The following is a 115,343-nucleotide window of genomic DNA, read 5'->3' on the forward strand; positions in this document are numbered from 1 at the left end:
CGCGCCGGCCAGCGCAGGCGCTGCCGTCGCGTCGGTCGTCGCTGCACGCGCGCAGGAAACCATCACTTTGAGCGCAGCGCAGATCGCGGCGGCTGGCGTGGTGGTCGCAACGGCGGCACCGGCGCCAGTCAGCACCATCCTCACGCTGCCGGGCGAAATCCGTTTCAACGAGGACCGTACCGCCCACGTGGTACCCAAGCTGGCCGGCGTGGTCACCGCCGTGCATGCGCAGCTGGGCCAGTCCGTGCGGCGCGGCCAGTTGCTGGCGGTGATTGCCAGCAGCGCCCTGTCCGAACAGCGCAGCGAACTGCTGGCGGCGCAAAAGCGGCTGGCGCTGGCCCGCACCACGCTGGAACGCGAACGCCAGCTGTGGCAAGACCAGATCTCCGCCGAACAGGATTACCTGCACGCCCAACAAACCCACGCCGAAGCCGAGCTGGCGGTGCAGAACGCCCGCCAGAAACTCAGCGTCCTGGGCGCCGGCGCCGCAGCAGGCGCGCAACTCAACCAGCTGGAACTGCGCGCGCCGTTCGACGGTGTGGTGATGGAAAAGCACCTGGCGCTGGGCGAAGCAGTCAAGGAAGACGCCAACGTCTTCACCCTGTCCGACCTGACGCTGGTGTGGGCCGATTTTGCCGTGCCGCCGCAGGACCTTGAGCGCGTGCGCGTGGGCGACCGCGTCACCGTGCGTGCCACCGCCTTTGCCGCGCAGGCCGAGGGCACGGTCAGCTACGTCGGCTCGCTGCTCGGCGAGCAGACCCGCACCGCCAACGCCCGCGTGGTGCTGGCCAATCCGCAGCGCGCTTGGCGTCCCGGCTTGTTCGTCAACGTCGAAGTGCAGGCCGGCCGCAGTGAAGCTGCCATCACGGTGGCCGTCGACGCCGTGCAAACCATCGATGGCCAGCCCGCCGTCTTCGTGCGCAACACCCAAGGCTTCCATGTGCAGCCGGTGGTGCTGGGCCGCAGCGACGGCCAGCGCACCGAGATCCTGCAAGGCCTGCCGCCCGGCGCACAGTACGCCGCCGCCAACAGCTACGTGCTGAAGGCGGAACTGGGCAAGGACAGCGCCGAACACGCGCACTGATACAGGAGACCGACCATGTTTGAACGACTTATCCGCTACGCCATCGCGCAGCGCTGGCTGGTCTTGCTGCTGGTGGCGGCGATGGCCGCGCTGGGTGTGGCCAGCTACCAGAAGCTGCCGATCGACGCCGTGCCCGATATCACCAATGTGCAGGTGCAAATCAATACTTCCGCGCCTGGCTACGCGCCGCTGGAGACCGAGCAGCGCATCACCGTGCCGCTGGAAAGCGTGCTGGCCGGCCTGCCGCGCCTTGAGCAAACCCGCTCGCTGTCGCGCTACGGCCTGTCGCAGATCACCGTGGTGTTCAAGGACGGCACCGACATCTACTTCGCGCGCCAGCTGGTCAGCGAACGGCTGCAGGAAGCGCGCAGCAAGCTGCCGCCCGGGATCGCACCGGCGCTGGGCCCCATCTCCAGCGGCCTCGGTGAAATCTACCTGTGGACCGTGGAGGCCAAGCCGGATGCGAAAAAGCCCGACGGCACGCCCTATACGCCCACCGACCTGCGCGAGATCCAGGACTGGATCGTCAAGCCGCAGCTGCGCAACGTCGCCGGCGTCACCGAGATCAACACCATCGGCGGCTATGCGCGCGAGTACCACGTGGCGCCGCAGCCGCAGCGCCTCGCCGCCTACGGCCTGACGCTGCAAGAGCTGCTGGCGGCGCTGGAGCGCAACAACGGCAACGCCGGCGCCGGCTACATCGAAAAGCGCGGCGAGCAGCTGTTGGTGCGCGCGCCGGGACAGGTGCGCACACTGGACGACATCCGTAACATCGTGCTCCGCAGCGCCGACGGCGTGCCGGTGCGCGTGCGCGACGTCGCTGAGGTGGAGCTGGGGCGCGAACTGCGCACCGGTGCGGCGACGGAAAACGGCCGCGAGGTAGTGCTAGGTACCGTCTTCATGCTGATCGGCCAGAATAGCCGCGCCGTGGCGCAGGCGGTCGATAAACAAATGGACGTCATCAACCGCAGCCTGCCGCCGGGCGTGGTGGCGATCACGGTGTACGACCGCACCGCGCTGGTCGACAAAGCCATCAACACCGTGAAGAAAAATCTGCTGGAAGGCGCGGTGCTAGTGATTGCGGTGCTGTTCCTCTTCCTCGGCAACCTGCGCGCGGCTTTGATTACTGCGATGGTGATCCCGCTGTCCATGCTGTTCACCTTCAGCGGTATGGTCGCGTACAACGTCAGCGCCAACTTGCTGAGTCTCGGCGCACTCGATTTCGGCATCATCGTTGATGGCGCCGTGGTCATCGTCGAGAACTGCGTGCGGCGTCTAGCGCATGCGCAGGCCATGCGCGGCCGTCCGCTCACGCGTGCGGAAAAATTCGAGGAAGTGTTTGGCGCGGCGCAGGAGGCACGCAGGCCGCTGCTGTTTGGGCAGTTGATCATTATGGTGGTCTACCTGCCGATCTTCGCGCTGACCGGCGTTGAAGGCCGCATGTTCCATCCAATGGCGTTGACCGTGGTGCTGGCGCTGGCCGGCGCGATGATCTTGTCGGTCACCTTTATTCCGGCGGCGGTGGCGCTGTTCATCGGCGACAGCGTGGTGGAGAAGCACACGCCGCGCCTGACCGGCTGGTACGGCGCGCTGCTGGAACGCGCGCTGGCCAATGCGCCGGTGGTGCTGAGCTTTGCCGGCATCGCGGTGGCCTTGTCGCTGCTGCTGGCCACGCGCATGGGCAGCGAGTTCGTGCCCTCGCTGAACGAAGGCGACATCGCCATGCAAGCCTTGCGCATCCCCGGTACCAGCCTGACGCAATCGGTGGAAATGCAAAAGCAGATCGAGACTACCCTGATGCACAAGTTCCCCGAGATCGAACGCATATTCGCGCGCACCGGCACTGCGGAAATCGCCTCCGACCCGATGCCGCCGAATGTCTCGGACGGCTACATCATGCTCAAGCCGGAAGCGCAGTGGCCCAAGCCGAAGAAGTCGCGCGACGAATTGCTGACGGCGATACAAGCGACGGTAGCGCAACTGCCGGGTAATGCCTACGAGTTCTCGCAGCCGATCCAGCTGCGTTTCAACGAGCTGATATCGGGCGTGCGCAGCGACGTCGCCGTCAAGCTGTTTGGCGATGATGAGCAGGTGTTGAATGCCACCGCCGCGCGTATCGCCGCCATGCTGTCCAGGGTCGATGGCGCGCAGGAGGTGAAGGTCGAGCAGACCGACGGCTTGCCAGTGCTGGTCATCGATATCGATCGCAGCAAGACCGCGCGCTATGGCCTCAACGTCGGCGATGTGCAGGATGTGATTGCGACGGCGGTCGGTGGCCGCGAGGCAGGCAAGGTGTTTGAAGGCGATCGCCGTTTCGATATCGTGGTGCGCTTGCCGGATGCTCTGCGCGGCGACCTGGAAGCCATGCGGCGCTTGCCGTTGCCGCTGCCGGGCGGCGCTGGTCACTTTGTGCCGCTGGGCGAGGTGGCGAGCTTCAATGTGGTGCCGGGGCCGAACCAGATCAGCCGCGAGAATGGCAAGCGGCGTCTGGTCATCAGCGCCAATGTGCGCGGGCGCGATATTGGTTCGTTTGTGGCAGAGGCGGAAGGCCGTCTTCAGGAAGTGAAGATTCCGGCCGGGTACTGGACTTCGTGGGGCGGGCAGTTCGAGCAGCTGCAATCGGCGTCGCAGCGTTTGCGGATTGTGGTGCCTGCCGCGCTGGCGCTGGTGATGTTGCTACTGTTTGCGATGTTTGGCAATCTGCGCGACGGGTTGCTGGTGTTTAGCGGGATTCCGTTTGCATTGACCGGCGGCTTGGCCGCGCTGGCTTTGCGCGGCATACCGTTGTCGATATCGGCGGCGGTGGGCTTTATCGCTTTGTCTGGCGTGGCGGTGTTGAATGGCTTGGTGCTGATATCGGCCATTCGCAAATTGCGCGAGGAAGGCCGTAGCGTGGAGCAGGCCATCAGGGAAGGTGCGCTGGAACGTCTGCGGCCGGTGCTCATGACTGCACTGGTGGCGTCGTTGGGCTTCATCCCGATGGCGATTGCAACCGGCACCGGCGCCGAAGTCCAGCGCCCGCTGGCCACTGTGGTGATAGGGGGGATACTTTCCTCTACTGCGCTGACCTTGCTGGTGTTGCCGCTGCTTTATCGTCGCACGCATCTACCCCGCACGCTTTAGCTTCGACATATGCATTACCACTTAGGGGTCAGACCCCGTACGGGGTCTGACCCCACCTGGCCGTGCGGGGTTACTGCGACGTAAAGCGAATCGCCTGGCCGCCGCCGGGAGCCAGCTTGAGTTGCAAGACCGTCTTGGAGGTGACGTTCTTTTTCTCAATGACTATGTCGAAGCGGCGGATGGTGCGGTAGTCGGCGTGGTCGCCGTCGCGGTAGATTTCGGCCACGTAGCGCTTACCCGGATCGAGGAAGGTCAGCGGCAGCGACAACACACGGGCGTTGCCGTCGGTGACCGAGCCGACATACCAGTCATCCGAGCGGCGATCCTTGCGCGCGATGGTCGCGTACTCGCCCAGCTCACCGTGCAGCACGCGCGTATCGCTCCAATCGGTCGGTACGTCCTTGATAAACTTGAACGGGCCAGGATACTTCTCGTAGTTCTCAATCAAATCCGCCGCCATCACCACCGGCGAGTAAATCACCACAAAACTGGCCAGCTGCTTGGCCTGCGTCGAGTTGATCGGCCGTCCCTTCACACCTTCCAGACTGAGGATGCCTGGCGTGTAATCCATCGGACCACTCAGCATGCGCGTGAACACCAGATTCACTTCATGGTCAACGCTGTTAATCGGCGAGCCCCACGCGTTGTACTCCATCCCCCGTGCACCTTCGCGCGAAATCCAGTTCGGATAAGTGCGACGCAGACCGGTATCCTTGATCGGTTCATGCGTATCGATGGCCAGCTTGTAGCGCGCGGCCTCCGTCACCGCTTTCAAATAATGGCGCGAGCCTTCCTGCGAATCGGTATAGCCAAAATGCACCGCGCCATCCGCGCCGGGGAACAAGGCCGCGCCGGCATCCGTGACGTAGCCCGACTTGATGCTGTCTACTCCCAGCTTGGCATACAGCTGGTAGCCCGCATCCATCTGCTCCTCGTAGCGCGCGATATTCCCACCAGTCTCGTGATGCCCGATCAAACGCACGCCCTTCTGCTGCGCATACGCGCTGACACCCGCTAAGTCGAAATCCGGATACGCCTCGGTAAAGCTGAACGCCGAACCGCTACCCGACCAGTTGCCATCCCATCCCAAGTTCCAGCCCTCCACCAGCACGCCGCGGAAGCCGTTTTGCGCCGCGAAGTCGATATAGCGCTTGGCGTTGGCGGTAGTTGCACCGTGCCGCGCTCCCGACCCCCATGTGCTTTTCTCAAGGTGCATCTCCCACCACACGCCGACAAACTTGGATGGATGAACCCACGTGACATCGCCAAGCTTATTTGGCTCGTTCAAATTCAACACCAGATCCGACATATACAAACCCGCCGCATTATCAGCAATCTGCATGGTGCGCCACGGCGTAGTGAACGCGCCGCGCCGCTGTACCGCCGGTCCGAATGCCGATGGCGTCAAATGCGCGCGCAGCTTCTGGCCTTCCACTTTGCGCAGCCACATCGACGCATAATCCACCAGCGCCGCCTCATGAAACGCGATGTGGGTGCCGTCTTTGGTGCGTATGGTCAGCGGTGTATTGGCCATGCCCACTTCACTCAAAGGCGACTTCTTGATCGCATACTCCAAGGCCGCCTGTTCGCCAGCCTGCTGCCACCAAGCATAGGCTGGCGGTGCCACTACAAACTCGGTCAGCTCGTCGCTGATGCGCGTCTCCGGCAATTGCGCCTGCTCCGGGAATTCGTAGCGGAAGCCGACGCCATCGTCGAACACGCGGAACACCAGCGCCATGCGGCGGTTGTCCAAGGCCTTCTGCACTAGTTCCAGCCTTAGCTCTTTGTAGTGATTGCGTACGTAGCGGCGCTCACCCCACGGCTGTTCCCACGTGTCGTCATGTTCGGACACGGCCTGCGACGCCAGCGTGAAGCCATTGTCCATCTGCGGCGCATTCGCCAGCAAAAATCCGAGGCGCGAGGTGGCGATCAGCGGCTTGCCGTTGCGCTGGATTTCATACGCGAGGCGGCCGTCATCTGCCAGCTGCACCGCGACGTTGATGGCGCGATTCGGTGAAGATACGGTGGCCAGCACCTCGGCCGCCGCGCTGGCGTACACGCCCAGCATCATGCAGGCGGCGGAAATCCAGCGGACTTGCAGCGAATTGGTATGCACAAAAAACTCCTTTAATTTGCCGCGCAGCGCGCCTTGATGAAGGCGGCGTGCGTCGGCATCTGGTCTACACACTTGCCGATCACCGAGGCGATATCGCCCAGGTAGTCGGCGATTTCTTGTTCCGGCAGCAGCTCGGCCAGCGGATGGTGGCCGGCCACCGGTACGCGCTGGCCTTCCAGCACCTGCAGCCAGCCCACTTCCGCAAACAGCTCGTTGTCGACGCGGACGATGCGCCCGCGCGTACGCCACAAATCCATCTTCTCGCGCAGCGTGTCCGGAATCTCCATGGTGCGCACGTAGTTCCAGAACGGCGTGTCATCGCGCTCGGTGGCGTGATAGTGCAGGATGATGAAATCGCGGATGCGCTCAATCTCGAAATTGCACTGGCGGTTGAACTCCGCGATGTCCGGCGCGCTGAAACCGCGATCCGGGAAAAAGCTGATCAGGCGCGCGATGGTCGACTGCACCAGATGGATGCTGGTCGATTCCAGTGGCTCCAAGAAGCCGGACGACAGCCCGACCGCCACCACATTCTTGTTCCACACCTGTTTGCGCTTGCCGGCCTTGAAGCGCAGCAGTTTCGGCTCGGCTAGCGTACGGCCATCGAGGCTGTCCATCAGCTGCGCGCGCGCCTCGTCGTCGCTCATGAACCTGGACGAATACACATGGCCATTGCCAGTACGGTGCTGCAGGCCGATGCGCCACTGCCAGCCGGCCGGGCGTGCGGTGGCGCGGGTGTAGGGCAGCAGGCCGCCACCTAGCTCACACGGCACCGCCCACGCGCGGTCGCATGGCAGCCAGTGCGACCAGTCTTCAAAGCCGGTGTGCAGCGCTTCCTCGATCAGCAGGCCGCGGAAACCGGAGCAGTCGATGAACAACTGGCCGCCGATCAAGTCGCCGTTCTCCATGCGCAGGGCGTCGACGTGGCCGTCGGAAGAGCGGGTCAGCACATCGGCCACCTTGCCCTCGATACGGCGTACGCCACGCGCTTCGCTGTACTGGCGCAGGTAGCGCGCATACAGGCCGGCGTCGAAGTGGAAGGCGTGCACGATGTCCGCCAGCGGCGAGTTACCATGCGAGCGGTCGGCGCGCATGAATTTCCCGGCGTTGGCGGCCATGCGGTTGATCGAATAGGTCTCCAGCGGCGGCGCCTTGCCCGCCTGCTGCATGCGCAGCCAGTACTGGTAGAACGGCAGCGTCGCCAGGTCCTGGCCGAAAATGCCGAAGCCGTGCATATAGCTGTCGCCGATGCGGCCCCAGTCCTTGAATTCGATGGCCAGCTTGAAGGTGGCCTGCGTCGCGCGCATGAACTCATCTTCGTCGATACCGAGCACCTGGTTGAATAACTTGATCATCGGGATGGTCGACTCTCCCACGCCGACGGTGCCGATATCATCCGACTCCACCAGTGTCAGTTCCACTTTGTCGCCCAGCACGCGCGACAGCGCCGCTGCCGTCATCCAGCCGGCGGTGCCGCCGCCGACGATCACTACATTCTTGATGGTCTCCATCTACTCTGCCTTGGTCAGTATTTTGTAGCTCCACGGCGCCATCTCGAACCGTGTGCCGCCGTCGACTTGCACCAATGCTTCGGTGCTGAAATCGCGATAGCGGCCGACATGCAGGTCATCGCGGAACCCGGCTTGCACCGGCTGTCCGCTCAGGTTAAACACCGCGAACACTTTGTCGTCGGCGTTCTGGCGCACGAAGCTGAAGATCTGCTTCGGCGCGTCGTTTGGAACCTGCTCCATGGTGGCGCCCCAATCGCCGTTCCACAGCGCGCTATGCTGCTTCTTCATGGCGAGCAGCTTGGTGTACAGCGCGGTGTATGGCGACGCCTGCCACTGTAGCGCATCGCGCTCGAAGAAGGCCAGCCGTTTGCGGTTGCCCGCTTCCTGGCCGTTGTAAATCAGCGGGATGCCTTCGCTGACAAAGGAAAACACGATGGCCGCATCCACCGCCGGCCCGAAGATCTCAAACTCGGTGCCATCCCACGCGTTCTTGTCATGGTTGGTGGTGTACAGCATGCGGTAGGCTTGCTTGGGATAGAACTTCTGGTTCCAGGCGTAGTAGGTGTACAGCGAGGTGGCGTCGGCCTTGCCTTCTGCGACTGCTCTCAGGCCTTCCCACCAGGTCCAGGCATACGTCGCATCAAATGCGCGCGCGTGCATGTCGCGGCTTTCCCATTCGGCCAGCAGGAACACCGGCTTGATGGCGCGTAGTTCGGCCGCAGCGTGCTCCCAGAAATCGAGCGGCGTCAGGCCGGCGGCGTCGACGCGGTAGCCGTCCACGCCGGCCTCGCGCACCCAGAAGCGCATCGCATCGGTCATGTAGCGGCGCAGGCCGGGCTGCTGGTAATCGAGGTCGATGATGTCATCCCAGTCGTACCATGGCGTGGGATGCGGTTGGCCCTTGCGGTCCTTCTCGTACCATTCCGGGTGGCTGGTGCGCAGTACGTTGTCCCACGAGGTATGGTTGCCGACCCAGTCGAGGATCACGTGCAGGCCTTGCGCATGGGCCGCCGCGACGAAGTGCTTGAAATCGTCCAGCGTGCCGAATTCGGGATTGACGGCCAGGTAGTCGCGCACCGCGTACGGGCTGCCCAGCGTACCTTTGCGCTTGGCCTGGCCGATCGGATGGATCGGCATCAGCCACAGGATGTCGACGCCGAGGGCCTTGAGGCGCGGCAGTTCGCGTTCGGCGGCACGGAAGCTGCCCTCCGGCGTGAACTGGCGGGTGTTGATCTGGTAGATGCTGGCGTTCTTGGTCCATTCCGCGTGCTGGAACTGGACGTAAGGTTTCGGTTGGTAGGCGTCAGGAGCGGCAGCATGTACGGAGACATGAACCGCTCCTGACAGCACGAGTGCCATCAGGAGCGCGGTTTTCATCAGAACTTGTAGGTCAGGCCAGCCGTGTAAGTGCGGCCGTATTTCACCGAGTTGGTAATCACGTTCGGATCGACGGTGTATTCCTGGAACGGCTGGTTGCTCCAGTTATGCCCTTGCAGGAATACCGACACGCCTTTCAGCCAGCCGCTCTGCACTTCGTACGAGGCCTGCAAATCGATGATGGTCTCGCCCTTGATGAAGGTGAATTGCGAATCGCTGCGATAGTCGAGGATCTGGCCGACGAAGTTGGAACGGCGGTGCGCCGCCCACGCCAGCTGCAGGCCGTGGTTTTCGTAGTAGAGCCGCACGCTGCTGACGTTCTTCGACAAGCCCGGCAAGCCGATCGAGGTGACCGAATCTTTGAATACCGGACCATTTTGCGGCGAGACGAAGCCGCTGGTCGGCAGCTGCACCGAGCTGTCGGTGAATGAGTAGTTGGCCGCTACGCCGAAACCGTCCAGCCACTTGGTCGCCAACGAGAACGGCACGTTTACCGCCAGCTCGTAGCCGTGCATATTGCCGCCCTGGCCGTTCTGCGGCATGGTCAGGAAGCCGATGGTAGAGCCTTTGTACGGGCCACTGGTCGGCAGCGGCGTCGAAGCGCTGGTGTAGGGCTTGAAGTCGAACGCCATCGGCGCGTTGATGATGTAGTTATCGAGTTTCTTGAAGAAGGTCGCCACGCTGATGTAGCCCTTCTTGCCGAAGTACTTCTCATACGACAGGTCGAGCGAACGCGCCTGGTAGGGCTTCAGGTGCGGGTTGCCGGCAAAGCCGGTCAGGGCCGGCGCCACCGAGGTGGCGTTTTGCACCGCGAAGTCCATGCTGGCCTTCATGTTGTCCAGATTGGCGCGCGAGATTTGCTTGCCGGCGCCGAGGCGCAGCTTTTGCTCGCTGCCGAGGTCAAACGCCAGGTTCAGGCTAGGCAGCACATTGGTGTAGCTGGTCCCATCCGTGCGTACCTTGTACGGGCAAGTGTCGACCGTGATACCGGTGCAATTGGCCAAGTCGACCTGGTTGCCAGCGGCGTTCTGCTTGGTGTTGACCACTTGCAGGCCGACGTTGCCGCTGTACGGCACCGGGCCCAGCGCGCCATCCAGATCGGCCATCGCATACACGGTCGCGACCTTCTCGCGCACCGACCAGTCGCGCGACAGCACGGTGGAATCGACCCAGCGGTTCAAATCGTAAATCGTGCCCAGCGTGCCGGTCGGGTCGAAGGACGCCACCATCAGGCCCGAAGCGCCGGCTTGCGCCACGTCGGTGCCCGGCATGGCGGCGCTGGCGTAGCCGTCGCCACCCTTGATCGACAAACGGCCTTCTTCGCCGGTGCGCGACTTGTCGCGCTTGGTGTAGTTGGCGCCGAAGTGGGCGTTGACCAGCGGGCCCCAGTCCAGTTCACGATGCGCGGTCAGGCGCACGGCGTTGACGGTGTCGTCGATATTCGGCAATGCCACATAGCCGGCCTGCGGCGAATTCGGACCGCCGCCCCAGCCGTCAACGTCGGTCAGCACCGACACTTTGCGGTCGGCGTAATTGAGGCTGGTGGTGTATTTGACGTCGGCGAAGTTGGAGCCGTTAAAGCCGCTGTACGAGATCGAGCCCAGCTGGCTGGCCGGCGTGTTGCCCGGCTGGCCGGCGGTGGTCTCGTAGTTGGAGATGTTCTTGACGCCGTGCGAGTGCGACAGGTCGGCCTCGACGCGCCATTGCTCGTCCAGTTTCAACTCATTGTTCCAGCCGAAGGAGGCCAGGCGGTCCTTGTTCGAGTACAGGTGATTGCGGACGTCGGCCTTGTAGTTGCTGATGGTGCCGCTGGTGGCGACGCCGTTGGCCACTACTGCATTGGTCAGAACGCCGTTCGGATCATACGGGCCGGTGCCGAAGGCCACGGCGCCTTCGATGCCGGTTTTCTTGGTGGCTTCATCGCCGCGCGAGTAGAACACATCCAGCGTCGAGCGGAAGTTCTGATTCGGTTTGAATTGCAGGGTCAGCGACGCGCCATCGCGGTCGGCCTTGCGGCGCGAAGTCTCGGCCAGGAAGCCGCCCGGCACCGCCACTTGGCCGCCGTTGTAGTCCAGCGCCGGCGCCCAGCCGCCCCAGCTGTCGAATTTCAGTTCGCCGCCGTTATCCTGGCGCAGGGTGGTGATGCCGAGCGACAGGCCGATGGTGCGGTTGGCAAACTGGTCGACGTAGCTGAAGGTCTTGCGGTGGCCGGCGCCCACTTCCGCGCCCGAGCCGAAGCCGATACGCTCCTTGCGCACCGAAGCCGCCAGCACGCGCTGGCCGAAGTCGAGCGGGCGCAGGGTACGCAAGTCGATGGTGGATGCCAGGCCCTGGCCCATGAGGCTGGCGTCCGGCGTCTTGTACACCAGCACCGAGCCGGTCAGCTCGGACGGGAACAGGTCGAACTCGGGGCTGCGCGCATCGCTGGTGGAGGCTTGCTCGCGGCCGTTGAGCAGGGAACCGTTAAAGCTCGGCGACAGGCCGCGTACCGACACATCGGTGGCCTTGCCATTGGTCTTGTTGCGCTGGGTGGTAACGCCGGACAGGCGCGAAATCGATTCAGCCACGGTGGTGTCGGGCAGCTTGCCGATGTCTTCGGCGGAAATCGCCTCGACGATGGAGCTGGCGTTTTTCTTGATCGAGATCGCTTCCTCGATGCCGCGGCGGATGCCGGCCACGGTGACCGTGGCCATCTCGCCGTCGGTCTTTTTGGCTTGGGCTTCGGTCGTGTTGTCGGCTTGCTGGGTTTGCTGCGCTTGGCTGGCGCCGGTGGCGCCCAGCAGCATCAGTGCGGCGGCGGCTGCCAACGGACTGAGGCGGAATGCGGTGCTGGTGGTCATACGTCTCCCTAAGAATTATTGTTGGAATGCGGGATGAATGGTGTCGCAGCCAGCCCGGCAGGGTCAACGACGGCGCGTCGTGGAAAATAAAGGAAGCCTTTAGGTTGGCGGCCAAGTGCCTGATTTCATGGCGAAAGCGAGCTTGTGGCGTTTTGCCGACTGGGCCGCTTGGGGCGTGCAAAGCGCGCTACACTTCCGGCATGAAAATCCTGATGATAGAAGACGACCTGGCCATCGGCCGGGCCTTGCTGGCGGTGTTCCAGGACGAGGGCCACGCCGTGATCTGGGTGCGCATGGCCGACGGCGTGCTGGCGCGGCTGCAAGCGGAGCCTTTTGACGCGGTGCTGCTCGATCTCGGCCTGCCGGACGGCGACGGCGCCCAGTTGCTGCGCGCCATACGCGCGGCCGGCCTTAGCTTGCCGGTGCTGATCATGACCGCGCGCGACAGCCTGGAAGACCGGCTGAACGGCTTCAACACCGGCGCCGACGACTATCTGATCAAGCCATTTGAAATCCCGGAATTGCTGGTGCGCCTGCGCGCCATTGTGCGGCGCGCCAACGGCAACGCCGACGGCGGCTGGAGCTTCGGTGAACTGGTGCTGGATGAAGGCCGTTTGCTGGTGACGCGCGCCGGCACGCCGCTGTCCTTGTCGCGCACCGAGTTTGCGTTGTTGCTGGCCTTGGTGAAAGAGCCGGGCCGGGTACTCACGCGCGCCGAGTTGGAGCAAGGCGTGCTGCCACACAGCGAAGGCACGCTGGACGTGCACATCTCCAACCTGCGCAAGAAAGTCGGCGAGCGACTGATCCGCACGGTGCGCGGGGTTGGCTACATGGCGCAGCGTCCCCATGAATAAGCCCTCGTCCCTGTTCCGCCGCCTGATGCTGGGCTTTTCGGCCGTGATCGCGCTGGTGGCGCTGGCCGGTTTCACCTACGTGGCGGTGGAAGCCAAGATCACTCAGCGCGCCCGCACTGCCAGCGAGAACGCGGCGCACACGCGCGAAGTGCTGCTGCATCTGGCCGAGATCGGCGATGACCGCGCGCGCATGCAGCGCGCAGCGGCCATGCTGGAAGCGGTGCGGCGCGAAATGTTCCGTGAGCTGGACTACCACTCGCGGGTGCGGCTGCGGGTGTGGCAGCACGGCGCGCTGGTGTACAACTCGCTGCCGGATTTGCCGGACTTGCTGCCGGAGGCGGGCAGTGCGGAGGCGGGCAAGGCCAATGCCTGGGTCAACGCGGTGGAGCGCGATGCGACCAGCGGGCTGGTGGTTGAGCGCAGTCACGAAGTCGACGACGAGTGGATGCTGAGTTTTTCCGGCGTCAGCTTCCTGTTGTCATCGACGATATTCAGTTTGCCCTTGCTGCTGTTGCCGGCGTGGCTGATTGTCGGCATCGGCTTGCAGCCTTTGCGCTCGATTGCGGAGCAGATCGAGTCACGGGCGGTGTCGGATTTGACGGCGTTGCCGGATTCGCAGTACCGCGAGCTGTCGCCGCTGGTGGACGCGATCAACCGCTTGATGATGCGGCTGAGCCAGCGCATCGAGCGTGAACATGAGTTTTTGACCGATGCGGCGCATGAGTTGAAGACGCCGCTGGCGGCGATCCAGATTAATGCCCATTTGCTGTTGAGCCGTAGTGTGGCCGATAACCCGGCGCGCAGTGCGGAGGCGGGGCAGGGCTTGCGTGATGGCGTGGCGCGGGCCACGCATATGGTGCATCAGTTGCTGGCGTTTGAGCGGGCGCGGGCCGAGCCGAGTGCGGAGCCGTTGCCGCTGACCGAGTTGAGTGCGTTTGTGCGTAGCCGACTGGCGTTGGCCGTGCCGCTGGCGATGCAGCGCGGGATAGAGATTGAGTTCCAGGCCGAGGGCGAGTGTCGCATGGCGGTGCACGTGGAGAGCATGGCGGCGTTGCTGGATAACCTGATCAGCAATGCGGTGAAATATTCGCCGGAGCATGGGCGGATCGTGGTGGGGTTGGCCGTCGCTGGTGAGGGCTGCCAGCTGACCATCAGCGACCAGGGACCGGGGATTGCGCAGGCCTTGCAGCAGAAGGTGTTTGAGCGTTTCTATCGGGTGCCGGGGCAGGAGCAGTCGGGCAGTGGGTTGGGGCTGGCGATTGCCGAGCGGGCGGCCGAGCGCAACCAAGGCAGCATCGCGCTCAGCAGCGACGGCAACGGCCTTACCGTTACCGTCGAATTCCGGGGTCAGGTCCCCCATTTCTACACGAGCTCATGAATGAATGGAGGACCTGACCCCGGAGTTGTTACTCTTGCGGGGTCAGCGCCAGCGCTGCGCTGAAGTCGCCCATCGGCTTGGCGCCGTTGGTGGCCAGCGCTTTGTCGCGGGTCGCCAAACCGTCCAGCTGCGGCAGGTTGAAGCGGTGGGTGATGGCGCGCAGGATCGAGGCCGAGTCATACTGGGTATGGTCAACCGTGCCCTTCTTCACATACGGCGACACGATGATCGCCGGCACGCGGGTGCCCGGACCCCAGCGGTCGCCCTTAGGTGGCGCGGCGTGGTCGTAGAAGCCGCCGTTCTCGTCGTAGGTGACGATTACCAGCATGTTCTTCCACTGCGGGCTCTTCTTCAGCTTGGCGATCACATCAGCGATGTGGGCGTCGCCATCGGCCACCGAAGCGTAGCCGGCGTGCTGGTTCAAATTACCTTGCGGCTTGTAGAAGGCCACGGCCGGCAGGGTGCCTGCGGCGGCATCCGCCACGAACTGGGTGTCGTAGTCCTTCAAGTGCGCTGCGCGATAGGCCGGGAACTTGACCGGGTCCATGTTGGCGAAGTAGTTGAACGGCTGGTGGTGGAACTGGAAGTTGGGCGGATTGGCAAAGGCGCCGCGCGGTGCTGCCGTGGCGTTAGCCGTGGTGCTGCTCCACGCGCCCGCGTACCAGGCCCAATCGACGCTCTTGGCGGTCAGCAGGTCGCCGATGTTTTTCTGCGTCTGCGGTGGCAGGGTGTTGGCCTTGGCGGTGTCGGCAAACAGGTGGGTGCTGTCGTCGCCGGCCGGGGCGTTGCTGCTCGGCTGGTACGGCGGCTGCATGGTGTTGACCGCGTAGAACATGCCGCTGGCGTCGGCCGGGGTGATGGCGCCGTCGTTGGCGTAGGCTGGTGCGCCGTTCAGCACGCTGGTCGGTGCGGTGGCCGACGGCGTCAGGCGCAGGAAGTTGCCCTTGCTGTCGAGGTCGATCTTGGCGATGGCGCCGGCCGCCACCGATTTGTCGGCGTTCGGGTATTGCGGCGCGCAGGCGCAGATCAAGTACTGGTGGGTCAGGAAGGAGCCGCCGAAGGCGCCGATGAACAGGTTGTCGGCCAGCGCATATTGTTTAGCGATGTCCCACATCTTCATCTTGCTGCCGTCGTAGTAGCCCATGGTCAGGCCGCCGGCGTCCGAGTAGGCTGCGAACTTGTCGTTGGCGCCGCCGTTGATCTGCATCTGGTTGTTGTAGAAGCGGTGCACCAGGTCGCGCGTGATGATCGATTGTGACATGGCGATCGGGCTGTTGACGTCGTCAATCTGGAATGGCTTGTTCGGCAGGTTGGCCGACTGCGCCTGGGTGATCACCAGCGACTGGCCGGCAGCCGTCATGCCGCCCCAGGTTGGCGGCAGCACTGGCAGGCTGCTGTTGTCGTAGTCTTTCTGTGCGGTGTAGCCGCCGGTCGAGGTGGCGTTCACGCCCGGCACGCCGTTGGCGCCTGGGAACAGGCCGTACAGATTGTCGAAGCCGCGGTTTTCCGCATAGATCACCACGATGTTCTTGATATTGGCCAGGGCGGCGCCGGCAGTGATGGTGCTGGCGATGTCGCTGGCGGCCGTTTGGCTGGCGGCGCTGGTGATGATGCCGGTCATGACATCGTTCTCGACTTTCAGTTTGGCCTGGTCGTCGCCGGAGACTTTGTTGACGTCGGCCAGCAGATTGCTTTCGCTGACGCCGATGCGGGCGGCCAGCGCCTTGCTGGCAGCGGCGAAGTCGCCGCCGTTGGCGTCCATCAGCACACTCAGTTCGGTGCTGATGGCGTCGATGATGCCGGTGTGGCCGTTCGGCGCGCGGAACAGCAATTTTTGCGTGACCTTGGTGCCGGCGTCGCCGATGGCGTCGTGGCGGATGGCGTCGGTACCGATCGTGACCAGCAGCGTGCCGTGGTCGGCGCCGGTGATCTTGAAGCTGCCGTCGGCAGCGGTGCGCACGGTGCCGGAATTGCTGTCGCAAGTGAGCTTGGTGCTGCCTTCCAGGCAGACCACAGCGTTTTCATAATAGCTGCCGACCACTTGGCCGGTCATGGTCGGGACGCTGCTGTCGGAGCTGCTGCCGCAGGCGACCAGGCCGGCGCCGATGCCGGCGGCCAGCAGGACCAGCGGCAGCGGGCGCAGGACCGTTTTCAAAGTGGAAGTCATCATCATGCCTTGAGGGTGGGGTGTGAAAGCGGCTCATGCTAGGTAGCAAATATGTCAGGATGATGAAATGGCATTGGCGGGAAAGTATCGTTTTGTATCTGTCATGTAGTGGTCATGTGGGCTTGTTAGGCTGCGCGCATGAAAATTATTTATGCAGTTTTGACGGCGGCGCTGCTGGCCGCCTGCCATTCCGCTTCCACCGATGCTCCTAAAGACGCGCCCAAGGCCGCCTACGCGCCGAACGCGCCGCACCAGCCCAGCGTAGCCGAGCTGACCGCGCTGGGACGCGCCATGTTTGCCGACACCAGCCTGTCGGCTTCGGGCAAAGTGGCGTGCGCCAGTTGCCATAGTCCGGATCACGCCTTCAGTCCGCCGAATAATCTGGCGGTGCAGTTGGCCGGCAGCGATGGCCGTACCGAGGGCACGCGGGCGGCGCCGTCGCTGCGCTACATCCAGAACGTGCCGGCGTTCAGCGAGCACTATCACGACGACGATGGCGACGACAGCCTCGATGCTGGCCCGACGGGCGGTCATGACTGGGACGGCCGGGCGCAGTCGGCGCACGAGCAGGCGTTAGGGCCGCTGCTGTCGGCGCGCGAGATGGGTAACAAGGACGAGGCAGCAGTGCTGGCGCGGCTGAGTGGCGGGTCGCTGGCGGGGCGCTTCAAGCAAGTGTTCGGGGCGGATATTTTTGCGCGTCCGCGTGCGGCCATACAGGGTGCGCTGATGGCGCTGGAAGTGTTCCAGGAAAGTCCCACCGAGTTTTATCCCTACACCAGCAAGTACGATGCTTACTTGCGCAAGCAGACCACGCTGACGGCGCAGGAAGAGCGCGGGCTGAAGTTGTTCAACGACGAGACCAAGGGCAATTGCGCGTCCTGTCACATCAGCCGGATTTCGCCGGGCGGGGTGTTCCCGCAATTTACCGACTATGGCCTGATCAATATCGGCGTGCCGCGCAACCGCAAGCTGGCGGTGAATGCCGATCCGGCCTACTACGACCTCGGCCTGTGCGGCCCGGACCGGACCGACCTCAAGGATCATCAAGAGTACTGCGGGCGCTTCAAGACGCCATCGCTGCGCAACGTCGCGCTGCGCAAGGTGTTCTTCCACAATGGCAGCTTCACCAGCCTGCAACAGGTAATCCGCTTTTACGTCACGCGCGATACGACGCCGCAAAAGTGGTACCAGGGCGGCCGCAAGTTCGACGACCAGCCGGCCGGCCTGGATGCCAACGTCAATATGGAAGCGCCGTTTGGCGGCAAGCCGGGCGACAAGCCGGCGCTCAACGAGCGTGACATCGCCGACATGGTGGTGTTCCTGAAGACGCTCACGGATGGCTATGCAGTGAAAAATTAGCAAAAGTGTCATAGAATGCTGTTTTCGTTGCTTTTAAGAATTGCATTCTCATGAAAAAAGCCCAGCAGTTGACGATCATCGCGGCCGTGGCCGTGGCCGCTACCGTGCTCGGTACGGCAGCCTATGTCGGCTGGCAGCGCTGGCAAGCGCCTGCGCCAGCTGCTGAGCCGGTCGCTGCCAGCGCCGATGCTGCTGTGCCGCAACTGCAGCCTGAGTTGCAGGCGCTGCTGGCCAACTACCGCAAGATCATCGTGCTGCTGGCCGATGAGAAAGCCTTGAAAGAGGAAGAGCGCAAGGCGGCCAACCAGGTAGGCCAGGCACTGTTCCATGAAAACCTCGAGCGGCTGGCGCGCGTACAGACGCTGCTGGGCCAGACCCAGGCACTGCCGCCAGCGCAGCGCGATGCGGCCGATGATGCCCTGCTGTCGTATATCGAATCCGATGGCGAGCTGTTTGACGCCGACCGTCTGGCCTTCCGCGAAGTGCTGATCACCTTGCAGAAGCTGGCCGCTGCCGACCAGACGCTGCCTGCCATCAAGCTGCACAAGCGTGTCAGCGAAGACCTGGCGGCGCTGGAAGACATCGAGAAGCAGTACGACAAAGAACTGAGCGGCGTCTTCGGCCGTTTTGAAACGCGCGCCATCGTGCCCAAGCGCGAGCGCTGGGATGACTACGTCGCCAAGCTGCGCAAGCTGTACCGCCGCGAGCAGATCATGAAGGACTATGGCGTCATCGTGCCGTATCCTGAGCCGCCAAAGACGGCTGAGCAGGAAGAGCAGGGCAAGGAGATTTTCGGCAATGCGCTGCCGCCGAAAACCGTGGTGCTCACCTTTGATGACGGTCCGCATGGCACGTATACCGAAGAAGTGGCGGCCATCCTCAAGCAGTACAACGTGCCGGGCGTGTTCTTCCAGGTCGGCCAGAACGTCGGCAAGCTGGATGCGCAAGGCAAGCAGACGCTGGGCAAGAACGCCGCCGAGAGCCGCCGTCTGATCGATGCTGGTCACACCGTCGGTAATCACAGCTTCAGCCATGCGCAGCTGTCCAAGCAGAAGGACCAGGTGCTGTATGGCGAGATCGCCAATGCCGATGCAATGCTGAAGGCGGCCGATCCGCGCCGCTCGCAGCTGTTCCGCTTCCCGTATGGCGCGCGCAATGCCGAGGGCATGGCGGTGCTGGCCAAGCTGGGCCTGCGTTCGGTGATGTGGAATGTGGATTCGCTGGACTGGGCCGATCCGGTGCCGACCTCGATTGCCAACCGCGTGCTGACCACGCTGGGCAAGGAGCAGCGCGGCATCATCCTGTTCCATGACATCCACGAGCGCAGCGTCAAGGCGCTGCCGATGGTGCTGGACAAGCTGATCGCGGACGGCTACAGCTTTGCTGCCTGGGATGGGCAGTCCTTCAAGGTTGCGCAGGGCAGCCGGCAGGAGCCGGAGAAAATTGCCGTCAGCACCGGCTATGCCAACAGCTACGCGGTGGTGATCGGGATTAACGAGTATCAGAAATGGCCGAAGCTGCAGTACGCGGTGCAGGATGCCAAGGCGATCCGCGACACCCTGGTCAACCGCTTTGGCTTTGCCAGCGAGCGCGTGTTCACGCTCAACAATGGCGAAGCGACGCGTAACAACATCCTCGCGGTGTTCCACGACAAGCTGGCCGATGCCAAACTGAACAAGGACGACCGCATCTTCGTGTTCTTTGCTGGCCACGGCGCGACGCGCCAGCTGAGCTCGGGCCGCAATCTGGGCTACATCGTGCCGGTGGATTCCGATCCACAGCAGGTCAGCGTGGACGCGATTCCGATGACGGACTTGCAGAACATCGCAGAAAGCCTCAACGCCAAACACGTGCTGTTTGTGATGGACGCCTGCTACAGCGGCCTGGGCCTGACGCGCGGAGGCGGCAACACCGCCTTCCTGCGCGACAATGCGCGCCGCATGGGACGGCAGATGCTGACCGCCGGTGGCGCCGATCAAATGGTGGCCGATGGCGGACCGAACGGGCACTCGATCTTCTCGTGGACCCTGCTGCAGGCACTGGGCGGCAAGGCCGACCTGAATGGCGACGGCCTGATCACCGCCACCGAGCTGGCGGCGTATGTGGCGCCGGCGGTAGCGAGCGTTTCGCAGCAGACCCCGGCGTTTGGCAGCTTGCCGGGATCGGAAGGCGGCGAGTTCGTGTTCCAGCTGCCGGCCGAGGCGGAATTCCTGAGCGCGCAATCGAGCCAGCTGTCACCGGAAGCGATCGCCATGAATACCAAGCTGGACAGCGGCCGCAACCAGCAGGCCGAGGGCAACACGGTGGTGATCAAAAATCTGCAAGGCGGGGAACAGAAAATCGCCGCACCGAAGCCGGTCGACGCCTCCGCGCGCCAGCTGGCGCAGCGTGCGAACGACAAAGGCCTGCAGCTGTACAAAGAAAAGCAGTACGCCCAGGCCGAAGCCGCGTTCACCGAAGCGTTGAAATTCCGCCCCGACTTCGGCCTGGCGGCCAACAACCTTGGCTTCGTCTATTACAAGCAAGAGAAATACGCCGAAGCCGCGCGCTGGTTCGAGAACACGCTCCAGATCGACACCTCGCGCGCCATCGCCTACCTGAACCTGGGCGACGCGCGCCTGCACCAGGGCGACAACGACAAAGCCAGGAAAGCCTACACCAGCTTCCTTGAGCTAGCACCCAACCACCCAAGCGCCACCTACGCCAAAGAGCAGTTGCGCAAACTCTAAACCGGGGTCAGGTCCTCCATTTCTACACGCGCTCAGCCGCAGCGCTGATTAAAGCTGAGGCCGTGTAGAAATGGGGGACCTGACCCCGGAGTGTTGCCAGTCGTATTCCATTTGGCGGGCGGTGCGTTCGGCTAGCGCGCGGCTGGCCAAGCGCTCGACCAGGTGCAGCGACATGTCGATGCCGGCCGAAATGCCGCCTGAGGTGACCACGCGGCCATTGTCGACCCAGCGCCGGTCAGCCTGCACTTGTACTTGCGGCCAGCCGCGCCGAAGTTCGTCGAGGTCTTCCCAGTGGGTGGTGGCTGGCTGGCCGTCCAGCAGGCCGGCTGCGGCCAGCAGCAGGGCGCCGGTGCAGACGGAGGCCGTCAGTTCACTGTCGCGTGCCATGTGAGCGATCCAGCGGATGACTTCTGGCCGGGCCAGTTCGGCGCTGACCACGCCGCCGGGGATGATCAGCACGTCGATGGGGCCGCAATCGGCAAAGCTGGCTTCCGGATGCAGTTCCAGCCCGGCGCGAGCCGTCACCGGTGCGCCCGTGGCGGCGATGGTGCGGACCCGGAATGGCGCTTCGCCGCCCGCCACCCGGCTGGCGCAGGTGAACACTTCATACGGTCCCGCAAAGTCCAGGACTTCTACGTTGTCAAAGATATAAATGCCTACGGTGCGTGTCATGTTGATCTCCTTTGACAGCATGTTGCCAGCGCCGGATTTGACACAAATGACATTCATGGTTGAATATCTGCCACATGAAGCCCATCGATATCTGGTTACTGGTCTATCCCGGCTTTTTGCTGCTGGACGCCACTGGCCCGGCCCAGGTGTTTTCCACCGCCAATGACGAGGCGCGCGACGCCGGCCACCCCGAGCCTTACCGCATCCATATGATCGCGCTGGGCGGCGGCATGGTGTTGTCGACCGCCGGCGTCACGCTGCAGGCTGCGGCGCTGCCCGAGCCGCAGATGCTGGCCGGCGCCACACTGCTGGTGTCCGGCGGGCGCGGGCTGGAGAGCAGCAACAGCCCGGCGCTCGATCCAGCTGTGGTGAGCTGGGTGGCGCAGGCGGCGGCCCACGTCGCGCGTTGTTGCTCGGTGTGCACCGGCGCTTTCGTGCTGGCCCGCGCCGGTTTGCTGGACGGCCGCCGCGCCGTCACCCACTGGCAAGACGCCGCTGCCCTGCAAGCCCAGCATCCCGCCATCACGGTGCAGGACGACGCCATTTACGTGCGCGACGGCGCGCTTTACACCTCGGCCGGCATCGCCGCCGGCATGGACCTGGCGCTGGCCTTGGTGGAGGAAGACCAGGGCCGCGCCGCTGGACTGGCGGCGGCCAAGCGGCTGGTGGTGTTTTTCAAGCGGCCCGGTGGCCAGCGCCAGTTCAGCTCGGAATTGCTGGCGCAGGCCGATCCGCAGGGACTGCACGGCCAACTGACCGCCTGGCTGCGCGCGCGCCTGCAGCAGCAGCTCGATGTCGAACAGATGGCGGCGGCGCTGGCGGTGTCGGTGCGCACCCTGCATCGCCGCTTGCAGCAGGAAGCGGGCATGTCGCCGGCCCAGCTGTTGCTGCGGCTGCGCATGGAGGCCGCCTGCGCGCTGCTGGAGCGGCCCGGCATGTCGGTCAAGCGCGCCGCCCGCCAGAGCGGCTTCGGCAGCGAGTACAATCTGCGGCGCGCGTTTGCCGCGCAACTGGGCGTGGCGCCCAGCGACTATCAATCCCGATTCGGATAAACGCATGCAGGAATTTGAAAAATGGCTGGCCCGGGTACTGCTGTTAAATAGCGCGCTGGCGCTGGGCGTGTGCCTGGGCCTGCTGGGCGAGCCCTTGTCCGGCAGCGGCTTGTACCTGGTGTTTGGCGCCGCGCTGCTGGGCTTCCTTGCATCCGTGCTATCGCTCAAGCGCTTGCGGCTGGGTTTGTGGGGCGGCGGTTTGTACTATGCCTTGCAAGCGGCCAGCTACTTTCCGGCCTCCGGTGATTGGCAATTTAGCATCAAAGCCGGCGTCAGCATCGGGCTGGTGCTGCAATTCCACAGCGGCGTGCTGGTGCTGAATATGGTCGCGCTGGCCCTGCTGGCGGCCACCGGCGCCACGCTGTTTCTTACCAAAAAGGCAAACTGACACGGGTTAACCCCGCTGTTTGGTCATAAGCTTGTCACACATCTTCTTCAAAATGTCCGTGTGGATACATTTGTGTCACCGCTCTTAGATGAATCCCAACTTTTTTAATTAGTAAATATTCTATTCTTTGCGGTTGCGGCGGAGCGACAGCGCGTGGAAAAAGTTAACCTAGGGAAATAGGCTCAGCTATAATCCAAGATCAGTGCTCGCCCTCCGTTGCAACTGATAGAGGTCACTACGCATGACAGCGCGGGAGTTCTGGGATGAAAAGTTTCCAATTGGAAATTCTCTGGCGGTTTGGCCCTAAAAAGTAGTGCGGCCTTAGCGCAAGATCACTTCGCATTGCTTTACGTAAACAAAAAAAACTTAATGCAGTTAAGAAAATTGTCGCTTTACTCGTTCGGGCCGGTCTCCTCCTCACCATTTTTACGGTTGATTAACTGAAACTATGCACCTTCATCTAGCGATAGAAATGTTAACCGGAGGAAAAAACATGCCCGGACCGTCCTAAAGTTGCTTAAAAGATTGACGTTAAGGACTAAAGCGCGTGGAGTTCTGATGCGCATGTTTCTGCAACAAATACCGTCGTACCGAATTCAAGCTTGAGCCGCAGGGAACTACCCGGCGGCTTCATTATCTGTCCGTATAGAACTGTGCAGTGCCCCAAGGAGAATGGAAATGAGCCTTATCACTACCTTTAGCAGCGATCAGATCGCAGCGTTGCCAACCGCAAGCATTGCTGCCCTCGCGACCGCTGATCTTGTTGCGCTCAATTCCGCTCAGACGCGGGCCTTCACAACCGATCAGATCGGTGCTCTGACCACCAACCAGATTTCCGCGTTGGCCACCAAACAGCTGGTCAATGGCTTGACCACGGATCAGGTCGTCGCGCTGACGACGGCTCAGGTCGGCACTTTCAGCTCGGCGCAGATCAATGCACTGTCGACGACCTCGCTGGTCGCGCTTGAGACGGCCGACTTTGCCGCGCTGCGCAGCGCGACTGTGGCGGGTATGAGCACCGCGCAGCTGGCCGCGTTGACCACCAACCAGATCGTTGCCCTGACCTCGCAACAAGCCGCAGCACTGGGCAGCGCCCAGGTGAGCAGCTTGAGCACCAATGACATCGTGGCGCTGGAAACTGCCGACTTCGTGGCCCTGAAAACCAACGCTGTCGCCGCCTTGAACACCTCGCAAGTAGCGGCATTGACCACCGACCAAGTGAGCGTGCTGACCACCGGTCAGGTTGCGGCCCTGAGTACCGCTGCCTTGGCCAGCGGCCTGACCACCGACCAGGTAGTAGCGCTGTCGTCCAACCAGCTGGCGACCCTGAGCACCGCCCAATTTGCCGCACTGTCGACGACCAACGTCGCAGCAATTGAAACTGGCGACCTGGCCGCGTTGAAAACCAACGTCATCGCCGCGCTGAAAACCGGCCAGCTGGCAGCCCTGACCACCGACCAGCTGGGCGCCCTGACCACCAACCAAGTTGCTGCGCTGACCACCGGCAGCATCGCCGCCCTGACCACCGACCAAGTGGTGGCACTGTCGTCGAACCAGTTCGCTGCCCTGAGCACCGCGCAAGTGGCAGCCTTCAGCACCAACGATATCGCTGCGATTGAAACGGCCGACATCGGCGGCCTGAAAGCGGCGGCTATCGCCGCCCTGACCACCGCCCAAGCCAAGGCGCTGACCACCGACCAAGTGGTTGCCCTGAGCAGCCAGCAAGTTGCCGCACTGTCGAGCCAGCAAGTAGCTGCGATGAGCAGCGGTGCGATTGCTGCGATTGAAACCGCCGACATCGGCGCGTTGAAAACCAGCGCGATTGCCGCCCTGAGCACCCAGCAGCTGGCCGCCATCACCACCAGCCAGATCGCTGCCCTGAGCACCGGCCAGATCGCTGCGTTGAGCACTGCCGACCTGGCCAGCGGCCTGACTACCGATCAGGTAGTGGCGCTGTCGTCGAACCAGTTCGCCGCCTTCAGCACCGCTCAGTTCAGCGCGCTGTCGACCACCGACGTGGCAGCCATCGAGACCGCTGATATCGCTGGTCTGAAAACCAACATCATCGCCGCGCTGAAAACCGGCCAACTGGCGGCGCTGACCACCGACCAACTGGGCGCCCTGAGCACCAACCAGGTTGCTGCGCTGACCACCGGCAGCATCGCCGCCCTGACCACCGACCAGGTGGTGGCACTGTCGTCGAACCAGTTCGGCGCCATGAGCACCGCGCAAGTGGCAGCCTTCAGCACCAACGATATCGCTGCGATTGAAACGGCCGATATCGGCGGCCTGAAAGCGGCGGCTATCGCCGCCCTGACCACCGCCCAAGCCAAGGCGCTGACCACCGACCAGGTGGTTGCCCTGAGCAGCCAGCAAGTAGGCGCGCTGTCGAGCCAGCAAGTAGCTGCGATGAGCAGCGGTGCGATTGCCGCGATTGAAACCGCCGACATCGGCGCGTTGAAAACCAATGCGATTGCCGCCCTGAGCACCCAGCAGCTGGCCGCCATTACCACCAGCCAGATCGCTGCCCTGAGCACCGGCCAGATCGCTGCGCTGAGCACCGCCGACCTGGCCAGCGGCCTGACCACCGACCAGGTAGTGGCGCTGTCGTCCAACCAATTCGGCGCTTTCAGCACCGCCCAGTTCACGGCGCTGTCGACCACCGACGTGGCAGCCATCGAGACCGCTGATATCGTTGGCCTGAAAACCAACATCATCGCCGCGCTGAAAACCGGCCAACTGGCGGCGCTGACCACCGACCAGCTGGGCGCCCTGAGCACCAACCAGGTTGCTGCGCTGACCACCGGCAGCATCGCTGCGCTGACCACCGACCAAGTGGTGGCACTGTCGTCGAACCAGTTCGCTGCCCTGAGCACCGCGCAAGTGGCAGCCTTCAGCACCAACGATATCGCCGCGATTGAAACGGCCGACATCGGTGGCCTGAAAGCGGCGGCCATCGCCGCCCTGACCACCGCCCAGGCCAAGGCGCTGACCACCGACCAGGTGGTTGCCCTGAGCAGCCAGCAAGTTGCCGCGCTGTCGAGCCAGCAAGTGGCTGCGATGAGCAGCGGTGCGATTGCCGCGATTGAAACCGCTGACATCGGCGCGTTGAAAACCAATGCAATTGCCGCCCTGAGCACCCAGCAGCTGGCCGCCATCACCACCAGCCAGATCGCTGCCCTGAGCACCGGCCAGATCGCTGCGCTGAGCACCGCCGACCTGGCCAGCGGCCTGACCACCGACCAGGTCGTGGCGCTGTCGTCGAACCAGTTCGGCGCCTTCAGCACCGCCCAATTCAGCGCGCTGTCGACCACCGACGTGGCAGCCATCGAGACCGCTGATATCGTTGGCCTGAAAACCAACATCATCGCCGCACTGAAAACCGGCCAACTGGCAGCCCTGACCACCGACCAGCTGGGCGCCCTGAGCACCAGCCAGGTTGCTGCGCTGACCACCGGCAGCATCGCCGCCCTGACCACCGACCAGGTGGTGGCACTGTCGTCGAACCAGTTCGGCGCCATGAGCACCGCGCAAGTGGCAGCCTTCAGCACCAACGATATCGCTGCGATTGAAACGGCCGACATCGGCGGCCTGAAATCGGCAGCCATTGCCGCTCTGACCACCGCCCAGGCCAAGGCGCTGACCACCGACCAGGTGGTTGCCCTGAGCAGCCAGCAAGTAGGCGCGCTGTCGAGCCAGCAAGTAGCTGCGATGAGCAGCGGTGCGATTGCCGCGATTGAAACCGCCGACATCGGCGCCTTGAAAACCAATGTGATCGCCGCTCTGAGCACCCAGCAGCTGGCCGCCATCACCACCGACCAGATCGTCGCCCTGGGCACCGCCCAAGTCGCCGCCCTGAGCACTGCTGACCTGGCCAGCGGCCTGACCACCGACCAGGTTGTCGCGCTGTCGTCCAACCAGTTCGGCGCCTTCAGCACCGCCCAGTTCAGCGCGCTGTCGACCACCGACGTGGCAGCCATTGAGACCGCAGATATCGTTGGCCTGAAAACCAACATCATCGCCGCGCTGAAAACCGGCCAACTGGCGGCACTGACCACCGACCAGCTGAGCGCCCTGAGTACCAACCAGATCGCTGCGCTGACCACCGGCAGCATCGCTGCTCTGACCACTGACCAGGTGGTGGCATTGTCGTCGAACCAGTTCGGCGCCATGAGCAGCTCGCAAGTGGCGGCCTTCAGCACCAACGATATCGCCGCGATTGAAACGGCTGACATCGGCGGCCTGAAAACCGCTTCGATCGCGGCCCTGACCACCGCCCAGGCCAAGGCGCTGACCACCGACCAGGTGGTTGCCCTGAGCAGCCAGCAAGTAGGCGCGCTGTCGAGCCAGCAAGTGGCTGCGATGAGCAGCGGTGCAATTGCCGCGATTGAAACCGCCGACATCGGCGCGTTGAAAACCAATGCGATTGCCGCCCTGAGCACCCAGCAGCTGGCCGCCATCACCACCAGCCAGATCGCTGCCCTGAGCACCGGCCAGATCGCTGCGCTGAGCACTGCCGACCTGGCCAGCGGCCTGACCACCGACCAGGTTGTCGCGCTGTCGTCCAACCAGTTCGGCGCCTTCAGCACCGCCCAGTTCGGCGCACTGTCGACCACCGACGTGGCAGCCATCGAGACCGCTGATATCGTTGGCCTGAAAACCAGCATCATCGCCGCGCTGAAAACCGGCCAACTGGCGGCGCTGACCACCGACCAGCTGGGCGCGCTGACCACCGGCCAGGTCGCTGCGCTGACCACCGGCAGCATCGCTGCCCTGACCACCGACCAGGTGGTGGCACTGTCGTCGAATCAATTCGGCGCCCTGAGCACCGCGCAAGTGACGGCCTTCAGCACCAACGATATCGCCGCGATTGAAACGGCCGACATCGGCGGCCTGAAATCGGCAGCGATTGCCGCTCTGACCACCGCCCAAGCCAAGGCGCTGACCACCGACCAGGTGGTTGCCCTGAGCAGCCAGCAAGTTGCCGCACTGTCGAGCCAGCAAGTAGCGGTGATGAGCAGCGGTGCGATTGCCGCGATTGAAACCGCCGACATCGGCGCGTTGAAAACCAATGCGATTGCCGCCCTGAGCACCCAGCAGCTGGCCGCCATCACCACCAGCCAGATCGCTGCCCTGAGCACCGGCCAGATCGCTGCGCTGAGCACTGCCGACCTGGCCAGCGGCCTGACCACCGATCAGGTCGTGGCGCTGTCGTCGAACCAGTTCGGCGCCTTCAGCACCGCCCAGTTCGGCGCGCTGTCGACCACCGACGTGGCGGCCATCGAGACCGCTGATATCGTTGGCCTGAAAACCAGCATCATCGCCGCGCTGAAAACCGGCCAACTGGCGGCACTGACCACCGACCAGCTGGGTGCGCTGACCACCGGCCAGGTCGCTGCGCTGACCACCGGCAGCATCGCCGCCCTGACCACCGACCAGGTGGTGGCACTGTCGTCGAACCAGTTCGCTGCCCTGAGCACCGCGCAAGTGGCGGCCTTCAGCACCAACGATATCGCCGCGATTGAAACGGCCGACATCGGCGGCCTGAAATCGGCGGCCATCGCGGCCCTGACCACCGCCCAAGCCAAGGCGCTGACCACCGACCAGGTGGTTGCCCTGAGCAGCCAGCAGGTTGCCGCGCTGTCGAGCCAGCAAGTGGCTGCGATGAGCAGCGGTGCGATTGCCGCGATTGAAACCGCTGACATCGGCGCGTTGAAAACCAACGCGATTGCCGCCCTGAGCACCCAGCAGCTGGCCGCCATCACCACCAGCCAGATCGCTGCCCTGAGCACCGGCCAGATCGCCGCGCTGAGCACTGCCGACCTGGCCAGCGGCCTGACCACCGACCAGGTCGTGGCGCTGTCGTCGAACCAGTTCGGCGCCTTCAGCACCGCCCAGTTCACGGCGCTGTCGACCACCGACGTGGCAGCCATCGAGACTGCTGATATCGTTGGTCTGAAAACCAACATCATCGCCGCGCTGAAAACTGGCCAACTGGCGGCACTGACCACCGACCAACTGGGCGCCCTGAGCACCGGCCAGGTTGCTGCGTTGACCACCGGCAGCATCGCCGCCCTGACCACCGACCAGGTGGTGGCACTGGCGTCGAACCAGTTCGGCGCCCTGAGCACCGCGCAAGTGGCGGCCTTCAGCACCAACGATATCGCCGCGATTGAAACAGCCGACATCGGTGGCCTGAAATCGGCAGCCATCGCGGCCCTGACCACCAGTCAGGCCAAGGCGCTGACCACCGACCAGGTGGTTGCTCTGAGCAGCCAGCAAGTTGCCGCGCTGTCGAGCCAGCAAGTGGCTGCGATGAGCAGTGGTGCGATTGCCGCGATTGAAACCGCCGACATCGGCGCGTTGAAAACCAGCGCAATTGCGAGCCTGAGCACCCAGCAGCTGGCCGCCATCACCACCGCCCAGATCGGTGCGTTGAGCACCGCGCAGATCCTGGCGCTGAGCACCTCGGCACTGGCGACCGGCCTGACTACCGACCAGGTCGTGGCGCTGTCGTCGAGCCAGGTCGGTTCGCTGTCCACCGCCCAGGTGAACGCCCTGAGCACCACGGCGATTGCCGCGATTGAAACCGCTGATCTCGGCGCCCTGAAAACCAGCGTGATCGCCACCCTGAAAACCGGCCAGGTGAGCGCGCTGACCACGGATCAGGTTGCCTCGCTGACCACCGGCCAGGTCGCTGCACTGACGACGGCTGCCCTGTCGAGCGCACTGAGCACCGACCAGGTGGTGGCATTGAGCACCAGCTCGGTCAGCGTGCTGAGCACCGCACAAGTGGCGGCACTGTCGACCCAGTCGATCGCTGCCCTGAGCACCAACGACATCGGCGTGCTGAAAACGGCCATCGTCGGCGCCCTGACCACCAGCCAGGTCAGTGCCCTGACCACTGACCAGATCGTGTCGCTGTCGAGCAACCAGGCCGCTGCCCTGACGACCAACCAGATCAAGGCAATGTCGACCAACCAGCTGGTGGCGATTGAAACCGCCGACCTGGTCGGTCTGAAAACCGCCGCGATTGCCGCGCTGAGCTCGCAGCAACTGGGTTCGCTGACCACCAACCAGATCCACTCGCTGACCAGCCAGCAGATCTGCTCGATCACCTCGGCACAGTCGCCTGGCCTGACCACCGACCAGATCGCTGCACTGCCATCGCCACTGGGTACCCCACTGGTGCTGGACCTGAACGGTGACGGCATCACCACCCTGAACCTGGCTGCCGGCGTCAACTTCGACGTCAACGCGACCGGCACCAAGGTGAACACCGGCTGGGTAGGCGGCGGTGACGGCCTGCTGGCCCTGGATCGCAACGGCGACGGCGTGATCAACGACGGTAGCGAGCTGTTCGGTTCGGGCACCACGCTGGCCAACGGTTCGAAAGCGAGCAACGGCTACTCCGCCCTGGCCGAGCTCGATACCAACGGCGACGGTGTGGTGGACGCTAAGGACAGCCAGTTTGCCAACCTGCGGGTCTGGGTTGACGCCAACGCGGACGGCATCAGCCAGGCCGACGAGCTGAAATCGCTGAAAGAGCTGGGCATCACCAAGCTGAACCTGGACGCCAAGCAGAACGTGTCGCAGAACAACGGTAACTGGGTCGGTATCACCTCGACCTTCGAGACCGCTGACGGCGCCAGCCACGCTGCGGCCGACGTCTGGTTCGCCCTGGGTAGCACCAGCAGCGTGAGCAGCTCGGTCAGCAACCTGTCGAATGCCCTGTCGAGCTTCAATAGCGCGGCGGCCAAAGCGACCGAGAACGCGACCAAGCTGGATCTGCCAAGCGCCACCAGCGCATCGGTAGCCGCCCTGGCCGGCGCCATCGGCAGCTTCGACAGCACCAAGCTGACGGCGGCGTCGAACTCGGCTGCGACCGAAGAGACCCAGCGTCTGAAAGCCCTGCTGACCGGCAACCATAGCAGTGGCATCCTGGCAGCCAAGTAAGCACCGCCTGAACTAAGGCAAGAACGGCAAGGCCCTTGGGCCTTGCCGTTTTTTTTTGAGCCGGCAAATAGCACGGTAAAAGCGCTTGTGTTTCTACAACAGAAAAGGCGCCGGGAAGTGGTGTGCTGGGTTAGAATCCCAAGGCTGACACAATAGTGCGCTACTGCAAGCTTTTACCTTTTCGGGCCTATGCAAGATAAATTCCCCCATACCGCGATCCAGTGTCTGACTGCCATCGCGCAGCATCATGGTCTGCAAATCAATCCGGAACGCCTGATCGATGAGAACGCGTTGCGCGCGGAGGAACCGACCACTGGCGCACTGCTGCGTATCGCCTCGGAAATCGGCCTGAAAGCCAAAGCCGACAAGCTCAACTGGTCGCGCCTGATGGCGCAAGGCGGCGTGTTCCCGCTGATGGCCAAGCTGGACAATGGCAACTCGATCATCGTGGTGGGCGTGAAGGAAGGCGAGAATGGCGCCGAGGATCAAGCTGCCGTGCTGAATCCGGCTGCGGCCAATGCGCAAGTGGTGCTGGTAGCGCGCAGCGACTTCGAGAAGCACTGGTTCGGCGACATCATCTTCATCAAACGCCAGCACAAGTTTACCGATCCTAACCAGCCGTTCGGCCTGCGCTGGTTTATTCCAGAAATCCTGAAACAGAAAGTCGCCTTCCGCGACATCTTCATCGCAGCAATTGCCATGCAGCTGCTGGCACTGGCCTCGCCGATCTTCTTCCAGCTGGTGATCGACAAAGTGCTGACCCACCAGAGCGTGACCACGCTGCAGGTGCTGGGCGTGGGCATCGTGATGGCGCTGGTGTTCGACTCTACCTTCGGCTTCCTGCGCCAGACGCTGACCTTGGCGGCCTCCAACAAGATCGACATGCGCTTGACGCGCCGCGTGTTCAGCCACCTGCTGTCCTTGCCGATCGACTTCTTTGAAACCACCAGCGCCGGTGTGGTCACGCGCCACATGCAGCAGCTGGAAAAAATCCGCAGCTTCCTGACTGGCCGCTTGTTCATGACCGGCCTCGACCTGATCGCGCTGGTGGTGTTCATCCCGGTCCTGTTCAGCTACTCGTTCAAGCTGACCCTGATCGTGCTGCTGTTTGCCGCCATGATCGGCGGCATTGTGCTGGCCATGGTGCCAACCTTCCAGCGCCGCCTGAATCAGCTGTACGCAGCGGAAGGCCAGCGCCAGGGCATGCTGGTGGAAACCATCCACGGCATGCGCACGGTGAAGGCGCTGGCGATCGAGCCATCGCAGCGCCGCGTGTGGGATCAGCGTTCGGCGGAAGCGATTACGATGCACTTCCGCGTGGGCCAGATTTCGATTGCCGGTAACTCGGTCACCGACTTCCTCGGCAAGCTGCTGCCGGTGATGATCATTATCGTCGGCGCCTCGCAAGTGTTCGAAGGCTCGCTATCGGTCGGTGCGCTGATCGGCTTCCAGATGCTGTCGGGCCGCGTGACGCAGCCGCTGATTTCCATCGTCGGCCTGGTCAACGAATACCAGGAGACCGCGCTGTCGGTGAAGATGCTGGGCGAGGTGATGAACCGCGCGCCGGAAGGCCGTCCGGGCGCCAACGGCCTGCGTCCTATCCTGCAAGGCGAGATCAAGTTCGACAATGTGGTGTTCCGCTATCCGGGTTCGCAGAACATGGCCTTGAACAAGGCTTCGTTCACAATTGAAGAGGGCACGGTGGTGGGCATCGTTGGCCGTTCCGGTTCCGGCAAGACCACCCTGACCAAGCTGATACAGGGCCTGTATCCGCTGCAGGAAGGCCTGGTGCGTTTCGATGGCATCGATGCGCGCGAGATCGAGCTGTCGCACCTGCGCCGCCAGATCGGCGTGGTGCTGCAAGAGAATTTCCTGTTCCGCGGCACGGTGCGCGAGAACTTGTCCGTCACCAAACCCGATGCGACGTTTGAAGAACTGGTGGCCGCAGCGCAAGCTGCCGGCGCCGACGAATTCATCGAACGCCTGCCGCAAGGCTATGACACGGTGCTGGAAGAAAACGCCACCAACCTGTCCGGCGGCCAGAAGCAGCGGCTGTCGATTGCGCGTACCCTGGTGTCGCGCCCACGCATCCTGATTCTGGATGAAGCCGCGTCGGCGCTGGATCCTGAATCAGAAGCCATCTTCATCAACAACCTGTCCAAGATTGCCGTAGGCCGTACGGTGGTGATGATTTCACACCGCCTGTCGACTCTGGTAAATTCCGACAAAATCATGGTCATGCAGCAAGGCTCGCTGGTTGACTCCGGCCGTCACGAAGAACTGCTCACCCGTAGCGATACCTACCAGCACTTATGGAACCAGCAAACAAGTCACCTTTAAACTTCAAGCGCGGCAAGAAGGACGAGACCGAAATCGAGTTTCTGCCGGACGCCGACGCCATCGAGCGCGGTCCGCTGCCGAAGTTCGTGCGCCTGACGCTGCACACGATGCTGCTGGCGTTCGTATGTTTCATCGTCTGGGCCTGCTTGTCGCCGGTGGAGAAGATCGTTACTGCGCACGGCAAGCTGGTCAATCCGCTGCCGAATATTGTGGTGCAGCCGCTGGATACCTCCATCATTACCAGCATAGACGTGCGTGTCGGCCAGATTGTGAAAAAAGGCCAGGTGCTGGCCACCCTGGACCCGACCTTCACAGCTGCCGATGAAACCCAGCTGCGCGTGCGCCTCGACTCGCTCGATACGCAAGCGGCCGGCCTGCGCGCCGAGCTGTCCGGGAAGCCGGGCGCGGTGACGGGCAGTGGCAGCAGCGACGACGCCGTACTGCAGGCCCAGCTGTCGAGCGAGCGCAAGGCCAACTACGAAGCGCAGAAGACCAAGATGGATCAAAACATCGCGCGCCTGAGAGCCGGTCTGGAAACCAACAAGCACGACCAGACCATCCTGGCCCAGCGCGTAAAATCGCTGCGCGAAGTGGAAGCCATGCAAGAGCAGCTGATGGCCGAGCAGTTCGGCGCCAAGATGCACTTGCTGGAAGCGCGCGACCGCCGTCTGGAAGTTGAGCGCGACATGGATTTGCAGCGCAATAAATCGATTGAGATGGGACGCGAGCTGGCGTCTGCCGAATCCGAGCGCGCCGCGTTCGAGAAGAGCTGGCGCCAGAAATCGATGGAAGACTTGCTGGCTGCCAGCCGCGAACGCGATGGCATCACCGAGCAGCTCACCAAGGCAGATAAGCGCCATAAGGCGGTGCAGATGGTGGCGCCGGCCGATGGCGTGGTGCTGGAAATCGGCAAGCTGTCGGTCGGCTCCATCGTGCGCGAGGCCGAGGCCTTGTTCACCATCGTACCGCTGGGCACGGACCTGGAAGCCGAGGTGCAGATTGATTCGATGGACGTCGGCTTCATCAAGCCGGGCGCGGCGGTGCATTTGAAAGTGGACGCCTTCAACTTCCAGGAGCATGGCATGCTGGAAGGTAAAGTACGCTTCATCAGCCAGGATTCCTTCCGGCGTGATACCGCTGAAAAGGGTGGTGGCGGTCTCGACCAGTACTACCTGAGCCGCATTCCCTACAGCGGCAAGCTGCGCAACACCAAAGGCGCGCCGCTGATGCCGGGTATGACGGTGTCGGCCGAAGTGGTGGTGGGCCACCGCACGGTGATGTCCTACCTGCTGTTCCCGCTGACCCGCGCCATGAACGAATCGATCCGGGAGCCGTAATGTTCACCATCGTCATTCCGACCCACGACCGTCCGCTGCTGCTGAAGCGCACGCTGGAATCGCTGATCGCACAGACCTGCCAGGATTTCAAGGTGGTGATTGTGTCCGATACGCCGGGCTATCTGCCGCCGTACCAGGAACTGACCCAGCTCGACAAACGCTTTGATTACGTGCTGCGTTCGACCGGCGTGCCGGGCCCCGCTGCCAGCCGCAACCTCGGGCTGGCGATTGCGGATTCGGAATACATCCTGTTCCTGGATGATGACGATACCTACCGTCCGGACCACATCGCCAAGCTGAAGGCGCGGCTGGAGAAGGACAAGCCGGCGCTGCTGTTCTGCGATTTTCAGGTGCAGAACGAAGACCGCACCGTGTACCCGCCGACGCTGCTGCCGGGCGGCCAGAAAGTCTCGATAGCCGATGTGACGTTCGATAGCGTCTACATCCGCAACCGCATCCCGAACAGCTGCATCGCCTATCGCAGCGACGTGCTGCGCGGCGTGCGCAACGAGACCGATCTCATCATCTACGAAGACTGGGATTTCCTGCTGGCGGCCATGAGCGGCCGCTCACTGGTGCACTACGCCACCGACGGCGTAGTCATCCACAAAAGTGCCGCCACGGCGCCAGAAAATATGCGCCGCGGGAATTCACGCGACGACAAAATCGTCGAGGTGATGCTGCAACTGTACCGCAAGCATCCTGCCCCCAACATGGCCACCCGCCAGGCCCGCCAGGCACTGATGTCCAGCGCCGGCGTGGTGCTGGACATCGCCAACTTCTAATTAACTCAGCAGGATGCGTGTGGCGCGCGCTACGGTGTCGGCGATTTTTTCATGGTCGAACATCGGGTCGCGCGTCAGTTCGTAGGTTGGCAGCAGCAGCGCCACGGTTTGCGCCAGCTGGGTGCTGATGCGCTCGCGGTAGGCCTGGTCGCGCGGCAGGAACATGCCGTGATCCCACACGTCGCACGCCATCGACAAGCCTTCCAGGTGGCCGCGCAATTGCGTGCGCTGGTTGCGCTGGTCCTGCTCGGGATGGATGCGGAAGAAGCTGAGCGCGTCCTTGAGGTAGATGCAATCGCTGGTGCTGAGGATGGTCAGCCAGCTGGCCACGTCCGACACCACGATGTATTTGCGGCCCTGGTACATGCCAAACACCGGACCGGCCGCCGCTTTGCGGAACAGCGCAGTGGTCGGCTCGCCCAGCACGTTGCCGTTTTGCGTCAGGTGCGTGCCCAGCGAGCGGCCGCCGATCAGGGTGTCCACTTCAGCCAATGGCCGCAGGTGGGCCGGCGCCGGCATTGGGTGGCCGTCTCCGGTAATCAGCTGGCGTGCCGAACTGACGATGCCCACTTCCGGATGCAGCAGCATGGCTTGCATCATGATGCTGATCTTTTGCGGATGGAACAGGTCGTCGTCCATCAGGAAATTGACGTAGTCGCCGCGCGCCAGTTCGTAGCAGTTCTGGAAATTCTCCATCGCCGGGCAACTGGCAATGCGGTGGTAGCGGATGCGTGGATCTGCCGCCACATACGGCGCAAAGCGCTCGCGGGTGCGCTCGTCGTCGCTGTTGTCGCTGACGACGATTTCGAGGTTGGGATAGGTTTGCGCCAGCGCGCTGCGTAGCGCCAGTTCGGCGTAGTCGGGACGGTTGTGGGTAGGCAGCAAGATGCTGGCCAACGGCAGCGTGGTCATGGGTCGATTCTCAAGGTTAGGCACGCTGACAACAAAGAGCGGCGGGGCCTATCATACCTTGAGGCGCTGCCCGGGAAGAACTTTTATTGCGGGGCTATTTCAGCCCTTTTCCGCAGATAAATAGGCCAGCGGAGCCACTTGCTTCTGGTTTAAAATATCCCATCACCATCACCGATCAAGTTAGGTTTGAGCATGAGCGAGCAGTACACCCAGCAGGAACTCCGTGAACAAATTCGCGCCCTGGTGGCGCGCTATGGTGCGTTGGCCAGTGCGCCGCGCGCCTTCGAACCGGGCGTGTCCCTGGTGCCGCCGGCCGGCAAAGTGGTGGGCGCGCCGGAAATGGAGTTGATGGTCGAAGCGTCGCTCGACGCCTGGCTGACCACCGGCCGCTTCAACGACCAGTTCGAAGCCAAGCTGGCCAAGTTCATCGGCGTGCAATACCTGATTACCGTCAACTCGGGCTCGTCGGCCAACCTAGTGGCGTTCTCGACCCTGACCTCGCCGCGCCTGGGCGCGCGCGCCATCCTGCCGGGCGATGAAGTGATCGGCGTGGCAGCGGGCTTCCCGACCACCGTCAACCCGATCCTGCAGTTCGGCGCCGTGCCGGTGTTTGTCGACGTGGAACTGGGCACCTACAACATCGACGCCAGCCAGATCGAAGCGGCCATCGGTCCGAAGACCAAGGCCATCATGCTGGCCCACACACTGGGCAATCCGTACAACCTCGACGTGATCGTCGCGCTGTGCAAAAAGCACAATCTGTGGCTGATCGAAGACTGCTGCGACGCGCTCGGCTCGACTTACAACGGCAAGATGGTCGGCACCTTCGGCGACATCGGCACCATGAGTTTCTACCCGGCCCACCACATCACCATGGGTGAAGGCGGCGCGGTGTTCACCAACAATCCCGAGCTGAAGATGATCGCCGAGTCGTTCCGCGACTGGGGCCGCGACTGCTATTGCGCGCCGGGCAAGGACAACACCTGCGGCAAGCGCTTCTGCTGGAAGCTGGGCCAGCTGCCGGAAGGCTATGACCACAAGTACGTCTACAGCCACCTGGGCTACAACCTCAAGATCACTGACATGCAAGCCGCGTGTGGTCTGGCGCAGATCGACCGTGCTGCCGACTTCATCCAGGCGCGCAAGGACAACTTCGCCTACCTGACCGCAGGCTTGCAGGACTGTGCCGAATTCCTGGTGCTGCCGGAAGCGACCGAGAACTCCGATCCGTCGTGGTTCGGTTTCCCGCTGACCGTCAATCCGGAAGCGAATGTCAGCCGGGTCGACCTGCTGACTTATCTGGACGAGCACAAGATCGGCACCCGCCTGCTGTTCGCCGGTAACCTGACCAAGCAGCCTTACATGATCGGCCGCAACTACCGTGTCTCGGGCGAATTGACCAACACTGACCGCGTTATGCATGACACCTTCTGGATCGGCCTCTACCCAGGTCTGACCAAGGAAATGCTGGACCACACCATCCAGAAAATCCGCACCTTCTTCGCACTCGATTTCTGACGAGGTAAGCCATGAGAGAGATTTCGGCCAATGCGCTGAAGATTGAAGGCCAGCCGATGTTCAAGGTGCTGGACCGCGCCCGTCGGCTGGAAGCCGAGGGCCGCAGCATCATTCACCTGGAAATCGGCGACCCGGATTTCTCCACCCCGGACAACATCGTGGCCGCCGCCAAGCGTGCGCTGGACGCCGGCGAGCACCACTACACCAGCAGCTGGGGCATCCCGGAATTCCGCCAGGAGATCCGCAAGGTGACCCAGCATTCGCGCGGCTTCCTGCCGGACGAAAACCAGGTGCTGGTGGTGCCGGGCGCGAACATCGGTATCTTCTACGCCATCTTCTGCCTGGCCAACGCCGGCCAGGAAGTGCTGGTGCCGGATCCGGGCTTCCCGACCTATCTGTCGTCGATCAAGATGTGCGGCGCCACGGCAGTGCCGTATCCGCTGCACGACAAAAACCAGTTCCGCATCCGCGCCGCTGATATTGAACCGCTGATCACGCCGCGTACGCGTTTGCTGATCCTGAATTCGCCGCAGAACCCGACCGGCGCCATCACCGAGCGCTGGGCGCTGGAAGAAATCTACGAGCTGGCCGTCAAGCACGACTTGTACATTTATTCCGACGAAATCTACGCCCGCATGGTGTACGGCGATTCGGACTTCTTCTCGATCGCCAGCCTGGACCAGTGCCGTGAACGCGTCATCCTGTCGAACGGCTTCAGCAAGGCGTTTGCTATGACCGGCTGGCGTCTCGGCGTGCTGGTCGCGCCGGACGTGGTGGCGGAACGCATGATGATGCTGCTGCAAACCACCTCGTCTTGCGTATCGCCGTTCCTGCAGCGCGCCGGCCTGGAAGCCATCACCGGCGACCAGTCGCAAGTGCGCGTGATGATGGATGAGTACCGCGCCCGCCGCGACTTGCTGGTGGAAGGCCTGCGCGCCATTCCTGGCTTGCAGTGCCATATGCCGGGCGGCGCGTTCTACGCTTTCCCCGACATCCGCGCCTTCGGCATGACCTCCGAAGCCTTTGCCGAATACATGCTCGACGAAGCTGGCGTGGCGCTGCTGCCCGGCTCTAACTTCGGCGACCAGGGCGAAGGCTTTGTGCGCATTTGCTACGCCTCCTCGCGCGAGAACATCAGCGAGGCGCTGCGCCGCATCGCCGCTGCTTGCGCCAAGCTGACCATTACTGCAGGAACCTGATCCCATGCCCATGATACGTGTCGCCGATTTTATCGCCTCCTTTGTTTCCGATCAGCTGAACGTCAAGGACGTGTTCATGCTGACCGGCGCCGGCATCATGCACTTGACCGATGCTGTGGCTTGCAATCCCAAGCTGCGCGGTGTCTGCGTGCACCACGAGCAAAGCGCTTCGATGGCGCTGGAAGCTTACGCCCGCACCAATGAAAACATGGGGGTCGGCTATTTCACTACCGGCCCTGGCGCCACCAACGCCATCACCGGCCTGGCCGGCGCCTGGCAGGATACGGTGGCTTGCATGTTCATCTCCGGCCAGTCCAAGCGCGTTGAAGCGTCGCACAACGCTGGCGTGCCGGGCCTGCGCCAGTTCGGCGTGCAGGAACTGAACGTGCTGCCGCTGGTGTCGTCGATTTCGAAATACTCGGTGCAGATCAACGATCCGGCGCAGATTCGCTACGAGCTGGAAAAGGCGACTTTCATCGCCAAGTCCGGCCGTCCCGGTCCGGTGTGGATTGACGTGCCGATGGATGTGCAGGCGGCCCGCATCGACCCTGAAACGCTGGTCGGCTTCACGCCGGAACCGGCCGACACGGTGCTGCCGACTTCCACCGATGCGGAGATTGCCGAGATCGCCCAATGGCTGCAAAGCGCCGAGCGTCCGGTCATCATCGCCGGCCGCGGCGTGCGCCTGGCTGGCGCGCGCGACCTGCTGCAAAAGCTGGCTACGCAATGGAATATCCCGGTGGTCACGCCTTACCTCGGCATCGACAACCTGCGCCACGACCTCGACATCTACATCGGCAAGACCGGCGTCAAGGGCGACCGCCCGGCCAATTTCGCCATGCAGAATTCCGACCTGGTGCTGGCGGTGGGCAGCAGCCTGCACGTGTCCGTGATCGGCTACGACTACGGCCAGTTCGGCCGCTCGGCGCGCAAGGTGGTGGTCGATATCGACCTGACCTCGCACAAAAAGAAAACCATCGCCATTGACCGCCTGCTGCACTCGGACGCCAAGGACTTCCTGCAGCGTCTGATCGCGGCGTTGGAGGCCGCCTCCTTCAAGGGTTCGCCGGAGGCCTGGCTGGCGCGCTGCGTCGAGTGGAAGCGCCGCTATCCGGTGCTGCTGCCGGAGTACCGTGATACGCCGGGCGCGATCAACATCTATTCCTTCATCGATACGCTGTCCAAGCTGTCGGCCGAGGGCGATGTGTTTGTGTCGGATGCCGGTTCGGCTTTCTACGCCACCTCGCAGGCGGTGCAACTGACCAAGGACAACCAGCGTTACCTGCCATCCAGCGCGATGGCGACCATGGGCTATTCGCTGCCGGCCGCGATGGGCGTGTCGGCGGCCACCAACGACGGCCGCGTGCTGGCCGTCACCGGCGATGGTTCGTTCCAGCAGAACTTGCAGGAACTGGCGATGGTGGCGCACTACAACTTCCCGATCAAGCTGTTCGTGCTGAACAACAACGGCTATCTGTCGATCCGCGCCTCGCAAAAGAATTACTTCGAGCGCCGCTTCATCGGCGAGAGCCCGGAGTCGGGCGTGCCGATCCCGGATACGCTGAAGATTTGCGCTGCGTATGACATTCCGTGCGAACGTGTGTCCGACCTGAGCCAGCTGGAAGCGGTGATTGCGCGCGCACTGGCGCATGACGGTCCCTACGTGGTGGATGTAGTGACGCCGCCGGAACAGCTGATTATTCCGACTGTGTCGTCGCGCGTGAATGCCGATGGCAGCATGTCCTCGCGTCCGCTGGAAGATATGTTCCCGTTCCTGGAGCGCGAGGAATACCTGGGTAATCTGCTGATCGGAGAAGTCTGACCCGTCATTCCCGCGTAGGCGGGAATCCATAGACCGTCAAAGAGTCCGCTGTGTATGGGTTCCCGCCTACGCGGGAACGACGCGGTTCAGCAGCGCTTCCGCCTCGGCCAGCACGCCCGTCAGCGAGCTCCAGGCGGGCGCGTAGCCCAGCGCTGCGGCATCGCGCCGCAGCGAGTAGTAGTGCGGCTTGGCGCCAGTGGCATTGACTGCCGCCTGCGCGCCGGCCGGCACACCCGCCACCTCATACGACAGGCCAAAGCGCGCCTGCATCGCCTGCAGTAATTCCAGCTTGTCCACCGGCGCTTGCGTGTAGCAGTCCAGCACCCGATTGCCGGGTGGTGCCGCCAGTACGCATTCGATCATCTGGTAAAAATCCTGCGGATGCAGGTAATCGCGGCGCATGGCATCGGCCGTGGTGCGCAGCGTGGCGCCGTCGCGCACGGCGCGCAAGATATCGCAAATGAAGAAGCGCCCCGACACATCCTGGTTGCGGCCGAAGTAGTTGAACACGCGCAGGTCGGTAATGTCGAGCTGTGGCAGGGCGCGGTGGCCGCACTCGGCCACCAGCTTGGCGATGGCGTAGAAATCCGCTGCGCCCAGCGCATTGACCGGGAAGGTGGCCAGCGTGGCCGGGCCGGCCGGCTGCTGGAAGCTGTGGCCGTAGACCGCGCCGCTGGACAGGAAAATGTAGCGCCGCTCCGGATGGTGGCGCAAGCCTGCCAGTACCATGTCATCGTGCTGGCGCGTGACCTCGAAGATGGCGGCGCCCATTTCGGCCACGCGCTGCGGCGCGCCGGCGCCGACGAAGTTGATCACCGCATCGTGCGGTTGGCTGCCGTATTGCTCGTAGCGGTACAGCGCGCAGCGGCCCTGCAGGCCATGCTGGCTGAGCCAGCGTTCGCTGGCAGCCAGGTCGCGCACATACAGCTGCAGCCGGGCTGTGCCGGTGGCGGCCAGCGACAGCACCAGGTCACGCGCGATGGCGCTGCTGGCGCCCAGTAGGGCAATGCTGCCGCTGAACGGTGGGCGCGGCACCGCAGCCGCCGCAATGCTGCCGGCCGGCTGCGCGGGCGTGCTCATGCTACCGCCGGCTGGCTGTGCTGGTACTCGGCAATCTGCGCCAGCGTGAAGGTGCGCATGTCGGCGCCTTGCACGTGGGCGCGGTGCCAGCCGACGATCTGGTCGATGGTGTGGCCCAAGTGCCAGCGCGGCTGCCAGTTCAGGCGCGCGCGCGCCTTGGAGCAGTCGAGCTTGAGGTAGTGGGCTTCGTGTGGCTGCGGCGCTGCATCCAGTTCCCAAGCAGCGCCGTCGCCCCAGCTGTCGCACAGGCGGCCGATGATCCATTCGACCGGACGGGCATCGATATCGTGCGGGCCGAAGTTGAAGCCTTCGGCAAATGCCGCGCCATGCTGGTACAGGTGCTGAGCCAAGGTCAGGTAGCCCGACAGCGGTTCCAGCACGTGCTGCCACGGACGGATCGCGTGCGGGCTGCGGATGCGCACCGGCTGGCCGGCGGCAATCGCGCGCACCATGTCGGGTATCAGGCGGTCCTCGGCCCAGTCGCCGCCACCTATCACGTTACCAGCGCGGCCCGAGGCCAGCGCCACGCCATGCTCGGCGTATTTTTCAGGATTGAAAAAGGACGAGCGGTAGCCGGCCGTCACCAGCTCGGCGCAGGCCTTGCTGTTGCTGTAGGGGTCGTAGCCGCCGAAGGCTTCGTTCTCGCGGTAGCCCCAGGCCCATTCCTTGTTCTCGTAGCACTTGTCGCTGGTGACGTTGACCACTGCCTTGATGCCAGGCGTATTGCGCACCGCTTCAAAGAAGTTGACCAGGCCCATGACGTTGGTGGCGTAGGTCTCTACCGGATTGGCGTAGGAATAGCGCACCAGCGCTTGCGCCGCCATGTGGATCACGATTTCCGGCTTGGCGTCCTGCATGGCTTGTTGCAAGGCGGCGGCGTCGCGGATGTCGCCCTCGATCGAGGTCATGCCGTCGGCCACAGCGGCCGTGGCAAACAAACTAGGCTGGCTTGGCGGCGCCAGCGCGTAGCCGGTTACCACTGCGCCCAGCTGCTGCAGCCACAGGCTCAGCCAGCTGCCCTTGAAACCGGTGTGGCCGGTCAGGAAGACCCGCTTGCCCTGCCAGAATGCTGCGTCCATTACCACGCCTTCCACGGCGCTTTGCCGCTTTGCCACAGGTCTTCCAGGTGCATCTTGTCGCGCAGGGTGTCCATCGGTTGCCAGAAGCCTGGGTGGCGGAAGGCATCGATCTGGCCTTCGGCGGCCAGCCGTTCCATCGGTTCTTTTTCCCAGGTGGTGCTGTCGTCGGCGATGTAGTCGATGACCTTGGGCGACAGCACGAAGTAGCCGCCGTTGACCCAGGCGCCGTCGCCCTGTGGTTTTTCCTTGAAGCTGGTGATGCTCTGGCCGTCGATGTCGACCGCGCCGAAGCGGCCCGGCGGCTGCACCGCCGTCATCGTGGCCAGCTTGCCGTGCGCCTTGTGGAAGGCGATCGAGGCGCCGATGTCGAGGTCGGACACGCCGTCGCCGTAGGTGAAGCAGAAGGCTTCATCCTTGGCCACGTGCTCGCGCACGCGCTTGAGGCGGCCGCCGGTCAGGGTGTCGGCGCCGGTGTCGATCAGGGTCACACGCCATGGTTCGGCGTGGCGCTCGTGCACTTCCATGCTGTTCTGTTGCAAGTCGAAGGTGACGTCCGAGGTGTGCAGGAAGTAGTTGGCGAAGAACTCCTTGATGACGTAGCCGCGATAACCGCAGCAAATCACGAAATCGTTGATGCCGTGGCTGGAGTAGCTTTTCAGGATGTGCCAGAGGATGGGCTTGCCGCCGACTTCGATCATCGGCTTAGGTTTGACCGTGGTCTCTTCGCTGAGCCGCGTGCCCAGGCCACCTGCCAATATGACTGCTTTCATGGATTCCCCGTGGTGTGTGATGCGTAGATGTTCGCCATATTATCGTAGAGCGTGTTTAGCGTGCCAGCCCCGGCGCGTCATTGTAGATTTCCTCGCATTCGACGGCAGTGTTGGCCAGCGGCGCGGATACGAAGCTGCGCTTGGCCGGCGCGGCGGCGGCATCGGGCGGAGCGTCGCTGGCGGCCGCATTTCCTTCGAGGTAGGTGTCGAGGAAATTGGTCATGACGTGATGCACGCCACGGTCGGCCACGTCGCGCAGGTCGGACTGCAGGTACTGGCCGAACGAGGCCACGTGACTGATGATTTCGTAGGACGGGAAATAGGCGACATGTGCATGGCGCGACTCGATCTCGCCGGCGGCAGCGCGCAGCACCGACTTGGAATAGCTCGACGCCACCAGCACGTGGTGGTCCGTGTAGGTGGCCACCAGCGGCACCGGCGACACCGTCAGGATCAGCTTGAGCGATGGATTGAGCTGCTTGAGCTCGGCGATCAGCTGGTCCAGGTCGGCCGTTACTTCGGCGTGGGTCAGGTTGCGGAACTTGTGCAGCTCGGGGTCGTACTGGCCACGCGCAGTGCCCGGGCAAACCGGGTAGGTGTGGCCGTTGCCGGCGTGATACCAGCACTCCGTCAGGCCCAGCGTCAGTACGAAGATGTCCGAGGTGCGGAACATGTGGTGCACGCAGACCATGTGGTAGATGCGGTCGTACTGCGCTTCGGCCAGCGTGGCGAAGCCGTCCGGCACGGCGTTCGGGCGCAGCAGGTCGTACCAGCGGCCGTTTTCTTCCACGTAGTCGTGGATGATGGGTATCTGGCCGACGCACTGGCGCAGCAACTCCAGGCATTGACGCGCCGTGTAGATATTGCCGTAGCGTGCCGGGAACAGCTCGTAGCTGGAGGTATCCGCGCCCAGCTCGTACTGTAGCGGATGTGGTTCTTCCGCTTGCAGCGTCGGAATGCCGGCCGCGCGCAGGTAGCGCGAAATGTGCTGGGCGAAGCAGCTGCCGGCAGTGCTGATGCGGTCGCTCGCAGCGATCTGGAACTTGGGCGCGCCCACCAGGCGCAGGTCGCGCCACGGCTGGCCCGGCACGCTGCGGCGCCAGAAATGGGGAGCGGACAGGTCGGAATATGGATGCATGGCAGGTTCGCTTATAAAAGGTCGCGCAGCTGGGCGGCTACCAGTTCGCCGTAGGCGCTGTTGCCGTGGGTGGCGCCAGCCGACAATTCTTCGCGCAGGCTGCCGTCGGCAGCCATGCTGGCGGGCGGCGCGTCCAGCAATTCGATGCCGAGGCCGTGCACCTGCTCGCGCAGGATGCGGTTGGCCAGCAGATAGTATTTGCGGCGTACCGATAGCGGCGACACGCCGGTGGTGGCCATCGGGCCTTCGAACAGTTCCGGCTTGCTGCGGATTTGCTGCTCGGACGATGGCGGCGGCGGCAGGATGTGGATGATGCGCGCCTTCGGCAGCAGCACGCGCAGGAAGGACAGCGCGCCGATGGTGCTGACCTGGAATGGCTGGATGTGCTTGCGGATCAGTTCATGCGACAGCGGCTGGAAGCCGGGCTGCATGCCCATGTCTTCATGGCCGGGCAGCACGAAGTCGAACGGCTGCGGGTGCTGCAGGATGGATAGCGCAGCATGGCCGTTGCCGTTCAGATAGGATAGGATGACGTGGTCTTCCTGCTGTTCCTGCAGTGGCTGCAGCGCCTGGATGAAGCCGGCGTGGCCGTTGACCACGCGGCGGCCGCCGGTTTCCGCGTAATGCACCAGCGGATCCCAAGCCTGGCGGCCGATCACCAGTGCTTGCAGTTGGTCGCCGGGCAGCATGCCGGGCTTGAGTTTGACAGGGAAGAAGCCTTCGTGTTCCTGGGTCGACCAGTTCTCCAGCGAGACGCTGCCTTCGGCCTTCTGGACCGCGTGCAACAGGCCGATCATGTGACTCATGCCGAGTAGGTAAATCATGGGCTTCCTGTGGTGATTCCGCGCGCGCCGCGGTGCATGCCGACGATATTAACGTAGCCCTGGACGGCAAGCCAAGGACGGCGCGGTTAAAACGCCGACAGTAGCAATTGGTAGCCTAGTCGCAGGGCCTGCTGGACGGTCTCGTTTTGCTGGGCATCGCCCGCCGCCAGTTGGGTGTGATGGCGATGCACCAGCAGCGACAGTGCCTCCAGCCGCGCCGCCAGCAGGGTTTTGAAGCGGGTGCTGTCGGTCAGGAAGTGCTGGCGGGTGTGGGCTTCATACAACAGGTAGAGGCGCTCCAAAGCGGGCGCCAGCATGCTGTCCAGCGTAGCGGCGTCTGGTGCGGCCGGCGGCGTTGGATGGTATTGCGACAGCGGCTCCGACAGATAGGCGCATTCGTGCCCGGCCAGCGCCGCCAGCGCAGTGGCAACGCCACCAAGATGGCGGTAGCGCTTGCCTTGATAGTGGCCGAAGCTGGTGCCCAGGTTGGCGCGCTTGAGCAGCAGTCCGGCCGGCTGGCACAGGTCAGCGCTGGCGCCGCCGTCGTAGGCCAGCAGCACCCCGGCCAGCGAGGCGCCACCCAGCGCTGCCTGCGGCATCAACGGCCCGCCCGGCAGCGGCTTGCCATCGGCGGCAATCGGCTGGCGCCAGCAGGCCACCAGCCCGATGCCGGGATAGTTTTGGTAGAAGTGCATCATCTTGCTGATTTTTTCTTCGTGCAGCAGGTCGCCGGCGGGGGCGACGGCGATGTATTCACCGAGTGCCAGCGCCAGGCAATGGTCGAGGTTGTCCTCGGCGCTGAGCGTGGGCGCGCGGTTGTAGCGCAATTGCGGGTGGGCGGCCAGCAGTTTGTTCAAGCGCTTGTAGCGCGTATCGCCGCTGCCGCTATCGCTGACGATGATTTCGCAGCGGCCGTAGTGCTGGGCCAGTGCACTGCGCACGGTGGCTTCCAGCAGCTCAGCGCTGTCGGCTTCGCTAGTCGGGATGAGGATGCTGACCAGCGGCAGGGTAGCGTCTGGCTTGCTATCGCTGGTGCCACGCTGATCGGCGTCGTTTTGCAGCGCGCCGCGTGCCACTTGCAGGTATAGCTGTTCGAGGTTGCGGACCAAGGCGGGCGTGTCGAACAGTGGCGTCTTGTCGCGGTTCTTGGTGAGGCGGCGGCGCAGGCGCGCCAGTTCCTGCGGCTTGCCGGCCAGCCGCGCGGCCTTGTCTTCGTAGGTGCGGGCGCTGCGCATTACCAGCTCTGGCAGGCCGATGGCGTGCAGCAGGCTGCCGCCGAGACGGGCCGCATAGCTGTCTCCGGCATGGGTGAGCATCGGCACGCCGGCCCACAGGGCGTCGGCTGCTGCGGTGCCGCCGCTGAACGGCAGGGTGTCGAGGCAGAGGTCGGCCAGTTGCAGGCGCGCGAGATAATCGGCTTGCGGCAGGTGCGGCGCGAACACCAGGCGTTCGCTGGCGACGCCGTGGCGCAGCGCGGCGATGCGCAGGTTGTCGCGCACTGGTTCGCTGTCGGCGGCCAGCCACAGCACGCTGTGCGGGGCGCGCTTGAGGATGCGCATCCATGAGGCGAATTGCGATGGCGTGAGCTTGCGGCTGCTGTTGAAGCTGCAGAACACGAAGGCATCTTCAGGCAAGCCGCAGCTGGCGCGGCTTGGCGCCGGGCCGACGGTGCGGCGGCGGTCGTGGATCTGCACGCAGTCCGGCAAATAAAGCGGACGCTCGGTAAATGAGGCATGCAGCTGCGGCGGCAGTACGAAGGCGTCGGCCAGCACGTAGTCGACCGCCGGCATGGCGCTGCTGCCCGGATGGCCGAGCCAGCTGATCTGCACCGGTGCGGCGCGGTGCGCGAGGATGCCGGGCCGGCCATCGGCGCCGAGGCCGTGCAGATCGACCAGGATGTCGATCTCGTGGGCGCGGATGGTTTGCGCCGCCTGCAGGTCGCTCATCACCGTCAGGCGGATGTGGTGGTCCATCTGCTGGGCGACGCGGGCGCGCAGGCCGCTGCGGTCTTCCTCGTTCCAGCTGAAACCGTAGATGTCGAACTGCTCGCGCTGGTGCAGGCCGTACAGCTCGGCAGTAAGGCGGGCGGCGGCGCGGCTGCTGAAATCCGAACACAGGTAGCCGATGCGCAGCTTGCGGTGCAGATAGCCGCTGTGGTCGGCCAGCGCGGCCGGCACAGCGGCGCGGTTGACCGGATGGCGCTGGGCGGCGGCCAGCTGTTCGGCCGGATCATCGCTGATGCACAGGGTCGAGGCGGCCGAGGCGCTGTGGCCGAGGTCGGCTTCAGCGAGGCCGGGTAGCGGCGCACACACCGGCCACGCGCACTGCTGCTGGCGCAGGCTGATCCACTGGGCCGCGATCTCGGACTGCTTGGGATCCAGCAGCAGGCTGCGGGCGCAGGCGTCCTCGGCTTCCGGATAGTGCTTGCGCAGCGCCGCCACGCGGGCCACGCTGTTCAGGGCCTGAATCTGTTGCGGGCGGCTGGCGGGATGGTCGGGATCGATTTGCGCGAGGGCGGCGCGCCACGTGGCGAGGGCGGCCTCGTGCTGGCGCAGGCGTTCCTGCAGCGTGCCCAGCGTCATGCGGGCGTCGATGAAATCGGGTTTGATGGCCAGTGCCGCGCGTAGCGACTGCTCGGCTTCCTGCTGTTCGTTGGCCTGGATTTGCAGCACGCCGAGGTTGTACCACGCGGCAAACAGCAGCGGCGACTCGGTGCAGCGCAGCCACAGGTGATACAGCTCGGCGGCGCGCTCGGCTTGTCCGGCGTGGCCCATCAGGCCGGCCAGGCCGATCAGCTGCATGATGGGCAGGGTGCCGCGTTTGGCCAGTGCAAACGCCAGCTTGGCTGCTTGCGTCAATTCATTGGCGGCAAGGGCCTTGTTCAGTTCCTGCAGTTGCGATTCGTCGCTGGGGAGGCTGGCAGTCATGCTGGTATTGTCGGCTGAATCCGTCTAGGATTCAATCTTCGCATACCAAAGTGAGACAGTATTCATGAGCCGACCGTTTGAAATCCTTGGCCTGCAACAGATTGCGGTGGGCGCCGCCTCCAAGGAACCGCTGCGCAAGCTGTGGGTGGACATGCTGGGCTTGGCGCCATCCGGCCATTTTGTGAGCGAAAAAGAAAACGTCGACGAAGATATTGTGCTGCTGGGCAGTGGTCCATTCCAGGTGGAAGTGGATTTGATGCAGCCGCTGGACCCGTCGCGCAGCCCGCGCGTGGACCAACCGGCCTTGAACCATGTCGGCCTGTGGGTGGACAACCTGCTGGTGGCAGTGGAATGGCTGACCGCACAAGGCGTGCGCTTTGCTCCCGGCGGCATCCGCAAAGGTGCGTCCGGTCACGACATCGCCTTCCTGCACCCGAAAGCCAACGAGGAGTTTCCGATCGCCGGCGCCGGTGTACTGATCGAGCTGGTGCAAGCGCCACCTGAAGTCATCGCCGCCTACCGCAAGTAAAGTTCGGGGTCAGCTCTGTCATTCGGACATTACGGAACTTTTTCTAAATCTTTAGTTCCGTTTTGTCCATTTGACAGAGCTGACCCCGACTTTTTTAGTGGCCTTCAGCGGCGTTGAACATGGTTTTGGCGTAGATCAGGCCGAGACCGTAGCCGCCGCCGTGGGCGATGGAGGTGGCGACGGTTTCGTTGTAGGTCTCGCCGCGAGCCCAGTCGCGCTGCAGTTCGAGCAGGTATTGCAGCGAGGTCATCGGGCGGGCGCCGGCTTGTACCATGCGCTGGACGGCGCGTTCGTGGGCTTCGTCGGAGACGTCGCCGCTGGCGTCGGTGATGACGTAGACTTCAAAGCCCTGGTCCAGCGCCGACAGTGCCGGACCCACGATGCACACCGACGTCCACAGGCCGGCCAGCACGATTTTCTCTTTGCCGATGGCGTTCACGCGCTCGGCGATGCGTGGGTCTTCCCAGGTGTTCATGGTGGTGCGGTCGATCGCCACTTCGTCCGGGAACACTTCCTTGATTTCGTTGAAGATCGGGCCGGAGAACGATTTTTCCGCCACGGTGGTCAGGATGGTCGGCACCTTGAATTCCTTGGCCGCTTTCGACACCAGCGCCACGTTGTTGCGCAGCTGGACCGGGTCGATCGACTTGGTGGCAAACGACATTTGCGACTGGTGATCGATCAGGATCAGGGCGTGGTTGCTTGGGCTCAGCAGGGTTTGACCTGGTTTGGCGATGGCGGTAGGCATGGTAGTTCTCCTTAATATTCAATAATTTCGATTTGGTGTTTGACGCCGCTTTCGTTGTTGCTGCGTCGATGGAATGCAGTATGCGCGGCCAATCCAAAAACAAAAAGCGGAAAAATTTCCGCTTTATTATCGAAATTTTCGAATATTGAGAATTACTGCTGCACCAGCATCAATAAGCCGACGAAGTCGAGGTGGCGCTGGGGCGCACCGGGGAGGCCAGGGGCGTAGCAGTCAAAGCCGGATTGGGCGCCGCCGGCTTGCAGCGGCACCGAGACGGCCAGCTGGCTGGCGCCGTAGTGCATCAACAGCGAATGGCTCCACAGCAGCGGTAGCGGGATGCTCGAATAGATGAACGGTAGCGTTTCGGTATCCGCATGACGCGTGGCGACGCGGGTGTTGATCGACAGGCCTTCCGGCGTGTTCAATTCCAGCTGCAGCGCGTCGTGGTTCGGATCGGATTTCAGGAACAAGGCCAATGGGAACATGGCGCTGTTCAGGTCAAGGCGGCTGCCCGGCAGCATGCGCACATAGTCCAGCTGCATCAGGCGATTGGCGATGTGGCCCGGCTCTGTTGGCCCGCTGATGAACTGCTGCAGATTCACCGCCGGGATGTACATCGCTTCTATCTTCGCAAATGGCGATACGGTTTGCAGCCGCGCCAGCGTGCTCGATAGCGGTTCGGCGTTTTGCGCCTTCAATGTCAGCAAGCGTTGCGCCACCAGCGCGCCGATGATGGAGGTGGCGTGTGGCGTGTCGTAGTGGGCGGCGTCGCGGTACATCCATTCCGGCGCGCGGCCGAGGAATAGCGATGACATCCAGGCCCGCACGTCGATGTAGGGCAGCGCCAGTTCCTGGTAGGCGCGGATCTGCGCATCGTAAATCGGGTTCTGCACCGCCATCGAGAAATGGTGCTGCTGCGCCAGCACCAGCGGCACGAATACCGCCGATGGATACAGGCGCGCTGCAGTTTTCAGCAGCAGGTGAAAACACAGCAGCCATGATTCCGCACCGCCCGGACGCGGCGCAAAGTGGCCCGCATCGTTGATGCCGTATTCGTACAAAATCACATCGGCAGGCTGGCCGTTGAAGGTTTCGTGCAGGCGGCCGATGGCCGACAACGACGTCGTCGCACCGACCGATATCTGCACGATCTCCGCTTCCACATAGCCTTGCAGGGAGTGCGCAAGGCCCGACACGTAGCCGCCCTTGAGCAGCGAGTTCGAACCGCCGATGATCAGGATGCGCATAATCGTTATGCCGGTACTGCGGTGAGGATGTAGCGCTGCGCCAGCGCGTCCTGCACCGACAGCTCAGGATCGCTGCCGCTAGCCACGGCCAATTGGCGCAGGATAGGCAGGAAGGTATCGCGGCCCGCTTCAGGGCGGATCACCGGCGCACCGCCGGTCAAACGGAAGCCGGTTTGCGCCAGCAGTTCCAGCAGCGAGCCACGCGTGAACTGGCGCAGTTCATCCTTGTGCATTACGCCGTCTTCGCGATAGCGGAAGTCGCCCATGTTCAGGCGCACCTGTGCGCTCCAGTGCTGGATGTTGCGCACGGAGAGTACCAGCGTGCCGTCAGCCGCCATGCTGCTGCGGATTTTCGCCAGCACTGCCCACGGATCGCGCACGCGTTCCAGCGCGCCGTCCAGTACCCAGCAATTGGCCTGTGCCAGCTGGCGGTCGCGCTGTTCGTCGGCCGCTTCGAAGTCTTGGTTGTAGACGAAGTCGCAGTGCGCGCGCGCCTGTTCGGCGACGATGGCGTCGCGCTCAATACCGGTGTAGTTGCAGACGGCGTTGATTTGTTTGTAGGCCTTGGCGAACGCGCCATCGCCGCAGCCCAGTTGCACCACTTTGACGGCGGTCGGCGGCACGAAGGACAGCAGTTCGCTGTTGATCTGCGTGGCGCTAGGCTTGTCGTAGTGGTAGCCGCCGGTGCGGCGCACGGTGCCTTGCCAGTCGTGGCGGATGAAGATGCGCTGCGCCGGGTTGTCGCTGAAATCGTTGTTGACCCAAGTGACGTTGCGTAGCAAGTCGCTCTTGCCGGCTTTGGCCAGCGCGATCATCGATGGCAGCATCGGCGCGCCGTGCTTGACCGGCAGTGGCCATGCGCGCACGACTTCAATGTTGGTCAGCATGCAGGCCGGGTGCAGGTAGGGCATGCTGTTCGGGCCATTCGAGAAGCCATTTTCATCGACCGGCGTGACGTTGCCGACGCCGTACATCTGCGGCTCCAGATTCTCCGCCAGCGATTCGAGGAAGCCACGTTTGAGGATCTCGACGTCGGAGTCGAGGAACAGCACGCGGCCTTTCAGATCAAGGTTTTCGATCGCCCACGCCATGCCCGGGCCGTGGTGGATGTTGTAGCCGAACGGCTTGAAGGTCACGCCCTGGTACTGCGCGCAGATCGGCGCGATTTGCGCTGCAATCTCCGGCGCCGAGCCGTCGATGATGGTGACCGGGTTGTGTGGGTAGTGCTGGCGGAAGGTGGACAGCAGCGCGGCAATCAGGTCGGGCGCGTTGTAGGACACCGCGATCATCGGGATTTGGTCGATAGGATTCATGTCTTTGCTCGTAGTGATAGGCGTGGCGACGCGCTTCATCGCCGCTTCCAGATTGCGCACCAGGCGCGGGGTGTCGAACAGGGCGCAGCTCATGCGGTTGTCGTTGAGCTGCTGCTTCATGGCGGCGATGCGTGCCGGGTCGTTGGCCAGTGCGACAGCTTTTTCTTCGTAGTCGGCAAAGGTGGTGGTGATCAGGTCCGGCAGGTTCACAGCGCGCAGCAGGCTGCCCGCCATGCGCGAGGCGAAGGTTGGGCCGGAGCAGGTCAGCACCGGCAGGCCGGCCCACAGCGCGTCGCTGGCGGTGGTGCCGCCGTTGAACGGGTAGGTGTCGAGGAACAGGTCGGCGATGCGGTAGCGGGCCAGGTAGTCCGCCGGCAGCGCGCGCGTGGCGAAGATCAGGCGTTCAGGATCGATGCCGGCGTCCTTCGCGTGCTGCTTGAGGTTCTCGCCCACCAGCGGCGTATCGGCCACCAGCCACAGGACGGAATTCGGCACGCGGCGCAGGATGCTCATCCAGTGCGAGAACAGCTCCGGCTTGTATTTGTAGCTGTTGCTGAAGGAGCAGAATACGAAAGGGTCTTCCGGCAGGTTGACCGAGGCGCGCGTTGGCGTGAAGCCGATCAGGCGCTGGCGGTCGTTGATCTGGAAGGTGTCTGGCAGGCGCAGTGGTTTCTCGGTGAAGTCCTTCTCCATCTCGGGCGTGATGAGGAAATCGTCGGCGATCACGTAGTCGATGCCTGGCAGGCCGGTGGTGCCGGGGAAGCCCAGCCACGTCATCTGCACGGTGGCGGGACGGTAGGCCAGGATCTGCGGGCGCGCGCCGGAGGTCAGACCGTGCAGGTCGACGAGGATGTCGATTTCGTGGGCGCGGATCAGGTGTGCGGCCTGTTCGTCGCTCAGCGTGTGAATCGGGATGTAGTGGTCCATGCCGGCCACCACGCGCGCGCGCAGCGGCGAGCCGTCCTCGCGGCTCCAGCTGAAGGCGTAGACTTCGAACTGGCTGCGGTCGTGCAGGCCATACAGTTCGGCGGTCAGGATGGAGACCGCGTGCGAGCACAGGTCGGACGACAGGTAGCCAATGCGCAGGCGTGAGTGGCCATAGCCTTTACCGTCGGTAAGTGGCGCGACGCTGGCGTTGATCTTGTCTTTGACGAAACGCTGGGCGGCGGCCATTTGCAGGTCCGGATTGTCGGTGAGGCTGAGCATCGCCAGCGCCGACGCGCCATCTTCCATCTGCTTGCGCGTGATGTGATCGAGGCCGGACCACGTCGGCCAGTGGCATTGCTTCTGGCGCAGGTGCACCCAGTGCGTCATCACGCCGACTTGCGTTGGATCGGCGCGCAGGCTTTGCGCCAGCATCTCTTCCGCTTCGGGATACTGCTTCTGGATTTCCAGCAGGCGTCCCAGGTTGTTCAGGGTTTGCAGGTATAGGCCGCGTTGCTGGATCTTGTCGATCTTGACCTGCGGGCCGAGGATGGTGCGCCACATGTCCAGCGCATCTTGCGGCTTGCCGCGCCGTTCCAGCAGTGTGCCCAGATTCAGGCGGCCTTCGATGAAGCGCGCCTGCATGGCGATGGATTTGCGATAGGCGGCTTCCGCGCCTTCGTCATCGTTGGTCGCGGCCAGCAGTGCGGCGAGGTTGAACCATGCGGCGTGCGCCAGTGGCGAGCGTTTGGTGTGTTCGATCCAGCTGCGATAAAGGTCGATGGCCAATTGGGCCTGGCCTTGTTGTGTCATTGCGGCGGCGGCGTCGAACAATTCGGGAATCGACATGTTGCCGCGTGCGGCCTGTTTCAGCCATTGCGCGTGTTGGGGAGCGGTCATTGAGGCGTAGTCTGTTGGTAGGGCTGGACTTATGATACCTGCTTCGCCTCAGTGGCGGAAGGCGTCCAGCAGTAGTGTGGCCAGCGTGGCCGGATTGGTGGTGCCGTCGGCAGCCTGCTGCAAGGCTTGCGGCAGGGCTGCGCGCACGGCGTCGTGGTTGCGAAAGCGCTCTTGCAGGCCGGCTTCCACCAGTTGCCACATCCAGGTTTGCGCCTGGTGCTTGCGGCGTTCTTCGAAGGCACCCAGATGCTGCATGGTTTTGCGGTAGTTCTGCAGTGTGGCCCAGATTTCTTCGATGCCGGTGCCGGTGCTGGCACTGGCTTGGATGACTTGCATCTGCCAGTGCGGCGAGGCGGGACGCAGCATGTGCAGGGCGGCGCGCATCTGGCCTGCGGCGACGGCGGCGGCGCGCGGGTCGATGTCGGCTTTGTTGTAGACGACGATGTCGGCCAGTTCGAGGATGCCTTTTTTGATGCCTTGCAGTTCGTCGCCGGCGTTGGGCAGTTGTAGCAGCAGGAAGACGTCGCACATGCCGGCGACGGCGGTTTCGCTTTGGCCTACGCCGACGGTTTCGACGATGATGATGTCGTAGCCGGCGGCTTCGCAGATGAGCATCGCTTCGCGGCTTTGGTGGCCTACGCCGCCTAAGGCACCGCGTGCTGGCGATGGGCGGATGTAGGCGTTTTCCTGTTGCGACAGGCGTTCCATGCGGGTTTTGTCGCCCAAGATCGAGCCGCCGGTCAGCGGCGAGGATGGGTCAACCGCTAGCACGGCGACGCGCAGGCCTTGCGCCAAGAGGTGCATGCCGAAGGCTTCGATGAAGGTGGATTTGCCGACGCCAGGCACGCCGCTGATGCCGATGCGGTAGGCTTTGCCGGTGTGCGGGAGCAGTTTGTCTAGCAGGGATTGCGCGCGTAGCCGATGGTCAGGGCGCGAGGATTCGACCAGCGTTATGGCCTTGGCCAGCGCGCGCCGCTGTCGCGCCAGCAGGGCAGCGGCCAGCGCGTCGTCGTCAGGCTCGATGCTCATCAGGCAGCGGCCAGCACCGCCAGCGATTCGCGGATTTGCTGGAGGACTTCGGCGGCGCATTGCGGGATGGGCGTGCCGGGGCCGAAGATGCCTTTTACGCCGGACTGGTACAGGAAGCCGTGGTCCTGCGTCGGCACTACGCCGCCGACGAACACGATGATGTCTTCCGCGCCTTGTTCGCGCAGGGCTTCTATCAATTCTGGCACCAGCGTTTTGTGGCCAGCGGCCAGTGTGGAGACGCCCACTGCGTGCACGTCGTTCTCGATGGCCTGGCGTGCGGCTTCTTGCGGTGTCTGGAACAGCGGCCCGAGATCGACGTCGAAGCCGAGATCTGCAAACGCGGAACCGACCACGCGCGCACCACGGTCATGCCCATCCTGTCCCAGCTTGGCGACCATGATGCGCGGACGGCGGCCTTGCTCCACCGCGAACTGCGCCACTTCCGCGCGCAGCAGCGACCAGTTTTCATCATCCGCCAAGCCAGCCGAGTACACGCCGGACACGGTCTGGCTGGCCGCGCGATGCCGACCCCACGCCTGTTCCAGCGCATCCGAAATCTCGCCCACCGTGGCGCGCAAACGCGTCGCGCGCACCGCCAGTTCCAGCAGGTTGCCATGGCGTTCGTACGCTGCCACGCCCAGTTCCGCCAGCGCCGCGCCTACCGCTTCCTGATCGCGGGTCGAACGAATCTCGGCCAGCCGCGCGATCTGCTGCTCGCGTACTGCCGTGTTGTCGATCTCGCGCGCCTCGACCTGGTCCTCGATGCCGCTCTGGTATTTGTTGACGCCCACGATGACATCCTTCCCCGAATCGATGCGCGCCTGCTTTTGCGCCGCCGCCGCTTCGATCTTCAGCTTGGCCCAGCCCGAGCCCACCGCCTGTGTCATGCCGCCCATTTCTTCAACTTCCTGGATGATGGCCCAGGCTTGATCCGCCACGTCCTGCGTCAGCTTCTCCATCATGTAGGAGCCAGCCCACGGGTCGATCACATTGGTGATCTGGGTCTCTTCCTGCAAAATCAGCTGCGTGTTGCGGGCGATGCGGGCGGCGAATTCGGATGGCAGCGCAATCGCCTCATCCAGCGAATTGGTATGCAGCGACTGGGTGCCGCCGAACACCGCAGCCATCGCCTCCACCGTGGTGCGCACCACGTTGTTGTACGGGTCTTGCACCGTCAGCGACCAGCCGGAGGTCTGGCAGTGGGTGCGCAGCATCAGCGATTTCTGCGATTTGGCGCCGAAGTCCTGCATGATGCGGCACCACAGCAGCCGCGCCGCGCGCAGCTTGGCCACTTCCATGTAGAAGTTCATGCCAACGCCGAAGAAGAACGACAACCGGCCGGCAAAATCATCCACATCCATGCCCTTGTTGATGGCGGTGCGGACGTATTCCATGCCGTCGGCCAGCGTCAGGCCCAGTTCCAGCGCCGGCGTGGCGCCGGCCTCCTGCATGTGGTAGCCGGAAATCGACACCGAATTAAACTTCGGCATATGCTGCGCCGTGTAGGCGATGATGTCAGCCACCACGCGCATCGACGGTTCGGGCGGATAAATGTAGGTGTTCCGCACCATGAATTCTTTGAGGATGTCGTTCTGTATGGTACCGGACAGTTGTTCCTGCGCCACACCTGCTTCCTCTGCGGCGACGATATAACCGGCCAAAACCGGTAGCACCGCGCCGTTCATGGTCATCGATACCGACACTTTATCGAGCGCGATGCCGTCGAACAGGATCTTCATGTCCTCCACCGAATCGACCGCCACGCCGGCTTTGCCAACATCGCCTTTCACGCGCGGATGGTCGGAATCATAGCCCCGATGGGTAGCCAGGTCGAAGGCCACCGACACGCCTTGGCCGCCGCCCGCTAAGCTGCGGCGGTAGAAGGCATTGGACTCGGCGGCCGTTGAAAAGCCGGCGTACTGGCGAATGGTCCACGGGCGTGCCGCGTACATGGTGGCTTGCGGGCCACGGACAAAGGGCTCAAAACCAGGCAAGGTATCGGTGTGCGGCAGGCCCTCAAGGTCGGCGGCGGTGTACAGCGCCTTCATGGTGATGCCGTCTGCCTGCTGAGTATTGAGCCGGGCGGTATCGCCGCCGGGCGCGGAACGTGCCGCCGCCGCATGCCAGTCCGCCAGCGTGGCAGCAGGAATGGGAGGAACAGGGCGGCGTTCGGGCATATCTGGCTTTCGGCGGGCGGACGGTTGTGTGCCGATTGTACCTTGCAGTGACGGGCTTTCCTACCCATGCCGCAGACCCAGAGAAGGGCGCTTTTTCCGTGGCTGTTTGGCATACCCAAAACCGGGATGGGTATGCTAGAGTGCAGCCTTCTGCCGGACGCTGGGCCGGTTTCTGATGCTTTTGCCAAACGCGATATTCATGCCTGAAAACTATCCCTTCCAGCTTGACCGGGTACGTTACCCGGGCCTGACCCGCATGGCCGACATCCTGCGTGCCAAACACCGCTTTGCAGCCGACATCATCGACCGCAGCGCCGCCCTGTTTGGCGCCGAATGGGCTGACGCCTTCGAGCCGGTGCTGAACGCGCTGTTTCCGACTGAGGAGGCAGTGACGGCAGCCGCCAAGGGCTATTCCGTTTTCGCCATGCAGTCGATGCGCTTGCAGGCGGTGTTTGAGCGTGAACGCCAGTACAAGGCCAAGACCCACGAGCAGGCATCGAGCGAGGTGTATTTCAACGAGCAGCACATGATGCAGGAATACCTGCCAGGCCTGCTGCTGTCGCACTTCCTGTGGCCGCACCACTATCGCCAGATCCAGTTTTTCAATAGCGCCTTTGTGCAGGCCATGCGCGTGGCGGGCGCCACTTCGTTTATGGAAGTTGGCATCGGTACCGGTTTGTATTCCGGCCTGCTGCTGCGCGCCTTGCCGCAGGTGCGTGGCGTGGGGTTGGATATCAGCCCATCGTCGCAGCGCTTTACTGAAACACAGCTGGCCGCACTGGGCGTCGCAGACCGTTATCGCACTGAGCTGCGCGACGTCACCGCAGCACCGCTGGAGCCGAAAGCCGACTGGCTGGTGTGCGTGGAAGTGCTGGAGCATCTGGATGATCCTGTCGCATTCTTGCGCGGCCTGCGCCGCAATATGGCGCCGGGCGCCAAGGCCTTCATCACGGCGGCGCTGAATGCGGCCCATGCCGACCACATTTACCTGTACCGCAACGGCAGCGAAGTGCTGGCGCATTTGATCGAGGCTGGCTTCACGCTGGAACAATCGTTCATCGGCATGGCTTACAAGCCGTCCGCGCCCGGCGTGCCGGTGCCGGAAGCTGCCGCCTTCATCGTCTACTAGGAAGCCATATGTCCCAAGCTGCCGTACCGAACACCGAAGTGTTGAGCGGTGAATTCGTCAACCTGCGTCCACTGCGCCCGGAAGACGCCGCGCTGACGCTGGACTGGCGCACCGCCCAGCGTGCGCGCTTCCTCAACGCCGGCGCCGCCAGCGTCGAACAGCAGGCGGCATGGATCGCCGGCCGTCCGGCGTCCGAGTACAACTACATCATCGAACTGAAAAACGGCCACCCGGTCGGCATGCTGTCGCTGGTCGGCATCGACCGCGCCAACCGCCACGGTGAACCGGGCCGCTTCCTGATCGGCGACGAGGCCGCGACCCAGGGTGTGCCGGTTGCGGTGGAAGCCATGAAGCTGCTGTATGAACTGGCGTTTGACCGCTTAGGCCTGCTGCGCGTGTGCGGCATCATCGCCGCCAACAACACGCTGATGATCAAGTGGCAGAAATACCTGGGCATGAAGGAAGAGGGCCGTCTGCGCAAGCACTTGTGCCAGAAGGATGGCTCGTTCGAAGACGCCGTGTACTTGGGCATGCTGGACGACGAATACCGCAAGAACGCGCTGCCGCGCATGAAGGTGCTGATCGCCGCCGCGCGCCAGACCGCCAAATAATTCATTACAAGGACTAGCCCATGCTGAACCAAGACGCCATCCACGCCATCATCCTGCAGGCCCTGAACAACATCAACGACGAGCGCGGCCCGGATGAGCAGCTGACCGTCGGCCTGGATACCCGTTTGTTCGGCGCCGATGCGGTGCTCGATTCGCTGTCGCTGGTCTCGGTGATCGTGGACGTTGAAGGCGCCGTGTCCGAGCAGGCTGGCCGCGACATCAGCCTGACCGACGACCGCGCCATGAGCCAGGCAGTTTCGCCGTTCACCGACGTGAACTCGCTGACCGCTTACATCGAGCTGCTGTTGTCGGAACAGGCATGAATCCAACCGGCGCTTTCTATGCTGGTAAGCTGGCGCTGATTACCGGCAGCCGGCGCGGCGTGGGACGTCTGATCGCGGAGCACATCCTGCGCAACGGCGGCCGTGTGGCCGGCTTCGCGCGCGGCGAGTCGACCATCGATCATCCCGATTACCATCACTTCCAGGTCGATATCGGCGATCCGGCTTCGGTGCAGCAGGGCTTTGCGGCGCTGAAGAAGGTGAGCGAGGCGGTGCATATTGTGATCAACAACGCTGCGGTGCTGACCTCGCAATACGCGATGATCATGCCGCCGGCGCAGGCGCAAGCCATGATCAATACGAATTTGATGGGCGCCTTCATGGTGTCGCGCGAAGCGTCAAAGCTGATGCGCAAGGGGAAGTGGGGCCGCATCATCAATATCGGTTCGATGGCGGTGAGCCTGGAGCCGATTGGCGATTCCGTCTACGCCGCCTGCAAGGCCGGCCTGGCGACGCTGGCCAATGTGATGGCCAAGGAACTGGCGCCGCTCAACATCACCTGCAATACGCTGTCCATCACCGCGATCAAGACCGACATGCTGGCGCAGCTGCCGGGCGATAAGATCGACGCCGTGATCGCCGGCCTGCCGATTCCGCGCTATGCGGAGCCGGACGACATCTTCAACATCATCGATTTCCTGGCGTCGGAGCGCAGCGCATACATCACCGCGCAGACCATCTACATGGGTGGAGTGAACTGACATGGCGAACGTGGTTGGCAATTGGGGCGGCGGGAATGTCTGGCGCGTCACCAGCGGCGAGTTTTCGTCGAATGCCTACTTTTGCGAAGCGCAGGTGGAGGGCGGCGGCATCCTGATCGACGCCGGGCTGGATGGCGAGACCATCGACGCGGAATTGCGCGAGCATGGCTTCCATCCGCACGCGGTCTACTGCACCCACGGCCATTTCGACCACACCGGCAGCGCATCGCACTTCCAGAAAAAATACGGCAGCGCGGTGTTCGTGCCCAAGGCAGATCTCAAGCTGATGAAGGCTTCCAATTTCCTGCTGATGGCCATGAAGATTCAGCACAAGGTGGTGCTGCCGGAAGCGACACTGGTGGCGCCGGACCATGTCGCCGACATCGCCGGTACGCCGCTGCGCTACCTGCCTGCGCCTGGCCATACGCCGGGTTCCTGCATCATCGAATTCGGCAACGCCTGGTTCACCGGTGACACCTTGTATGCGCGCGGTGTAGGCTTGTCGCACCTGCCGGGTGAGGACCACGCGGTGTTGAAGCAGACGATACTCGGCTACTGGCAGGATTTGACGCCAGAGCGCACCATCTATCCCGGCCACGGTAACGCGGCCGACGGCGAGTCGGTCCGCACCGGCAACGCCGCTTTGTTAAACTTTTTAGGGCTGGCAGCATCGTGAGCACTTCCCCATTCCCAGGCATTACCATCTCCGGCGTCGGCCATCACCTGCCCGCGCACGCGGAGGACAACGCGACCCTGTGCCGCAACCTGGATGTGACGCCAGAGTGGATCGTTGAGAAGACTGGCATCGAGCAGCGCTACATTGCCGGACTGGATGAATCGGCATCGCAGTACGCGGTGCTGGCGGCGCAGCGCGCGATTGAGATGGCGGGCATCAGCGTTGAGGAAGTGGACCTGATTATCGCTTGCACCTTCTCGGGTGATTACATTTACCCGCCGTTGTCGGCCAAGGTGCAGATGGAGCTGAAGGCCGCCAATGCGCAGATCTTCGATTTGCAGGCTAACTGCACCGGCTTTGTGACTGGTTTGACGGTAGCGTCGGACCGCATGCGGGTGGACCCTTCGGTGCGCAATGCAGTGGTGATCGGCGTCGAGTTCCTGTCGCGCTACATCGACCGCTCGGACGTCAACACGGCGATTTACCTGAGTGATGGCGCGGGTGCTGCGGTGTTGAGCCGCAGTGATGATCCGAAGGACGGCATTATTTCATCGGCCTTCCATACCGATAGTTCGAATTATGAATCGGTGCGCATGCGCGGCGGTGGTTCCAGCCATCCGCTGATTGGCCGCGCCTTTGATCCGGTGGTGGATTACATGGAGATGAATGGCATCGCCACGTGGAAGCAGGCGATTACCCACCTCCCGCGCGTCATCCGCAAGGCGTGCGAGAAGAGCGGCGTGGCGCCTGCCGAGGTGGACTTCATGCTGTTCCATCAGGCGAACCTGCGCATGATTGAGTATATCGTCCGCAAGATGGGCTATAAGCTGGAGCAGACTTACACCAACGTTGCCCGCGTCGGTAATACGGGGGCGGCGTCGCTGGCGATTGCCATGAGCGAGGCGGTGGAGAAAAAGCTGGTCAAGGATGGCGATACGGTGGTGCTGGCGGCAGTCGGCGCCGGCTTCAACTTCGGTGCTTCGGTATGGCGCTGGAAGATGGCCAAAAAGGAAGCGTAAATGTTTAAAGATTTCGATGCGATCCAGGTTGGCGAAACGCAGACGCTGACCAAGCACATTACGGAAGCGGACGTGCGCAAGTTCGTCGAGATGACGGGCGACGATAATCCGCTGCACGTGGACCGCGCTTATGCGGAGACGACGGCGTTCAAGGATATCGTGGTGCACGGCATGCTGGGTGCTTCGTTTATCTCGACGGTGATCGGGACCAAGCTGCCGGGAACTGGCGCGCTGTGGGTGTCGCAGAATATGGAATTCCTGCTGCCGGTGCGTCTGGGCGATGTGCTGACCATCAGCGCGACGGTGCTGAAGAAGCATGAGCGCGAGCGTTTGCTGGAGCTGGATACGAAGATCGTCAATCAGAACCAGCAGCTGATATTGACCGGCGTTGGCAAGGTCAAGGTGTTGGTGACGGCGGAGCCGGAGGTCAAGCCGGCGCTGGCCGCGCGTCCGCGTGTGGCGATTGTGACGGGTGGCGCTGGCGGGATCGGCAAGGCGATTTGCCAGCGTCTGGCGGCGGATGGTTTTGACGTGGTGGTGAACTATCGCGGCCAGGCCGATCGCGCGGCGCAGATTGTGGCGGAGATCAATGCCGCCACTGGCGAAGGTAAAGGCCGCGCGTTGGCGGTGCAGGCGGATATCGCCACCGAAGCAGGCGCGCAGGCGCTGTATCAGGCGGCGGTGAAAGCATTCGGCGCTGTGAGTGTGCTGGTGAATAACGCATCGCCGCGCATTAATCCTAAGCCGTTCGCCGCCACTGCATGGGACGATGTGCAGCAGCAGATGGATGTGCAGGTTAAAGGCGCATTCCTGATGACCGGTGCCGTGGCGCCGGAGATGGGCGCGCGCAAGTGGGGCCGCATCGTGAATATTACGTCGCAGGTGCTGGATGGTTCGCCGTCCGTCACGTGGACTGGGTACGCAATGGCCAAGGGGGCGTTGCAGGTGTTCTCCAACTACATGGCGGCCGAACTCGGGCCGCAGGGCATTACGGTGAACTGCGTTTCGCCAGGCATGTGCGAGACCACCTTGATTGGCGATATCCCGGAAAAGGCGCAGCTGATGATCGCGCGCCAGACGCCGTTACGCCGCCTGGCCAAGCCGTCCGATGTGGCGGCAGCGGTGGCGTATCTGGTGTCGGATGACGCGGGCTTTATCACCGGCGACACCGTGGCCGTCAACGGCGGGATGGCGATGCGATGAGCGAAGTTCCTGTCGACCCGCGCGCTGCGGCGCTGGCGGTGCTGGCCAAAGCCGACAGCACCATGATGCAGCTGACGCAGGCGGTGACCGCGCTGGAAAAGGAAGAGCAGCCGCGCGTGGTGAAGATCGGCGTGTCGTCCTCGGCGACGGTCGATCTGCTGAACATCTACCTGCGCAAACATGGCCTGCTAAATGGTGCGCGCATCGATCTGGTGGCCGGCAATTACGACGATCCTATCGGCGATATCGATCTGTTCACGCAAGCTGGCGTGGAGCAGATCGTGCTGCTGCCGTTCTTTGATAACTTGCTGCCTTCGTTTGAAGCGCAACTGGTCAATCTCGATCCGTCCATCATCGATGCCAAAGAAGCGGAGCTGCGCCAACGCTACCGCATGGTGTTCGACAAGGCACGCGCGGTGCCGGCGATCTACCTCGGCACCTTTCACCGCATGGGCAGCCCGGCTGACGTGGCGGGGCAGGATGCGGTGGCGCTTGTGCTGGCACGCTTCAACGCTGCGCTGCGCGACGAAGCCGCCGCGTACGCGAATATCCGTGTCATTGATACCGAAGACATCGTGCGAACAGTGGGCCAAGGCGCCGCGTTCGACACCCGCTTCTACTTCCGCAGCAAAGCGCCATACAGCGGCGCGTTCATGAACGAACTGGCGCGCCGCATTGCTGCCGCTGCACGCGGCTTTGGCGCCCATTTCTACAAAGTGCTGGCGCTCGATTGCGACAATACCTTGTGGGGCGGGGTAATCGGCGAGGATTTGCTGAACGGCATCAAGCTTGGTCCTTACGATTATCCGGGCAATATCTTCTGGCGCATGCAGCAGGAATTCGCGGCACTGGAACGCCAGGGAATTCTGCTTGCGCTGGTCACCAAGAACAATCCGGCGGATATTGAGGAAGTGCTGCGCAAGCATCCCGACATGGTGCTGAAAGAGTCGCAGATCATCGTCAAGAAAGTGAACTGGGAAGACAAGCCGTCCAACTTGCGCGCCTTGGCCCAGGAGCTCAATGTCGGCCTGGATAGCATCGTCTTCGTGGATGACTCCTCGTTTGAATGCGAAGCCGTGCGCCAGCAGCTGCCGATGGTGAAAACCGTGCAGGTGCCAGGCACGCTGTCCGATTATCCGCGCGTGGTGGCGGAAATCAAATCGCTGTTCCTGGCCGGCGGCATTGCGGCCGACAGCAAAGGCAAGACCGAACAATACCGCCAACGCGCGGGCGCGGAAGAGTTGAAAGCGCAATTCGCTACGCAGGAAGAGTACCTCGCCTCGCTGGAACTCAAAGTCGAACTGACACGCAACGCCCGCGCCAGTGCCGCCCGTATCAGCGAACTGTCGCAGAAGTCCAATCAGTTCAACCTCACCACCACGCGCTACAGCGTAGCTGACATCGAGCAGATGATGAGCGGTGACACGCATGCCGTCTACTCGCTGGTGGTGAGCGATAAATTTGGCAGTGCCGGCCTGACCGGCGTGGCCGTGATGCGCTACGAAGGCAAGGCTGCCATCGTCGAGAATTTCCTCATGAGCTGCCGCGTGATCGGCCGTGGCATCGAAACGGGCATCTGGCCCCGCATCGTCGCCGACGCCATGCAGCGCGGCTGCACTGAACTGCGTGCGGAATATATCCCGAGCGCCAAGAACGCGCAGGTGGCCGATTTTTACGGCAGCCTTGGCATGCCCGCACATGAAGAAACCAGCGAAGGTGTGCGAAGATACACCATCGCCGCGGCAGATTTCGCCGCTCCCCCTAACCCATGGATAGAGATGACTTATGTTGAATGAAGACGCACTGAAACAAGTAATGGCCACCATGCTGAACGTGGATGCCGCCACCATCAACGAAGACTCCAGCATGGACAACGTGCCTTCGTGGGACTCGCTGCGCCATATGAATCTGGTGCTGGCGCTGGAAGAGGAATTCAAGGTCTCGATTCCCGACGAAGACGCAGGCAATATCACTTCCTACAAACTGATTAAGCTGGTGCTGAACGATCTGGGAGTGTAAGCATGGAATGGCTGATCGAACGGTTCCAGAGCGCGCCTGAGCGCATCGCTTTCATCCACGAAGGCCGTGAAGTCAGCTACGGCGGCGTGGTGGCGTCGATAGACGATTTTTATCAGCACGTTCAGGATGCCGGCATCCAGCGCGGGGAGACCGTGGTGGTGCTGGGCGATTATTCGCCGGAAGTGTTTTGCATGATCATGGCGCTGGGCCGCAACGGCAGCATCGTGATTCCGCTGACCCGCAGCTCGGTGGTGGAAGAGTCGGTGGCGCTGGCTGTTTCGGGCTGCGAATGGTATGTGGAGTTTGATGCCGCTGGCCGCGAGGCTACCATTAGCCATCGTGGACTGAAGAGCGATAACGCGCTGCTCAATGAATTCCGCCAGCGCGGCACGCCGGGCATGGTGCTGTTCTCGTCTGGCTCGACCGGCAAGCCGAAAGGCATCCTGCACGATTTCAATCAGGTCACGGAGAAATTCCGCAAGCAGCGTACGCCGGTGGTGGCCATTCCATTCCTGATGATCGATCACTTCGGCGGCATCAACACTATCCTGGCGATTACCTCCAGCATGGGGATGGTGGTCACGGTGGCGGATCGCTCGGTGCCGAACATTTGCGCGGCGATCGAGAAATACAAAGTGGAGCTGCTACCAGCCACGCCGTCGTTCCTGACGCTGATGATGGCGTCCAACTTGCACAAGCAGTACGACCTGTCGTCGCTCAAGCGCATCACCTATGGCACGGAAGTGATGCCGCAATCGACGCTGGACCGCGTGCGCGCGCAGTTCCCGGGCGTGGACTTGTTGCAGACCTATGGCTTGTCGGAAGTCGGCGTGCTGCGTTCGCAGTCGCGCGAAGATGGCTCGCTGTGGGTGCGGGTGGGCGGCGAGGGCTTCCAGACCAAGGTGGTGGATGGTGTGCTGTGGATTAAGTCGCAGTATGCGATGGTCGGGTATCTGAATGCGCCTTCCGAGTTTGACGCGGATGGCTGGTTCAATACGCAGGATCAGGTGGAAGTAGATGGCGATTACTTCCGTATCCTCGGCCGCGTGACGGACTTGATTAACGTGGCGGGCCAGAAGGTGTATCCGTCGGAAGTGGAGAGCGTGATTCTGGAGATGGACAACGTGCAGGACGTGGCGGTGTTCGGCGAGAAGCACGCCATGCTGGGTAACATCGTGGTCGCCAAGGTGGTGGTGGAGTCGCCGGAGACCGCCGACAGCTTGAAGAAGCGCATCCGCCAGGAATGCCTGGCGCATCTGGCGCCGTTTAAAGTGCCGGCCAAGGTGATCCTGGCGGAAGGCCCTTTACACAGCGTGCGCCAGAAAAAAATCCGCCGCGAGTAATCAGAACTCGACTGTCGCGCCGTCCGGCAGGTATTTTTTGTACTGGGCGAGCGCGCCGTGGATGGCGTCATTACTCATTTCGTAGAGATTGTCCTCGTCGGTCTCGCCGACTTGCACGGCGCCGAAGCGCTGGTGGAACTGGATCACTGAGGTGTTCCCCTTGCGGACGTCGAAGTGCGCGCGCGGGAAGCCAATCTGCAGCGCGAAATCGTAAATCATCAGGGCCGACTCCACGCCGAAGCCACTGGGCGCACCATCGCTCTTGATCCACGACCCCCAGCAGAAGGAGTCGCCACGCTGGTCGTACAGCCGCACGGTGCCGACCGGTGTGCCATCCAGTTTACAGATGATGAAGTAGACTTGCGTGTCATCTGCAGCGTAACGCGTCAGCCAATCGCGCTGCGCTTGCACGTCCGGCGCGGTGGCCGACAGGAACTCGCCTTTCTTCTCGTCCGTGCGCAATGCGAGGATGAACTCTGCATCGGCTACGGTGGCGTCGCGGAACAGCAGCTGCCGTCCGCGTACTGAACGCGGCTTACGAAACATCTCTTACCCCACCAGCTCCGCCAGCGCGGCTTTGACGCCGGCGACTACTTCGGCTGCATCATCCAGCGTCATGGTTGGCGACACCGGCAGGCTCAGAACTTCGCGGTGAATCGCTTCCGCAATCGGGAAGTCGCCTTCCTTGTAGCCCATCTCCACATACGCAGGTTGCAGGTGCGGCGGCACTGGATAGTGCACGATGGTGCCGATCTGTTTTTCCGCCAGCTTCTTGGCCAGGCGGTCGCGCTGCGCGTGACGCACCACGTACAGATGCCACACCGGCTCCGCCCACGATGGAATTACCGGCAGCGTCAGGCCATCAAGGCCGGCCAGGTGCTGCTGGTAGTAGGCTGCGATTGCGCGGCGTTGTTCGTTGCCTGCGTCCAGCGTGGTCAGTTTCACCGCCAGCAGGGCTGCCTGTAGTTCATCGAGGCGCGAGTTGTAACCGGGGACGTCGTTGTAGTACTTGATCTTGGAGCCATAGTTGCGATAGGTGCGGATGCTTTCCGCCAGCGCGTCGTCGCTGGTGGTGACTGCGCCGCCGTCGCCCAGCGCGCCGAGGTTTTTGCCCGGGTAGAAGCTGAAGGCGGCTGCATCGCCCAACTGGCCGGCCACGCCGCCGTTGTAGCGCGCGCCGTGTGCTTGCGCTGCATCTTCGATCAGCTTCAAGCCACGGCGTTTGGCGATCTCTTTCAATGGCCCCATGTCGGCCGGCTGGCCGTACAGATGCACTGCGATGATGGCCTTGGTGTTGGCGGTGATCGCCGCTTCCACCAGAGATGGGTCGATGTTGTAGGTGCCTTCCACCGGCTCCACCGGTACAGGTTTCGCGCCGCAGTGGCTCACTGCCAGCCACGTCGCGATGAAGGTGTTGGACGGCACGATGACTTCATCGCCCGGGCCGATGCCATAGCCTTTCAAAATCAGGAAGATGGCATCGAGGCCGTTGGCCACACCGATGCCGTGCGCGTTGTTGCAGTACTCGGCGAAGCTGGCTTCAAAGGCGGCGGTCTCGGAGCCGAGAATGTACCAGCCGGAGTGCAGCACGCGCTTGAACGCGGCTTCCAGCTCGGCGGCTTGCGCTAGGTTGATTGCTTTCAGGTCGAGGAAGGGGACGCTCATGATGATTCCAATCTGTGTTTAAAACACCGTGTTCACTAGACGCAGCAGGTCTGGCATGTACAGGTCCGGCACGCGCTTCAAGGTGAAGCGGCGGGTGCCGAGAATTTCCAGGAAACTGTCGCCATTCAGCCAGTCGGACGAGGCAACCTTGTCCAGTTTGAAGTGGTGGAACGGGCGGCCTTCGGTGAAGTGATCGACCACGCTGGCCGTATAGGTCAGGCAGTCGATTTCGACGCGCACCTTGCTGCCGCGGTAGTCCATGTCCATGCGGACGATGTTGTCGATCGGCGCAGCGCAGTCTTCCAGGCGCGCATTCAGTTTTTGCAGGAATTGCGGCATGTCGACGGCGGGACCATCCACACTGGCGCTCTTCTGCGGGCGCGAGGCGAGGAATGCCTGCGCGTCGTCGCGATAGCTTTCCGCTTCGTAGGTCTGGGCGATGGTCAGTTCAGGACCATTCGGGCCGATGCCGTAGTAGTCGCCGGCCAGCATGGGCTGTACGCGCTTGGCGGTTTCTGGCCGCGCCTTGTGTGCGTAGTCGGTCAACTCCACCGGCGTTTGCACCGCCATGTTGATGTCCGAGCGCATATTGCCGTCGTCGATCAGCAGGTTGGCGCCGAACGGGATCGCCACGTCCGGATTCAGGATCTCAACGTTGTTGAGGAAGTCGTCCAGGTAGTGGTTGACCAGGCGCGCGCGCTCGCGCTCCTTGTGCGTCTTGCCTTCAACATCGTCGTCGTACTCCATCAGGAAGGGATACCAGTGGATGTACGCATACGGCACGCAGGCGACATCGATATGCGGATTGATTTGCGTGAACTTGCGCATCGACTCCGGCTGCAAATAGTTGTCGTTGCCGTGGTAAACGCAGAAGCGGTCGTTGTAGACGATGGCCGAGGAGTCGATGCCATTGCTCTCGTGGTTGATCGCATACAGCTTCACGCCGGGGAAAATCTGGTTGACGGTTTCCGGCGGCACCACCATCACTTCGCGGCCAACCTTTTCCGTGATGTCCGCCTCAAAGCCGGGACGGTCGCCAACGATGATCAGCTTTACTTCCGGCTTCAGTTTGCTCAGGAACGGCACGTCGTAGTGATCCTGGTGGATGTGCGACACCACCACTGCATCCACTTCGTACCAGCGCGGGTCGACTACCTGCGGCGGATAGAACACCCAGGCGTTATCGTAAGGCTGCGATAGCACGATTGGGTCGAACAGAATCTTTTTGCCGCCCAGGACCACCAGCGCCGATGCGTGGCCCGGGTAGAACAAGCCATCGCCGGCGCCGAAGCGTTCGTAAAAGCTGGTCAGTTGAGGATTCATCATGATGCGTTATTTAGGATGGTGTTTGTGTGCGGCCTGCACGAATTCATCGTAGTCGAAATAGTAGTCGGATGGATCGTAACGGGTCGATGCCAGCACCAGGCACACGCCGCCCGACGAGAAGTTCTCCACCTCGCGCCACATCATGCCCGGCACGTACAGGCCGTAGTAGGAGCGGTTCAGGTGGATTTTCTTGCGGTTGTAGCCATCATCGACAATCACGTCGAAGCTGCCCGACATGGCGATGAAGAACTGCTGCAGCTCCAGGTGGCCGTGGCCGGCGCGCGAGGAACCACCCGGCACGTCGTACAGGTAGTACACGCGCTTGATGTCGAACGGGACGTGCTGCCCGCCCTCGATCACCGACAGGTTGCCGCGCGGGTCGTGGAACTTGGGCAGGTCGATCAGCCGCGCTTCATCAAGGTGTGACATGCAATGCTCCTTACTGGTCAAGTTTGGCCAGCTTGGCCAGATAGCGGTCGCGCGCCTCGCCGACTTGCGGGAACAGATTATTCAAACGCAGGAACACGGCATCTACTTGCGGATGCATGGAGCGGTACTCATCGCGGTTGATGGTGTCCGCATCGAGCGAAACGCGCAGCAGGTCGATGTAGTCCGAGAAGCAGTTGCCGAAGAACGGATTCGAGGTCGGGTTGGAGTTCGACTGCAAGCGGTGGTCCTTGCGGAAGTAGGTCAGCTCTTCGTCGATGTAGAACATGCTGCCGCCTTTGGTCAGGTTCAGATAGGCGATCAGGTCGGCCAGGCCGGTGAGGAAGTCATGGTCGCCCATCTTGTACAGATTTTGCAGGCCGACGTTCCACATGGTCTGGCGGCGGAACATCACGGTGGTGAATTCGCCGATGAAGTTTTCCATGCCCAGCGATACGCGGCGGTGGACATCAAGGCCGGACAGGGTACCGCTGGCTTCATACGGGCGGCGGGTTTCGGTGCGTTCGTTGTCGGAGTTGATGACTTGCGAGGCCGAGAAGACCAGCTCCACGTCGGGGCGCGGCTGCATGGCGGCGACCATGCGCTCGATACAGAACGGGTGCAGCAGGTCGTCGTCGAACAGTGGCTTGATGTACTCGCCCTTGGCGCCAGCCAGTGCGGCGTTGACGTTCTGTTCGCGGTAGACGCTGGAGCGCTGGTAGATCACGCCGTTGTGCGCGTAGCGCGCGCAGATGTCGCGGATCTCTTCGGTCGGGCAGTTATCGCTGACCAGGATTTCGGTGTTCAGGTAGGACTGGCCGACGGCCGAGCGCAGGCACATTTCGAAATGCTGCGGCTTGTACGACGGGATGATGATGCTGACTTTGGGAAGGCTCATGTAAAAGGTCCGGATAAGTCGATAACAAGGATCAGGCGGCGACCGCGATCATGATGTACTGCCATGGCAGCGCATCTTCCACCGCCACCACCGGATCGACGCCGCTGGCGCCGGCCATCAGGCGGATCGCCGGCAGGTATTTTTCGCGCGCCGGTTCATCGGTGACGCGCGCGCTGCCGCCGCTGATCTGGAAGCCGCTCTGCTGCAGAATTTCCAGCATCACGCCGCGGGTGAAGTTGCGCTTGCGGGTTTTCTCAGTGCCACCAGGGCCGTAGCGCATGTCGCCCGCATTCAGGCGCGCTTGCACGCTCCAGTGCTGGAAGTTGCGCATGGCGATGACGATTTTGCCGCCTGGTGCGATATTGGTGCGGATTTTCTGCAGCAGCGTCCACGGATCGTCGAGCGTTTCCAGTGCTTCGTCCAGCACCCAGCAATCGGCTCCGCGTACGTGGTCCCAGAGGTCGGCGCCCGCTTGTTCGATATGCTCGTTGAAGACGAAGTCGCAGTGTGGACGCGCTGCTTGCGCCGGTGCTGGATCGGACTCAATGCCGGTGTAGTTGGCCAGCGGGTTGCGGGCGCGGTAGGCTTTGGCGAAGGAGCCGTCGCGGCAGCCCAGCTCCACCACCTTGCGCACGGTGGTCGGCACAAGGCTCAGGAGGTCGGCGTTGAATTCGCCGCCGCTGCTTGGCAGGTCGTAGTGATAGCCGCCGGTGCGGATCACGGTGCCTTGCCAGTCATGCTTGATGAAGTGGCGTACTTGCGGATCTTTGGCGAAATCGTCGCGCACCCAGTCGACGTTCTGCACCAGCGCACTCTGACCGGCTTGGTGCAGTGCCAGCATGGCCGGCAGCAGCGGCGCGCCATGTTTGATCGGCAGCGGCCATAGTCTTACCACGTCGATGTTGACCAGCATGCAGGCCGGGTGCAGATACGGGATGCCCTCGGGCAGCGGACGGCTGTGGCCCAATTCATTGACGCCCTGAACGCCGCCGACACCGTACATCTGCGGCCGCAGATGTTCGTGCAGCGACTCCAGGAAGCCGGCCTTGAGGATTTCCACATCCGAGTCCAGGAATAGCACCTCGCCCGACAGGCCAAGGTGGTTGATGGCCCACGACATGCCGGGACCGTGGTGGATGTTGTAGCCGAACGGGATGAATTCGACGTTGTCGTAGCCATCGGTGATGGCGCGGATTTGCTCGGCTACGTCCGGGTTGGAGCCATCGACGATGTAGACGCGGTTGGTATAAAACTGGCGCAGGGTGCGCAGCAGCGCTTCGATCAGGTCGGGCGCGTTGTAGGACACGGCCACGATCGGGATCTGGTCGATGCGCACCGGTGTGGTGGGCGTTTCTTCCGACGGATGTACGGCGTGCGTCGGCGCCGCCAGGCGCGGCGCGGCCGGCTTGGCGACTTTCAGCAGCGCGGCTTCCATATTGCGCACGAAGCGCGGGCTGTCGAACAGCGCGCAGGTCAGGCGGTTGGCTTGCAGCTGGCGTTTCATCGCGGCGATACGCTGCGGGTTGTTGGCCAGTTCCACCGCCTTCTCTTCATAATCTTCGAAGCTGTGGGTAATCAGCTGCGGCAGGTCGACTGCGCGCAGCAGGCTGCCCGCCATGCGCGACGAGAAGGTCTGGCCGGCGCAGGTCAGCAGCGGCAGGCCGGCCCACAGTGCATCGCTGGCGGTGGTGCCGGCGTTGAACGGGAAGGTGTCGAGGAACAGGTCGGCCAGCTGGTAGCGCGCCAGGTATTCGGCCGGCACCGCGCGGGTGTTGAAGATCAGGCGATTGCGGTCGATGCCCGCCTGCTCGGCGTAGCGGAACAGGTTCTCGCGCACTTCCGGATAATCGGCCACCAGCCACAGGACCGAATTCGGCACGCGGCGCAGGATGTTCATCCACACTTCGAACAGGTCGGGCGAGAACTTGAAGTTGTTGTTGAACGAGCAGAAGACGAACGCATCTTCCGGCAGGTTAACCGAGGCGCGGGTCGGCTTGGCGGCGATGGCGCGCTGGCGATCGTTGATCTGGAAGCAGTCCGGCAGGTACAGCGGCTTCTCCGTGAAGTGCTCGGTCATTTCCGGCGTGATCAGGAATTCGTCGGCGATCACGTAATCGATGCCGGGCAGGCCGGTGCTGCCGGGGAAGCCGAGGTAGGTCAGCTGCACTGGTGCCGGGCGGTAGGCCAGGATTTGCGGACGCGCGCCCAAGGTCAGGCCGTGCAAGTCGACCAGGATGTCGATTTCGTGGGCGCGGATGGTGCGCGCGGCCTGCTCGTCGCTCAACTTGTCGATGCGGATGTAATGGTCCATCGCCTTGACCACGCGGGCGCGGATCGGCGAACCGTCTTCGCGGCTCCAGCTGAAGGCATACACTTCGAACTTGTTACGGTCGTGCAGTTCATACAGCTCGGCGGTCAGTATCGAGACAGCGTGCGAGCAGAAGTCCGACGACAGGTAGCCGATGCGCAGGCGGTTGTGGCCATAGCCATGGGCGCCGGTCAGCGGCGCCACGGCGGCGTTGATCTTCTCGTTGACGAAGCGCTTGGCGGCGGCCAGCTGCATGGCCGGATCGGCGGAGGCGCTGAGCATGGCCAGCGCCGAGGTGCCTTCCATCATGGTGGCGACCGAGATGTGTTCGAGGCCGGCGTACACCGGCCACTCGCACTGCTTCTGGCGCAGGTGGACCCAGTGGGTCATCACATTGGCCTGCTGCGGATCGACGCCGAGGCTGACGGCCAGCATGGCTTCCGCTTCCGGGTAGCGCTTCTGGATTTCCAGCAGGCGGCCGAGGTTATTCAGGGTCTGGATGTAGAGCGTGGTGTTGGTCTTGATATCCGGTTCGATCGGGTCGGACAGGATCGACTTCCACATGGCCAGCGCATCGTCTGGGCGGCCGGTGCGTTCCAGCAGCGTGCCGAGATTCAGGCGCGCTTCGATGAAATGCGGGTTTTGCGCGATGGCGCGGCGCAGTACCACTTCGGCGCCGGCATCGTCGCCGGAATTGGACAGCACCACGGCCAGGTTGAAGCCGGCAGCGTAGGCCAGCGGCGACGGCGTGTGGTCAATCCAGGTACGGTACAGGGCGATAGCGGCGGGCAGCTGGCCGCTTTCCTGCAGCACTGCCGCTGCGCCGAACAGGTCGCCGATGGAGAGGACGCCCTGGACGGCCATGCCCATGACGGTGCCCAGCGGGCTGTTATCGACGGGAGCGGGTGCAGCAGGTACTTGTACGGTCATAGCTGAGCTTCGGATTGAACCACAAAAGGTAAGCCCTATCATACCTTTTTGTAGCTAGGTAAGGGGCAACTTTTGGCTCTGGAGCAAGACTGTAAAAGGCCCGCTGCTCAAGCGTTAAGCAATCCGGGGTCAGGTCCCCCATTTCTACACAAACCCTGCCGTAGCGGACGGTACTGCTTAGTTCGTGTAGAAATGGGGGACCTGACCCCGGAGTTGGGTTAGCGGTGGGGGACCGTGAACCAGCTGGTGGTGGCGTGTTCCTGCAGTGCCGACTTGCCGTCCATCGCAGCGGTGAAATGCTGCAGGCCTTGGGCGGCGCGGTATTGCTTGATGGCGTCCGCCGCAGGCTGTAATACGTCCTGCTGTTGCGTTTGCGCCGCAGGGGGGGCATCGGCGGCCGCGAAGCTGCCGATTGCATTGCTCAAGCCACTGACTTGCTGTTGCAGGCTGGCAGTGGATGTTGCTGCCTTTTGCGCCAGGAACCAGACGTCGGCCGACTCGTGGGTCGTGCCGTCGGTGCTGGTGTAGCTAGACGTCATGCCGACGAGGTTGCCATTCTGCTGGTTCAGCGTGCTGGTGGCGCTGGTGCTGATCGAGGCGATGCCCAGCTGCGCCAGCGTTTTCAGCTCGCCCGGCTGGCTGATGCCATCCGAATTGCTATCCACCCAGACGCGCAGAGCGCTGTAGGCGCTGTCGGCAGCGGTGATCTGGCCGTCGCCGTTGGAGTCCAGCTCGCGCAAGGCGGCGTAGCCGTCCTTGGCTTTGCTACCGTCGGCCAGCGTGGTGGCGCTGCCGAACAGTTCGCTGCCGTCGTTGATGACGCCATCGCCGTTGCGGTCGAGGGCCAGCAGGCCGTCGTGGGCGTCAACCCAGCCGGTTTTCACGGCCTTGCCGTCGCCGCGGATGTCGAACTGCACGCCGGCGGCGATGCTGAGGGTGCGCACGCCATTGCCGTCCAGGTCGAGAATCAGCGGGGTGGCGTAGTTCGTCGAGCTGGACGGCAGTGCCATGGTTTGCGTGGTCGACATGGCCGCCACCTGGGTGCCGGTGAAGGCGTTCGCCTGCGCCACGCTCAGCGAGGTCAGCCCGGCTGTGGCCAGTGCCGGTACTTGCGTGACGGTGAAGGCTTTCAACTGGTTGTTGCTGAACACGATCAGCTGGCTGGTCTTGATGCCGGCCACTTGCGCCGTCGTCATGCCGGCAATCTGGTCGGTGGACAGGTAGCCGATCTGGGCATTGGTCAGCGCGCCGAACTGGGTGGTGGTCCAGGCGCCCAGCTGGGTCGTGCTGAAGCCGTTGATCTGGGGCGCATCCAGTCCGATGATCTGCGCCACTTTCAGCGCCGCCATCTGCGCCGTGGTCAGGGCGCCGGCCTGGCTGCTGTTCAGCGCGGTCAGCTGGCTGTTGGACAGGGTCTGGATCTGCGCCGTGGTCAGGGCTTGCACCTGGTCCGTGGTCAGCACGCTCATCTGGTCGATGGTCAGGGCGATGATCTGGCTGACTTTGATGGCGGCGATCTGGTCGGTGGTCATTGCCGCCACCTGGCTGTTGCTCAGCGCACCCAGTTGCAGCGTGCTCAGGTAACCGATCTGCGCGGTACGCAGGGCAACAATCTGGCCGGTGCTGAAGGCGATCAACTGGTCGTTCGAGAGGGCGCCCAGTTGAGTGCTGGTGAGGGCCTGAACCTGGCTGGTGTTCAGGCCGACCAGCTTGGCGCTGTCGATGCTGGAAATTTGCAGCGTGCCCAGCGCGGCCACGTCGGCCGTGGTCAGCACGTTGATCTGGGCGGTGGACAGGCCGGTGACGGCGTCCACGCTCAGCGCCGCTGCTTGCTGGGTGCTCAACGCTTGTAGCTGGTCGCTGCTGAAGACGCCGATCTGGGCGGCGGCAATCGCGTTGATCTGCAGGGTTTTCAGGCCGCGCACCTGGGCCGTGGTCAGGGCCACGGTCTGGTCGGTGCTGAGGCCGGTGAACTGGCTGGCTGTCAATGCAGCCATGTCCTGCGTATCGATGGCGGCGATTTGCGCGGTGTTGAAGGCGGCGATCTGGTCGGCCGTCAGCGTCCGCATTTGCGCAGTGTTGAGGCCGGTCATCTGGGCGGCGCTCAGGGCCGCCAGCTGCTGGGTGTTCAGGCTGCTGGTCTGCAGTGTGGTCAGGCCGGCAATCTGGGCGGTGCGCAGCGACTGGATCTGGTCGCTGGTCAGCGCGTTCAGGTTGTCAACGCTGAAACCATAGGCCAGTTGTTGCGTGCTCAGTGCATAAATATGGCTGGTGTCGAGCGCGGCAGCCTGATCGGTCGCCAAGCCGTTAATCAGCTGGCTGGTGGTAAAGGCGTTCAGCTGCTGGGTGCTGAGCGCGTTCAGCTGGGCGCTGCTCAGCACGCCCACTTGCGCCGCTTGCAGGGCGGCGATCTGGCGCGTGCTGAAGGCGGTAAAGTCGGCGGTTTCCAGCGCCACCAGCTGGTCGCTGCCGAGGGCGGCCACTTGCTGGGTACTGAGGGTAGACGCTTGCGCCGTGCTCAGGGCCACGATCTGGTCGGTGGTCAGCGTTGGCACTTGCAGCGTGGTCAGGGCTGCGGTCTGCGCGGTGCGCAGGGCAACGATCTGGTCGGTTGTCAGCGCGGCTACCAGCGCCACGCCGATGCCGTAGGCCAGCTGGGTGGTGGTCAGCGCGCTGATGTGGCTGCTGTCCAGCGTGACCAGCTGGGCACTGGTCAGGCCAAGGCTGATTTGCGCAGTGGTCAGCGCGGCCAGCTCGGTAGTGGTCAGGCCGTTCAGCTGGTTGCTGGTCAGCACGCCGATCTGGTCGCTGTTCAGCGCCACCATCTGGCGCGTGCTGAACGAGGACAGGTCTTGCGTTTCCAGCGCCACGATCTGGTCGCTGGTGAGCGAGGTCACTTGCTGCGTGCTCAGGGTGGCCGCCTGCTGCGTGCTCAGGGCCACGATCTGGTCGGTGGTCAGCGCTTGGACCTGCAGCGTGGACAGGGTCGCGGTTTGCGCGGTGCGCAGGGCAACAATCTGGTCGGTGGTCAGGGCGGCGATGGCGTCGCTGCTGAGGCCGTAGGCCAGTTGCTGGGTGGTCAGCGCATAGATGTGCGCGGTGTCCAGCGCCGCCAGCTGGCTGGTGGTCAGGCCGAGGCTGATTTGCGCGGTGCTCAGCGCGGCCAGTTCGGTGGTGGTCAGGCCGTTCAACTGCTGGCTGCCCAACGCGGCGATCTGGTCGCTGGTCAGCGCCACCATCTGGCGGGTGCTGAACGAGGACAGGTCTTGCGTTTCCAGCGCGGCGATCTGGTCAGTGGTCAGGGCGGCCACTTGTTTGGTGACCAGCGACGCGGCTTGCGCCGTGGTCAGGGCAGCGATCTGCGCGGTGTTCAGGCCGGCGGCGATCTGGTCGGTAGTCAGGGTGCTGACTTGCGCGGTCGACAGGCTGGCGAACTGGTCGGTCAGCAGCGCTTGGGTCTGGTCGGTGGTGAGCAGGTTGAGCTGCGCGGTGGTCAGCGCGGCGAGGTCACGCGTTTCGAAGGCGGCGACCTGGTCGGTGGTCAGGCCGCCCAGTTGCGCGCTGTTGAGGGCGCGCACTTGCTGCGTGAGCAGCGCCACGATCTGGTCGGTCGTCAGTGCCGCAAACTGGTCGGAATGCAGGCTGCGCAAGGCGTTGGTGCTCAGCACGCCAAACTGGTCGGTGGTCAGCGCGCTCAGCTGCTGGGTGTTGAGCGTGACGGCCTGGCTGGTGGTCAGGGCGCTGATTTGCGCCGTGCTTAGCTGGCTGAACTGGCTGGCGGTCAGCGCGCTCAACACCATGGTGCTGAGGGCGGTGAAAGCGTTGGTCGACAGCGCGGTCAGCTGGTCGCTGGTCAGCGCCGCGAACTGCGCGCTGTTGAAGGCCGCCAGCTGGTTGCTGCGCAGGGCGACAAAGTCCTGGGGCGCCAGCGCGCTCACCTGGCCGGTGCTGAGGCCGGTGATTTGCAAGGTGCTCAGTGCGGTCACTTGCGCCGTGGTCAGGGCCGCAATCTGGTCGGTTTTCAGGGCCGCGATCTGGCCGCTGCCAAAGCCGGCAAACTGCGCGGTGGTCAGCACGCTGACGATGTCGGTGGTCAGCGCCGCCACATTGGCGGTGGTGATGGCGGCGATCTGCTGGCTGGCCAGCGTGACGAAGTCGCGGGTTTCCAGCGCGTCGAGCTGGTCGCTGCTGAAGGCGGCGATTTGCGCGGTGGTCAGGGCTGCGGCCTGGCTGCTGCTCAGGGCCACCATCTGGTCGCTGCTGATGGCGCCGAACTGGGCCGCGTTCAGCGCGCCGATTTGCGCGCTGGACAGGGTGGCAAAGTTGTCGGTGCTGATGGCGGCGATCTGGCGGCTGGTCAGGGCGTTGATCTGGCGCGTGCCGAGGTTGTCCACCTGGGTCGAGGTCAGGGCGGCGATCTGGTCGGTGGTCAGCGAGGACGCTTGGGCCGAGGTCAGGGCGGCGATCTGGTCGGTGGTCAGGTTTTGCAGCTGGTCCTGGGTCAGCGTGACCAGCTGGTCGGTGGTGAGGGCGGCGATCTGCTGGGTTTTCAGCGCCATGACGTCGTCGGTGCTGAGCGACTGGAACTGGCTGGTCGACAGTGCTACCAGCTGGGCCGTGGTCAGGGCGATGGCTTGCGCCGTGGTCAGCGCGCCGACGTGGGCCAGGTCGAGCTGGCTGATTTGCAGCGTGGTCAGCGCGGCGACCTGATTGCCCGCCAGCGCGGCCAAGTCTAACAGTTCGATGGCGCCCAGCTGCGCGCTGGTCAGCAGGGCGATTTGCGCCGTGCTCAGCAGGCCGTACTGGGCGCTGCTGAAGGCGATGATCTGGTCGCTGCCCAGTGCTTGCAGCTGGGTACTGGTCAGCGCGCCCAGCTGGACCAAGCCGAAGCTTTGCAGCTGGTAGTCCAGCAGCGCGTTCAGCTGCTGGGTGGCGAGGACCGCCACTTGCGCTGATTTCAGGGCGAACAGGTCGGCCGTGGCCAGCGCTTGCAGTTGCGCCGAGCTCAGGGCTTTCAGCTGGTCGCTATTCAGCGCCTGTGCTTGCGCCGTAGTCAGCACGCCGATGCGGTCCGGCGCCAGCGCCTGGATCTGGGCCGTGCTGAGGATGGCCACTTGCGCCGTCTTCAGCGCGGCCACGTCGTCCAGCTCGATGATGCTCAGTTGCCTGGTGCTCAGCGCCGCCACTTGGGCGGTGGCTAGCGCGGCGTACTGCTGGGTGGTCAGGGCAACGATCTGGTCGGTGCTCAGGGCCTGGATTTGCACGCTGCTGAAGGTGTTCAGCTGGGTGCCGGACAGGGCTTGCACTTGCGGGCCCGACAGCACGCCGATCTGGTCGGTGCTGAGGGCGCTCACTTGCGCGGTTTTCAGCGCGGTGATGTCGTCGTTGGTCAGCGCCGTGACTTGCGCAGTGCCGAGCGCGGCCACTTGCTGGGTCAGCATGGTACCGAACTGCACGCTGGTCAGGGCGGCGATCTGGTCGGTGCTGAGCTGGGTCACCTGCGTGGTGCCCAGCGCGTTGATCTGCGCGGTCTTCATCGCGGCCAGGTCTTCCAGCTCGATGGCTTTCAGCTGGTCGCTGCCGAGCACGCTGACGCCGGCGGTGCTGAGAGCGCTGATCTGGTTGGTTTTCAGGGCCACGATCTGGCTGGTCTTCAGCGCGACGATCTGGGCCGTGCTGAGGGCGCCGATCTGGGTGGTGGTGAGGGCCTGGATCTGGTCGGTGCTGAGGTTGGTCAGCGAACCGATGGCGGCCAGCTGGGCGGTGCTCAGGGCGGCCAAGTCTTCGGTGCCGAAGGCGGCGATCTGGTCCGAGCTCATCACCGACAGCTGGCTGGTAGTCAGGGCGGCGACCTGGTTGCTGGTGAGGGCGAACACCTGGCTGGTACTCAGCAGCAGCACTTGGGCGGTGCGCAGCGCCTGCAGCTGCGCCGCTTTCAACGCGGCGATGTCATCGCTGCCCAGGGCGGCCTGCTGGCCGGCGCTCAGGCTGGCGATCTGGCCGGTGGCGAGGTTGCCGACTTGCTGCGTGCTCAAGCTGGCGATCTGTGCGGTCAGCAGGGTCTGGAATTGCGCGGTGCTCAGCGACGCCAGCTGGGCCGTGCCCATGCTTTGCAGCTGGGCGGTGGTGATGGCGTCCAGCTGGTCGCTGCCCAGCGCTTGCAGCTGCGCGGTTTTCAGGGCGGCCAGGTCTTGCGTTTCCAGCGCCTGGATTTGCGCGGTGCCCAGCGCGGCCACTTGCTGCGTGGCCAGGGTCGACACTTGCAGCGTGCTCAGGCCGGCGATCTGGGCGCTGTTCAGCAGCGCGATCTGGCTGGTCTTGAAGGCGTTGACTTGCGCGGTTTTCATGGCCGCCAAATCGTCGGTTTCCAGCGCCGCCAGCTGGCTGGCGCTCAGCGCCTGCACCTGCTGGGTGCCGAGGTTGGCCGCCTGCAGCGTGGTCAGGGCGACGATCTGCTCACTGCCCAGCGACTGGAATTGCGCCGTGGTCAGGGCGTTCACCTGCGCCGTGTTGAGCGCGCGGAACTGGTCGCTCAGCAGGGCCTCCAGCTGGCTGGTGGCCAGCGCCGCCACTTGCGCGGTCTTTAGCGCGGCGATGTCGGCGGTAGAGAAGGCGCGCAGCTGGGCGCTGCCGATCACCACCAGCTGCGCGGTGCTGAGGTTGCTGATCTGCAGCGTGTTCAGGGCGGCGGCTTGCGCGGTGCTGAGGCCGGCGATCTGGCTGGTGCTCAGCGCGACGACTTGCGCGGTGCGCAGGGCGTTCAGATCTTGCGTTTCCAGCGCGTTGAGCTGGTCGGTGCCGAGCGCGGCGACTTGCTGCGTGCCGAGGTTGCTCACTTGCAGCGTGGTCAGGGCGATCAGTTGCGCGCTGTTCAGGCTGGCGATCTGGCTGGTTTTCAGCGCGGCGATCTGCTGGGTTTTCAGGACCGACAGCGTGTCGGTGCCAAGCGCCGCCAGCTGGTCGCTGCCCAGCAGCTGGACTTGTGCGGTGCTCAGGTTGCTGGCCTGCGCGGTGCTCAGCAGCGCTACTTGCGCCGTGGCCAGCGCTTGCAGTTGCGCGCTGTTCAGTGCGTTAAGCTGGTGACTGGTCAGGGCGTGCAGCTGGTCACTGCGCAGGGCGTTCAGGTTGTCCGTGCCGAGGCCGCTCATCTGGGCGGTGCTCAGGGCGGCCAGGTCGCGCGTTTCCAGCGCCACGATTTGACTGGTTGCCAGCGCGCCCAGCTGGCGCGTGCTGAGGCTGGCGATTTGCAGCGTGGTCAGCGCCACGATCTGGTCGCTGGTCAGCAGGTTGATCTGATTGGTGGCCAGCGCCGCCAGCTGCGCCGTTTTCAGCGCGGCAAAGTCGATGGTGGCCAGCGCTTGCAGCTGGTCGCTGGTCAGGGCGGCGATATGCTGGGTGACCAGGTTGCTGACCTGGTAGGTGCCCAGTGCCGCGATCTGGCTGGTGGCAAGGCTGCGCAGCTGGCTGCTGCTCAAGGCGGCCAGCTGGGCCGTGCTCAGTGCGGCGATCTGGCTGCTGGTCAGGGCATTCAGCTTGTCGGTGCCGAGGCCGGCGATTTGCGCGGTTTGCAGGGCGATCACATCACGCGTTTCAAGCGCGGCGATCTGGTCGCTATTGAGCGCGGCCAGCTGGCGCGTGCTGAGGGCGGCGACTTGTTGCGAGTTCAGCGCCACCACCTGGTTGGTGGTGAGCTGGCCGACCTGGTCGGTGGTCAGGGCGACGATTTGCGTGCTGCGCAGGGCGGCGAGGTCCACGGTTTCCAGCGCCTGCAGCTGATCCGTGCCGAGCGCGGCGATTTGCTGGGTGCTCAGGTTGGCTGCCTGCAGCGTGCTCAGGCCGGCGATTTGCGCCGTGCCCAGCGCTTGCACTTGCTGCGTGGTGAGGGCGGCGGTTTGCTGGGTTTTCAGCGCGGCCAGATGGGGCAGGTCGAGCGCGGCGATGCCCGCGGTAGTCAGGGCGGCGATTTGCAGCGAGGTGAGCGCGCTCAGGTCCTGGGTTTCAAAGGCGTTCAGCTGGTCGGTCGACAGCGCGGCGACCTGGCGGGTGGTGAGCGCGGCCGCTTGTTGCGAGGTCAGCGCGACGATCTGCGCGGTGGTGAGGGCGCCAATCTGGCTGGTGCCCAGCGCGTCCAGCTGACTGGTTTTCAGCGCGGCAAAGTCGGCAGTGGTCAGCAGTGCCACCTGGCTGGTCAGCAGGTAGCCGATCTGCGCGCTGGTGAAGGCGGTGACTTGCTGCGTGGTCAGCGCGCCCAGCTGGGCGCTGCTCAGCACTTGGACTTGGTCCGAACTCAGCTGGACGATTTGTTCGGTCTTCAGCGCGGCCACCTGGGCCGGCGTCAGCGTGGCGATGCCCTTGGTGCCCAGGCCCAGCAGCTGCGTGGTTTTCAACGCGGCAAAGTCCTGCGTTTCCATCGACGCCAGCTGGTCGGTGGACAGTGCATTCAGCTGTGCCGAGGTCAGGGAGGCCGCCTGGCTGGTGGTCAGGGCGACGATCAGGCTGGTGCTCAGCGAGCCGATCTGGTCGGTGGTCAGGGCCACGATCTGGCTGGTTTTGAGCACGGCAAAGTCGCGCGTTTCCAGTGCGTTGAGCTGGCTGGTTGACAGGGCGGCCAGGTCGGATGTGCTGAGCACGCCCATTTGTTGCGTGCCCAGTGCAACAAGCTGGTCGGTGGTCAGGGCGGCGGCCTGGCTGGTGCTCAAGGCGGCCAGCACGGTCGAGGTCAGCGCCGCCACTTGCGCGGTGGTCAGCGCGGCCACGGTGTTGCTGGCCAGGGCGCCGACTTGTTTCGATTGCAGGGCGGCGAGGTCGGCGCTGGATAGTACGACGATCTGGGCGCTGTTCAGCACCGCCACTTGTTGGGAACTCAGTGCTTGCACTTGTTGCGAGGTCAGCGCAGCGGCTTGATCGCTGCTCAGCACGGCGACTTGGGCGCTGCCGAGTGCGACGATCTGCTGCGTTTTGAGCGCGGCCAGATCCTGGGTTTCCAGCGCAGCGACCTGGCTGGTGGACAGGGTGGCGACCTGGCGCGTGGTCAGGGCGGCGCTTTGCACGGTGGTCAGGGCGACGATCTGGTCGGTGCTCAGCAGGGCGATCTGGCCGGTGGTGAAGGCGCTCAGCACGGCCGTGCTCAGTGCGGCAATCTGCGCGGTGCTCAGGGCGGTGACGGCGTTGCTGCTGAGCGCGGCAACCTGCTGCGATTGCAGCACTGCCAGCGCTGCGGCTTGCATGGCGAGAATCTGGTCGGTCGACAGCGCTGCCACCTGGCGCGTGGTCAGGGCCGACACTTGCTGCGAGGTCAGAGCGACGATTTGCGCGGTGCTCAGCGCAATCAGCTGCGCGGTGCTCAGCGCAGCGATCTGCGCGGTTTTCAGCGCGGCCAGGTCGACGGTGTCCAGCGCCGCGATTTGCGAGGTGCTGAGGCCAGCGATTTGCTGGGTGGTCAGTGCGCTGGCCTGGGCCGTGGTCAGGCTGACGATCTGGTCGCTGTTCAGCGCGGCCAGCTGCCTGGTGCTGAAGGTCGACATTTGCGCGGTGGTCAGCGCCGCGATTTGCCGGGTGCCGAGCGCGGCGATGCCGCCGGTGGTCAGGCCGTTGAGCTGGCTAGTGCGCAGGGCCGCCAGGTCGGCGGTTTCCATCGCCGCCAGCTGGTCGGTGCTGAGGGCGGCCAATTGTTGCGAGCCCAGCGCGCTGGATTGCAAGGTGGTCAGGGCGACGATCTGGTCGCTGCTCAGGGCGGCGACGGCGCCGGTGCTGAGCACGGCGATTTGCGCCGCCTTCAGGCTGGACAAGGTGTCGGTGGTGAGCGCAGCAGCTTGCAGCGTCGACAGCGCAGCAAGCTGCTGCGTGTTGAGGCCGGCGGCTTGTGCGCTGCTCAAAACGGCGATCTGGTCGCTGCCCAGCGCGGCCAGCTGTTTGGTCAGCAGGGCGTTGATTTGCGCCGAGGTCAGCGCGGTCACCTGGCCCGTGCCCAGCGCGGCGATGCCGGCGGTGGCGATGGCCGCCACTTGCTGGCTGCGCAGGGCGGCCAGGTCTTGCGTTTCAACGGCGGCGATTTGGGTGGTGCTCAGCGCGGCGATTTGCTGCGTGCCGAGGTTGGCCGCTTGCGCGGTGGTCAGCGCGGCGATCTGGTCGGTGCCGAGGGCGGCCAGCTGCGAGGTGGCCAGCACGGCCAGCTGCGCGGTCTTCATGGCCGCGATATCGCGGGTTTCGATGGCGGCAATTTGCGCGCTGCCCAGCGCCGCCACTTGCGCGGTTTGCAGGGCGGCGACTTGCGCCGTGCTAAGGGCGACGATCTGGTCGGTGCTCAGGGCGCGCACTTGCGCGGTCGGCATGGCGGCGATTTGCTGCGTGCTCATCGCGGCCAGCTGGTCGGTGCTCAGCACGGCGGTGGTAGCGGTGCTGAGGGCAGCCACTTGCTGGCTCTTGAGCGCGGCAAAGTCCTGCGTTTCCATCGCGGCCAGCTGGCTGCTGCTCATCTGGCTCAGCTGCTGAGTAGTCAGCGCGGCCGCTTGCAGGCTGCTCAGGGCAACGATCTGGTCGGTGCTGAGGGTGACGAACTGGCGCGTGGTCAGCGCGGCGATTTGCTGCGTGCTCAGGCCGGCGACCTGGTCGGTGCCCAGCGCGGCCACCTGTGCCGTGGTGAGGGCGATGATTTGCGCAGTCTTCAGTGCGCGCAGGTCGCGGGTTTCCATGGCAGCGATTTGCGCGCTGCCGAGGCTGGCGACCTGGGTGCTGGTCAGGGCGCCGGCTTGCAGCGTCGTCAGGCTGACGATCTGGTCGCTGCTCAAGGCCAGCAGCTGGCTGCTGCCCAGCGTCGCGACTTGCGCGGTGGTCATGGCCGCCACCTGGTCGGTGCCCAACGCGGCGATGTTGGCGGTGCTCAGGCCGGCCAGCTGGCTGGTGCGGATGGCAGCGAGGTCTTGCGTTGTCAGTGCGCGCGCCTGGTCGGTGCTGAGCGCGGCCAATTGCTGCGAGCCCAGCGCATTGGTCTGGGCCGATTTCAGTCCGACGATCTGGTCGGTGGTGAGGGCGGCGATGCCGGCCGTGGTGAGGGCGGCGATCTGTGCCGTTTTCAGTGCAGCCAGGTCGACCGTTTCCATGGCCGCCACTTGCGCCGTGCTCAGCGCGGCGATCTGCTGCGTCGACAGGTTGGATGCCTGGAAGGTGGTCAGTGCGGCGATCTGGTCGCTGGTCAGGGCGTTGAGCTGGTTGCTGGCCAGCGCGTTCAGCTGCGAGGTCTTCAGCGCGGCAACGTCGGCGGTCTCGATGGCAGCCACTTGCGTGCTGCTCAGCGCTTGCACTTGCAGCGTGGTCAGCGCGGCAGCCTGGGCCGAGGTAAGGGCGACAATCTGCGCGGTGCCGAGGCTGCGGATTTGGGCGCTGGTCAGGCTGGCGGTTTGGCTGGTGGTCAGCGAGGCGAGCTGGTCGGTGCTGAGCGCGGCGATGGCGGCGGTGCTGAGGACGCCCAGCTGCGCGCTCTTCAAGGCGACCAGCTCTTGCGTTGTCATGGCGGCCAGCTGGTTGCTGGACATCTGGCCCAGCTGCAGCGTGGTCAACGCGGCCGCTTGCGCGCTGGTCAGCGACACGATCTGGTCGCTGGTCAGGGCCGAGAATTGCTTGGTGCTGAGGGCGGCAATTTGCTGCGTCTTCAGCGATGACAAGCCGTCGGTGCCGATGGCCGCCAGCTGTTCCGTGCTGAGGGTGCTGATCAGCGCGGTGCTGAGGTTGGCGGTTTGCTTGGTGCCAAGCGCAGCCATCTGGCCGGTGCCCAGCGCGCTGAGCTGGTTCAGCGTCAGCGCGTTCAGCTGCTTGCTGCTCAGCGCGCTGAGGTCGGCGCTTTCAATGGCGGCCACTTGCGCGGTGGTCAGCGAGGCGACTTGCGCGGTTTGCAGTGCGGCGAACTGGTCGGAGGTGAGCGCCACGATCTGCTTGCTCACCAGCGTGCCCAGCAGCGTGGTGCTGATGGCGGCCACTTGCTGCGTGCGCAGGGCGGCCAGGTCGTCGGTGGCGATGAGGGCGAACTGACTGGCCGTCAGGGAGTTCAGTTGCGCGGTGGTCAGGGCGAGGTACTGGTCGGTCATCAGGCCGATCAGCTGGTTGCTGGTCAGGCTGTTCAGCTGGGTGCTGCTCAGGGACTGCACCTGGCGCGTGGTCAAGCCATAGCCGAGCTGGTTGGTGCTCAAGGCTTGCAGGTTGGCGATCGATAATGCCCGTAACTGGCTGGTGCCGAAATAGCCGATTTGCTCCGTGCTGAATGCGGTCATTTGCAACGTCGAGAGCAAGCCGATGTCAGCACTCGTCAACGTGGCGATCTGATTGCTTTGCAGGCTGGCGATTTGATCGGTGTTTAAATCCGGGATTAAAGATGGCATGTGAATATTCTCCTGACGGAAATATATAGTACTGCCAAACGAGCTAATCCAGAGAGAAAAGCCCTAAAAATCCCTTAAATCTTGGTCTGAAAACAATGACTTAGCGTTGATTGCCTGATCACTGTGTAACGGCATTTTTGCGCCGAAAATAAGTAATCAGGAAACACTGTAAGATATTGCTTCGAGCTAATCCTTTATTTCCCCGGCTATGCTGCACACTCCCGCCACATTTACCCCGTTGATCCGTCCGCAAAACCATGACGAAGTGCTCACATTCGTGTTCCATCGCGGCGAGTTGCTTTTGCGCAACAGTGATTTGAGTCTGCCAGACGCGGCGGCGCTGGCCGGGCTGCCGCTGACGCCGCAGCGCATCCATCCGCTGGGACTGTGGGAGCACCGCTACTACCAAGCGGCGTGGCTGGACGAGGCCGTTACGCCGGGACCGGAATTCGGCTTTCACGGCCTGCGTTCACTGTTTGGCGTGCTGGACGACAGCTTCCTCGGCCTGGCCGGGCGCGCTGTCCAGCTAGTGGAATGGGCGCGTACCCATCGCTTCTGCGGCGCTTGCGCCACGCCGCTGCAATTGCTGGAAGGCGAGCGCTGCTTCCGCTGCCCGAATTGCGGGCACAGCGCTTATCCGCGCATCTCGCCAGCCATGATGGTGCTGGTGCGCAAGGGCGACGAGGTGCTGCTGGCCATGCACACCAACTCGCCATACAAGCGCTACACGGCACTGGCCGGTTTCCTGGAAGCCGGCGAATCGGTGGAGGAAGCCATTCATCGCGAGGTGTTTGAAGAGGTTGGCCTGCGCGTGCACAATCTGCAGTACTTCGGCAGCCAGTCGTGGCCGTTCCCGCATTCGCTGATGATTGCCTACACCGCCGACTACCTCGACGGCGAGATCCGCCTCGACCAGAGCGAAATTGCCGACGCCCGCTGGTTCGGCGTGGACGACGAATGGCCGGACTTGCCGGTCAAGGTGTCGATCGCCGCGCGCCTGATCGACGCCCACCGGCCCAAGCGCTAGGGGCGCAGGTTCGCGCCGGGTCCGATATACTGTCGGGCAAATTTAAAAAAAGGTGTTTCATCATGTCTCAAGAATTTACGGAAAACGACTGGCGCCGACTGATCGCCAGCATCGGCGAAAACCCGGACCGTCCTGGCCTGCTGGAAACCCCGGCCCGCGTGGCCAAGGCGTGGAAGCACTGGACTTCGGGCTATGACCAGAATCCGGCCGAGCTGTTGAAAGCGTTTGAAGACGGCGCCGAGCAGTACAACGAATTCATCGTGGTGCGCAATATTCCGGTGTACAGCCATTGCGAGCACCATCTGGCGCCGTTCTTCGGCAAGGCCACCATCGGCTACATCCCGAATGGCAAGATCGTTGGCCTGTCCAAGCTGACCCGCCTGGTGGACTGCTTCTCCAAGCGCCTGCAAGTGCAGGAACGCATGACCATGCAAATTGCCAACGCGCTGATGGAAGTGCTGGAGCCGAAGGCCGTGGGCGTGGTGGTGAAATGCCGTCACCTGTGCATGGAAAGCCGCGGCATCCGCACGCCGGGCGAAGAGACTGTGACCTCGGCCATGCTGGGCGAGCTGCAGCCTAACCTGGCGATGCGTACCGAGTTCCTGGCGCTGGCGCGGGACTAATCCCCATGGCGGCAATCGAATGGCTGGGCGGTAGTCTCGCCGAGGCGCAAGCGTTGGCGCGGACGCAGCAACGTCCGCTGTTCCTGTACTGGGGCGCCGTGTGGTGCCCGCCGTGCAACCGCGTCAAGTCCGAGATCTTTGCGCGCGACGAATTCGTGGCGCGGTCGGCCTCGGTGCTGTGCTATCACCTCGACGGCGATAGCGCGGGCGCGCAGGCGCTGGCCGCGCAGTACCAGCTGCGCAGCTACCCGACGCTGGTGCTGTTCGCGCCGGACGGCGGCGAAATCACGCGCCTGCCGTGCGAGCTCGATGGCGAGCTGTTCGTTGCTGCATTCGATACGGCGCTGGCGGTGCATGCCGCCGGCTCCTTGGCCGCTGCCGCGCTGGAAGCGGCCCTGTCCGGTTCGCGCACGCTGAGTGCGGGCGAGTGGTCGCTGCTCAGTCATTATTCCTGGGATACCGACGAAGGCCAGCTGCTGGGCGCACGCGCGCTGGCGCCAACCCTGCCTGCACTGGCTGCGGCCAGCACCGATGCCGACGCCGCGGCACGCCTGGGCCTGCATGCCCAGCTGGCATCCGGCGCGGGCGATGCGGCTGCGTTGCTGGCGCTGCTGGCTGATGCACGGCTGGCGCGCTCCAACATGGACATCTTCAACAACAGCGGCCTGAACCTGATCAAAATCGCCAGCCGGCGCGAAGAGCTGGCGGCTGCGCTGGGTAGTGTGGCAGCGCAGTGGGCTGATGATTTCTGGCTGAGCTCACCGGACCGTCTGATGGCGGTACGGTTGCAGATGCGCCTGGCGCGTTTGCTGGCGCCGTCGGAAGGCTTGCAGGCATTGGTGCGCGAGCGGGTGGAAGAGGCGCTGGCCGAATCGACCGATCCGTACGAACGCCACACCCTGGTCAACACGGCAGTGAGTGCGCTGAACGACGCAGGCTTGTCGGCGCAGGCCGAGCAAGTGCTGCTGGCCGAACTGCCGCGTTCGCATTCGCCGTACTACTTCATGCTGAGCCTGGCCGCCAGCGCCAAGCGCCGCAACGATATGGCCGGTGTGCTGGGCTGGTACGGCAAAGCGTGGCAAGCATCAGTTGGTCCGGCCACGCGCCTGCAGTGGGGCGTAACGTATTTGAGCAGCCTGATCGACCTATCGCCGCAAGACACGGCGCGCATCGAGCAAGCGGCACAAGGCCTGCTGGCCGATGTGGCCGCCGCTGGCGCCGACGCACACCAGCAGCGCAACCTAGGCCAGCTGCAAAAGCTCATGCCCAAACTCAATTCAGGGTCAGCTCTGTCATTTGGACATTTGGCCCAGTTGACGGAACTTATCCGAAAAATTTAGTTCCCGTTTGTCCATTTGACAGAGCTGACCCCGAATTTAGCGGCGGAACTCGGCGCCGGTTTTCCATATCGGCGGCTCTTTCGCTTGCGCGGCCTGGTAGCCGGCCTGGAATAGCAGGGTGATGTCTTCCACCGCGCCGCTGGTGTTCCAGTTCGCTTGCACCACGTCGTTGACGGTGTGGTACTGGCGCGCCATGTAGTCCTGCATTTTCGCACCGCTGTTGCGCAGGTAGATGGTCGGCACGCCGGCGCGGGCGAATTCCAGCTGGTCGCCGCGGTAGTAGCTGTCGTTGCTCGGCTTGACTGTACGTCCTTGCTTGTCCGCCAGTGCCGTCACAATCTCATCCGCACTGGATTTTCCCATCCCGCTCAGCACCACTTCGCGGTTGCGGCTCCACAGGTTCAGGCTGTCGATATTGAGGTTCAGGACGGTCTTGCTGACCGGGTACAGCGGATGGCGCACATAGTATTGCGCGCCCAGCAGGCCGCGTTCTTCGGCCGTGGTCGCAATGAACAGGATGGTGCGCTTGGGCGCCACCGGCAAGGCTTTGTAGGCGCGCGCGATTTGCAGCAGGGCTGCCACGCCGCTGGCGTTGTCCACTGCACCGTGGAAGATTTGCTGCGTGCGCGGACCCGGCAGCGTTTCGTCGATGCCGAAATGGTCCCAGTGCGCGCTGTAGATGACGACCTCGTTCTTCAACTGCGGATCGGCACCGGGGATGCGCGCCACTACGTTGTGCGACGCTACCTCACGGATCGCGTTCGGCATGTGGAGCTTGAGTTTGATTCCCAACGGTACCGGCTTGAAATCACGCGACACGGCGCGCTGCCTGAGCTCCTTGAAATCCAGCCCGGCCGCCTTGAACAGCTCACCGGCGCGCTCCTGCTGCAACCAGCCAGCCACGGCCGGGAAATAGGGATCGAATTGCTTGCTGTTGAGTGCGAAGTTCTCGCGGCCCCAGCTATTGACTACGGCATCGTACGGCATCCCGGCCGCCTTCGGTTCGTGCACGATCAGCGCCGCTGCCGCGCCCATGCGGGCCGCCATCTCGAATTTGTAGTTCCAGCGCCCGTACCACGTGACGTTGTTGCCGCCGAAAACTTTGTCGTCCAACTGCTTGGGCCGCCGTGGATCGGGCACCGGCGGATCGTTGATCAGCATGACCAGCGTCTTGCCCTTCAGGTCCGCGCCCTTGTAGTCGTCCCACTGGAATTCCGGCGCCTGCACGCCGTAGCCGACGAACACCAGCTCAGAGTCGTTGAGTTCGATTTGCGGCAGCGCGCGGGTAGTCCACGCCACGTAGTCGTCGCCGAATTTCAGCTGCGTGCTGCCGGCGCTGAGCAGCGGATGGCAGGAGATGCCGGCCAGCGGCACCGCCTGCAAATAGGTGCCGTCCGGATTGCCCGGCGCCAGCCCCAGCTTTTTGAACTGCTGCTGCAGGTACTCGATGGTCTGCACTTCGCCTTGCGTGCCGGGTGCGCGGCCTTCGAACTCGTCCGAAGCCAGCGTGCCGATCTGCTCCAGCAGGGCGACGCTGTCGATCTTCGGCGCTGCTGCATGGGCAGTGCTCGCCAGCAGCAGGGTCAGCAGGAGCGGTTTCATGTGGGCGAAGAATTGTTAATAATCAAACCACCATTCTGACACATTTCGTTTCCCAGCGACACTGCCCATCTTGCCCAATTGATCGAATAAACGAATGTGTTTGAGTTGATAATTGCGCTTTTTTATCAGATTTTTTAATACTAAGATGACTCCATCGCATACTTCTTTGAGGAGCATCAAAATGAACACCAAAGCCATCATCGCCGCCGCCTCCCTGTTGATCGCCGCTGGCAGCACTTTCGCCGCCGACACCAACGAAGCCGCGTTCGACCAAGCCTTCCGTAACTCGGGCACCAGCACCCTGACCCGCGAGCAAGTGAAAGCCGAAACCATCGCCGCTCGCAAAGCTGGCCTGCTGGACATCAACGATGCTTACCAGGACATCGCCTACCAAGCCACCCAGGCCAAGCTGAGCAAGCAAGCCGAGGTGAAAGCCCAGCAACTGGCCGCCCAGCAAAGCAAGGACAGCAGCACGCACTAAGCTGCACTAGCCATCAAAAAACGGGCGCCGCGATCCTCTCGCGGCGCCCGTTTTTATTGCATTGGCGCATAAACCACAGCATGGCATTTCTTGCACCACAGCGATGATCTTTGGGCGTATCCTCATTGTCACAAAGCAATAGGAGACAATCTAAATGAATAAGCTTTCGTTCCAGCAAAAGTTGTGGGTTCCCTTGATCTGCAGCCTGTTGTGTATCACCGCGATCTTCCTGTTTGAAACCATCCAGACCCGCAATGTTCGCATGGAAGAGCGGCAGGCCGACCTCAGCAACATGGATGACCTGGCCATCAGCGTGCTCAAGCAGTACGGCGACAAGGCCGCCTCCGGCAAACTGAGCAAGGAAGACGCACAGAAGCAGGCGATGGACCTGATCCGCGGCCTGCGCTACGCCAAGGATGGCTACTTCACCATCAGCAGCGGCACCATGTCGCTGATGCACCCGATTAAGCCGGAAAACAATGGCAAGGATTTGTCCGAACTGAAGGATCCCAAGGGCACCTACGTCTACCGCGCGATTGCGGCGACTGGCGGCTTGCCGGGCGGCGGCGGTTTCGTCAATTACTACTGGTCGCGCCCCGGTTCCACCGAGCCGGTGCCCAAGATGAGCCGGGTGTCGCATTACGATGCCTGGAACTGGGACGTGACGACCGGTGTGTACATCGATGACATCGACATCGCCTTCCGCAACTCGCTGCTGAAGTCGGCTGGCATGCTGGCGGTGGTGTGCGCGGTGCTGTCGCTGATCGTCAGCCTGGTCAACAAGAGTTTGCGCCACACCATCGGCGCCGATCCCGAATACGTGGGCGAGATTACCCAGAAGATTGCCGATGGCGATCTCAGCATTGAGGTGACGACACATGCCTCGGACCAGGCCAGCATCCTGTATTCGGTGAAGACCATGCAGCAGCGGCTGGCCGCGACCATCGGCGAAATCCGCAATAGCGCGGAGACGATAGCCACGGCGTCGGGCGAGATCGCCTCGGGCAATATGGATTTGTCGGCGCGCACCGAGTCGCAGGCCAGCTCGCTGGAAGAGACGGCAGCCTCGATGGAGGAACTGACTTCCACCGTGACCCAGAACGCCGACAACGCGCAGCAAGCCAACCAGCTGGTGCAGTCGGCCTCCGAGGTAGCCGAGCGCGGCGGCAAGGTGGTGTCGCAAGTGGTGCAGACCATGGAGACCATCAATGCCTCGGCCACGCGCATCGTCGACATCATCAGCGTGATTGACGGGATTGCGTTCCAGACCAACATCCTGGCCTTGAACGCGGCGGTGGAAGCGGCGCGCGCTGGCGAACAGGGCCGCGGCTTCGCGGTGGTGGCGTCCGAGGTGCGCAACCTGGCCCAGCGCTCGGCCGCAGCGGCCAAGGAAATCAAGGAGCTGATCAACGCGTCGGTGGACAGCATCAGTGCCGGCAGCGCGCTGGTGGCGGAGGCGGGGACGACGATGGACCAGGTGGTGGCCAGCGTCTCGCGCGTGACGCAGATTATGTCGTCGATTACCGAGGCATCGAGCGAGCAGAGCACGGGCATCGGCCACGTCAACATGGCGATCACGGAGATGGATTCGGTGACGCAGCAAAATGCCGCGCTGGTGGAGCAGGCTGCCGCAGCGGCCGGCAGCATGCAGGAACAGGCGGCGATGCTGGCTTCGCTGGTGGCGCGCTTCCGCCTCGGCGGCGAACCAGTCGCCTCGCGCCAGCTGGCGCTGCGGCGTTAAATCCGGGGTCAGTTCTGCCAATCGGACACGAACCCTGCCGTAGCGAGAGCTACGGCAGGGCTCGTGTCCGATTGGCAGAACTGACCCCGGGTTATTTAGTGTCGGCCGGCACGGTTTCCACCACGGCCGCTTCGTAGACGAATTTGTCGCCGTCGGAGCGGAATACGCCCATCAGCTCGCCGCCGTCGCCTTTCACATCCGCATATTGGGTGCAGGTCTGTGTTTCGACCTGCCACACTTCCTGCCCCGCGCGCAGGGTCCAGACGTTGTCGCCACCGGATAGCAATTCGATTTCCACATCCTCGGCCGGCATCTCGGTCAGCTCGATACGGCGCAGACAGTCGGGCAGGCGCTGCATGATCAGCTCGACCTTGCTCTCACTGCTCCAGAAATGCTTCTGCGCCCGATGGATGGTCAGCGCGTGATTGCCGACCGGCCCGTCCGCGTAGTACGACGCGGAGTCGTCCACACAGGCGGCCAGCAGCAATGGCGTCAGGGCGATCAGGATCTTGCGCATGAAATTCCCGTTGGGTAACTATTGATTTTCATATCATTATAGCTGCCCCGGGAACACCTTAGTCGAAACGTACCAGGTTCAGCAATGGCAGCGGGCCGCCGGGGAATTGCGCCAGCCGGCCGCCGCCATCCAGCGTGCCGAGGTCGATACCGGCAAAGCCGAGTTGCTGGATCAGTTCGCCTACCACGGCTTTGGCATCGGCATCGTCGCCGGCATAGAACAGCGCGCGGCGGCCGCCTTCCGATTGCGGATCGCTGGCCAGCATGGCCGCTGCCAGGTGGTTGAAGGCTTTCACCACGCGCGCGCCCGGCAGCAGGTCGGCTAGCACCGAGCTGGAGGCCCGGCCGTGCAGCTCTACCGCGCGGAACGGCGGCGCTTCGACCGCGTTGTTGGCATCGATGACGATGCGGCCGTTCCAAGGGCCGAGATGCTGCACCGCGTCCGGAATTTTCGTCCAGTTCACGGCCAAGAAGACGATGTCGGCCTGGGCCGCCTCTTCCACGCTTACCGGGCGCACGCCCAGTTCTTGGCCCAGCGCGGCCAGCGATTCCGGGCCGCGGCTATTGGCGATGACAGCGCTGATGCCAGCCTTGCTGAGGATGCGCGCGATGGCCGTGCCGATGGCGCCTGCGCCGATGATACCGATGCTGTGTTTCATGCTGTTTCCTTTCAGGTGGTGATGCAAGCAGTATGGTCATCTGGCGTTGATAGGGGTAGTGATAGACTACTGGTATCAGTTTCAAGCAAACGTTGAAAGCCATGGAAACCCTGTCGAATCTCGAATCATTCGTCCGCAGTGCAGAATCGGCCAGTTTCTCTGCCGCAGCGCGGCGGCTGGGCCTGACGCCGGCGGCAGTCAGCCGCAACGTGGCGCAGCTGGAGCGCAACCTTGGCGTGCGCCTGTTCCAGCGCAGCACGCGCGGCTTGCAGCTGACCGAGGCTGGCACGCGCTTCCTGCAATCCGTCGGCGCGGGACTGGACAGCATCCAGGACGCCATCGCGGAAGTGAGCGCCAAGGCCGGCGAGCCGGCCGGAGTGTTGAAGCTCAGCGTGGCGCCGCGCTTCGGCCGCAAGTTCGTGCTGCCGCTGATGCCAGCCTTCATGGCGCGCTACCCGGCGCTGGCGCTGGATATCCACGTCGATAACCGCCGTGTGGACCTGATCGCCGGCGGCTACGATGCGGCCATCGGCGGCGGCTTTGAACTAGCGCCCGGCATGGTGGCGCGCACGCTGATCCCAGCGCATGCAGTGGCGGTGGCCTCGCCGGCCTATCTGCAAGGACGCCAGCTGCCGCAAGACCCCGCCGCACTGGCGGCCTTCGAGGTGATTGCGATGCGCTCGCCGCAGAGTGGCCGCATCAAGCCGTGGCTACTGCGTAACCGCCGTGGCGAACAGATGACGGCTGAGCTGCGGCCACGCGTTTTCCTCAACGATCCGGATGCGATTTGCAGCGCCGCCTTGCTCGGCATGGGCGTGGGCTTGCTGCTGCTGGCCGATGTGGTGGAGCATCTGGAGAGCGGCGCGCTGCAGCGCGTGCTGCCGGAATGGTATGAGGATCTGGGTACGGTGTCGCTGTACTACACCAGCCAGAAGCTGATGCCCGCCAAGACGCGGGCCCTGGTCGATTATGTGACCACGGCGTTCCGCGAGCAGCAGCTGGCGCTACGCCTGGCAGCGGCTTAGTTAAAAGCGGTAGCCCACACCCACGCCCAGCATCAGTGGATCGATCTTCACGCGGCTGGCCTTGGCGCCGCCGATCAGCACGTCGCTGCGGATTTGCGCTTTCTTCACGTCGAGGTTGAACGACCAGTGCTTGTCGATCGCCACATCGGCGCCGGCTTGCAGCGCCAGGCCGATGCTGTCGTGCTCCAGGCTGGCCGCGCCGTTCAGCAGCTTGTTGCCGGAGAAGGTGGTGTAGTTCACGCCCGCGCCCACGTACGGACGGAAGGCGGCATCCGGCAGGAAGTGGTACTGCACCAGCAGCGTCGGCGGCAGGTGCTTGACCGTGCCGATCTTGGCGCCATCCAGCGCAACGTCGTGCTTTTGCGGATAGGTCAGCACCAATTCCGCCGCGATGTTTTTAGTGAAGAAATAAGAGACGTCCAGCTCCGGAATGGTCTTGCTGCTGACGCTCAAACGGTCGCTGGCGCCAACGCCGCCGATCGGATCGGATTTGTTCGCCGGATCGAGATGGACCGCGCGGGCACGCACCAGCCACGGGCTTTCTTGCGCGCTTGTACCACCGCTGATCAGGACCAATGCTGCCAATACTGCTGCTACAGACTTGCTCATTTCACTTCCTCTTTGTCGTCGTTAAGTAACGTGAGAAAGTGTATTGATGCCACGCAGTAAAAACTTTGATCCAAGTCAAAAATTTTCTTAGCGGTAGCGCGCCATGATCTGGTCGATGCTGCCGTCCTTGATCAGCGCATCGATTGCCTTGCTGACCTCGTCAAACGGAACGGCGGATTTTTGCGAGAACGCGCACTGCGCCTTGTACGAGGAAAACACCAGCTCCGCCCGCAGCTTCAGCTTGGGATGGATGCGGTGCTGGTAGTTCAGCGTCGACTCGCTGATCATGGTGTAGGGCACTTTGCCGCTCATCATTTGTTCGATGTTCTTGTCCATATTCGCCACGTCCACGCGCTTGAAGCGGGCGCCCAGCACCTGTTGCACGCGCGGATAGCGGTAGCCCACAACTGTGCCGACCGGCTTGTCCTTCAAATCCTTGAGCGAGCGCAGGCGCGGTGCATCGTTGCGGGCGGCGATCATCTCGGCATCCGGCAGCAGCGGCGGACTCCAGTTGTAGTCGCCGTCGACCCAGAACGGCAGCAGGTAGCACATGCCGTCCGCGCGGCCGCCGCTGAGGGCGGGCGTGACCTCGGGCGAATCAGCATTGAGATAGACGGCACGGCGGCCGAGACGCGTCGCCAGCGCGTCACCCACGTCCTTGACGATGCCGCCGCTGAGGGTGCCGTTCTGGAAGCGCACGATGGGCATGGCCTGGTCGATCGGCGCCAGCATCACCAGCTCGCCCGGTCCGGCGTACGCGCAGGCGGACGTCAGGCAGAGTGTGAGCGGCAGATGGCTTAGGTGGCGGGGCATGAGGCCATTATAGCCCGGCCGATCAGCTTGCCTTTCGGCAAACGGGCGCTGGCCTCTGGACAGACACTTTAGACTGCATGCATCTTCGTGTCTTTCATGGAGCCCATCATGACACACACCCTGGCAGCCGTATTTGAAACCCGCGCCGAAGCCACACTGGCGCGCAATGAACTGGTGCACAGCGGCTACGATGCCGACAGCATCCAGATCCACGATTCCGGCAGCATGGCCGGCACCGCGCGTATCAACGACGACGCCTCCATCCTCGGTAACATCAAGCAGATGTTCAGCTCCTTGATCGGCAGGGAGCACGCCGACCGCCACGTGTATGCCGAAGCGCTGAACCGCGGCCACACCGTGCTGGCGCTGGAAGTCGCCACGCTGGAGGCGGCCGAACGCGCCGCCGACATCATCGAAGACTTCATCCCGATCGACATCGACGAGCACGAAACCATGTGGCGCGCCAGCGGCTGGGGCGCGGAAGCACTGCTGCGCGACGCCGGTGCCCAGCAAAGCGCGCCGGAACAGCACGGCATCCGCCCACGTGAAGATGCGGTGGTGTTCGCCCGTTCCGAACAAGCACCGCTGGCGCCGGGCTCCCTGCAACGCGGTGCGCCTTCCAGCGGCTCGCTACCGCCCGCCGCCGAAGCCGTGGCCGATATCCAGAACACCGTGCAGCGCAGCGGTATGCGCATCTACCCACAAGAGGCGCCGGTTAAACGCTGATTGCGCAAGGTCAATAACGGCCTTAACCATCGTGACATCATCGGAAACTTGCGCGGCCTGTTAGCGGGCCGGCTTTCCTGATGGATGGCCACGATGGAAAAACTGCTGCCGTACTACGAACGCGAGTTGAGCATGCTGCGGCGCGCTGGCGCCGAGTTTGCGGGACGCTATCCCAAGCTCACCGGCAGCCTGCAGATGCGTGGCGAGACTTGCGCCGATCCGCATGTGGAGCGCTTGATACAAGCCTCCGCTTTCCTCAACGCGCGCGTCGCCAAGCTGCTGGATGACGGCTACGCCAATTTCACCGAAGCGTTGCTGGGCATGCTGTACCCGCACTATCTGCGGCCGATGCCATCGTGCTCGATTGCGCGCATCGACTACAGCGGTGCGCGCGCCAACGAAATCAGCACCACCAGCGTGCTGCCGCGCGGAACGGCAATGAAATCGATCGGGCAAGGCGCAGTGGCCTGCCGTTTTCGCACCATCTACGACGCAACCGTAGCGCCGGTGGCGATTCGTGCGGCGTGGTTCGAGCCGTATATTCAAGTGCCATCTTCACTGTCACTACCGCAGGATGCCGGTTCCGCCATCTGCATCACGATTGAAAGCACGTCCGCTGCGCGTTCGCTGGCGGCGCTAGAGCTGCCCACGCTACGCGTCTTCATCGACGGCGAAGCTACGCTGAGCGCCACGCTGCGCGACGCGCTGTTCATGCGCATCGCCTGCGCCTGTGTCGAAGCGGATGACCAGTGGCAAATGCTGGAGCGCGTGCCGCTGTCTTCCGTGGGCTTCGCGGACAACGAAGCACTGCTGCCCGCCGCATCATCCGAACATAGCGCCTACCGTCTGCTAAGCGAATATTTCGCCTTTCCCGAAAAGTTTGATTTTTTCGACATTGACCTTGCCGCGCTAGTCGCCAGCGCGCCTGATGGCTGCAAGCGCCTGACCTTACGCCTGGCGCTTGCCGACGTGCGGCCCGACACGCCGCCTGCCCGTATCCTACGCGCGCTGGTGGCAGAGAATCTTGTATTGGGCTGTACGCCGATCATCAACCTATTTCCGCATCCCGCCACGCCCATCCGTATCACGCACGAGAGCAGCAGCTACCCGCTGCTACCCGACGAGATACCTGGCAGCGCGTGCGACATCTACAGCATCGATAACTTGCAACTGGTGCGCAAGGCACGCGACGGCAGTACGGTGACAGAATTCTTCCCCTACTACTCGCTCCGCCACGGCGACGTTGAACGCAAGGGCCGCTACTGGCTAGCCCACCGCGATGAACTAATGACGGCCGGTCTTGAGCACACCCTCGCGCTGGTGGATCGCGACTTCTCGCCGCTGTGCATGGAAAGCGGCACAGCGTCCGTGCGCCTGACCTGCACCAATCGCAACCTGCCTCATAGCTTGCAGCACGGCCGCGCCACTGGCGACCTTAGTACCGAAAGCGCCATCGGCAGCTTCCCGATCCGCATGCTGCGCCGGCCATCGCTGTCGCATCGCTGGCCAGCGGACCGCTGGGGACTGATCGCGCATCTGGCATTGAACCATCGTTCGCTCACGCAGGAAGGCCTGCCCGCGCTGACCGCCATGTTGCGACTGTACGCGCAGCAGGACAGCGCCGTCTCGCAACGCATGATCGATGGCGTGACGGCACTGTCCCATCGTCCCACCACGGCGTGGATACGGCAGGCACAGGGCAAGGCCTACTTGCGCGGCGTCGAAGTACAGGTGTCGCTGGATGAGGAGGCGTATGCCGGCACCGGCATCCACGCGTTCGTGCAGATCCTCGACCACCTGTTTGGCCTGCATGTGCATTTGAATAGCTTCACACGGCTGGTATCGTACTTTTGTGATTCAAGAGACGTCGATAGTCCCATATAACAAGAACTGCGCTCTGGAGAATTGGACCACGAGTTCGGTACGAACTGAATAGGCGTAAAAAAAGCCAACCTGAAGGTTGGCTTTTTGAATTCGTGCCTTAGCACTCGTAAGGCGCCTTAGTTAGTGCAACTACTTTTCGTGAAAATCAAAGACATAGGTTTGCGAGCGACGAAGTGAAGACCGGGTTGGAACGTACTTAGTGCAACCAGCCTAAAGAGGTGTCACAGTTTGTGCACCTCTTTTTTTGCGTCGAGATCGAGCTGCTAAAGGACGCCAGATGCAAAGACGCGATCGTGACAGGGCCGATGGCCAAGTGGAAGCAGAAGGGGAAAAGTAGAAGTAGAGATGGGAATGTTGGAAGGTCATCGATCAGGAACGAACGTTTCGACAGCGCGGTCGCGACGCCCTCTTGCGCGAAAAATTCTGACCAGATTCACAGAAAAGAGAAATTCAGATTGCAAAATGCGCCGGCCTGCAGATCCTTCAGCGAGGACGAGGGACGGAGAGAAAAAATGCAGATCAAATGCTGCGCGGCTTGTGGGAAGAGCTTCCCGATTCGCACGCAAAAAACCGGTCAGAGCTACTGTTCTCAACCTGATTGCCAGAAGGTGCGTCGAAGAAGGTGGCAGCAGGAAAAGCGCAAGAGCGATCCCGATTATGCCGAAAACCAGGCGAGAGCACAGCAGGCGTGGAGCAAGCGCAATTCCGATTACTGGAAAAATTACCGAACTGCACATCCTGATTATGTTGAGCAAAATCGGAAAATGCAACACGCGCGAAATGCGCGATCCTCAGTCGACAAGCGCGGGGTAATTGCAAAGATGGACGTGTCAAACGAGCCCTTTCGGCTAGTAACGGGACTGTACGAGTTGACTCCGATCGCTGCGGTTGGAATTGCAAAGATGGACGTGTGGACGGTCGAATTACGAGTGGTGGCGCGTGCGCAATCCGTTAAATCAGCAATTGCAAAGAGATGACGTGTCAACAGGCTAACAAACAGCTGCTATCTTGGATTTACGCCGATGCGATCCAAGTGAAATTTCGAGAAACCTGTTTGGCAATCTTAACGACTGACGACCATGCTAAGAGACCGCGCCACGGATGTAGAGCCGATCCCACGCCCAGCGACCAAAGCTGTCGAGTACGTTCGGATGTCGACTGAGCACCAGCAATATTCAACCGAGAATCAGTCCGCCAAAATTCGTGAGTATGCTGCGTCCCGGGGAATTGAAATCATCCGTACCTACGCCGACGCCGGTAAAAGCGGGCTGCGGCTCGACGGGAGGGAGGCGCTGCAGCGGCTGATCCGGGATGCTGAGTCCAGCTCCGCTGACTTTCAACTCATTCTGGTCTATGACGTGAGCCGTTGGGGGCGCTTCCAAGATGCGGATGAAAGTGCGTATTACGAATACCGTTGCCGCCGCGCGGGTGTGCAGGTTATTTACTGTGCAGAGCAATTCGAGAGCGACGGCTCTCCTGTTTCCACTATCGTTAAAGGGGTAAAGCGGGCGATGGCTGGTGAGTACAGCCGTGAGCTATCGGCCAAAGTGTTTGCCGGACAATGCAGGTTGATTGAGCTGGGGTATCGCCAGGGGGGACCTGCAGGATTTGGACTGCGTAGGGTTTTAATCGACCAACATGGCAGCTTGAAGACTGAACTCAGTCGAGGTGAGCATAAAAGTTTGCAGACTGATCGTGTCATCCTCGTCGCTGGGCCTGAAGAAGAAGTCCGTACCGTAAATCAGATGTATCGATGGTTTATCGATGATGGCATGGTGGAGTCTGAAATCGCGGCCCGTCTGAACAGTCAAGGGCTTAAGACTGACCTTGGCCGGCCTTGGACGCGCGCTACAGTCCATGAGGTGCTCACTAACGAAAAGTACATCGGCCACAATGTGTATAACCGTACGTCGTTTAAGCTTAAAAAATTGAGGGTGGTGAATACACCAGAGATGTGGATACGCAAGGAAGATGCCTTCGATCCGATAGTACCTAGTGAAGTGTTTTACACCGTCAAAGGGATCATGCGCGCACGCTCGCGTCGCTACACCGACGAGGAGCTCATTGAGCGTCTTCGCAACCTTTACCAAAACCGAGGCTTCCTTTCTGGCCTGGTCATTAACGAAACCGAAGGGATGCCCTCCACGGCGGTCTACTCTCATCGGTTTGGAAGCCTTCTGCAAGCCTACATGACCGTCGGATTTTCGCCGGATAGAGATTATCGCTATCTAGAGGCCAATAGATTTTTGCGCCGCTATCACCCAGAGATTATTGCTCAAACTGAGCGTTCAATTATTGATTTAGGCGGAGGCGTTGCGCGAGACCCCGCCACTGATCTACTACGCTTGAACAACGAGTTCAGCGTGTCTTTGGTCCTTGCTCGTTGCCAGGAGCATGGGGCAGGGCGATATTCCTGGAAGATTCGATTTGATACAAGCTTAGCGCCTGACATTACTGTTGCAGTTCGATTGGATCGCAGCAATCAAAACGCACTCGATTATTACCTGCTGCCCCGCTTGGACTTCGGTTATGCACGCGTGAATCTGAAGGAGACAAACGCTATCGAGTTCGAGGCGTACCATTTTCAGACCTTGGATTACTTGTATGGCATGGCCGAGCGCGTCCTCGTTAGAAAGGCTGGATGAACATGGAGCAGCGGTCAAGTGAAATGCAAATGATCCCGATCGACATGATCGAGACGCTTAACCCAAGAGAACGCAATAGCAAAGTCTTCGCGGAGATCGTCGCCAATATCAAAACCATCGGCCTCAAAAAACCGATCACGGTGACCAAACGCCGGCGCTCGGATGGTTCCGAACTCTACTTGTTGATATGTGGCGAGGGGCGTGTCAAAGCTTATAAAGCGTTGGGAGAAAAAACCATTCCAGCGCTCGTAGTCATGGTTGATGATGAAGCGGCTCTGATCATGAACCTGACGGAGAACATTGCGCGCCGTCAGTATCGCCCCTTGGAAGCCTTGCAGAGCATCGAACGCCTAAGAGATCAAGGGTACGACAAGAAAGCGATTGCTGCGAAGACTGGGCTCCGGCCGGAGTATGTGCACGGAATATTGTCCCTGCTCAAGAAGGGCGAGGAGCGGCTGCTGGTCGCGGTCGCGAAAGGCCGAATTCCGCTGACAGCTGCGTTAAACATCGTCGATGCCGGCGACGATAACGGCGCCGTGCAACTCGCCCTACAAGGTGCCTATGAGTCTGGTGCGCTGCGTGGACAGCAGCTTTTACAAGCACGAAAGGTAATTGAGAGTCGACAGCTAATGGGGCCATCAATGGCATCCGGTGGGAAGCGTAGACAATTAGACGTGTCAACATCAAGTCTCATTCGCACTTATCAAAAGGAAGTGAATCGTCAAAAGCTCATGGTGAAGAAAGCGGAGTTCGCACAGCAGCGACTACTATTTGTCACGGGCGCGCTGCGCCAGTTGCTGGCAGACGAAAACTTCGCGACCCTGTTGCGCGCGGAGGGGCTTGATACGCTACCCAAATATCTCGCTGATCGTGTCTGGCCGATGGGGAATGCGGCATGAGCAAAATACCGCTAGGCTTTATTCCTGAGCCGATCACTATCTCAATTGACCATCTTCTTCTATCGCGAAAAGTATCGCCTGACGAGATCGCCTCTCGAAAATATGATCAGATCCGTTCCTCGATTGAGGAGATTGGGAATATAGAACCCTTCGTGGTGGTAAAGGCCGAGAAACATAGCAATGAGTCGGGGTTATACATCCTCCTAGACGGGCACCTTCGCTTGGTCGCGCTGCAGCAGTTGAACTGCACAGAGGTGTGCTGCCTGATCGCCACAGACGATGAGAGTTATACCTTCAATACCCGAGTCAGTCGGCTATCGACGATTCAGGAGCACTACATGATTCGCCGCGCGATCGACCGCGGCGTTAGTCCTCAGCGGTTGGCCAAAGCGCTGAGTGTCGACGTTAGTCAAATCAACAAGAAGTTGAATCTTCTTCAGGGAATTTGTTCGGAAGCGGCGGAGCTTCTGACCGATCGCCAATTTTCTCCGGAGATTGCTCGTGTGCTGCGTAAGATGAAGCCAACTCGCCAGGTTGAATGTGTTGAGCTCATGACGTCGGCGAATAATCTCACCATTGCCTATGCCGAGGCAATGCTAGTAGCGACGCCCACATCAATGCTGGTTGAAGGGAAAAAGCCGTCCAAGATGTCAGGCGTATCGCAAGAGCAAATTTCGAAGATGGAGCGGGAGATGGGTAACCTCCAGCTTCAGTACAAAAATGTCGAGCAGACATATGGCCAGGATGTGCTGCATCTCGTGCTGGCGAAGGGGTATCTGGCGAAATTATTGGAAAATCAGGCCGTCTCGCATTATCTTAAAAGTCGACAGCCCGAAGTGTTTGCTGAGTTTGAAGCAATTGTACAAACGGTCTCTATTGATCAGTAGTTCTCGCTGCGTGACGCAGGCTATTCGATCGGCGCATGTTCTTTAAAAATCTATTCGATTCTTTTCGAGCGTCCCGTCCGTCCCCGGGGCGCTCAATGGAGCATACTGGCCCACCGTCGAAATTGTTCAGTTATTGAAGACTGAACTGAGTTGAATCAGAGACCTCGGCATTGTGCGTTTTCGGCTTCCGCCTTGGCGTGCTGCGGAGCTGAATTACTTGAACGCGATCATCTAAGTTCAAAAGTTATAGTTGAAAATGGTCGTTAGAAACACCAAAGATCTGCGCTAGGCTGTCATAGCAAGAGTCGGCCACGCGCACGAGACTTTGCTCGGTTAGAAATATCGCGTCCTGCGAAAATTGGGCCTGTGATAGCAACACGTAACGCTCTATTTGAATGTTCTTGCGGTCCATCAAACCACATAGTACGAAGTCTGTTGGCATAGCAAAGCGTAAGGGGACTCGCCAGCGTGATCGGCCAGTGTTATCTAGACGGCAGGCCGCGACTGCGATTTTTACGTGGACAACGCCGTTAAGCAAAAGAACGTTATTCCATTCCGTTGTACAGGAATTACCGCCAGCGCTCTCTGCATACCGTCTAACTGCTGCAAGCAAGTCTGTCGCCAATAGTCGGGTAGTGCGATAACTCAGGGTGCCAGTCGCAGTCCGCAGGGGCGGTAGCCCCGCTGCCGCATACGCGCGCAAGTATCCGCCGAATAAAGCGTTGATGATGCCGCCGCCTGGTAAGGAAGGATCGCCACGGCAGAGTGCTATGTTGATCGTACCGTGGTGTTTATAGATTGCGCGCAATTGCTTCAGTATAGCTTCGCGCTGAGGACCGCTAGCATTCTGGTGTCTGATCTGTTGCGCCTGATCGAAAACGGTGGCGTCAACTATCGGTTCCAGTGCCCCGTTACAGCATATCCATTGCGTCGGCTGATTTGGGGTAACAGGACTGCCCATGCGACGCGTCGTCTGGTTGTAGAGTAGATCACCGCAATAGCGTCGGTTCACTAGAATGCGACGCACTGCGGTTGAACTCCAAATTTTTCCTGAGTCCCTCGATGACGCATCTTTGCGCAGTAAGGCTGCAATCCGGCGGTCACTCAGCCTGCGGTCCACATAGAGTTGGAAAATTCGCCGAACAACGGCCACCTCGTCAGCAGGGCCATGCACCAGCGCCACCCGATCAGTCGCAGTGGCTTTACGTTCCCCCGGCATCAGCGGTGTGCGTCTGGTACCATTCGCTGCGACGGATACACGACGCAAGCCGTAGCCGGGCTTACCACCTTGCTTGAATCCCATGCTCGAGAAACGGGATTGTGCCGCCAGCACCTTAACGCCCAACTCGCGACTGTATTCCGCGGCCATGATGCGTTTGATACCTTTCAAAAGTGCGCTCATCGGCGTTCCGTCCGCTACAAACGTTTCTGCGCAGTACTGCACGGACACCCCGCTCCGACGACATAAGTGTTCGTAAAATGCGCTTTCGTCGACATCCTGAAAACGCCCCCAGCGACTAACGTCAAAAACCACAACAACCGAAAATCCGCAGCTTGTACTGGTCACCTCCGACAACAGCGAGAGCAACCCTGGTCGATTATCCACTTTCAGTCCGCTATGCCCGGCGTCAACAAATGTCCGCACAATGACTAAGCCTTTTGCGTCAGCGTACCGTCTGATCGCATCCAACTGGTGCTGAACGGAGTGGTCCTGCGTCGCTCTCGACATGCGCACATAGGCCGCTGCCGGTAACGTGGGTGTCACAGCGGGTATCGAATCGTTTCTGTTCATCTCGCCTCCATTCATGGCCATAGGCGGTTGGCACTAGGTGCCTCAACATGCGCGGAGCGGCAATCGCCCTTTTTCTATATGTATCGGCATTCAAGCCGCTACGGATCTACATGTTGATTTTTCGCAAATCGTCATTCGCTGCGAAAGAATATTGTGTAGCAATGGAATTACGAACCTACCGCTTTTGTCTTGCTGCGCGAGCGCTTTCGGCCACGCACGGAAGTTATTTTGCCGCAGTCTTCCTGTTTGAGAACGGTATTGGGATTGAAGCTGCCTTGTTGGCGCTTGCTTACCGAGGACCTGTAGCAGGTTAAGGCAGTCATGATATTGTGGAGAGATATCCACCCGCATGTCATGGTGACATATGGCGACGCAGAGCGGAAGACAGTTAGGAGTGCCCTCTCAAAGAAGGCGAGTGGCTCTTTATATGCGCATGTCTAGCGATGGCCAGATTGAGTCGATACCGAATCAACGGTTAGCACTCTCCACCTACGCTCGACACCATAAAATGCAAATAGTTCGTGAGTATGTCGACCCAGGCAGAAGCGGAGTCGCCATTCGGCAACGCAGCGGTATGCTCAGACTGATTCACGATGTAACTGCTGGCACGGGAGTAGATTTCGACGCGGTGTTGGTCTATGACGTTGCTCGCTGGGGACGCTTTCAGGACCCTGATGAGAGTGCGCATTACGAATTTATATGTAAGAACGCCGGTATTAAAGTCATCTACGTGGCTGAGTTGTTCGCCAATGATGACTCTTTGGCGGCTTTACTCCTGAAGACACTTAGCCGGGCACGAGCTGCTGAAGATAGTAGAGTCCTGTCAGTCAAGGTATTCGCTGCACAATCGCGTTTGGCTAGAAAGGGCTTTAAGCAAGGCGGACCTGCCGGTTATGGACTGCGCCGCGCTTCGATCGAGCCGAGTGGAAACGTTAGACGGGAGCTTGAGGCGGGCGAGCGAAAAGGGGCATTGACTGACCACGTGGTGTTCGTACCGGGACCCGTGAGTGAAGTCGCATGGGTACGCCGAATCTTCGACTGGTACGTGTATGGGGATATGGGGGACACTGAAATTGCGCGCGCGCTGAATGCTGCTGCTGTTCCTTCCGAGTCAGGACGTCTTTGGACACCACCAATCATCGCCAATATGCTGACCAACGAGAAGTACATTGGTACCCTCGTCTACAATCGTACAACGCAAAAGCTGCAGACTACTCCGACGAAAAACCCTAATCGGGAATGGATTCGAAAACGCGATGCTTTTCCTGCACTGGTTGATCGCGAAGTGTTCTGCCGTGCACAAGAGCTAAGAAGCCAGCGAGCTCAGCGCTTTTCACGTGAAGAACTGTTGGGCATGCTGCGCATGGTATATCGAGAACATGGAAAAGTTTCGACGAAGCTCATCTCCGAGGATGCGCGCTTGCCCTCAATTAACGTCTTCATGAATAGATTTGAGACGCTGACTAAGGCCCTTGAGTTCGCTGACATTCCGCCCACCCCTCGCGCCACAAAGCTGCTTCAGAACTTTCGCAAAACGGAGGCGATGCGACGAGAAAAATTTTTAGAGATATGTGAGTGCGTAATATGTGCTGGAGCAAGTATATCGTCAGGGCATCATAAAAATACTTTTATGATCAATGACGAAGTTCTGGTTCGGATGCACGTTAGTCGGGCCAGACGCCTTCATGAGAGCAAGCCATTTCGTTGGTACTTCCCACTTCGCTGGCCGGAGGAAACACAGTTTGTGATTGCCGTTCAACTGGAACCAAACTATGCAGAGATACGCGCGCTTTATTTGGTCCCATCTGCAGATTTTTCATATCCTATGTTGATTATGCGCGAAGAATGGCCCGATGAATATCGTCGTTACCGTTACTCCTCGCTAGAGGAAATGTTTGGGCTGTAGTGCACCAAATCGATGTTCGGCTTTGCACAAAGGCGACGGGGCTGTGATGCAAAATGGTTCCAGGATCGCCACAAATACTCACAATTCGTGGCACGTCGGCTAAACTATCTGCAGAGTGTATCCGTGCAGGAGTAGCGATGAATGATAAAAAAGCAGACGACGAGGCTATGATCGCGAAGTATAAAGCGGACGCAGCTGCGCGGAGACAGCTCAGTAAGACCAAGCTCGTCGCGATGGCGCCGCTGGCTGTTCAGCCCAAGGATGGCGTGATCACCGTACGGTTTGGAGAGGGTGCAAAGCCACTGTCCGCGTTAGGAGGGGTAGTCAAGGTGCTCGGCCAATCACGCATCAAGATACCGGAAATGAAGGTGCGTCGAAGTTAGCACAACAATGCAACGATAGCGTTGATTGGAAAGTTGAGGGAATCGGTCGATGCGCGCGCATCCACTGTATTGGCTTCAATGAGAAATCGGCAAACCGTTCTTCCTGACGAAATACTGCCGTCCCCCATCGATACTGGGGCCGGAAACGATCTCGAGCTGGCAACTGGTAGCCCAGCGAAGCGCACTTTGTTTGCTCACACCATTTCGGGAAGCGGCTATACTCAATGGCTCTATTTGTGCCGTGAATCTGGCGATTTCGAATTCGGTAATGTACCTCGCCGCGCGGCGGCCGATCCGAGTACTAATGACCTTGACCAGGCCTCTGTCGACTAAGTGATATAGAACTTCTTGTTTTAGTTTGAGGCGCTCTGCAGCTTGGGGAATCGAGATGAGCTCGTTGATGGGAGCGGAGCATTCGGCCAGTACAGCCTTAGTATCTAGCCGGCACACTAGAATTTCACGGGCATGATTGGGTATGCCGGCACTGCTGATTATCCCGGATAATAACGCGGTGAAAAAGGCTGCGGTGTGCGGTAATGGAACCGCTGTCCTTAACAAGCTGTCGAGCGGGATGAGATCGGTCCCTGATGGTCTTTTTGCAGGTGTCTGGACAGCGCCCCGCAGTAGATCTGCGATTGATTCTCTATCGACCTTCCGGCCGTCCCCGTTGATCAAGCCCATTTTGATTAAACACGTTAAGCGTGCGATGGACAATCCATAGATTCTTGAGGCCGCTGCATGCGGCAGCATGCCAGCGGACTTGCTTTGAATAGCTTCAATCACCGATGGCGCCACGGCAAGCATTGTTCGTCCTGCGCCGGTAACGCGGGCTGGCGGTGTAACCCCATGCGAAGAGAGTATTTCTAAGACGCGCTCAGGACGAATGTGCAGGCGTTTCGCGCACTCAGTGGCGCTGAGGGTAACTCGACTTGCTTTCCATGATATCGCTTCTGCATTGTTTGATTGCTCTTGCAGATAAGTACGCACCCATCCAAGTATCACCTCCTGCGCAGAATGAGGCAGTTGCCGTCGAATTTTGGTGAGTAGCGCTGGGAATGCATCTCTCATTAACTGTGCACTTGTCGCAGACGATGGTTCCCTTCGTATTCTGCGAAGCAGATCGTGGAATGCTATTTCGCCACCAAGCATGATGGCGGTACCTGTGCCGATGAGGATTCGCAGATGTCGGATCGCGTTGGCGGAAGCTTTCTTCAATGGTTTATTGTTTAGACCAAAAGTATGGAGTGCTCCTAGCAAGCGCGCTACCCGCCAGCGATGTTCAACAATGAGGTGAGCCCACCAACGAGAAGCGTGTTGATCTGACGGGGAGATAAGCGCGATCAACTCAGCACTCAATGGTGTCGAGGTGATGGTAACAAGCGACCCACCGCAACTGCAGGAGAGAAAACGGGCGTTACGCCAACTGAGTTGGCGATCACAGCATTCACACGTATCAGTGAGCCAGCACTGATGAATTGGGCAGATCGGCACCGGACCGCTCCATTGTTCTAACCAGGTGGGAGCCTCTTGGTCTAGGCAAAGTGGACACCAGCGCGTGTGGCTGGCTTCTGGTTTGTCAGGGAGCGCCAGACCGGCGCAATTATCTAGCCAGCCTGGCGAGGGAAGGCCATTCGCATGCGCTAGCCGCAGCTTGTATCCATTGTGTGCCTCACCGAAGCGAAAGCATGGTCTGACAAGCAGGTGCGAAAAGGCGACTGGGCTCATGAGGTAGTGCTTCTTGAATTTACAGTGTCGGATCTGAGTCGAACAACGCGAGTTGCTGGGACTGTTGATGATGACAACGGCGTGTGCATCGCGATATCTCCTTCGCCCTTACCTCAGCCGCAGCATCCACGTAATATCCGGAAAGACCCGGGTGCTCTGGAACACGATATAGTTTTATCCGCCCTTCCAGTATCTCGTCGAGTATCGTTTTAAAGACAGATGGTGGGGTAGATGGGCCGAGCAACCAATCGTCGAAGAGAGGCAAGCGCTGTGTGGGCTGCCCGATCATTAGACGCGCAGTACTCTCGAGTTTTATCGTGAGCGTATTGATCTCGTCGATGCGGTGATACGCCCAAATACCTATTTTAAAGGGCCGGCAAATCCCGTTGCGGTGTAATGCTCTCCAGATTGTTCTATTGATATTCCAGTGCTTCATCAATTGCACTGGCGTCATGCAATCGCTTAGCCACCTTCTGCAAGATTCGATCTCTGCCTGGTGTACAAAGAAAAATACTCGCTTACCAAACCGTACTTTTTTTACTCGCTCGAAAAAATTGGCTCGGACCAGAAAATGAACGAAGTTGGTATCCCGTCCCAACAACAATTCGGCGTAGTTCAGGCTTACGTATCCCTCGGGATGATACTGGATGGGCAAGGCGCCTTGCGCTGATGGACAGTACATTTCGGGTGAAGTGGCATGTAACCGATCAAGCAGCTCCTGGAGCGGTAGGGATCGCAAAAGAGGGGAGCTCTGTTCTGTGTCCTTCATCAGTGTCCGGAGGCACCTCGCCGCAGCGCGTCGCTCGGAGAGGTTTTTCAATGAGGTTAAAAAAGCGACGATCGCGCCATAGGAGGGGGATATGGTCAGGCCGGCATCGCGGAGCCATTGGGCTCGTTGGCTCAAGCGCGAGTGGCCCCTGACAGGTATTTCTGGCCCTTCGCCGGTACTGATCACCGCATCGAGAATGTACTCGGCTAAGAGGACCCAAGCCAAGTGTTCTGCTACATGCTCCGAGTCGCCCTCGATTGAGGCGCGCTCGAACGCTTCCCACATCCCCAGTGCGTAGTTTTTCTCCGCCGGCATGGGGCAGGTTGCGCCGTCCCATAGTTGACTGTCAGTGATCTCGTTGAGCTGAATCGGGTTAGGGTAGTTCACGGTAACGCACAGCGCCGGTTCCACTAATCCTGTTTTCAAGTGCAGATGATGTTTCGTGCACATTTCCAGTCGTGTGAGTCGCCATCGTGTTTGTACACAGCGCTCTTCCTGAAAGCAGGCAGGGCAATACCGAATCGGCGAACCCGTCTTTTTTTTTGCCCATATCGGGAGGGGCGATAAATAACTCTGCGCATCTGATTCTACCTTTGGTCCGAGTTCAAGTGCGATGCTCTTGAGGCGCTCGATATGGCTCGCTGACGGATAACGCAGACCGTTGGCACGAGCCACACGCACAAGGTAGCTCTCAATCCATTCGCCTGGTTTTTTTGCAGGACGTATCGGCGCGATGGGCGCGCTAGCAATGGTGGTCATCGTTTAGTTCTCCCTGGGCGCAAATGGTTCATCACTTTTTGTCAGTGGCGTATTCGTGAAGTTCGCACAGAATGGATTTCGATCATTGGGGGCGTCGGCATAGATGACTTGTCGGAATGCCTCTTCTAAAGTGGATAGCCGTATTTTTTGCGAGCCATCGCGAAAGGCAATTTCAACTGCTCTCACGAGCAGGCGACGTAAGTCTCTAAGATATCCATTCGTCGCGAAAAGCATTTTTTTCGGTAGATCTCCGCTGGTCAACTTGATGACCTCGACGCCGGCCAGCATCTTGGTAAATGTGACGAGTACCTCACAAAACCGGTGCGTCTCTACTTCGTTTGCAACTGAAAATGGTTTGATATGAATGATCTCGCGAAACCGGCTGCGTAATTGATCATTTGCCTTTAATAGCCGCATCGCCCGTGGAATACCCGCCATGACGATAGGAATGCCGGCTTGGTCCAAGAACACTTTGAGCCAATCCGCGGTGTAGTGGTGCGTTTTGATTCCGCCCTTGTCGACCAGGTGATTCACCTCGTCCAATAGAATGACTTTAACCTTGCATTGTTTGAGCAGGCAGTGCAGTTGAAAGGTGAGATCTTTGATTTTGCCCCGGTCCCAAAAAGGTGAGCCTAGTGCAAGCAGCATGGCACTAGCGAGCGCGCTCGCGTTGCCATTTGCAGGAACACTCACATAGAGAACAGGTACCTCGGTATATTCTGGGTGAACGACCGGCGGATATTTACTCCGAAATTTTTGTAATACACGAGATTTTCCGACACCTGACTCCCCCAATACGAGTAAGTTTTCGGGTTCTTCGTTGGTTCGTTCGTGCTGGATGAGCTGAGTCATTCGATCAGTCAAGGAAACAACATGCGGTAAGTTGACGAAAGCGCGCGTGATGATTTGCACGATGAGCATCGGTTTATCCGGAGCATTCATTGGTCACCTCCAATATCACTCGTCATTTCGAAATCAAAGCCGCTGAAATTCGCGGCCGGGGCCGCTGAGGTATCTTCGTTAGGCCTATTGAGTACGACCTTGTCCGGCGCCGGCGTCGGGCGATGCATCTCTTTACTGGTTTTATTGGCGAGATTGGCCCCATGTTTCCTGTTCTTTAATTTCTTATCTGCGGAGGCCTTAGCTACCAGGTCGCGGACGATATCACGTGCGGAGGCACGGGTGCGTTGATATGCATCGGTAGCATGGATCGCGCGCTTGGCCGCCTTACCTTGGGTTAGCGTAAGCCCCAAGTAGTCGTTGTCGACATTAGGTACTTCGAAATACTTTTTCTCATATGGGTCCCACACATGAATGTGCCCTACATCATGTCTTGGCCATTTGACCTCCACGCTTGTCTTCTTCTCGGGAAGCATGCAGCGCAGATTGGACAGTTGTTTCGAGGCATAGCGATGGGTGTTGAGATCGATGCCGTATTGCTGGACTTTAGAGACACAAGATTCTGAAAATTCAATTTCAAGGTCTTTTGCGTTCGCTTTGAGCTGGGGAGGATGTTGAGCAGCGCTTTCACGCCATACTTCAATTGGTGTTCTGCGTCCAAGTCCACCGTGAGGTCGTAAATGATAGACGCCGAGTATCCACGTATGAATCATCTTATCCAACTCCGCCAGGGTAATGCACGCATCGTTCTCAGCTTTGAAACCGATGCGATCAGTAATGCGGGCTAGTGTTGTGCCAGGTAAACGATGGATGAATGAATAGTTGAACGTGCGATTGAACCGCTCGATAAATGGCTTGTCGTTGGGCTCACGGGAACCTGAGAACTCGGAGATCACGCCCACGTTCAATAGGGCATCGGCAACCGCAAAGGCGTGGAATTCCCGCCCGTTATCCATGAGTAGGCGCTCCATCCAGCCGTAGCACTCCCAAGTCACGTTGAGATCTGGATAGCGATCTTTTATATAGCTTTTTGGCAGCATCGCATGCCGAAGCGCCTCGAAAACTGCCGGCGTCCCATGACCGGCCAGCGAAAGATGATATCCGAGTACGCAGCGCGAGTAGCGATCGAAGACAAAGGTGATGCTTGGCCTGCCGATGGTTTTCCTGTTGTCGTCAACAACCATCAGATCTACGGGGGTGTGGTCGATCTCAACCAGTTCGAGTATTCTGGAGACACGGCGCGAGGCCAACGTCGCACCGTAGCGGCGATCTGCTTCTCGTTTACCATAACGCGCCACGGCGATATCGTAGGCATAAAGCCGACTGATCCGGCGCTGGATGGTCCGAAAACTTGGAACTATTAGCCACTCACTTTCAATCAGCGTCGTGTTTTTAAGCGCAATAGTCTTGGATACCGCATCATGAACTTCTTCTGCTGAGCCAGTCTTTTGCGCTAAAAAAATGCTCTCGATTTTTTCGTCGATGATGGCTTCGACTTCGGCGTTTAAGCGTGATTTGTTTTTACCGCCCCGTGAATTAATTTTTGAGAACAACGCACGAATGTCTTTCTTGGCTTGCTGAAATAGCTTGTGCCAGCGATAGACTGTGGTGACGTGCGGTGGTACAGATTCGTTGCGCTCTTGGCTGATCTTGCCGATGGCGTTGATGAGCTGCTGCTTGGTTCCTTTAAATGCGCATTCATCAGTGAGCTTGACGATGTAGTCGATCTGGCGCCGGGAGGCTGATTGCGCTGCTGGTGATGTCGACGGCTCCGCATGCTGTCGTACTTGGGTCGGCGGGAACTGGCTCTGGTGCTGAAGATTGAAGGGCGCGATGGTTAAGGCGCCCTTGGCATATTCCGCTAGCAGCGCATAGAGGTCGTGTGTTGAGAACTCTCCGGTGGTGGCGTTTTCGAGTTGCACACCCGTTGCAGTCCGCCGGTCGACGCGATATTCGATGCCGTTGCGAAAGATCGTTTGGTTCTTGATGAATGCAAGCATGATTCTCTCCCTTAAATGTGTTCGAAAAGTGCATCTGGATCACGGCGCATCACGCGTTGGAGCAACGCATCGCATTCTCGTTGTGCCGCATACCACCGGTGCAGCAACGCCGGCGGGGCAGTTTGCGTTTGATGAGGGTCCCATTGAATACTGTCGAGTGTCGGGTCGTAGCGGCCTGGGGCTGGGCGCAGGCGGAGGAGCGCCTTTAATTCTTCCTGCAAGCCAGCCGGACGTAGATCGGTGTCGAGAATGAGTAAGAACGGCGTCTGCGAGGTGTTGAAATGGGAGATGACGCGCCGTAGGCGGGCGGCGACATGCGAGTTTTTCTGGAAGTCGGCCGGCTTAATTTCGACGAAGTAGTCTCGGCCGTACATCGTGGCTTGTAGGTCCGGGGTGTAGCGCAAGCGTGGAGAGCCAGGCATCGCGAACACGCAGGGCTGCGTGATCAGTGATGAAACCGAACTGGCTACATTAAGCACCCGCAACGCGTCTTCTTCGATGAGGCTTTCAAAATTCAGTAACTTTCCTTTGTAGCTAGGAAAGCGACCCCGTACCCCGCGCCCGCTGACGGTCACGATCTCTCGCACTTTTCTGTCAGAGAGCATCTGGCCGATGTTCCTTATTGCGGTGGGGATCTCTAATTGGCTAAACCGACCGGGACGCGGCTTGGTCCGGCGTCCTACGGAAAGGTTCAAACTCATTGCTTGGGACGTGCTCGCCCCTCCTTGATGCTTAGTCATGGAAATCCTCGTCAAAGTAATGGGCGTGTTTTGCCCAGATCGCAATACAAAAATTACGAATTTTTCGACAAGGGGCTTGACGTGGAAAGGCGGGCAGTAGACACTTGATTTACTAGATCCGCATCACTGTTTTGCCAAAGGCGCCAACCCCTTGTGGGTTCGGTGCTTTTTTGGTTTTTAGCTCATGGTTATCCCTCTTTCCGTCGCAGACATTGATTGCTCAGAGCAGCGAGTGCACACTCTAATGAGTCCCACTCCCCTTCGTTAAAATCAGCCACCTGGCGTAGTAGCTTGTTGAGACGCGTCATGATCATTTCGTCTGCAGCCTGCCCCTCTACGACATCCAGCATGCGATCGATGACGGCGAGACAGCGCAACTTCGTGCGCAGAGACTCGTCGGCATTGAGCGTTGGCAATAGCTTGTCTACGACATCGCGATTGGGCGCCTTCCGTCGCCCGCACTCAACACTGGCTAAATAACTCGCGTCGATCCCTGCGAGGCGCGCAACTTCACCCTGACGCTTGTCCATGTGTATGCGCGCCACGTTGAATGCACGACCAAACAACATGCTTGCCATAATTTTCTTTCCAAAAAAAGAATAAATCTGGAATTAAAGTAGCCTAGGCAGGAAATGTTGTCAATATAATATTGTATTTGCAACAGCGAAAATCTGATAAAAATCAGATACTTAGCGGTGATTCCGGGGGCTATGGCGAGAGGG

The 115,343-nt window shown here is 61.8% G+C and carries 78 protein-coding genes; 41 read left to right on the plus strand and 37 right to left on the minus strand.

Features of this window, described 5'->3' with window-relative positions:
* Both GTP46_RS22510 and GTP46_RS22515 read left to right on the plus strand, forming a co-directional pair.
* Nucleotides 1-1,084: efflux RND transporter periplasmic adaptor subunit (locus tag GTP46_RS22510; protein ID WP_161008870.1), on the plus strand; the 1,084-nt coding region annotated here is incomplete at its 5' end.
* 15 nt (nt 1,085-1,099) lie between these two features.
* Nucleotides 1,100-4,207 (plus strand): efflux RND transporter permease subunit, encoded by a 3,108-nt coding sequence (locus GTP46_RS22515; protein WP_161008871.1) that lies wholly within the window; start codon nt 1,100-1,102, stop codon nt 4,205-4,207.
* A gap of 70 nt (nt 4,208-4,277) precedes the next feature.
* On the opposite strand, the gene GTP46_RS22520 is transcribed toward GTP46_RS22515, so the two are convergent.
* From GTP46_RS22520 to GTP46_RS22535, 4 genes are read right to left on the minus strand one after another with little or no spacing between them, the layout of a single operon-like run.
* A complete protein-coding gene (locus GTP46_RS22520; protein WP_371869726.1) occupies nt 4,278-6,323 on the minus strand; it encodes a glycoside hydrolase family 97 protein in 2,046 nt (681 codons plus the stop codon).
* An 11-nt stretch (nt 6,324-6,334) separates the two neighbouring features.
* The gene (locus tag GTP46_RS22525) at nt 6,335-7,834 is read right to left on the minus strand and encodes a tryptophan halogenase family protein (protein WP_161008872.1); all 1,500 of its coding nucleotides are present in this window, start codon (nt 7,832-7,834) and stop codon (nt 6,335-6,337) included.
* Nucleotides 7,835-9,211 carry an alpha-amylase family glycosyl hydrolase gene (locus GTP46_RS22530; protein ID WP_161008873.1) on the minus strand — a complete coding sequence of 459 codons (1,377 nt, stop codon included), beginning with the start codon at nt 9,209-9,211 and terminating at the stop codon, nt 7,835-7,837.
* Entirely contained in the window at nt 9,211-12,051 is a 2,841-nt protein-coding gene (locus tag GTP46_RS22535) for a TonB-dependent receptor (RefSeq protein ID WP_161008874.1), read from the minus strand. The genes GTP46_RS22530 and GTP46_RS22535 overlap by 1 nt, the downstream gene beginning before the upstream one ends.
* Nucleotides 12,052-12,263: 212 nt before the next feature.
* Between GTP46_RS22535 and GTP46_RS22540 the strand changes: the two genes are divergently transcribed.
* Nucleotides 12,264-12,905 (plus strand): response regulator transcription factor, encoded by a 642-nt coding sequence (locus GTP46_RS22540; RefSeq protein ID WP_229259059.1) that lies wholly within the window; start codon nt 12,264-12,266, stop codon nt 12,903-12,905.
* Complete coding sequence (locus tag GTP46_RS22545; protein ID WP_161008876.1) at nt 12,898-14,283, plus strand: sensor histidine kinase; 1,386 nt, start codon at nt 12,898-12,900, stop codon at nt 14,281-14,283. The genes GTP46_RS22540 and GTP46_RS22545 overlap by 8 nt, the downstream gene beginning before the upstream one ends.
* 28 nt (nt 14,284-14,311) lie before the next feature.
* Here GTP46_RS22545 and acpA read toward each other — a convergent pair whose 3' ends face one another.
* On the minus strand, nt 14,312-16,438 hold the full coding sequence (gene acpA, locus GTP46_RS22550; protein ID WP_371869728.1) for an acid phosphatase: 2,127 nt from the start codon (nt 16,436-16,438) through the stop codon (nt 14,312-14,314).
* Between the two features lie 150 nt (nt 16,439-16,588).
* Here acpA and GTP46_RS22555 point away from each other — a divergent pair, with 150 nt between their 5' ends.
* Nucleotides 16,589-17,809: a cytochrome-c peroxidase gene (locus GTP46_RS22555; protein ID WP_161008877.1), complete on the plus strand. Its 1,221-nt coding sequence runs from the start codon at nt 16,589-16,591 to the stop codon at nt 17,807-17,809.
* 50 nt (nt 17,810-17,859) lie between these two features.
* Nucleotides 17,860-20,538, plus strand: a complete 2,679-nt coding sequence (locus tag GTP46_RS22560; protein ID WP_161008878.1) for a polysaccharide deacetylase family protein — start codon at nt 17,860-17,862, stop codon at nt 20,536-20,538.
* A 48-nt stretch (nt 20,539-20,586) separates the two neighbouring features.
* Here GTP46_RS22560 and GTP46_RS22565 read toward each other — a convergent pair whose 3' ends face one another.
* A complete protein-coding gene (locus GTP46_RS22565) occupies nt 20,587-21,210 on the minus strand; it encodes a DJ-1/PfpI family protein (protein ID WP_161008879.1) in 624 nt (207 codons plus the stop codon).
* 74 nt (nt 21,211-21,284) lie between these two features.
* Between GTP46_RS22565 and GTP46_RS22570 the strand changes: the two genes are divergently transcribed.
* From GTP46_RS22570 to GTP46_RS22595, 6 genes are all read left to right on the plus strand, one after another.
* Nucleotides 21,285-22,262 carry a GlxA family transcriptional regulator gene (locus GTP46_RS22570; protein ID WP_161008880.1) on the plus strand — a complete coding sequence of 326 codons (978 nt, stop codon included), beginning with the start codon at nt 21,285-21,287 and terminating at the stop codon, nt 22,260-22,262.
* Between the two features lie 4 nt (nt 22,263-22,266).
* Complete coding sequence (locus GTP46_RS22575) at nt 22,267-22,650, plus strand: hypothetical protein (protein ID WP_161008881.1); 384 nt, start codon at nt 22,267-22,269, stop codon at nt 22,648-22,650.
* Nucleotides 22,651-23,322: 672 nt separating this feature from the next.
* Complete coding sequence (locus GTP46_RS29545) at nt 23,323-30,606, plus strand: SPM autocatalytic domain-containing protein (RefSeq protein WP_202414399.1); 7,284 nt, start codon at nt 23,323-23,325, stop codon at nt 30,604-30,606.
* Nucleotides 30,607-30,795: 189 nt separating this feature from the next.
* Nucleotides 30,796-32,946, plus strand: coding sequence for a peptidase domain-containing ABC transporter (locus tag GTP46_RS22585; protein WP_161008882.1), 2,151 nt, complete (start codon nt 30,796-30,798; stop codon nt 32,944-32,946).
* Nucleotides 32,919-34,283: an HlyD family type I secretion periplasmic adaptor subunit gene (locus GTP46_RS22590; RefSeq protein ID WP_161008883.1), complete on the plus strand. Its 1,365-nt coding sequence runs from the start codon at nt 32,919-32,921 to the stop codon at nt 34,281-34,283. Before GTP46_RS22585 ends, GTP46_RS22590 begins: the two co-directional genes overlap by 28 nt.
* Complete coding sequence (locus tag GTP46_RS22595; protein ID WP_161008884.1) at nt 34,283-35,068, plus strand: glycosyltransferase family 2 protein; 786 nt, start codon at nt 34,283-34,285, stop codon at nt 35,066-35,068. The genes GTP46_RS22590 and GTP46_RS22595 overlap by 1 nt, the downstream gene beginning before the upstream one ends.
* Here the strand turns inward: GTP46_RS22595 and GTP46_RS22600 are convergent, their stop codons facing one another.
* Complete coding sequence (locus GTP46_RS22600; RefSeq protein WP_161008885.1) at nt 35,069-35,980, minus strand: glycosyltransferase family 2 protein; 912 nt, start codon at nt 35,978-35,980, stop codon at nt 35,069-35,071.
* A 192-nt stretch (nt 35,981-36,172) separates the two neighbouring features.
* On the opposite strand from GTP46_RS22600, the gene rfbH reads away from it, so the two are divergent.
* The 3 genes from rfbH to GTP46_RS22615 are packed head-to-tail and all read left to right on the plus strand — an operon-like array spanning nt 36,173 to nt 40,519.
* Nucleotides 36,173-37,498 carry a lipopolysaccharide biosynthesis protein RfbH gene (gene rfbH / locus GTP46_RS22605; protein WP_161008886.1) on the plus strand — a complete coding sequence of 442 codons (1,326 nt, stop codon included), beginning with the start codon at nt 36,173-36,175 and terminating at the stop codon, nt 37,496-37,498.
* 11 nt (nt 37,499-37,509) lie between these two features.
* Nucleotides 37,510-38,697: a pyridoxal phosphate-dependent aminotransferase gene (locus tag GTP46_RS22610; protein ID WP_202414400.1), complete on the plus strand. Its 1,188-nt coding sequence runs from the start codon at nt 37,510-37,512 to the stop codon at nt 38,695-38,697.
* A 4-nt stretch (nt 38,698-38,701) separates the two neighbouring features.
* The gene (locus GTP46_RS22615) at nt 38,702-40,519 is read left to right on the plus strand and encodes a thiamine pyrophosphate-binding protein (protein WP_161008887.1); all 1,818 of its coding nucleotides are present in this window, start codon (nt 38,702-38,704) and stop codon (nt 40,517-40,519) included.
* Nucleotides 40,520-40,585: 66 nt separating this feature from the next.
* On the opposite strand, the gene GTP46_RS22620 is transcribed toward GTP46_RS22615, so the two are convergent.
* The 6 genes from GTP46_RS22620 to GTP46_RS22645 form a co-directional block, all read right to left on the minus strand.
* Nucleotides 40,586-41,599 carry an NAD-dependent epimerase/dehydratase family protein gene (locus tag GTP46_RS22620; RefSeq protein ID WP_161008888.1) on the minus strand — a complete coding sequence of 338 codons (1,014 nt, stop codon included), beginning with the start codon at nt 41,597-41,599 and terminating at the stop codon, nt 40,586-40,588.
* Complete coding sequence (rfbG, locus tag GTP46_RS22625) at nt 41,596-42,678, minus strand: CDP-glucose 4,6-dehydratase (RefSeq protein WP_202414405.1); 1,083 nt, start codon at nt 42,676-42,678, stop codon at nt 41,596-41,598. The genes GTP46_RS22620 and rfbG overlap by 4 nt, the downstream gene beginning before the upstream one ends.
* A complete protein-coding gene (gene rfbF / locus GTP46_RS22630) occupies nt 42,678-43,448 on the minus strand; it encodes a glucose-1-phosphate cytidylyltransferase (protein WP_161008889.1) in 771 nt (256 codons plus the stop codon). Before rfbF ends, rfbG begins: the two co-directional genes overlap by 1 nt.
* 55 nt (nt 43,449-43,503) lie before the next feature.
* Complete coding sequence (locus GTP46_RS22635) at nt 43,504-44,586, minus strand: GSCFA domain-containing protein (protein WP_161008890.1); 1,083 nt, start codon at nt 44,584-44,586, stop codon at nt 43,504-43,506.
* 11 nt (nt 44,587-44,597) lie between these two features.
* Nucleotides 44,598-45,410: a hypothetical protein gene (locus GTP46_RS22640; RefSeq protein WP_161008891.1), complete on the minus strand. Its 813-nt coding sequence runs from the start codon at nt 45,408-45,410 to the stop codon at nt 44,598-44,600.
* 86 nt (nt 45,411-45,496) lie between these two features.
* A complete protein-coding gene (locus GTP46_RS22645) occupies nt 45,497-48,337 on the minus strand; it encodes an O-linked N-acetylglucosamine transferase family protein (RefSeq protein WP_161008892.1) in 2,841 nt (946 codons plus the stop codon).
* Between the two features lie 64 nt (nt 48,338-48,401).
* Between GTP46_RS22645 and GTP46_RS22650 the strand changes: the two genes are divergently transcribed.
* The gene (locus tag GTP46_RS22650) at nt 48,402-48,866 is read left to right on the plus strand and encodes a VOC family protein (RefSeq protein ID WP_161008893.1); all 465 of its coding nucleotides are present in this window, start codon (nt 48,402-48,404) and stop codon (nt 48,864-48,866) included.
* Between the two features lie 94 nt (nt 48,867-48,960).
* On the opposite strand, the gene GTP46_RS22655 is transcribed toward GTP46_RS22650, so the two are convergent.
* From GTP46_RS22655 to scpA, 5 genes are all read right to left on the minus strand, one after another.
* Nucleotides 48,961-49,614 (minus strand): hydrolase, encoded by a 654-nt coding sequence (locus tag GTP46_RS22655; protein ID WP_161008894.1) that lies wholly within the window; start codon nt 49,612-49,614, stop codon nt 48,961-48,963.
* 152 nt (nt 49,615-49,766) lie between these two features.
* A complete protein-coding gene (locus tag GTP46_RS22660; protein WP_161008895.1) occupies nt 49,767-50,861 on the minus strand; it encodes an SGNH/GDSL hydrolase family protein in 1,095 nt (364 codons plus the stop codon).
* Nucleotides 50,862-50,866: 5 nt separating this feature from the next.
* Nucleotides 50,867-53,998, minus strand: a complete 3,132-nt coding sequence (locus tag GTP46_RS22665) for an O-linked N-acetylglucosamine transferase family protein (protein ID WP_161008896.1) — start codon at nt 53,996-53,998, stop codon at nt 50,867-50,869.
* Between the two features lie 48 nt (nt 53,999-54,046).
* Nucleotides 54,047-55,027, minus strand: a complete 981-nt coding sequence (meaB, locus tag GTP46_RS22670) for a methylmalonyl Co-A mutase-associated GTPase MeaB (RefSeq protein ID WP_161008897.1) — start codon at nt 55,025-55,027, stop codon at nt 54,047-54,049.
* Complete coding sequence (gene scpA / locus GTP46_RS22675) at nt 55,027-57,204, minus strand: methylmalonyl-CoA mutase (RefSeq protein WP_161008898.1); 2,178 nt, start codon at nt 57,202-57,204, stop codon at nt 55,027-55,029. The genes meaB and scpA overlap by 1 nt, the downstream gene beginning before the upstream one ends.
* Nucleotides 57,205-57,403: 199 nt before the next feature.
* Here scpA and GTP46_RS22680 point away from each other — a divergent pair, with 199 nt between their 5' ends.
* From GTP46_RS22680 to GTP46_RS22725, 10 genes are read left to right on the plus strand one after another with little or no spacing between them, the layout of a single operon-like run.
* The gene (locus GTP46_RS22680) at nt 57,404-58,333 is read left to right on the plus strand and encodes a class I SAM-dependent methyltransferase (protein WP_161008899.1); all 930 of its coding nucleotides are present in this window, start codon (nt 57,404-57,406) and stop codon (nt 58,331-58,333) included.
* A gap of 8 nt (nt 58,334-58,341) precedes the next feature.
* Complete coding sequence (locus GTP46_RS22685) at nt 58,342-58,944, plus strand: GNAT family N-acetyltransferase (protein WP_161008900.1); 603 nt, start codon at nt 58,342-58,344, stop codon at nt 58,942-58,944.
* Between the two features lie 20 nt (nt 58,945-58,964).
* Nucleotides 58,965-59,267, plus strand: coding sequence for a hypothetical protein (locus GTP46_RS22690; protein WP_161008901.1), 303 nt, complete (start codon nt 58,965-58,967; stop codon nt 59,265-59,267).
* Nucleotides 59,264-59,986: an SDR family NAD(P)-dependent oxidoreductase gene (locus tag GTP46_RS22695; RefSeq protein ID WP_161008902.1), complete on the plus strand. Its 723-nt coding sequence runs from the start codon at nt 59,264-59,266 to the stop codon at nt 59,984-59,986. The genes GTP46_RS22690 and GTP46_RS22695 overlap by 4 nt, the downstream gene beginning before the upstream one ends.
* A 1-nt stretch (nt 59,987) precedes the next feature.
* A complete protein-coding gene (locus GTP46_RS22700) occupies nt 59,988-60,662 on the plus strand; it encodes an MBL fold metallo-hydrolase (RefSeq protein WP_161008903.1) in 675 nt (224 codons plus the stop codon).
* Nucleotides 60,659-61,681, plus strand: a complete 1,023-nt coding sequence (locus tag GTP46_RS22705) for a 3-oxoacyl-ACP synthase III family protein (protein ID WP_161008904.1) — start codon at nt 60,659-60,661, stop codon at nt 61,679-61,681. Before GTP46_RS22700 ends, GTP46_RS22705 begins: the two co-directional genes overlap by 4 nt.
* Entirely contained in the window at nt 61,682-62,884 is a 1,203-nt protein-coding gene (locus GTP46_RS22710) for an SDR family oxidoreductase (RefSeq protein ID WP_161008905.1), read from the plus strand. It abuts the gene before it with no gap.
* Nucleotides 62,881-64,680 (plus strand): HAD-IIIC family phosphatase, encoded by a 1,800-nt coding sequence (locus GTP46_RS22715; protein ID WP_161008906.1) that lies wholly within the window; start codon nt 62,881-62,883, stop codon nt 64,678-64,680. The genes GTP46_RS22710 and GTP46_RS22715 overlap by 4 nt, the downstream gene beginning before the upstream one ends.
* Nucleotides 64,670-64,903: an acyl carrier protein gene (locus tag GTP46_RS22720; protein ID WP_161008907.1), complete on the plus strand. Its 234-nt coding sequence runs from the start codon at nt 64,670-64,672 to the stop codon at nt 64,901-64,903. Before GTP46_RS22715 ends, GTP46_RS22720 begins: the two co-directional genes overlap by 11 nt.
* Before the next feature lie 2 nt (nt 64,904-64,905).
* Complete coding sequence (locus GTP46_RS22725; RefSeq protein ID WP_161008908.1) at nt 64,906-66,246, plus strand: class I adenylate-forming enzyme family protein; 1,341 nt, start codon at nt 64,906-64,908, stop codon at nt 66,244-66,246.
* Here GTP46_RS22725 and GTP46_RS22730 read toward each other — a convergent pair whose 3' ends face one another.
* The 7 genes from GTP46_RS22730 to GTP46_RS22760 all read right to left on the minus strand — a co-directional run bounded on the left by GTP46_RS22730 (nt 66,247) and on the right by GTP46_RS22760 (nt 86,170).
* Nucleotides 66,247-66,792 (minus strand): GNAT family N-acetyltransferase, encoded by a 546-nt coding sequence (locus GTP46_RS22730; protein ID WP_161008909.1) that lies wholly within the window; start codon nt 66,790-66,792, stop codon nt 66,247-66,249.
* A 3-nt stretch (nt 66,793-66,795) separates the two neighbouring features.
* The gene (locus tag GTP46_RS22735) at nt 66,796-67,911 is read right to left on the minus strand and encodes a DegT/DnrJ/EryC1/StrS family aminotransferase (RefSeq protein WP_161008910.1); all 1,116 of its coding nucleotides are present in this window, start codon (nt 67,909-67,911) and stop codon (nt 66,796-66,798) included.
* Nucleotides 67,912-67,929: 18 nt separating this feature from the next.
* Nucleotides 67,930-69,237, minus strand: coding sequence for an MBL fold metallo-hydrolase (locus GTP46_RS22740; protein ID WP_161008911.1), 1,308 nt, complete (start codon nt 69,235-69,237; stop codon nt 67,930-67,932).
* A gap of 6 nt (nt 69,238-69,243) precedes the next feature.
* A complete protein-coding gene (locus GTP46_RS22745; RefSeq protein ID WP_161008912.1) occupies nt 69,244-69,666 on the minus strand; it encodes a sugar 3,4-ketoisomerase in 423 nt (140 codons plus the stop codon).
* A 10-nt stretch (nt 69,667-69,676) separates the two neighbouring features.
* Nucleotides 69,677-70,561 (minus strand): glycosyltransferase family 2 protein, encoded by an 885-nt coding sequence (locus GTP46_RS22750; RefSeq protein ID WP_161008913.1) that lies wholly within the window; start codon nt 70,559-70,561, stop codon nt 69,677-69,679.
* Nucleotides 70,562-70,592: 31 nt separating this feature from the next.
* Entirely contained in the window at nt 70,593-73,799 is a 3,207-nt protein-coding gene (locus GTP46_RS22755) for an O-linked N-acetylglucosamine transferase family protein (protein ID WP_161008914.1), read from the minus strand.
* A gap of 218 nt (nt 73,800-74,017) precedes the next feature.
* Nucleotides 74,018-86,170 (minus strand): SPM autocatalytic domain-containing protein, encoded by a 12,153-nt coding sequence (locus tag GTP46_RS22760; protein ID WP_161008915.1) that lies wholly within the window; start codon nt 86,168-86,170, stop codon nt 74,018-74,020.
* A 208-nt stretch (nt 86,171-86,378) separates the two neighbouring features.
* On the opposite strand from GTP46_RS22760, the gene nudC reads away from it, so the two are divergent.
* The 3 genes from nudC to GTP46_RS22775 all read left to right on the plus strand — a co-directional run bounded on the left by nudC (nt 86,379) and on the right by GTP46_RS22775 (nt 89,160).
* Complete coding sequence (gene nudC / locus GTP46_RS22765) at nt 86,379-87,197, plus strand: NAD(+) diphosphatase (RefSeq protein ID WP_161008916.1); 819 nt, start codon at nt 86,379-86,381, stop codon at nt 87,195-87,197.
* Nucleotides 87,198-87,259: 62 nt separating this feature from the next.
* A complete protein-coding gene (folE, locus tag GTP46_RS22770) occupies nt 87,260-87,820 on the plus strand; it encodes a GTP cyclohydrolase I FolE (RefSeq protein WP_161008917.1) in 561 nt (186 codons plus the stop codon).
* Between the two features lie 5 nt (nt 87,821-87,825).
* Nucleotides 87,826-89,160 carry a thioredoxin family protein gene (locus tag GTP46_RS22775; protein WP_161008918.1) on the plus strand — a complete coding sequence of 445 codons (1,335 nt, stop codon included), beginning with the start codon at nt 87,826-87,828 and terminating at the stop codon, nt 89,158-89,160.
* 36 nt (nt 89,161-89,196) lie between these two features.
* Here the strand turns inward: GTP46_RS22775 and GTP46_RS22780 are convergent, their stop codons facing one another.
* Nucleotides 89,197-90,762: a M20/M25/M40 family metallo-hydrolase gene (locus tag GTP46_RS22780; RefSeq protein ID WP_161008919.1), complete on the minus strand. Its 1,566-nt coding sequence runs from the start codon at nt 90,760-90,762 to the stop codon at nt 89,197-89,199.
* Between the two features lie 181 nt (nt 90,763-90,943).
* On the opposite strand from GTP46_RS22780, the gene GTP46_RS22785 reads away from it, so the two are divergent.
* Nucleotides 90,944-91,243, plus strand: coding sequence for a DUF4148 domain-containing protein (locus tag GTP46_RS22785; protein WP_161008920.1), 300 nt, complete (start codon nt 90,944-90,946; stop codon nt 91,241-91,243).
* 154 nt (nt 91,244-91,397) lie between these two features.
* The gene (locus tag GTP46_RS22790; RefSeq protein WP_161008921.1) at nt 91,398-92,984 is read left to right on the plus strand and encodes a methyl-accepting chemotaxis protein; all 1,587 of its coding nucleotides are present in this window, start codon (nt 91,398-91,400) and stop codon (nt 92,982-92,984) included.
* A gap of 91 nt (nt 92,985-93,075) precedes the next feature.
* Here the strand turns inward: GTP46_RS22790 and GTP46_RS22795 are convergent, their stop codons facing one another.
* Entirely contained in the window at nt 93,076-93,501 is a 426-nt protein-coding gene (locus tag GTP46_RS22795) for a hypothetical protein (RefSeq protein ID WP_161008922.1), read from the minus strand.
* Nucleotides 93,502-93,559: 58 nt separating this feature from the next.
* The gene (locus tag GTP46_RS22800) at nt 93,560-94,159 is read right to left on the minus strand and encodes an NADPH-dependent F420 reductase (RefSeq protein ID WP_161008923.1); all 600 of its coding nucleotides are present in this window, start codon (nt 94,157-94,159) and stop codon (nt 93,560-93,562) included.
* A gap of 101 nt (nt 94,160-94,260) precedes the next feature.
* Between GTP46_RS22800 and GTP46_RS22805 the strand changes: the two genes are divergently transcribed.
* Nucleotides 94,261-95,184, plus strand: a complete 924-nt coding sequence (locus GTP46_RS22805) for a LysR family transcriptional regulator (protein WP_161008924.1) — start codon at nt 94,261-94,263, stop codon at nt 95,182-95,184.
* Here GTP46_RS22805 and GTP46_RS22810 read toward each other — a convergent pair whose 3' ends face one another.
* Together GTP46_RS22810 and GTP46_RS22815 are read right to left on the minus strand one after the other, a co-directional pair.
* Nucleotides 95,185-95,793, minus strand: coding sequence for an OmpW/AlkL family protein (locus GTP46_RS22810; RefSeq protein WP_161008925.1), 609 nt, complete (start codon nt 95,791-95,793; stop codon nt 95,185-95,187). It lies immediately after the preceding gene.
* A gap of 87 nt (nt 95,794-95,880) precedes the next feature.
* Complete coding sequence (locus GTP46_RS22815; protein WP_161008926.1) at nt 95,881-96,606, minus strand: substrate-binding periplasmic protein; 726 nt, start codon at nt 96,604-96,606, stop codon at nt 95,881-95,883.
* A gap of 108 nt (nt 96,607-96,714) precedes the next feature.
* On the opposite strand from GTP46_RS22815, the gene GTP46_RS22820 reads away from it, so the two are divergent.
* From GTP46_RS22820 to GTP46_RS22845, 6 genes are all read left to right on the plus strand, one after another.
* Nucleotides 96,715-97,332: a hypothetical protein gene (locus GTP46_RS22820; RefSeq protein ID WP_202414401.1), complete on the plus strand. Its 618-nt coding sequence runs from the start codon at nt 96,715-96,717 to the stop codon at nt 97,330-97,332.
* Between the two features lie 93 nt (nt 97,333-97,425).
* Nucleotides 97,426-99,216 (plus strand): type VI secretion system baseplate subunit TssF, encoded by a 1,791-nt coding sequence (tssF, locus tag GTP46_RS22825; RefSeq protein WP_161008927.1) that lies wholly within the window; start codon nt 97,426-97,428, stop codon nt 99,214-99,216.
* Nucleotides 99,217-99,728: 512 nt separating this feature from the next.
* On the plus strand, nt 99,729-100,193 hold the full coding sequence (locus GTP46_RS22830; RefSeq protein WP_161008928.1) for a hypothetical protein: 465 nt from the start codon (nt 99,729-99,731) through the stop codon (nt 100,191-100,193).
* Between the two features lie 102 nt (nt 100,194-100,295).
* Nucleotides 100,296-101,861 (plus strand): recombinase family protein, encoded by a 1,566-nt coding sequence (locus GTP46_RS22835; RefSeq protein WP_161008929.1) that lies wholly within the window; start codon nt 100,296-100,298, stop codon nt 101,859-101,861.
* A complete protein-coding gene (locus GTP46_RS22840; RefSeq protein ID WP_161008930.1) occupies nt 101,858-102,760 on the plus strand; it encodes a ParB/RepB/Spo0J family partition protein in 903 nt (300 codons plus the stop codon). Before GTP46_RS22835 ends, GTP46_RS22840 begins: the two co-directional genes overlap by 4 nt.
* Complete coding sequence (locus GTP46_RS22845; RefSeq protein ID WP_161008931.1) at nt 102,757-103,647, plus strand: plasmid partitioning protein RepB C-terminal domain-containing protein; 891 nt, start codon at nt 102,757-102,759, stop codon at nt 103,645-103,647. The genes GTP46_RS22840 and GTP46_RS22845 overlap by 4 nt, the downstream gene beginning before the upstream one ends.
* Before the next feature lie 244 nt (nt 103,648-103,891).
* Here GTP46_RS22845 and GTP46_RS22850 read toward each other — a convergent pair whose 3' ends face one another.
* Nucleotides 103,892-105,439 (minus strand): recombinase family protein, encoded by a 1,548-nt coding sequence (locus GTP46_RS22850; protein ID WP_161008932.1) that lies wholly within the window; start codon nt 105,437-105,439, stop codon nt 103,892-103,894.
* 47 nt (nt 105,440-105,486) lie between these two features.
* Here GTP46_RS22850 and GTP46_RS22855 point away from each other — a divergent pair, with 47 nt between their 5' ends.
* From GTP46_RS22855 to GTP46_RS22865, 3 genes are all read left to right on the plus strand, one after another.
* Nucleotides 105,487-105,753 (plus strand): hypothetical protein, encoded by a 267-nt coding sequence (locus GTP46_RS22855; protein WP_161008933.1) that lies wholly within the window; start codon nt 105,487-105,489, stop codon nt 105,751-105,753.
* Between the two features lie 113 nt (nt 105,754-105,866).
* Nucleotides 105,867-107,345: a recombinase family protein gene (locus GTP46_RS22860; RefSeq protein ID WP_161008934.1), complete on the plus strand. Its 1,479-nt coding sequence runs from the start codon at nt 105,867-105,869 to the stop codon at nt 107,343-107,345.
* A gap of 137 nt (nt 107,346-107,482) precedes the next feature.
* Nucleotides 107,483-107,728: a hypothetical protein gene (locus tag GTP46_RS22865; protein WP_161008935.1), complete on the plus strand. Its 246-nt coding sequence runs from the start codon at nt 107,483-107,485 to the stop codon at nt 107,726-107,728.
* 75 nt (nt 107,729-107,803) lie between these two features.
* Here the strand turns inward: GTP46_RS22865 and GTP46_RS22870 are convergent, their stop codons facing one another.
* The 6 genes from GTP46_RS22870 to GTP46_RS22895 form a co-directional block, all read right to left on the minus strand.
* Nucleotides 107,804-109,072 carry a hypothetical protein gene (locus GTP46_RS22870; RefSeq protein ID WP_161008936.1) on the minus strand — a complete coding sequence of 423 codons (1,269 nt, stop codon included), beginning with the start codon at nt 109,070-109,072 and terminating at the stop codon, nt 107,804-107,806.
* A 400-nt stretch (nt 109,073-109,472) separates the two neighbouring features.
* Nucleotides 109,473-110,981, minus strand: a complete 1,509-nt coding sequence (locus tag GTP46_RS22875; protein WP_161008937.1) for a TniQ family protein — start codon at nt 110,979-110,981, stop codon at nt 109,473-109,475.
* 3 nt (nt 110,982-110,984) lie between these two features.
* The gene (locus GTP46_RS22880) at nt 110,985-111,923 is read right to left on the minus strand and encodes a TniB family NTP-binding protein (protein WP_161008938.1); all 939 of its coding nucleotides are present in this window, start codon (nt 111,921-111,923) and stop codon (nt 110,985-110,987) included.
* Nucleotides 111,920-113,881 carry a TnsB C-terminal domain-containing protein gene (locus GTP46_RS22885; protein ID WP_161008939.1) on the minus strand — a complete coding sequence of 654 codons (1,962 nt, stop codon included), beginning with the start codon at nt 113,879-113,881 and terminating at the stop codon, nt 111,920-111,922. Before GTP46_RS22885 ends, GTP46_RS22880 begins: the two co-directional genes overlap by 4 nt.
* A gap of 11 nt (nt 113,882-113,892) precedes the next feature.
* Nucleotides 113,893-114,621, minus strand: coding sequence for a hypothetical protein (locus tag GTP46_RS22890; protein WP_161008940.1), 729 nt, complete (start codon nt 114,619-114,621; stop codon nt 113,893-113,895).
* Between the two features lie 188 nt (nt 114,622-114,809).
* Nucleotides 114,810-115,199, minus strand: a complete 390-nt coding sequence (locus GTP46_RS22895) for a helix-turn-helix domain-containing protein (protein ID WP_161008941.1) — start codon at nt 115,197-115,199, stop codon at nt 114,810-114,812.
* Nucleotides 115,200-115,343 lie beyond the last annotated feature (144 nt).

Origin of the sequence: Duganella flavida (genome assembly GCF_009857445.1) — a bacterium.
Lineage (GTDB): Bacteria > Pseudomonadota > Gammaproteobacteria > Burkholderiales > Burkholderiaceae_D > Rugamonas > Rugamonas flavida.

Excerpts from the sequence above, each read along its gene's own strand:
- GTP46_RS22515 (WP_161008871.1), top strand. The coding sequence starts at position 1,100 with ATGTTTGAACGACTTATCCGCTACGCCATCGCGCAGCGCTGGCTGGTC.
- GTP46_RS22525 (WP_161008872.1), bottom strand. The coding sequence starts at position 7,834 with ATGGAGACCATCAAGAATGTAGTGATCGTCGGCGGCGGCACCGCCGGC.
- GTP46_RS22530 (WP_161008873.1), bottom strand. The coding sequence starts at position 9,211 with ATGAAAACCGCGCTCCTGATGGCACTCGTGCTGTCAGGAGCGGTTCAT.
- GTP46_RS22535 (WP_161008874.1), bottom strand. The coding sequence starts at position 12,051 with ATGACCACCAGCACCGCATTCCGCCTCAGTCCGTTGGCAGCCGCCGCC.
- GTP46_RS22540 (WP_229259059.1), top strand. The coding sequence starts at position 12,264 with ATGATAGAAGACGACCTGGCCATCGGCCGGGCCTTGCTGGCGGTGTTC.
- GTP46_RS22545 (WP_161008876.1), top strand. The coding sequence starts at position 12,898 with ATGAATAAGCCCTCGTCCCTGTTCCGCCGCCTGATGCTGGGCTTTTCG.
- GTP46_RS22555 (WP_161008877.1), top strand. The coding sequence starts at position 16,589 with ATGAAAATTATTTATGCAGTTTTGACGGCGGCGCTGCTGGCCGCCTGC.
- GTP46_RS22560 (WP_161008878.1), top strand. The coding sequence starts at position 17,860 with ATGAAAAAAGCCCAGCAGTTGACGATCATCGCGGCCGTGGCCGTGGCC.
- GTP46_RS22565 (WP_161008879.1), bottom strand. The coding sequence starts at position 21,210 with ATGACACGCACCGTAGGCATTTATATCTTTGACAACGTAGAAGTCCTG.
- GTP46_RS22570 (WP_161008880.1), top strand. The coding sequence starts at position 21,285 with ATGAAGCCCATCGATATCTGGTTACTGGTCTATCCCGGCTTTTTGCTG.
- GTP46_RS22575 (WP_161008881.1), top strand. The coding sequence starts at position 22,267 with ATGCAGGAATTTGAAAAATGGCTGGCCCGGGTACTGCTGTTAAATAGC.
- GTP46_RS29545 (WP_202414399.1), top strand. The coding sequence starts at position 23,323 with ATGGAAATGAGCCTTATCACTACCTTTAGCAGCGATCAGATCGCAGCG.
- GTP46_RS22585 (WP_161008882.1), top strand. The coding sequence starts at position 30,796 with ATGCAAGATAAATTCCCCCATACCGCGATCCAGTGTCTGACTGCCATC.
- GTP46_RS22590 (WP_161008883.1), top strand. The coding sequence starts at position 32,919 with ATGGAACCAGCAAACAAGTCACCTTTAAACTTCAAGCGCGGCAAGAAG.
- GTP46_RS22595 (WP_161008884.1), top strand. The coding sequence starts at position 34,283 with ATGTTCACCATCGTCATTCCGACCCACGACCGTCCGCTGCTGCTGAAG.
- GTP46_RS22600 (WP_161008885.1), bottom strand. The coding sequence starts at position 35,980 with ATGACCACGCTGCCGTTGGCCAGCATCTTGCTGCCTACCCACAACCGT.
- rfbH (WP_161008886.1), top strand. The coding sequence starts at position 36,173 with ATGAGCGAGCAGTACACCCAGCAGGAACTCCGTGAACAAATTCGCGCC.
- GTP46_RS22610 (WP_202414400.1), top strand. The coding sequence starts at position 37,510 with ATGAGAGAGATTTCGGCCAATGCGCTGAAGATTGAAGGCCAGCCGATG.
- GTP46_RS22615 (WP_161008887.1), top strand. The coding sequence starts at position 38,702 with ATGCCCATGATACGTGTCGCCGATTTTATCGCCTCCTTTGTTTCCGAT.
- GTP46_RS22620 (WP_161008888.1), bottom strand. The coding sequence starts at position 41,599 with ATGAGCACGCCCGCGCAGCCGGCCGGCAGCATTGCGGCGGCTGCGGTG.
- rfbG (WP_202414405.1), bottom strand. The coding sequence starts at position 42,678 with ATGGACGCAGCATTCTGGCAGGGCAAGCGGGTCTTCCTGACCGGCCAC.
- rfbF (WP_161008889.1), bottom strand. The coding sequence starts at position 43,448 with ATGAAAGCAGTCATATTGGCAGGTGGCCTGGGCACGCGGCTCAGCGAA.
- GTP46_RS22635 (WP_161008890.1), bottom strand. The coding sequence starts at position 44,586 with ATGCATCCATATTCCGACCTGTCCGCTCCCCATTTCTGGCGCCGCAGC.
- GTP46_RS22640 (WP_161008891.1), bottom strand. The coding sequence starts at position 45,410 with ATGATTTACCTACTCGGCATGAGTCACATGATCGGCCTGTTGCACGCG.
- GTP46_RS22645 (WP_161008892.1), bottom strand. The coding sequence starts at position 48,337 with ATGACTGCCAGCCTCCCCAGCGACGAATCGCAACTGCAGGAACTGAAC.
- GTP46_RS22650 (WP_161008893.1), top strand. The coding sequence starts at position 48,402 with ATGAGCCGACCGTTTGAAATCCTTGGCCTGCAACAGATTGCGGTGGGC.
- GTP46_RS22655 (WP_161008894.1), bottom strand. The coding sequence starts at position 49,614 with ATGCCTACCGCCATCGCCAAACCAGGTCAAACCCTGCTGAGCCCAAGC.
- GTP46_RS22660 (WP_161008895.1), bottom strand. The coding sequence starts at position 50,861 with ATGCGCATCCTGATCATCGGCGGTTCGAACTCGCTGCTCAAGGGCGGC.
- GTP46_RS22665 (WP_161008896.1), bottom strand. The coding sequence starts at position 53,998 with ATGACCGCTCCCCAACACGCGCAATGGCTGAAACAGGCCGCACGCGGC.
- meaB (WP_161008897.1), bottom strand. The coding sequence starts at position 55,027 with ATGAGCATCGAGCCTGACGACGACGCGCTGGCCGCTGCCCTGCTGGCG.
- scpA (WP_161008898.1), bottom strand. The coding sequence starts at position 57,204 with ATGCCCGAACGCCGCCCTGTTCCTCCCATTCCTGCTGCCACGCTGGCG.
- GTP46_RS22680 (WP_161008899.1), top strand. The coding sequence starts at position 57,404 with ATGCCTGAAAACTATCCCTTCCAGCTTGACCGGGTACGTTACCCGGGC.
- GTP46_RS22685 (WP_161008900.1), top strand. The coding sequence starts at position 58,342 with ATGTCCCAAGCTGCCGTACCGAACACCGAAGTGTTGAGCGGTGAATTC.
- GTP46_RS22690 (WP_161008901.1), top strand. The coding sequence starts at position 58,965 with ATGCTGAACCAAGACGCCATCCACGCCATCATCCTGCAGGCCCTGAAC.
- GTP46_RS22695 (WP_161008902.1), top strand. The coding sequence starts at position 59,264 with ATGAATCCAACCGGCGCTTTCTATGCTGGTAAGCTGGCGCTGATTACC.
- GTP46_RS22700 (WP_161008903.1), top strand. The coding sequence starts at position 59,988 with ATGGCGAACGTGGTTGGCAATTGGGGCGGCGGGAATGTCTGGCGCGTC.
- GTP46_RS22710 (WP_161008905.1), top strand. The coding sequence starts at position 61,682 with ATGTTTAAAGATTTCGATGCGATCCAGGTTGGCGAAACGCAGACGCTG.
- GTP46_RS22715 (WP_161008906.1), top strand. The coding sequence starts at position 62,881 with ATGAGCGAAGTTCCTGTCGACCCGCGCGCTGCGGCGCTGGCGGTGCTG.
- GTP46_RS22720 (WP_161008907.1), top strand. The coding sequence starts at position 64,670 with ATGTTGAATGAAGACGCACTGAAACAAGTAATGGCCACCATGCTGAAC.
- GTP46_RS22725 (WP_161008908.1), top strand. The coding sequence starts at position 64,906 with ATGGAATGGCTGATCGAACGGTTCCAGAGCGCGCCTGAGCGCATCGCT.
- GTP46_RS22730 (WP_161008909.1), bottom strand. The coding sequence starts at position 66,792 with ATGTTTCGTAAGCCGCGTTCAGTACGCGGACGGCAGCTGCTGTTCCGC.
- GTP46_RS22735 (WP_161008910.1), bottom strand. The coding sequence starts at position 67,911 with ATGAGCGTCCCCTTCCTCGACCTGAAAGCAATCAACCTAGCGCAAGCC.
- GTP46_RS22740 (WP_161008911.1), bottom strand. The coding sequence starts at position 69,237 with ATGATGAATCCTCAACTGACCAGCTTTTACGAACGCTTCGGCGCCGGC.
- GTP46_RS22745 (WP_161008912.1), bottom strand. The coding sequence starts at position 69,666 with ATGTCACACCTTGATGAAGCGCGGCTGATCGACCTGCCCAAGTTCCAC.
- GTP46_RS22750 (WP_161008913.1), bottom strand. The coding sequence starts at position 70,561 with ATGAGCCTTCCCAAAGTCAGCATCATCATCCCGTCGTACAAGCCGCAG.
- GTP46_RS22755 (WP_161008914.1), bottom strand. The coding sequence starts at position 73,799 with ATGACCGTACAAGTACCTGCTGCACCCGCTCCCGTCGATAACAGCCCG.
- GTP46_RS22760 (WP_161008915.1), bottom strand. The coding sequence starts at position 86,170 with ATGCCATCTTTAATCCCGGATTTAAACACCGATCAAATCGCCAGCCTG.
- nudC (WP_161008916.1), top strand. The coding sequence starts at position 86,379 with ATGCTGCACACTCCCGCCACATTTACCCCGTTGATCCGTCCGCAAAAC.
- folE (WP_161008917.1), top strand. The coding sequence starts at position 87,260 with ATGTCTCAAGAATTTACGGAAAACGACTGGCGCCGACTGATCGCCAGC.
- GTP46_RS22775 (WP_161008918.1), top strand. The coding sequence starts at position 87,826 with ATGGCGGCAATCGAATGGCTGGGCGGTAGTCTCGCCGAGGCGCAAGCG.
- GTP46_RS22780 (WP_161008919.1), bottom strand. The coding sequence starts at position 90,762 with ATGAAACCGCTCCTGCTGACCCTGCTGCTGGCGAGCACTGCCCATGCA.
- GTP46_RS22785 (WP_161008920.1), top strand. The coding sequence starts at position 90,944 with ATGAACACCAAAGCCATCATCGCCGCCGCCTCCCTGTTGATCGCCGCT.
- GTP46_RS22790 (WP_161008921.1), top strand. The coding sequence starts at position 91,398 with ATGAATAAGCTTTCGTTCCAGCAAAAGTTGTGGGTTCCCTTGATCTGC.
- GTP46_RS22795 (WP_161008922.1), bottom strand. The coding sequence starts at position 93,501 with ATGCGCAAGATCCTGATCGCCCTGACGCCATTGCTGCTGGCCGCCTGT.
- GTP46_RS22800 (WP_161008923.1), bottom strand. The coding sequence starts at position 94,159 with ATGAAACACAGCATCGGTATCATCGGCGCAGGCGCCATCGGCACGGCC.
- GTP46_RS22805 (WP_161008924.1), top strand. The coding sequence starts at position 94,261 with ATGGAAACCCTGTCGAATCTCGAATCATTCGTCCGCAGTGCAGAATCG.
- GTP46_RS22810 (WP_161008925.1), bottom strand. The coding sequence starts at position 95,793 with ATGAGCAAGTCTGTAGCAGCAGTATTGGCAGCATTGGTCCTGATCAGC.
- GTP46_RS22815 (WP_161008926.1), bottom strand. The coding sequence starts at position 96,606 with ATGCCCCGCCACCTAAGCCATCTGCCGCTCACACTCTGCCTGACGTCC.
- GTP46_RS22820 (WP_202414401.1), top strand. The coding sequence starts at position 96,715 with ATGACACACACCCTGGCAGCCGTATTTGAAACCCGCGCCGAAGCCACA.
- tssF (WP_161008927.1), top strand. The coding sequence starts at position 97,426 with ATGGAAAAACTGCTGCCGTACTACGAACGCGAGTTGAGCATGCTGCGG.
- GTP46_RS22830 (WP_161008928.1), top strand. The coding sequence starts at position 99,729 with ATGCAGATCAAATGCTGCGCGGCTTGTGGGAAGAGCTTCCCGATTCGC.
- GTP46_RS22835 (WP_161008929.1), top strand. The coding sequence starts at position 100,296 with ATGCTAAGAGACCGCGCCACGGATGTAGAGCCGATCCCACGCCCAGCG.
- GTP46_RS22840 (WP_161008930.1), top strand. The coding sequence starts at position 101,858 with ATGAACATGGAGCAGCGGTCAAGTGAAATGCAAATGATCCCGATCGAC.
- GTP46_RS22845 (WP_161008931.1), top strand. The coding sequence starts at position 102,757 with ATGAGCAAAATACCGCTAGGCTTTATTCCTGAGCCGATCACTATCTCA.
- GTP46_RS22850 (WP_161008932.1), bottom strand. The coding sequence starts at position 105,439 with ATGAACAGAAACGATTCGATACCCGCTGTGACACCCACGTTACCGGCA.
- GTP46_RS22855 (WP_161008933.1), top strand. The coding sequence starts at position 105,487 with ATGCGCGGAGCGGCAATCGCCCTTTTTCTATATGTATCGGCATTCAAG.
- GTP46_RS22860 (WP_161008934.1), top strand. The coding sequence starts at position 105,867 with ATGCGCATGTCTAGCGATGGCCAGATTGAGTCGATACCGAATCAACGG.
- GTP46_RS22865 (WP_161008935.1), top strand. The coding sequence starts at position 107,483 with ATGAATGATAAAAAAGCAGACGACGAGGCTATGATCGCGAAGTATAAA.
- GTP46_RS22875 (WP_161008937.1), bottom strand. The coding sequence starts at position 110,981 with ATGACCACCATTGCTAGCGCGCCCATCGCGCCGATACGTCCTGCAAAA.
- GTP46_RS22880 (WP_161008938.1), bottom strand. The coding sequence starts at position 111,923 with ATGAATGCTCCGGATAAACCGATGCTCATCGTGCAAATCATCACGCGC.
- GTP46_RS22885 (WP_161008939.1), bottom strand. The coding sequence starts at position 113,881 with ATGCTTGCATTCATCAAGAACCAAACGATCTTTCGCAACGGCATCGAA.
- GTP46_RS22890 (WP_161008940.1), bottom strand. The coding sequence starts at position 114,621 with ATGACTAAGCATCAAGGAGGGGCGAGCACGTCCCAAGCAATGAGTTTG.
- GTP46_RS22895 (WP_161008941.1), bottom strand. The coding sequence starts at position 115,199 with ATGGCAAGCATGTTGTTTGGTCGTGCATTCAACGTGGCGCGCATACAC.